The following is a 115,343-nucleotide window of genomic DNA, read 5'->3' on the forward strand; positions in this document are numbered from 1 at the left end:
CGCACATTGTGACTATGGGTATATATTTCAGTAGGGAATATTGAGGGCTCTAGATTATAAAATCGACTGTATTGGTTTTGGACTGAAATGTGTAGGAAAGTAGTCTCGAGTGGCTGCGACTTTTGGTTTTGTTTTTAGGGGATTAGCGTTGGCTGGTATCTACTTGCACAGGCTTGCCATGGCATTGACTCACCGACTCGCAGCCAGTCCGTCCGTGGATGCTCGACCGACCCGTCCATGGGGCGGACGGTCGTCTCGCCAATCACCATGGCTCACCTTTCGAGCGCTTGCGTAACCTGTAGGTTTTAAAGACTAGATCTAACACTAATAATTACCGTATTCGTTATTTCAATTGGTTATGTAGCCACTATTTTAAAATCTAGTTAGAGATGCTTTAGAAAAAAACATTTTGTTAAGGCTAAAAACTTGCAGAGCATATTTTTTGATAAAAGCGCATTTGAGGATAAGCACGATTTGATATTCTTCGGATTAATACTTTTATAAAGTAACGTCTAAAATCAGCCGCGCCAGAGGCGGCTGCGTTCAACATATTATACGTAACAGTGCTAAATTATAGTTCTGCGAATATTTCAGACATGCCTTTATCACCCTTTTTATAACCATTAGGGCTTGATGAAAATGTCTTGTCCAAAATCTGGAGACCGACAATCTTACTTAATTCACATAAATCCCATTCATGTCCAGGTTTTATGTGGCCTCCTGCTGTTTGATAACAGCGAAGAACAGGATTTCCTGCACGAGAAGTACCAATAGCTGATGGTTGTGCTTCACGCTGCAATCCACTGTATGTAAAGCTAATGTATCTGCGCTCATTTATTGCTTGGATGAGTATTTTTCTCATTTGACACTCCTTGTTTTTAATTGCTATTTATTAATGATCATTTTGCATGTTTTTTATAGCATGTTTTATGCAGGGATGTCTGCAATAAACTTGTTACACTCATTCACAACATATTCTGGGATCAAATCAAAGCGTGACGGATCTAACTGAAAAATAAATTCATTTTCAATATGATAAGTTTCGTTAATAAACTTCTTAATAACTGAGTTCCTAACATCGTCAATATCAAGTAAAAGTCGGGTTAATTGCAGTTTTTCGTAGCCGTTATCGCTTTGTATGTAAAGATTTCTTATGTGTGTTCTATCATTGAATAAAGTAACTATTAATTGATAGTTTTCAGGCAGTTCAGGAATTGTTCTTAGTATTTCTTCAATACCTACGTTTAAGGATTGAGTTGATAAAATCAAACTTTGTTCTTCTGCATTGTTAGAAATTCTATGATCTTCAGGGATAGCGCGTTTTTTGAATAAGTTAGATAGGACTTGATATGCATCTTCAAGCTCGCCGAGTACTTCATAACGACGGCGTAAGTATATAAGTTTTATAATTGGATCAAGTGTAGATAAAAGAATGTTGTTGCAAATTTGTATGAACGTTTTTATATCATCTCCCCTGATTGACTGCTCAATGATTTCTCCTTCTTGCAATTTTAAATATGCAGCGCTTATCTGATTACTGAATTGGCCTTTAACCGACTTAAGCGTATCAATAATTGGTTCAACATCGTGGGTTAACATTAAAACTGTTTTATTCTTTAGGCAGTACTCTGAATCTCTACGAAATAACATCTCCAAAATTGCATATTTTTTATTTTTGTCAAAAGAGGAAATAGGGTCATCCAATATGATTAGATCCGGTTTTTTTGCAATACACTCATACATAAATAGCACGATTGAAAAAGCATTTCGCTCACCGAAACTTAAATGTTCTCTACCTCCACTTAGATGACCAGAATGGTCAATATGCATTAATTTTAGTTGAGACTGCTCACCTTCACCAGTAATGGCAACCTTATAGCGATAACCTGCAAAAGTGAGGAATGCATTGATATCTTTTTGATGTTTCTCAATCAACCTCTCCATTTCAATCCGCTGTTGATTGATTTTTCCTTGCAGTGGACCTGCTTGCTGGGTAAGTGAGTCAATTGATTGGTTAATGGCAGTAATAGTATCTGTTGTTTTATCTGATTTTAATGTCTCAAAAAATTGAAGATCTATTTTATAAGTTGGTAATTTTTTTCCTACATTATCACCTTCTTTAAAGTCAAATCCTGTTAAACTTTTAAGCTTCTCAAGTTTAGTCACCATATCATCAATTTGTGACTTAACAGTCACGATAAAGGTTTCATGCTCTTTTTCTAGTCCATCTTTAAGTGATTTTATGACATCTAATTTTGCTTTTGCTTGTTCTGAAAAAAACTCACCTAGTTTATTAATAACTTCAATGATACTGACCAGATTTTTGATCAGGTTCTTATCATACTCTTGACTTACCTTTGCTATTTGCTCTTTTTTATCGGACGAGTCGCTGGTGCAAAATGGGCAGGAGTCAGATAACTCAGAAAACTCCTTATGTCCCTTTGCTTGCCAATCAATCCAAGTGACACTTTTAGCACTTTGAATAAACGGTTGATAATGCTCCAAGCCTTGAGGAATATGATCAATTTTATTCGGACTAGAAAGCGCTTTTGCACCCACAGAGTTTTTAGCTAAAGCACCGCCTGCGGTGACTTTGAAAGCACCACTTAGTTCTTTTAAGTTCGTTAATAGCATTTCTAATTCAGTATTATTAGCAAACTGCTGTTGAACAGCACTAGTGAAGACTCGTATGTCTCGTTCTTTCTCGTTATATGCATCAGAACGAATAAAAATATCGAAGCTATTGCTCACTAGTTCATCGGGTTGAAAGGTAAATTTGTTCACGTATTCTTCATTAAAGCATAAAATACAGCTTAGATTTTCAACTCCAAAGACTTCAGGTCTGATCTTGTTTGGATTTTCACTACGAAACTTAAAAGGCAATAATCCAGCTAATGCTTGCTCGTTTTTAGCCGATGCAAATTGAATAGCCTTAGAAATGGTACTTTTCCCAGTTCCATTCGGAGCAAATCTGATATTCAGCTTGTTAGCTTCGATGAATATCTTAGCTGAAGTAATGTTGTTGCAGTGCTTGATGTCAATTTCCATTTTACATCCTTGTATTATTTGCTTGGTTTACTTTACCGTTAGAAGATAATTTTTTTCTTAGTTACTTTGCAGCCTTACTAAATTTTGGTCAATGGACTAACACGTGTCTCATGCTCTAACTCACATAAAACAGGCTTAATGCGCATAAGCTATTTAGGACATACTTCGATATTGGGAACTTACCTAAGATTGTCATTATTGCAACAGTGATTATCTAAAAAGGATGTTTTAGTCGCGCACTCAGGTGTTGCGCTGGACAGGCAAAATAGCCAAAGCATTTTATTTACTGGGTATGAAAGGGCATAATGCGGCGCTTACTATTTGTTTGAGATACAAGGAATAACCATGAAGTACTTGGTTAGCGTAGTTGCATGCTGTTTATTATCGGCCTGTTCTTTTGGGGATGCTGATGTTGAGTTTACACCTGAAAAAGGGGAAGAGCGCTCGTATCAGCTGTATAGCACCACTAACATCACGGTAGACAATGGTAGTCGTACCGAAACGGTTAACGCCACGTCACATCAATTGCTGCGTTATAAGGTCCTCGAAACAGGCAAAAACAGTCGGTTTCAAGTGCATGTCGATTATATGAACATGCGCGATGGCCAAGGGAGCGGCGTCAGTAGTGGCCAGCGGGCCGATCGTAATCCAGAAATGCACGCTATTTTCTCGCAGGGGTTTGAATTTTCTTTAAATCTAGACGATGGCAGCGTTAAAGAATTCAGTGCATTGAACAAACCTGTATGGCAGGCGCTGTTGGCTGAACGCGGCGCAGAGCTTGAGCAGGAACTGAAAAAGCTCTTTAGCTCATCGGCCTTTCTTAGCACCATACCCGCCAAAGCGGGGGCGGTTGTCGCGCTTCCTACCTATCAAGGCCACGCCAATGCCAAGCTTACTGTATTGCAAGTCACTGATACGCATGTGTTAGTTAAAGTTGAAAGTGACGGCGAGCAAGCCAAAATATACGGTCAGCTGATGTTAGAACGTGAGCGGGGTTGGTTAGCGCAGTTAGCCTTAGTGGCAGAAGCGCCGTTTGAGCGCTACGGCTATAAGGGCACAGTGCGCAGCAACGTTATTATGTTGCCGCAGGAGCGCCAGCTGGGCGATCTGACACAGCATTTAGGTTTTTATGATTTCCCAGTATTTGAGTATCAAAAACAACCTGACGTTGTGTTGGATAACGTCAATAAGACCTTAACCCAAGATGCTGTATTTGCCTATGATGCGGGCTACTTTTACCAGCAAGATGATTTATTAAAGCTGACTTATCAGTATGACTTTTCAGGTTTTAAACCCGAAGGCGGGTTTAACTTAACCGATATCACAGCACACAGTGCGGATGGCACAGTACTGCCGCTGCAATTGAGCAAGGTAGGCAGTTACAGTTATCCAGAACAGGATGGTTTCCATCAGTCTGAGCAGCAGAATTTGCTTATCGGTTGGAATGCGCCGAATGACCTCTTAGCTCAGGTTGCTGAGTTTCGCGCGACTGCCCATTATCGCGGCGCGAAATTAGTCAAACTTAACCTGACCCCCGATCCCAGTAAAACTGTGGTCTTGCAGTATGAAGATATACAGCTGGAACTCTCGCCAATCCCAGATAAACCATTCAGTTATTTGCTGAAATCACGAGGCAGCACTGACAAATCTTGGTTATACCGACGCTTTGACGGTGCCGAAGGCGCTATGGTGAAATATCTTTCACCGCCGCCCACTGGGCCGGATTGGTTAACCCCCGCAGAGCAAAATATGGTGGCGTTGGCCTCAGCTGCACAATATGAATCGATCACACTGTTTACCTTTCCCGCAGCGCCGCCGACGCTGACACTCTATGTGAATACTGTGGTTGACAGTGGTGAACTGACTAAGAACATTCGTTTTATTCCGACTCAAGATTACGCGCAAAATGTCGCCTATCCGCCGGCGCAGCAACAACTGCTTTATAGTGATGATATGTATGCGTCCTATGTTAATCAGCCGCAAGTTACTGCACCTGAAGACCCCGCCTTACTTGAGCCGCAAGTCGTGGCCAAATACGGCGTCAGTTTGCTGTTAACTTCCGAGCAGGCAGCTGTGTGTACGCTCAGTGTTGTCGATGCACCTAAGGTCAACGGGCACACACTGCAATGGACAAACACAAGCACTAACACTAACAACACGGGTTTTGGTGGAGGGCTGGATAAGTTTGTGCTGTATCAACTGACTAGCGCCGATGGGATCCGCCGCAATTTTTACGACATCAATGTCAGCAGCACTTTGGCCTGTACCGGTACTCCCAAATGGCAAGCGCTCGCGTATCAACCCGAGCAAAGCTGGTTGATTGATATCACTCAGTTGCCGAATGTTGATATCCGTCAAACCGTGGCCGACTTTATGCGGCGCTATCGTTTTTTAAATGCGCAAAATTTACAGCTAGCTCCTGCTATTCAAGGTGACAGCAGTGATTTTTATCAGCGCCCGTTGCAGCAAGTATTACGTGAGGAACGCTGGTTTGTACTGGCGGGGCGCGCAGCACAGATAGAGCAGCTGACGATAAGCGGCGAACCGGTCAATAAACAGTGGGTTAATACATTCCCTGCGTTACCTTAAGGAGCAGAATATGAGAGTCTTATTACTATTATCTGCGCTACTTATGTCGTTTAATCTGTCGGCTGAGCGAATTTTACTCGACGAACTATGGCGGCTTAGCGATGTGCCTGGTGAAGCCATTTATTATCAGGAGCAAGCACCAACAGAGAAAGATGGCGTGTGGCCGCTACAACTCTTTTATCTGGAGACGGATAAACCCGTTTTTAAGGGCGGCGTCAACAGTTCCAATTTAGCCGAGAGTTTTATCGTTGGTGATTTCGAGTTTTTCTACCCCGATGGTCAACTGTCTCGCAAGGGCAGTAGCGATGCACAAGGGCGCTATCAGGGCACGCATCTGCATTATTGGGAAGACGGAGTGCTCTCGGGAGAGTACCACTACCAGCATGGCCAGTTGCATGGAGATCAGAAAAGTTACCATACTAATGGTCAATTAAGGGAGCTTCAGCATCGTGTGAATGGCGCTGAATTAGGATTATCGCAAAGTTATTTTAACAATGGCCAGTTGCAAACACGCGTAACCTACGGTGCTAACGGTATGGAAGGGCTATATGAAAGCTTTCATAACAATGGTCAGCCGGAGCAAACCGTTAATATGGTGGTGGGAAAAAGAGAAGGCGAGCGATTGTATTGGACAAAAGATGGCTGGTTATACACTAAAGAGTTTTATCTTAAGGGGAAAATACACGGCGAAGTGTTGATTTACCGAGCTGCCGATGTGCTGCAAGAGATTAAACACTATGAGCATGATAAACAGGTGGGAAACCAGCAGCGTTTTGATGAACAAGGGCGGTTAGCAGAGCTGCAAAAGTATGATAAGGATGGTCGTGAAATTCAACATATTACCTATGATAATGCCGGTAACGTTGCGACCCAAACCGACACGCAATACCTCGCTAAAGGTCAGACCAGCACTGAACAGCGCTTCGATTCTGCGGGAAAGTTAACTTATCAATATCAGCAAGATACAGCAAAAGACTGGAGCTTACGTCAGCGTTTTGATGCAGCAGGAGAGCTGATTGAACGTGATGAACAACTCAAGGGGCGATACGATGGCTTGTATATCGGTGCTGGTTGGAACGGTTATATCAGGCGGATAAACTACCGCAAAGGTCAAATGCACGGTGCATATCGAGAAGATAAGGCCGAGGACGGCGGCTTTGTCATCGGCCAATATCACTTAGGGTTAAAGTCCGGCAAGTGGGTCACAAAAAACGCGGATACGACGCGCAATGAGCAGTTTAACCAACAAGGTGAGCTGAGTGGTGAACAAACAGAAATCGCAGCCGATGGCACGATAATGCGTCGAGAGTTTTATAAAAACGCTAAGTTACATGGCGCGTATTTACTGCGTGGCTTTGATAAACAACTGCAAGCCCAAGGTCAGTATGTTAACGGTCAGCGCGAAGGCCAATGGCTGCTGCAAGATGAAAGCAGCTACAGCATGGTTAAGCTATGGCATGGCAACTATAAAGCTGGACACGAAGTGGGTCACTGGCAAGCCTTTTCCGCCAATGGTCATTTATTAGGGCAGGCCCAGTATGATGATCAAGGTCAATTGCAAGGCAAAGGCTATAGTTTTAACGAAGATGGCAGCCTGCTGCAAAGTGATGAGTATCTTGATAATCAACTGCACGGCAGGTCGGTGTATTACTTTAATGGCGAACCCTCATCCGAGTATCGCTATCAAAATGGTCAGATGATAAGCGAGTAGCACTTTATTACCTAACCACACAATCAAGCAAAAACCGGCTAATTAGGTCGGTTTTTTGCTTTTTTGCATCTAGTTTGCTTGCCTTGCTTTATCGTCAGGCATACGCGCCGCTTGTCATTAGAGGGCTCACTTCTCAAACCCTCGTTTCGCGTTTACTAACTTGCCAGAACAAACACAATCTCAGCGTTAAACGTCAACACGCCTTTATACTTCTTTGGCTATCACAGGGGGTGTTTTTAAACATGAACAATGCAGATGGGTGTACGAGCTGATTTTCAGCAAAAAGCATTATATTCATTCGGGATGGATAGTTTTACTTTTCAAACTCTTGAAAATAATTATTTATTGTGTAAAGTAGCGACCCTTGCTATTTTGTAACAAAATGATACAGAGTTGCTGTTTTATTTGTCCATTTATTGGATATCCCTTTGCGTATGTCGCCCGACACAGCTAGCAGCAGTCTTGTTAGCTGTTTTTTTTGCCTAAATTTAAATATTGTTTGTTTTTTGCTCTACAAATCAATAGGTTAACACTTAGCCTTTGGATAATTGCGGCTATGCTTATTTCTATAACAAGGTTCCGTGAAAAAGGAGCGTGAGATGAAGCGAGTATTAATTAATTTGACGGGAAAAGTGCAAGGTGTTGGTTGCCGTCATGCGACCTTGACTAAGGCCAGAGCCCTTGGTGTGACAGGATATGTAACCAATTGCCGCGATGGCAGTGTTGAAGTACTCGCCCAAGGCAGTGACATTGCTGTTAATGCTTTAATTGCTTGGTGCGAAGTAGGTGTGCCTTGCACTGAGGGATTAACCGTAACGGTAGGAGAAGACGAGGCTGATGATATCTACCTCGATTTCTCCATCGTTCAGTCTTAATTTAAACGTACAGTGTTAACTTAACTGCACCGTTTTAACTTAAGAATTGTACGGGTTGTGCGTTTGTTCAATATTGGCCAACAGTTTGTATTGATTCGGCATTCTGATTATTTTGCATTGCACTGGGTTGCGCCATCTTGCGGATTTGGATCACCATGCCCATTTCGGGATGATCTAAATAATGGATTTCTTCACTCTTCACACGGCGGTTTTGCTCCAAAGGCACAGACATTAAAAATGGTGTCATGACTTTGGGCGCCGTGAGTGTTGCGCTGGTATCGGCCGCATCACTGGGTACGGCTGGCATTAATTTTCTGCCTTCTTTGCGCAAGTGCAATGCGGTTTCAATATATAAATAGTGGCTTAAATAGATATTCAGTGTGCCATCTAATTCCCATACTGGTGATACAGCAGGTGCAAGCATTGGCGTGCCATCGGCATTAGTCATAGGCTCTGCTTGAGCTTGCTTAATGATTTTTCTGCCATCGAAGTGATAAGTACCTGAGAAATCTTTACCCGCAAATAAGCGTATGGGTACTGAGCCACTCTTACCACGCATAGGTTGTTGCCAAGCCATGTGCAGTAAACTGCGCGTACCACGTTCGCGGGAAATACTATTGATAATGCTCGCGAACTGACTTTGGCTGCGGGTTAACAATACTGGGTTGCCATTGGCTGTAGGATAACTGATCTGTGCGCTGCTGATTTCTGATGGGATCACCGGCGGGTAACGATATTCCACACTCGCAGGCGCGGCAGGCATAGGTTCTGACGTCGAGATACCGTTTAAGGTTTCAGCGCAGTGGCTATTTGCATCGGCATCAAATACCAGTGTGCAAGGCGCAGATGCGCTGGGTATCGGCGTGATTGCTTGCGCGATAGCTGGGGAGATTAAGTCTATTGCGTTATCTGTTTTCGTCTTGTTTGGCGCATCAGGCCATTGTTCACTTGACTGACTTTGGCGTTCAAACACATAGACTTCAACCTCGAACCAAGCTTCTGCTTGGACGACCTGACTGTGTGATAGTGCAATGAGTGTAGCGATAGAGACCGCGAGTTTACGTAACACTATTTATCTCCAAGACGATGTTGCGATAATTGTTCTAGCAAGAGTTTCACTAAAGCGAGCCTGTCTTTACTGGTTTCGGCTGCAAGGCTGAACTTTAACTTATTCGGTCCTTCCATTCGATAGATTTGTGGCTGGCTTTGGAGTAATCCAATAATAAACACAGGATCTATGACATGATCATCACTAAATTCGATGCTGCCACCTTTACTGTGCACTTCTATTTTAGTCGCACCTAAGCGAGTCGCCTCATGTTTATAGAGGGTCATTTCCATTAAGTTGCGCGTCGGTTCAGGTAATAAGCCAAAACGGTCGATCAATTCGACTTTTAACTCATCCAGCGCCGCCTGTGTTTCGCAACCTGCGATGCGTTTATAGAGCGACAGACGAATATTTACGTCGCTAACATAGGCTTCAGGCAGTAGGGCGGGGATACGCAGTTCAATTTCGCATTGCTGATTGAGCATTTGCGCCAGTGACGGTTCTTTGCCTTGTTTTAAGGCTTTGACTGCCGCTTCGAGCATTTCCATGTATAAGCTAAAACCAATTTTCGAAATATGGCCACTCTGTTCATCGCCCAAGAGTTCACCTGCGCCGCGGATCTCTAAATCTTGGGTCGCCAGCATAAAGCCCGCACCGAGATCTTCAAGAGCATCAATAGCTTCTAAACGTTTGCGCGCATCTGGGGTCATACGTTTGGGATGCGGCGTCATCAAATAAGCGTAGGCCTGATGATGCGAGCGCCCGACGCGGCCACGCAATTGGTGTAACTGTGCCAGACCAAAGGTATCGGCGCGCTCAATAATAATGGTGTTGGCACTCGGGACGTCGATACCAGTTTCGATAATAGTGGTACAGACTAACACGTTGAATCTTTGATGGTAAAAGTCTGACATTACCCGTTCTAGATCGCGCTCACGCATTTGACCGTGGGCAACAACGACTCGCGCTTCAGGCAATAAATCGATAATGCCTTGGGCACATTTCTCAATACTTTCAACATTATTGTGCAGGTAATACACTTGGCCGCCACGGAGAATTTCCCGCAAAATGGCTTCGCGCACAGTCGCGGGATCCGATTCCCGTACAAAGGTTTTCACCGCTAAACGTTTGGCTGGCGGGGTGGCGATAATCGACAAATCGCGCATGCCCGACATGGCCATGTTTAAGGTGCGCGGAATGGGCGTTGCGGTCAGGGTTAAGATATCCACGTTGGCGCGCAGCGCCTTGATTTTCTCTTTTTGACGCACACCAAATCTGTGTTCTTCGTCGATAATCAATAGGCCTAAGTTTTCAAACTTGGCCTCAGATTGCAGTAACTTGTGGGTACCTATAACGATATCGACTTTGCCTTCTTCCAATTGCTGTAGCACTTGAGTCTGCTCTTTGGCGGTACGAAAGCGTGACATAACTTCAGTGACCACGGGCCAGTCGGCAAATCTGTCTTTAAAGTTTTCATAGTGTTGCTGGGCAAGCAATGTGGTCGGAACTAGCACGACCACTTGTTTGCCAGCGTTGACGGCCACAAAGGCGGCGCGCATGGCGACTTCGGTTTTACCAAAGCCCACATCGCCACAGACTAATCTGTCCATTGCGGTCGGCGATTGCATATCGGCTAATACGGCGATGATGGCGCTTTCTTGATCGACGGTTTCTTCGAAGGGGAAGCCGCGGGCGAATTGAGCGTATTCTTCTTCGTCAATTGCGCAGCTTTCGCCGGGACGCGCTTGGCGACGGGCATAGACATCGAGCAGCTCGGCTGCGACGTCGCGGATTTTTTCAATCGCCTTTTTCTTGGCTTTAGCCCACGTCTCGTTGCCGAGTTTATTTAAGTGGGCGTCTTCATCGGCGCCAACACTGTAACGGCTGATGAGATGCAATGAAGACACTGGCACATACAGTTTGTCACCGCCAGCGTATTCTAATTGCAAGTATTCTGCGACCAGTCCCCCCGTATCTAGGGTGACTAAGCCCCTATAAAGTGCAACGCCGTGCTCTAAATGCACTATGGGCTGGCCAACTTTGAGTTCGGCCAAGTTTTTAATCAGGGCATCATTACTGATCTGACGCTGTTTTTCACGCCGACGTTGCTGGGAAATACGATGGCCGAAGAGTTCAGTCTCACAAATGATACTGATACTTTCTTTGGCGCTGATCTGCAGCAAACAACCGCGTGACAGCGGCGACACGATAAGGCCTAACTTGGTATCACTTTGAATAAATTCATCAAAATGGTTAAACAGTGCAGGTTTTAACTGAATTTTAGCGAGTAATTCAAGCAGCGCTTCGCGGCGACCCTCGGACTCGGCGCTAAACAACATGCGTTTGGCGCTGCTGGCATAATCTTGCAGCGCTAGCAGCGGTTGCTTTAATTTATGATTGGCGCTGATGTCGGGCAGGGTGCTGGCGGCAATAACAACCGCTTTCGTTGTTTCAATGCCATCTGTTGGCACTTGCATTTGATAACGTGGCAGCGGTTTAAAGGCGGCAAATAACTCTTCTATGAGTAAATACAGCTCTTTAGGCGCCAGTAATGGCCGCAGTGGATCGACGCGTCTGTCTTGATAGCGATGTTCGACTTCTTGCAGATGGGCGCGAGCTGACTTTTCGATATCGCCTAAGGTGACGAGTTGAGTGTCCTTGGGCAAGTAATCGAATAGGGTGGCGGTGTCATCAAAAAATAGCGGCAGGTAGTTTTCGATCCCCGCCGGCATCAAGTTACGGCTCACTAGCTGATAAACCGATTCCGGCTCTTTGACTATGACCTCGAAACGGCGGCGGTATCTTTGCCTAAAACCTTCGATGGCCGAACTGTCGGTTGGGAATTCCTTCGCGGGCAATAGGCGAATTGAGTCGACAGGTTGCAATGAGCGTTGGGTTTCTGGATCAAAATGGCGAATGGTTTCCACTTCTTCATCGAATAGCTCGATGCGCAGTGGCATATTCATCCCCGTTGGGAAGATATCCAGAATCGAACCGCGAATGGCAAACTCGCCATGTTCATACACTTGCTCCACCGAATGGTAGCCAGTGTCGGTTAAATGCTGGCGTACATCGTGTAACTTGTAGCTATCCCCCTTTTTGAGCACAAACACGTTGGCGCTTAAATAGGCCTTAGGTGGCAGGCGTATCATCAAGGTGGTGACGGGCACGATAACGATATTTTGCTCAATCTGAGACAGCTGCGATAGCGTTTCGAGTCGCTGGGAAATTAAATCCTGATGGGGCGAAAAACTGTCGTAGGGCAAGGTTTCGCGGTCAGGGAATAATCTGACCTTAATGCCTGTTTTACTGAGCAAATAACTCAGCTCTAACTCTAAGCTTAAGGCGCTTGGCGTGTCACTGGTGACGACTAAGGTCGTTCCCTTATGTTGACGCGCTAAATTGGCGAGTGTAACGGCTTGGCAAACGCCGCCCACGGTGGACAGAGTCTGAATTTGTGTGCCATTTTTGACGGCTGGCGGCGTTAGGGCTGATATGTGAGTCATTGGCGTGCGATAAACTGATTCATTCACAAAGAGTTGCAGACATTGTAGAGACTTGATGGCGTAGGTGCCAGAGAAAAGTCAGCGGCTATTGACGCTCGTCTCTGGCGAGTTTGCGTAACTTGAGTTGTTTCTGTTGCACATTGAGGCTGGCTTTGACTAATTGTTCCACGTCAGATTCAAGAATTTGACTGAATTCAAAGTCGGTTTGCCATTGTAGATGTTCAGGTTGAGTATGTTGCTCTGTACTGTCATTACGACTCATATCGCCTTCGGCTTGTGCTATTTTTTGTGCTTGAGTGGCGATGACTTTGCCAAAACAGAGAATGGCAACTAATTCGTCGTGAATAAACAGAGTGATTTTATAGTGGGAGCCAATGTCTAAGGCTGTTGGGGTGAGTAATCTTAGGCCACTGCCACCAAATTGGTTACCAAAGCATTTTTCGCCCTCTTGGGTTTCTTTTTCTAATACATGTTGCAGCACTAGATCTACTTTGCGGGATTGCAGCTTTAAAAAATCCACGACAACTTTTGCCTCGTTATCTAAATGGCGCAGCTGTAGCAAGCAGTTAGCTTCGAGTGTTTTGACTTCGCTGAGCAGTTGAATGCCTAATGATTGCATTGATCTCAGTGCCATTTCTGAGGGTAATGGCTGGGAACTCGGCCATTGGCTTAGGTAGGCGGTAAAGTGGTGAGGCACACTAAAATACGGATTGGTGTCAGTGAACAAGGCTTGCCTCTTTATTTATAGGACCAATACCCCTATTATCGTGCCCATCTTCATGATTTAGCAAGTTCAGCACACAGGACGCAACCCTCTTTCAATGAATCCAGGATTCCCTTTCTATATTGGTTACCGTTATTGGCGGGCCAAAAAAGCGAACGCGTTCGCGTCGTTCATTACCTTATTTGCCGTGTCGGGCATTTTTTTAGGCGTTGCAGCCCTGATCGTTGTCAGCTCAGTGATGAATGGCCTTGAAGGCCAACTTAAGCAACGTATCTTAGGTGCAGTACCGCAATTAACTATTTATAGCGAAGCGCCGTTAGTCGATTGGACAAAGCAGGCTAGTGCGCTTAAAGCCTTACCGGGTGTGTTAGGCGTTACACCGAGCGTGTCGACGCAGGCCATGGTGCAATCTGCGTCGAATATTCGCGCTGTGCAGGTTTATGGGGTGTTTCCCGAATTAGCGCAAAAGTTATCCTCCGTTGCGCAGCACACTTACTCAGGTGCATTTGAACAGTTGGCGAGTGGCGACTTCAAGGTGATTTTAGGATCTGAGCTCGCACGGCAACTCAAAGTCGCTCCCGGTGATACGGTACGATTATTGAGTGGCGATGGTGTGGTGTACTCCCCATTAGGCCCAGTGCCGAGTCAACGTAAGTTCTTGGTATCTGGCATTTTTGAAATGGGCTCTCAGGTTGATGCTGGCGTTGCATATATCCATTATCAAGATGCAAAGCGTTTGATGCGCCAACCGAGTGAGGCTATTGATCAGCTTAGACTCTATTTAACCGATCCCTTTAGCGCGCCCGCTTTAGCGTCTAAAGTGCAGGATGTTCTCGCTAAACAAGATATTAAGGTAACAACCAGCGATTGGCGTGATACCTATGGTCACTTGTTTGGTGCGGTAAAAATGGAAAAGAACATGATGTCACTGATGCTGAGCCTGATTGTGGCCGTGGCCGCATTCAATATCGTCTCGGCGCTGGTGATGATGGTGGTCGATAAAACCACGGATGTGGCAGTGCTAAAAACCCAAGGCGTAACCACGCCCGCCGTGATGGGCATTTTTGTGGTGCAGGGTTCGCTCAATGCAGTACTTGGTTTAGTGCTTGGGCTCGCGGTAGGTATACTTATCACTTTGAATCTGAATGGCATTATGACGACATTAGGCATTTCGATTTTAGGTGCGGGACAGAGTTTACCAGTAAAACTGGAGTTGATGCAGTTGTCAGTGATCGTGATAGGCACACTATTGGTCACCTTGTTGGCGACCTTATATCCCGCGCTGCGTGCGGCCAGTGTGCAACCCGCAACTGCGCTGAGATACGAGTAAACCCGTGAGCTTTTATGAATAGTAGTCACCCATGGGCATTCATCCGTGAGTGATGGTTTGCCAAGATGAAAATAATTTAATGCATTGATTTAATGAAATAAATTGATGCCAAAGCATGTTTAAGAGAGAACTTCAATGCAAGACGTGTTACTGCAAGTGCAGAGTGTCAGTAAGAGTTACCATGATGGCGCCGTGACCACGCAAGTGTTGTCTAATGTCGATTTGCAGGTGTTCAAGGGCGAGCAGTTGGCGATTGTCGGCAGCTCAGGCTCAGGTAAGAGCACACTGCTGCATATTATGGGGACTTTGGATGAGCCAACCGCGGGCAAAGTCTTGTTGCTAGGCGAAGATTTATACCAAATGTCTAGTGCACGCCAAGCGCAGATCCGCAATCAAGATCTTGGCTTTATCTATCAATTCCATCATTTATTGCCTGAATTCACTGCGCTAGAAAACGTCGCTATGCCGGCATTTATTCAAGGTAAAGATCGTAAACAAGCGCTCGCCGATGCCAAAGTCTTATTGGAGCGGGTAGGGCTAGGGCATCGTATGACGCATATTCCCGCCGAGCTGTCGGGAGGGGAGCGTCAGCGCGTCGCTATCGCGCGGGCGCTAATCAATCAACCTAAGCTGGTGTTGGCCGATGAACCTACGGGTAACTTAGATGCCAACAGCGGCGATGCGGTTTATGAGTTGATCCGCGAGCTGGCCGATCAGTTAGGTACGGCGTTTGTGGTGGTGACCCATGATCATAAATTGGCTGCCCGTATGGACCGCCAACTGATGATGAAAAACGGTTACTTGCAATTAGCGGCGGAAACCCAAGTATGAAAGGACCGTTAGCCCTATCCATTGGTTGGCGTTTTTATCGCGCCCGCCAATCCAACAGTTTTATTAGTTTTATTTCCTTTGCATCGACTGCCGGTATCGCTTTAGGTGTGGCGGTATTGATCATAGTTCTGTCTGCAATGAATGGTTTTGAGCGAGAGCTAGAGCAAAGATTACTGGGTGTAGTGCCACAGGCGGACATTGTCGGGGTGGACGAACCTATCGTCAATTGGCAGAGTGTTGCGCAAGGTGCGCTACAAATTGAAGGTATTCGTGGTGCAGCCCCCTTTATCCGCATGCAAGGTTTAGTGCAGAAGCCAGGTGGTTTTCAAGGCTTAGCCGTGGTGGGTATTGATCCGAAAGAAGAAACGAAGGTTTCAACTTTGTCACAGTTTATGAGTGATGCAAGCTGGCAGAGTCTGAGCCAAGATGAGAATCATATCGTCCTTGGCGAGAGTTTATTGACTAAGTTGGGGCTTGAGGTGGGTGATACGCTGGCCTTATATGTGCAGGATATCGATCCCGACGCGGCAGGTAGTTTACGTGCTGCGAAGAGCCATCGTTTTGTGGTGTCAGGCACCTATCATCTGGGCGGCGAGCTTGAACTGACAACCGCTTATATTCCATTGCAATACGCGGCGCAGATCTTGAACATGAATAACGGTGTAACGGGTGTGCGTATTAGCGTCGATAAAGTGTTTGATGCACCAGTAAAAGTGCGCGAACTCGGTTATGCGCAAAAGCAGTCTGTGTATATCAGTGACTGGACCCGTACTCAAGGGCATTTATATCAAGATATTCAGTTAGTTCGTACTGTGATGTATTTAGTTTTAGTGTTGGTGATTGGTGTGGCCTGCTTTAACATCGTCTCCACCTTAGTCATGGCGGTGCGGGATAAAGCGTCCGAAATTGCGATTTTGATGACCATGGGCTTGAGTCGTTTGGCTGTGATGGGGATTTTCATGGTGCAGGGCGCGTTAAACGGTCTGCTTGGCTGTGGTCTTGGCGGCATTATCGGCGTGAGTGTGGCGCTGAATTTAAGTGCGATTGCGAGCTCAGTTGAGCAGTTACTCGGTATTCAACTGCTCTCGGCCGATGTTTACTTTGTCGATTTTTTACCGTCTGAGTTGCATGTTTCGGATGCAGTACTGGTGATTGTGATGGCGTTTGTGATGAGTTTAATCGCGACTTTGTATCCCGCTTGGAAGGCGAGCCAAATTGCACCAGCACAAGCGTTAGCGGGTAGATAACTGGATAAGTGGTTGTTCGTCCTGTTAGCCGATTTAGGCTGAAATCAGTGCAGATGTTTTCAGGACACTCCTTTCTTCCCAATGACTATTGCTTAATTACTATACTATTTCTAAATACGATATTGTGGTGACTGAGGACTTGATGACTCGAGTACTTAAGGCTTTAGAATGAAAACCATATAAACAAAAAGGCCAGTGGGCGCTCTTAAAGAGATTACCACTGGCCTTTTTTGTATCTGTTTTATGCGTTTATTTAAAGCTAAGCGTTAATCTCGATTAACGTTTTAAGCCTTCGTTCAATAATGGACGCATGATCTTCACTAATTCTGTGGTCACCTTAGGTGAGCCAGCAACGATGTTGCCCGAAACCAAATAGTTATGGTTGCCAGTAAAATCAGTCACAGTACCGCCCGCTTCGCGGCAAATCAGATCGCCAGCAGCGATATCCCATGGCTTTAAGCCGATTTCAAAGAAACCATCCAAACGACCCGCGGCAACATAGGCTAAATCTAATGCGGCAGAACCTGCGCGACGTAAGTCAGCACATTGGCCGAAGACTTCGCCGAAAATAGCCATGTAAGTTTCAGTGTGTTGACGCGCCTTGAATGGGAAGCCAGTACCAATCATAGTAGGTGCTAATTCATTCACGTTGGTAACACGCAGACGGAAATCATTGAGTTTGGCGCCTTTACCACGTACAGCGGTAAAGAGTTCTTCACGGACAGGATCGTAAACAACGGCAACTTCAGTCTTGCCTTTGTATTGCAGAGCGATAGAAACCGCGAAGTGGGGAATGCCTCTAACAAAGTTGTTAGTGCCATCCAGAGGGTCGACTATCCAAACATAGTCTTTATTCTCACCGCGATTTTCGCCTTTCTCTTCACCCACGATAGTGTGATCAGGGTAAGATTTACGAATTTGGTAAGTAATTGTCGCTTCTGCTTCCTTGTCTACACTGGTAACAAAATCGTTGATACCTTTTGAACTGACTTCGATACGGTCAAGTTCAGTATAGGCGCGCATAATAGTTTGGCCGGCCGCGCGGGCAGCGCGTACAGCAATCGTCAGCATCGGATGCATTGCAATCCCCTGGATGTTAAAGAACGTTAAAATAGCGGGCGGTATTATACTCGATTTGATAGTTATATCAAATACCGATTTTCATATAAGCATTCGGCAATGGCTGTGATAATATTCGTCCCCAACGTTTTATGAATTAAATTAAGTTGTTTCATGCTAAGTAATATTCGAGTGGTTTTAGTGGGGACTTCGCACCCCGGCAATATTGGTTCTACTGCCAGAGCGATGAAGACTATGGGTCTGTCTACTCTGTATCTTGCAGAGCCCCGGGTTGAACCCGATGGTCATTCCATAGCATTAGCCGCGGGTGCATCGGATATTCTGAAACATCTTGTGAAAGTGGATTCACTTGCTGAAGCGATTGCAGATTGCAGTCTAGTGATTGCAACCAGCGCGCGCAGTCGCACCTTAGATTGGCCCATGTTAGAGCCAAGACAAGCTGGGGTGAAATTAGCGATCGAGGCACTTAAAGGCCCTGTTGCGATTGTGTTTGGCCGTGAAAACCATGGTTTAAGCAATGAAGAGCTGCAACAGTGCACTTATCATGTGGCTATCCCTGCAAATCCAGAGTACAGCTCGCTTAATCTGGCGCAAGCCGTACAAATCATTTGTTATGAAACCCGCGTTGCCCATCTCGCGCAAAAAGATGTTGCCGAAGAAGAGCTGACTGAGTATCCCTTGGCTGCCGATCAGGAACGTTTTTTCGCACACCTTGAAACGACACTGTTATCAACTGGATTTATCATTAAGAACCATCCTGGACAAGTGATGATGAAACTTCGCCGCTTGTTTAGTCGTGCACGGATTGAGAGTCAGGAAATGAATATCCTCAGGGGTATTTTGACGTCAATTGAGAAAGTGGCGGGTTCTAAAGAAAAATAGCCAAACCTTAATAATTAACACTAATCGCGAAGGATAAACAATGGGCGTGATAGCTAGGCTAAAAGAAGATATTGAATCTATATATCACCGTGATCCTGCGGCGCGTAGCGCGTTTGAGATCTTGGTTAACTATCCAGGCATGCATGCCATTTGGTTGCATCGGATAAGCCATAAGCTATGGAAGCGCGATTGGCGCTTAACGGCACGTTGTTTATCGACGTTTTCCCGTTGGTTGACAGGGGTTGAAATCCATCCTGGGGCAACCATAGGTCATCGATTTTTTATCGACCACGGTATGGGCGTTGTGATTGGTGAAACGGCTGAGATTGGTGATGATTGCACCCTTTATCACGGTGTCACGCTTGGTGGAACCACCTGGCAGGCGGGGAAACGTCACCCTACGTTAGCCAATAACGTGGTGGTGGGCGCAGGGGCAAAAATCCTCGGTCCTATTACCATGCACGATGGTGCGCGTGTGGGTTCGAATTCTGTTGTGGTGAAAGATGTGCCCAAAGATACCACGGTTGTGGGGATTCCTGGGCGCGTGGTGGCTACACCGTCACCGCAATCGAAAGAGAAAACTGAACGCCGCAGCGCGATGGCAAAAAAATATGGCTTCGATGCGTACGCGGTATCACCGGATAATCCCGATCCGGTGGCCAATGCAATAGGGCAGATGCTCGATCACATGCATTTGATGGACTCGAAAGTTCAAGAGTTGTGTCAAGCCATTCAAGGGCTGGGTGGCAATGTCTGCACTGAAAAACTGCCAGAGCTTGATATGGGCGAGTTTAATGATGCAGAAAAAGCGGCAGCGGAAAAACGCCATAGTGCATTAGATGAGTTTGATCCGAGTATCTAAGTTTCAAGAAATGGTTCAACTTAGCGGTCTAACTTGCTTAAGGGCTGACCCTTACAAGGGTCTCGTTTAGCGTTTTACTTTAGCTTATCCTGTTGTAAAGGCGCATATTGCGATCAAACCAGAGTTTGATCGCGCCATAGTACCGAGATCACTTTTATCCTGCGTTTATATCGTGCTAGATGTCGATTAATTGGCGCTCTAGCATTGAATCTTAAGCCGGAAACAGGTTAAATACCCCACCCAGATGAAAGGGTATTGGTTATGCGCACACTCAATACTTGAGTGTTTTAGTAGGTTTTAATACTTGACTGAATTACTCGGGTATGTTGAAATAAAGCATACCTCTTCGGGAGCTATGGTAGTTATGAAACTTACATCAAAAGGTCGTTATGCAGTAACCGCTATGCTAGATGTGGCAATCCACTCAGCATCGGGACCAGTTCCCTTAGCGGATATCTCTGAAAGACAAGGGATTTCGCTTTCCTATCTGGAACAACTCTTCGCTAAGCTAAGAAAACACGGTTTAGTGGCCAGTGTACGTGGACCGGGCGGTGGTTATCGCTTAGGCCTAGAAGCCAATGATATTTCAGTCGGCATGGTTGTCCATGCTGTAGACGAGTCTGTCGATGCGACTCGTTGCCAAGGACTTGGCAATTGTCAGAGTGGAACTCGCTGCTTAACCCATTCACTTTGGGGCGATTTAAGCAAACAAATTTCCGATTTTTTAGATGGTATCAGTCTTGCCGGCTTGATGCAGAAGCGAGATGTGCAATTTATCTCACTTAAGCAAGACACTATGCAAAAGGAACAAAGAGTCAGTTTATAGCGGCACTTTGTTATATATAAAAATAATTTTTGTACGTTGTATGTAGCCTCTACCAGAGACTGCTCAGTACGGAGTGTGTTATGAAGCTTCCTATCTATTTAGATTATGCCGCCACCACGCCTGTTGATCCTAGAGTCGCGGAAAAGATGTTCCAATGCATGACAATGGACGGCATCTTTGGTAATCCGGCCTCACGTTCACACCGCTACGGCTGGCAAGCCGAAGAAGCGGTGGATATTGCTCGCAACCAAGTTGCCGAGTTAATTAACGCCGATCACCGCGAAATTGTGTTTACCTCTGGCGCGACGGAATCGAACAACTTAGCGATAAAAGGTGTTGCTCATTTCTATCACAAGAAAGGCAAGCACATCATCACCAGTAAGACTGAACATAAAGCGGTTCTCGATACTTGTCGCCAATTAGAGCGTGAAGGTTTCGAAGTGACTTATTTAGAGCCTGCGGCTAACGGCATCATTCCTATGGAACGTTTAGAAGCAGCGATGCGTGACGACACTATCCTTGTCAGCATTATGCACGTGAACAACGAAATTGGTGTTATCCACGATATCGATGCAATCGGTGAACTATGCCGTTCAAAAGGCATCATTTTCCATATGGATGCGGCGCAAAGTGCAGGCAAAGTGCCTATCGATGTGCAAGCCACTAAAGTGGATTTGATCTCTATTTCTGGCCACAAAATGTATGGCCCTAAAGGTATCGGCGCACTATATGTTCGTCGTAAGCCACGCATTCGCTTAGAAGCGCAAATGCACGGTGGTGGTCATGAGCGCGGTATGCGTAGCGGTACGTTACCAACGCATCAAATCGTAGGTTTAGGTGAAGCGGCTGCAATCGCAAAAGCGGAAATGGCCTCTGATGATGCCCGTATCGGTGCATTACGTGACAAATTATGGAATGGCATCAAGCACATTGAAGAAACCTATATCAATGGTGATGCGATTGACCGTGTTAGCGGTAGCCTCAACGTCAGCTTCAACTATGTTGAAGGTGAGTCGTTAATGATGGCACTGAAAGATTTAGCGGTTTCATCGGGTTCGGCTTGTACCTCAGCCAGCCTAGAGCCTAGCTACGTATTACGTGCACTTGGCTTGAACGATGAAATGGCACATAGCTCGATTCGTTTCTCAATCGGCCGTTTCACAACCGAAGAAGAAATCGATCACGCTATCGAAGTAATTACTCAATCTATTGATAAATTAAGAGAAATGTCTCCTTTGTGGGAAATGTTTAAAGATGGGATCGACCTGAACCAAGTTCAATGGGCACATCATTAATTCTGACCTTTACAATAGATAATTTTGGAGCAGTACCATGGCTTACAGTGAAAAAGTGATAGATCATTATGAGAATCCACGTAACGTTGGTTCTTTTGATAAAAACGATCCTTCGGTCGTGACTGGTATGGTAGGCGCGCCTGCTTGCGGTGACGTGATGAAACTTCAGTTGAAAATTGGTGCTGATGGCATCATTCAAGACGCTAAGTTCAAAACCTACGGTTGTGGCAGCGCGATTGCGTCTAGCTCACTGGTAACTGAGTGGGTTAAAGGCAAGACTATCGAACAAGCTGCGGCGATCAAAAACACGGATATCGCTGAAGAATTGGCATTGCCACCAGTGAAGATCCACTGTTCAATTTTGGCTGAAGATGCCATTAAAGCTGCTATCGACGAGTACAAATCGAAACAAGCTAAGTAACATCTGGAGTTAAGATGGCGATTACAATGACCCCAGCGGCAGCCGATCGTGTCAGATCTTTCTTAGTCAACCGAGGCAAAGGTGTAGGCCTGCGTCTCGGCTTAAGAACATCAGGCTGTTCTGGTATGGCTTATGTACTTGAGTTCGTTGATTCTTTAAATGATGACGATGAAGTGTTTGATATCGAAGATGTGAAAATCATCATAGATGCCAAGAGCCTTATCTATCTTCAAGGGATCGAGCTGGATTTTGTTAAAGAAGGGCTGAATGAAGGCTTCCAATTTAATAATCCTAACGCAAAAGGTGAGTGTGGTTGTGGTGAGAGTTTCACTGTTTAACCGCTAAAGTTGACGCATGAATTATTTCGAGCTGTTTAAATTTTCCCCTGCCTTCGATATTGATGCCGCCTTACTTGCAGAACGCTATCGCGAACTGCAACGGGCGGTTCATCCCGATAAATTTGCCAATGATACTGATCAGCAAAAATTGCTGTCGGTGCAGCGCACGGCGCAAGTCAATGATGGTTTTCAAACCTTAAAAGATCCCATTCGCCGCGCCGAGCATATGTTGTCGCTGCGTGGTATTGAATTAAGCCATGAAACCACGACAGTGAAAGATACTGGCTTCTTGATGCAGCAAATGGAATGGCGCGAGGCGTTAGAAGATATACGCGATAGTGCCGATCCTCAAGCGAGTATTGACGAGCTATATCACTCGTTTGCGCAGTACCGCGCGCAACTCACTCAGCAATTGACTCAACTGTTAACCAGTGAGCAGGCTGAAGACGCATTGTTAGCGGCGGATCAAGTTCGCAAACTCAAATTTATGGCAAAATTACACGACGAGTTGACCAGAGTCGAAGACGCTCTGTTAGATTGATTTTCCGTGTTTATGTTACTTTGCTGACTCAAGTACGCTTGAGTTGGCATTACTAAGTTGGATATATATGGCCCTTTTGCAGATAGCTGAGCCCGGTCAAAGTGCCGCGCCGCACCAACATAGACTTGCCGTTGGCATCGATTTAGGTACGACCAATTCTTTGGTGGCGGCCGTTCGAAGTGGAGAGACGGCAACTCTGCCGGACGAACTTGGACAGCATTCATTACCTTCTATCGTGCGTTATACCCAAGATTCAGTCGAAGTCGGCGCGCTTGCAGCGTTGAGTTCGGCGCAGGATCCACAAAACACGATCGTTTCGGTAAAGCGTTTTATGGGCCGCAGCCTAGCGGATATTAAAGCTGGCGAACAATCATTACCCTACGAGTTTGCCGAAAGCGAAAATGGTTTACCTTTATTTGTGACTCCCCAAGGCCAAGTGAATCCCGTGCAAGTGTCTGCGGAGATTTTACGCCCGCTGATCGCCCGCGCTGAAAAAACCTTAGGCGGCGAACTGCAAGGCGTGGTGATCACTGTGCCTGCGTATTTCGATGATGCTCAGCGCCAAGGCACTAAAGATGCTGCAGCTTTGCTGGGTGTTAAAGTGCTACGTCTATTGAATGAACCGACGGCTGCTGCGATTGCCTATGGTTTAGATTCTAAGCAAGAGGGAGTGATTGCCATCTATGACTTAGGCGGCGGTACCTTCGATATTTCTATTTTGCGTTTGAATCGCGGTGTATTCGAAGTACTTGCCACGGGTGGTGATTCAGCGCTTGGCGGTGATGATTTCGATCATTTATTGCAAGCACATATGCAGCAAGTGTGGCAGCTTAGCGACATCGACTCACAATTAAGTCGTCAGTTGCTGATTGAATCGCGTCGAGTTAAAGAAGCCTTAACGGATGCTGCAGAAACTGAAGCGAAAGTGATCCTTGCCGATGGTACTGAACTGACGCAAATCGTTACTAAAGCTGAATTTGATGCCATGATTGCGGCATTGGTGAAAAAGACGATTGCCAGCTGTCGCCGTACCCTGCGTGATGCGGGCGTCACGACGGATGAAGTGCTTGAAACTGTGATGGTTGGCGGTTCAACGCGCGTGCCATTAGTGCGTGAACAGGTCGAAGCTTTCTTCGGTAAACCACCGCTGACATCTATCGATCCCGATCGTGTTGTCGCCATTGGCGCGGCCATTCAAGCCGACATTTTAGTGGGTAACAAACCCGAATCGGATTTGTTATTGCTCGATGTGATCCCTTTGTCATTAGGCATAGAGACCATGGGCGGCTTAGTGGAAAAAGTGGTATCGCGTAATACCACGATTCCTGTTGCACGGGCGCAGGAATTTACCACCTTTAAAGATGGTCAAACGGCCATGGCATTCCATGTGGTGCAGGGCGAGCGTGAGCTCGTTGCCGATTGCCGCTCACTGGCGCGTTTTACCTTAAAGGGTATTCCGCCGTTAGCCGCTGGTGCTGCGCATATTCGTGTGACTTTTCAAGTGGATGCCGATGGTTTACTTAGCGTGACGGCGATGGAGAAATCCACCGGCGTGCAGTCTAGTATTCAAGTTAAGCCGTCTTTTGGTTTATCGGATACTGAAATTGCCACTATGCTGAAAGATTCGATGAAGTATGCCAAAGACGATATCGGTCGTCGTATGCTGGCCGAGCAGCAAGTGGAGGCGGCGAGGGTACTCGAGTCTTTACATGCAGCGTTAGCGAAGGATGGCGATTTGCTGAATGCCGATGAGCGTGCTCAGATCGATGCTATTATGGCCAATGTGGCGCAAGTTGCCGCGGGCGATGATGCCGATGCGATTAAACTCGCGATTGAAAAACTGGATGAGCAAACCCAAGATTTTGCTGCCAGACGTATGGACAATTCTATTCGAGTGGCATTTAAAGGCCAGTCGATCGACAACATATAGGTGATGTAATGCCCCAATTAGTCTTTCTTCCCCATGCCGAGTTGTGCCCTGATGGCGCTGTGCTTGAGGCGAATGTTGGTGAGACCATTCTCGATGTTGCGCTGCGTAATGGCATCAATATCGAGCATGCCTGTGAAAAGTCCTGTGCTTGCACGACGTGTCACTGTATCGTGCGTGAAGGCTTTAATGATCTTGAGCCAAGTGATGAGCTAGAAGATGACATGTTAGACAAAGCTTGGGGACTTGAGCCCGAAAGCCGTCTATCTTGTCAGGCTAAAGTGGTCGACACTGACATGGTGATTGAGATCCCTAAATACACGGTTAACATGGTTAGCGAAGGCAATTAATATTGCTTCGATAATGATTAAAACCAGTCCACGTGACTGGTTTTTTGCTTTTGGCGTTGAGCATTTGTGCAACTAATCTTGTCTATGCCTCTAGTTGTTTGATTTATCCTTGCGCAGGCGTATTATGCGCTCAAAATTAATGGTTGCCGGAGACCAAATGAGAATAGCGATTTTATCGCAAGGACCAGAGTTATATTCAACGAAGCGACTCGTTGAAGCGGCTCAATTACGTGGTCATGAAGTACACGTAATCAATCCCCTTGAATGTTATATGAATATCAATATGCGGCAATCGAGTATCCACATTGGCGGGCGAGAGTTACCTGCATTTGATGCCGTGATCCCCCGTATTGGGGCGTCGATTACCTTTTATGGTTCGGCGGTGTTGCGCCAATTTGAGATGATGGGCGTCTATGCCTTAAATGATTCAGTTGGAATTTCCCGCTCACGGGACAAATTGCGTTCTATGCAGCTGATGTCACGCCGCGGTATTGGTTTGCCTATTACCGGTTTTGCCAATAAACCGAGTGATATTCCTGACTTAATTGATATGGTGGGTGGCGCGCCTCTGGTGATTAAATTACTCGAAGGCACTCAAGGCATTGGCGTGGTATTAGCCGAGACTCGCAAAGCGGCTGAGAGCGTGATTGAAGCCTTTATGGGCCTGAAAGCCAACATCATGGTGCAGGAATATATCAAAGAAGCCAACGGCGCAGACATTCGCTGTTTCGTGCTCGGTGATAAAGTGATTGCCGCCATGAAACGTCAAGCTATGCCCGGTGAGTTCCGCTCTAATTTGCACCGTGGTGGCACGGCGAGTTTAGTCAAACTAACTCCTGAAGAGCGCTCTGTGGCTATTCGTGCGGCGAAGACGATGGGATTGAATGTGGCAGGGGTTGATTTGTTACGCTCAAACCATGGTCCAGTGATCATGGAAGTGAACTCTTCACCAGGGCTTGAGGGGATTGAAGGCGCCACCACGAAAGATGTGGCGGGTGCTATTATTGATTTTGTTGAAAAAAATGCGATTAAAGTAAAAAAGGTGACGCAAGCACAGGGTTAACACCCTTGGTGTCGAGTATTGACTACGGAATATCAACACTTGATTCACCTCCTTATGGGTAACGGCGTTAAGCACTAGCTTATCCATTCAAGCGAACAGAATAGGGGAAAACGATGACATTAACTTGGATAGATTCGTTAGATATTGCGTTGGAATTACTCGAAGCACACCCAGAGGTGAATCCCACTCAGCTGCATTTCACCCAACTGTATGAGTGGGTGTTAGCTTTGAATGATTTTGCTGATGATCCTAAGCATTGCAATGAAAAAATACTGGAAGCAATTCAGCAGTGTTGGATTGATGAAAAGTAGTGAGCACAGTTGTGGTACGGCTTTTTATGTGAGGCATCTTGTCCTTCAGAAGATTAACTAAGGTGATTTACCTCACGTATTTGAAGTGGCGCAGAGAATATTTGGCGAGAGTTTGATCACAGTCAAGTTCATTTTCAGTGGATATCGTAATTTGTTGTATATTGGTTAAGGCATTTATATGGCTTAACTTTATTATCGCAACTGCAAGGATGTTCACATGAAACTTTTGCTTGTATTGTTATGTATGCTTGTCCCTTCAATGGCTTGGGCTCATCCAGGTCATGGCGGTGTCGGTTTATTCCATCACTTGTTAGATCTTGCACCTGCAGTCATTTTAGTCGCTTTGATTGCATGGGCTGGTATTTGGGCAAAAAATAGAAAATAATCCCATTTTTTAATGAGTTAATGAACCCTGCTAAGGATTTATCCTCCTAGCGGGGTATTTTGTGTGATCAAGCTGATTACGAATAAAGCGAATGTGCGCAATATCTCAGACTAATTTGCTATAAAGATAGGATTTAGCTTTTAAATTTCGTATAATCCGCGCGAATTTTTTAAACTTGCTGACAAAGGAAGCTAGTTATGGCGATCGAACGCACATTTTCTATTATCAAGCCAGATGCTGTTGCAAAAAACCACATCGGTGCTATCTACAATCGTTTTGAAACTGCTGGTCTTAAGATCGTTGCAGCTAAAATGTTACACCTGACCAAAGAACAAGCTGAAGGTTTCTATGCTGAGCATAGCGAGCGTGGTTTCTTCGGTGCTCTGGTTGCATTTATGACTTCTGGTCCTATCATGGTCCAAGTATTAGAAGGCGAAAACGCTGTTTTAGCTCACCGTGAAATTTTAGGTGCAACTAATCCTGCTCAAGCAGCTCCTGGTACTATCCGTGCTGATTTCGCAGAAAGCATTGACGAAAACGCGGCTCACGGTTCAGATGCTGTTGAATCTGCTGCTCGTGAAATTGCTTACTTCTTCAGCGCTGAAGAATTGTGTCCACGCACTCGTTAATTCGATGCTAAGACTGAAAAGGAGCCTAGGCTCCTTTTTTATTGGCTGCAATTTAGTGAATATAGATTTCCATATTGCAATGACGCTAATCCCTTTATACAAATCATACGTCAATTCAAAGTGTTAAAACTTAATAAAATTTTGTTTTTATTAGTCTTTTTAAATTTTGCACATTTTTTTAATTTTCTTGCTTGAAATTTTCTCTCCCGTCCTTATATCTATTTCAGGATCGCTCGATGAGGATCCTAGTGTGAATTCTGTGCCGTAAGGACAGAAGATTTAACTCGGCAGACTCTGCAAGCGTTTTCATCGTGAAAACCGTCCGCCAATTCTCCATATTGCTTAAGACAAGGATATGAATATGCGTAATTATGATCTAGCTCCCCTGTACCGTAGTGCCATTGGTTTTGACCGTTTAGCTCAGCTGGCAGAACATGCCGCCGCTAATAATGGCAATACTGGCTATCCCCCATATAACATTGAATTATTAGGCGAAAATCGCTATCGCATTACTATGGCCGTGGCCGGATTCTCAATGAATGAACTTGAGATCAGCAGTGAAGGTGAGAAATTACTGGTGAAAGGCAATAAAGCTGAAAGCCAAACCGAGCGTAAATACTTGTACCAAGGCATAGCGGAACGCGGTTTTGAGCGCACTTTCCAACTGGCAGACTATGTCACTGTGCTCGGCGCAAGTTTAGAAAATGGCTTACTCAATATTGATTTAGTGCGTGAAATCCCTGAAGCATTGAAACCACGCAAAATTGAGATCACTTCATCGCGCTTGCTAGACAGCCAGTCATAATTGACACTGTGGTAACCACCTAAAAACAAGGGGAGCATTATGCTCCCCTTGATGTTTTTGTGTTCACGCAAAAAATGTCCGCGAGATTTCCGTGAGAAAGTTACGCTTTCATGGCCTTTTCGCCGCGAGCCAAACCCACCACACCGGAGCGAGAGACTTCGACCAATTTAGTCACTTCACCTAGCGCATGGATAAACGCATCGAGTTTCTCTGATGTGCCGACCATTTGGATGGTATATAAATTGGCGGTGACATCGACAATTTGGCCGCGGAAAATGTCCGCCATCCGTTTAACTTCTTCCCTAAACTCGCCCTGGGCGCGGACCTTGATAAGGGCTAATTCGCGTTCAATATAAGCAGACTCGGTAATATTCGAAACTTTTAACACATCGATGAGTTTATGTAACTGCTTCTCTATCTGCTCTAACACCATTTCATCGGCAACGACCGTGATGTTAAGCCGCGATAGTGTGATATCGTCCGTTGGCGCCACCGTTAAACTTTCAATGTTATAACCGCGCTGTGAAAACAAACCGACCACACGAGACAGGGCGCCGGATTGGTTTTCTAATAATACAGATATAATTCGACGCATTAGCATTTCTCCGTCTTAGTCAGCCACATTTCATTCATCGCACCACCGCGGATCAACATGGGGTACACGTGCTCAGTTTCATCCACCATGATGTCGATAAAGACCAGTCTGTCTTTCATCGCTAGCGCTTCTGCCATTTTTGACTCAAGTTCGGCGGGATCGCTGATCGTCATACCTACATGGCCATAGGCCTCGGCAATTTTGGCAAAATTGGGTACTGAATCCATATAGGAATGTGAGTGACGGCCAGAGTAAATCATGTCCTGCCATTGTTTAACCATGCCAAGGAAACGATTGTTTAAGTTGATAATTTTAACCGGCGTATCATATTGCAGCGCGGTCGAAAGCTCTTGAATGTTCATCTGGATTGAACCATCACCCGTGACACAGACAACCGTGGCATCAGGCATCGCCATTTTAACCCCCATTGCGGCGGGTAGGCCAAACCCCATGGTGCCTAGACCCCCTGAGTTGATCCAGCGGCGCGGCTTATCGAACGGATAGTACAAGGCGGCAAACATCTGATGCTGGCCAACATCAGAGGCGACATAGGCATCGCCATTGGTCAGCTTATACAAGGTTTCAATCACTTGCTGTGGTTTGATGCGACCACTGTTTTTGTCATAGGCCAGACAATCGCGGCCGCGCCATTGCTCAATATCATTCCACCAAGTGGCGATGGCATCGTTGTCATTGTGCTCGTTCGATTCATCTAACAGTGTCAACATGCTGTCTAAAATACTGTCGGCCGACCCTACGATGGGAATGTCGACGTGGATAGTTTTTGAAATAGACGAGGGATCGATATCTATGTGCAAAATGGTCGCGTTCGGGCAATATTTTTCCACATTATTAGTGGTTCTATCATCGAAGCGCACACCAATACCGAAGATCAAATCGCAGTTATGCATAGTCATGTTGGCTTCGTAGCGACCGTGCATCCCTAGCATGCCTAGGCTGTTTTTGTGGGTACTTGGAAAAGCCCCCAGTCCCATGAGTGTGCTGACGACGGGAATATTTAATCTCTCAGCTAATTGTAAAATTTGCTTATCACAACCCGAGATAATGGCGCCGCCACCGACATAGAGCACAGGCTTTTTAGCCGCTAATAGTGCCTGTAGTCCACGACGGATCTGTCCTTTATGCCCCGAGGTTGTCGGGTTGTATGAGCGCATTTTCACGCTTTCGGGATAAATATATTCGTGCAGCAGCGCTGGGTTTAAGCAATCTTTTGGCAGGTCGACGACCACAGGCCCAGGACGGCCGGTAGAGGCAATATAAAAGGCTTTTTTTATTGTTTCAGGGATTTGAGTGGGATCTTTAACTAAAAAGCTGTGTTTGACCACAGGACGAGAGATACCGATCATATCGCATTCTTGGAAGGCGTCATTACCGATAAGGTTGCTCGGTACTTGACCCGATAATACGACGAGGGGAATAGAGTCCATGTAGGCGGTGGCAATACCGGTAATCGCGTTGGTGGCACCTGGTCCTGAAGTGACTAATACCACGCCCACTTTACCCGTAGCACGGGCATAACCATCAGCCATATGCACGGCAGCTTGTTCGTGGCGAACGAGTATGTGTTCAATACCTGGGATAACGTGCAGGGCATCGTAGATATCTAAAACTGAACCGCCAGGATAGCCAAAAATGTGCTTTACGCCTTCATCAATCAAAGAACGCACTATCATGCTGGCGCCGGATAACATCTCCATGTGGAACTCCTATTGCATAGTACCGTTACGGTAAACAGTATTTTGTTACAGCGACGGTAATCGCTCTAAAAATTAAGCCTGAAGGGTAATTCAGACTCCGAAATGCTGAACTGACTTCGTAGAAGACAAGTGATTCATCCTTAGGATGCAGCAACTGTTGCAATGAACAGAATTTCATCATATTCAAAAAAAACAACATTTCAAGCCTTTTATGTAAAAAATAACCAACTTGAAACAATTTCACGTTTGAATGGCTGGATAGCTTGCTGGAATCGCCAAGTAATCTAGGCTGATTTATGAGTTTATCTTATATTTTTCAGATTGTTAGATACTTAAAAAGCAAAAACGGCACTAAAAGTGCCGTTTTGGTGTGGGACGTTAGATAAGCAGATACTTAACAGTTGCGATTAAATATTACTTATTTGCTACATTAGTGAAAGCCAATGCGCTGTTTTCACGCGATCAAACATGTGTTGCCGATGTGGCATTGGTATCCATGGGTCCTTAAAAATAGATCCTTAAACCGTCGGCTGTATTTGATGTTTTGGACGATTAAATTGGCAAATACCGACTAACACAATAGAGCCTAACATGAGGGCAGAGAAGGGCACTGCTGTGCCATCATAGAACACCGCTAATAACGGCCCCGCTAATGCGCCACAGCCAAATCTTAAGGTGCCAATAACCGCCGTTGCCGTTCCGGTTTCTTGTTTGAACTTCATCAGCACTATCGCATCGGCGTTGACCGACATCACCCCTAGGCTGCCCATCAAAGGAATAAGCATGATCACGGTAAAATGATAGCTCATATCCAGTAGGTTGACGGTTAATAAACCAGCTCCCGCAATAGCGCCAAAAAAGGTCGATACGTGCAACATACGCAGCGAACCATAGCGGCCGACAATGCGAGTATTAATGATATTGGCCAACATCAAGGCACCAACGTTGGTGCTAAACAAGATGGCAAAATAGGATTTATCTAAGGCAAAGACTTCCATATAAACGAAGGGGGATGCGGTGAGATAACAGAAAAACGCAAAAGACGTTAACACGCCGCTGGCAATGTTCAACTTAACGCCAGGTCGGGAAAATACGGTCGCATAGGCACCAAGAAACGATTTTTGGCTGCGGGTATCCATATCTTTATCGCTGGGCATTTTTAGCGCAAACAGCACGAGTAATAACAGGGTCGCGGCATAGGCAGATTGAATGAAGAAGATTAAATGCCAATCACCGAGTTCTAAGATCACGCTGCCAATACTAGGGGCCAATAATGGCGCTAACATCATGATTAAACTCACGTAAGACATACCTTTGGCGGTATTATCGCCATAGACTTCTTTGATGTATCCCGGTACCACCACAGTCGCTGCTGCGCCGATAAAGGCCTGCAAAAAGCGTAGCCCAAGAAAGACTTCGACTTGACCAGCAAAACCAATCAGTAAACTGGTTAGCATAAAGCCACTCAGCCCCATTATCACCATAGGGCGACGGCCAATGCGGTCAGCTAAGGGACCGAAACACAACATGCCCAGTGCATAACCTGCTAAGTAGATACTCAGGGATTGTTGCACTGTTGTGATATCGGTATGAAAACTAAGGGCCAATGTCGACATCGCAGGTAAGTACATGTCGATGGCCAATGGTGTGATCGCGACAATCGCCGCTAGCATGGGAATAAGCAGTGCTAAATTCGGTATACGTCTACCGTTATGGGCAGAAGGTTGTGATTGTGGGTCCACTGTTACCTCGGGTGGCGAAAGAATAGAAAGCGTATTTCTCAGGGTTATGCGGCGTGGTTTAAATTGTACTAGGACAATTCACTCTAATCCGTCCATTTTTAGCCAGCATCTTGCGCTAATTGGCAGTGTTTGGGGAAAAGTGAATTGTGCTTCGATCAATTTTCACGGTAAGGCATTAAGCAATAGCATAGTAAAGCGCTAGGACAAATAAACCAATCTTTGCGATGATTTCTTTACCGTATTTTACCGATTAAATTGTAACTAAGTAGCAAGTCTCGATAATCGAGGCATAACCTTGGCGGCTCGAGCCGTTATCCTCCAATATGCTTCATTCAAAAGTGTTAGTTGTCATCTGAGTGTCACTGCTTTGTCATCTAGGTGTCTTTTATGCTGACTAATTTAGTGGGTTTTAGCTTCACCTTACTAAAAATAAAATATTCAGGAATGACACGATGAAAACACAACGACTCCCGCTTGCAGCCGCCATTATGGCGAGCTTATTACTCGGTGCTTGCAGCGGTGATGATGGCGCTGCAGGTGATAAAGGCGACAACGGCTTAAATTCACTGGTTAAAGTGACCGCATTAACTATCGGTGATGCAAATTGTCCCGCCGGTGGTCAGCGAATCGATACCGGATTAGATGCCAACCATAATGGACAATTGGATGACAATGAAATTGCGGTCGCGCAAACCCAATATGTTTGCCAGCCACAAACTGCAAGCTTAAAGGCTGAGTTAATTGGTCGTCATCAGACAGGCGTTTATGGCTTAAGTGCCGCCGAAATTGTTGAATATCATAGTGCTTCAAACCGTATTTTTGTGGTTAATGCGATCAGCGGCAAAGTCGATATTATCGATGGCAGCTTATTAGCGACTGCATCAAACGCCACAGATCCTTTAGCATTGAATAATCTCGAAAAATTAGCAGAACTCGATGTTGCTAAGGATGTGGGTCAAACCTTTATGGGTAGCGTGAACAGCGTGAGTATTTCAGGCAACTTGTTAGCGGCTGCCATTGAGCGTGGTGACGCTGCAGGCAATGAAACCCAAGCCAATGGTTTTGTGGCTTTTTATCAGCTTAATGGCACAGATGCTCCGCAGTTTATCAGCGCCGTCGAAGTCGGTGCTTTACCCGATAATGTAGTGTTCACCCACGATGGTAAAACCTTACTCGTGGCCAATGAAGGCGAACCTAATCCTGCTTATACCTTAGATCCTGAAGGCAGTGTTGCGTTGATTGCTATTACTGACGGTAAGCCCGCAGCTACTGCGACCATCATAAATTTTAGTGCGTTTAATCAGGGCGGTGCGCGTGCAACTGAAATCACCGCTGACATTAAAATTAATGGCCCAATGGCGAGTGTGGCGCAGGATTTAGAACCTGAATATATCGCCATTAGCCAAGATAACCGCCGTGCATTTGTCAGTTTACAAGAGAACAATGCTATTGCCGTGATTGATATCGCCAATGCGAAAGTCTCGAAGATTTTACCGCTAGGCCTCAAAGATTACGGGCTTGATGTGAATAAAATTGATGCGAGTGACAAAGATAATCTTGTTAACCAGCAAAGCTACACAGGGGTGTACGGCATGTATCAACCCGATACCCTTGCTAGCTACCGTTGGAATAACACTGACTTTATTGTGACTGCGAATGAAGGTGACTCCCGTGACTATGCGGCTTTTTCGGAAGAAGCCCGCGCAGGGGATTTAGTGCTCGACCCGAATCACCCACAATTTGCCGCCGCAAAAGATAAAACCCAATTAGCGCGTCTCAAGGTAACGACGAGCATGGGGGACGATGATAAGGATGGCGACTACGACAAAGTCATGAGCTTTGGTGCTCGTTCATTCTCGATTTGGAATGCTGATGGTCAGCAAGTGTTTGACAGTGGCAGTGATTTTGAACGTATTACCGCCGCACTACTGGGGGATAAATTCAACAATAACAACGAAGAAAATAAAGGTGATAGTCGCAGCGATGACAAGGGGCCAGAGCCAGAAGCTTTAGCCCTAGGCCAAATTGGTCAACGACTATATGCCTTTGTTGGTTTAGAACGTACCTCTGGCTTTATGATCTATGACGTGACTAATCCTTTTGATGTGCATTTTGTCGACTATGTTGTGAATCGTGATTTTGAAGCTGACTTCGTTGTCGATACCGCTACAGGTGCAGTCAAAGGTGATGCAACATTGGCGGGTGATTTAGGGCCAGAAGGGATGAAATTTGTCAGTGCCGATAAAAGCCCTAACGGTAATCCTTTGTTAATCATAGGCAATGAAGTCAGTGGCACCACAAGTGTTTACCAACTCAAGATCAAGTAATTGAGCTTTACTCAGTCACCTGAGCATCGCGCTTTGGACGTGGGCCTTGTGAGTTCTTGATATAACCGCTCTAAAATCCACCATTGGCGGCATGAATACCGCCAATGGTGAGGGTTTAGGCTATCCAACCGAGCCATAGCCACCACAGATAATCCAGTGGAATAAGTGCAACTAGAGTTATTGCCGCTAGAGGTAAGGTGATGCGAAGTAGTTTAGTTAATGGCTCTTGGGATAATTGCATCGCCAAAATCAAAGGAGCAACCTGATAAGGAAAAATCACGGTTGAGAAACCGATCACCTGCGTCATTAATACCGCTGGAGTGGAGAAGCCAGTTGCATTGGCAAAGTCTGCTGCCATGGGGGATAACACTGTCGGTACACCAGGAACCGTTGCCACTAATCCCGTTAGCGTCGCGATTAACGATAACGACATAAAATTCAGGAACGATGCCCCTTGCTGCAAAGGTAACCATTCACTGAACAGTTGACCTAGTGCAGTGCCGAGCTCGGAATGATTGACCAATGCTCCCAGACCTAAGGCCGCCGCGACAAAAATGACGGTCGACAAATCCACTGAACTATTAAAACTCTTAGGCTCAAGCACTCCCCATTTTGGGAGCAATAACAAGATAGCCGTTGTTAATCCTACCCAAGCGGGATTAATGCCGTGCAGCGAGTCAGTCACCCAAAAGAGCAAAGTAATAGCCAGTAACAGTGCAACTTTCTTTTGCATACCAAGGTTATAAGCTTCTTTTTCAATAACGCGTTCAGGCTGGTTGTTATCAATTTTTGCAGGAAATAGGAAAATGACTAGCGCCACAATCAATATTGATTTGAGTAAGCCAAGGATTGGAAAATGCAATAAGAGATACTCAGTATAACCAAAGTGGATATTGAATAGATTCTCACTGGAACCCGCTAATATCATGTTGGGAATATTCGCGGGCAACACGGCAAAACTGGGCATGTTACACGCCAGTGCTAGGGCGGTCGCAATGCCTATCCGCCCATGGCTACCACGAGCAAAACCGACTTGCTCGGCTAACGCCATACCAATAGGCACCAGTACCACTGCACGGCCAACGGATGAGGGCATCACAAAGCCAAGCAGTACAGCACTAAAGACCAAACCCGCAATTAAGCGTGGATAACTTGTGGTCAGTATGGGGGCAATCAAACTGGCCATTCTGCGACTTAAACCTGACTGAGTGATGGCACTGCCGATCACAAACCCCGAAATGATTAACCACACCGCAGTTGAGCCGAATCCGGAGAAAAGTATACTCGGCTCAATGAGTTTAAAAATGGTGGCAAGGGCAAAAAAGATTAATCCCGCCATAAAGGGCGGGAAGAAACCAGTGCTCCAAAACATCAAGGTCACTAACACTACGCCTGCGCTGTAGGAAAACACCGCGGGATGCTGACTTAGCGGAAAAAGCGCAAGTAAAGTAGCGATCAACAGTGCACTGAAAAACGCTAGTTGTTTAACGCCAATAAAATGTTTCATGCTCACCGACCTATTGGGTTGAATACGTAAAAGATGCCTACTAAGATAGCTGACTTACTTTGGCGTTTTAAGAGGGTAATATGTCAAAATATGTTCCTAAAGCGACATTGTTAACACCCAGTGATGCGGCGTTTATCATAGATGCCAATCGGCCCGTGCTGACCCATACTCGCAATATGGCGGCGGAAGCGGGCATCGAACCTCACTCGCACCCGCGGGGTCAGCTACTTTGGGCCGCCAAAGGTTTGTTACGTGTTCGCAGTGAAAATGCCGTCTGGGTGGTACCCTCAACCCATGCCGTTTGGATCCCTTGCAATCTGCCCCATCAAGTGAACAGTGAAACCCACGCCCATACTCGCAATATTTATATTGACCCTAGTTATGGCGTTAGGCCACAGGATACGCAAGTGGTGATGGTGACTATGACAGCGCTGATGCGTGAATTAGTGCTTAAACTTTGTGAAAGTTCACATCTTATGGACAGTGGACAACTGCATCGGCTGGGTTTGGTTGCCATCGATGAGCTCCAAACTCTGGACAGTCTGGATGCCCATTTACCTGCTGGCTCAGATCCAAGACTCAGCCGCTTGATCCAAACGCTGATCCGACGTCCAAAAGTGAGTTACTCACTGACCGAGTTAGCCGAAATGGGCGGCGCGAGTGTGAGAACGATTGAGCGACTATTCAAAGCTGAAACTGGGCTCACTTATCGACAATGGCGGCAAAGGTTTCGTTTGTTAAATTCGCTTGAGAGCTTAAGCCAAGGGGAGAGCACGACTATGGTGGCCCATAGTTTAGGTTATTTGAGTGTCAGCAGTTTCAGTGCCGCCTTTAAAATGCAATTTGGTTGCACGCCGCAAGATTACCCGCAGCATAAGCCTATGAAAAGCGGGCGCTAAATCAGGCATCATAAAACCGTCTATAAAAAGCTAGAACAACATCTAGGATGCTGTTCTAGCCTGCAATTTATCAAAGTATCGTTAAGCTAATGCGCTATTTTAATTGGCTATTTCAACTTGTCATTTCAATGCCGCTGGGACGATAGGGTAATAATCCCAGACTTGGCCATCGGTCATTGAGCGCACCAGTTTGATGTATTCGGCATGGGTCCAAGCAAGCGGTGTGGCAGAGTTGGTGCCTTGTCCGAGTTGGTAATGATAGCGGGTGGCGTCGCCGACACCGTCCCACGCTTGCTCGGGTAACATCATGCCCGCATTCGCAAAGGTTTCCATGCCTTGCACATAGGTGTTGATTAACTGCTGCTTGGTTTGCTGCGCGTTATTGCCTGTTAGCTCGCCTTTTGCTTGGGCGAGTGCTAATTCAAAATGACCACGCTCGCCGGTGAAGAAGGGCCAGACTCGGCCGCGCTGATCGGCGCTGTTGCTGCCAGATTCCGCATAGTTTTTGCCAGTAACCGTATCCTCGCCGTAACCGTCGTTGCCATAACGTCTAAAGCCGGGGATAGTGCTGCCATCTTTGGCGGTAAACTCGTATTTAAGGCGTAGGTTGTGCTCAAGCTCTGTATTATCAATCAGTTGAAGGCTTTGATTGATGAGCTTGTCAGTTGCACCGCGCACGCCATAACGCACTAGTTCTAAAAATCCGCCATCGAGGATCTGACGTTGATCTAAACCTTGCTTACCGTTATTTGCCGCCAGTGTATCGCTAGTATTTGGCTTTCCATTCGGGCTTAAACGTAAATAGTAAGGCGCGCTGACATCTGCGCTGTTTTTCAATAGCCCTTGGGTGGTGACTAAGTACTTTTCTAAGCTATCACTTAAACCTTTTGCGGCGGCAAGATAACGGCTGCTGGAGTCGGGATCTTTGGCTTCTTTGGCGATGTCACTCGCGGCAACAAGACCTGCGATCACCGCGGCCGTTGTCGAGGGTGAGTAACCCGCTTGTTCTTCCCAACGTTCTTGCTGGGTTTTGGGCGGGGTGATTTGGGTGTGATTCCAATCCAGATTGACGTCACCGCCGCTGATCAAAAAGTCCGCTGCACCTTTGAGCATCTCTTGATACCAGTGACTGATCTCATCAGGGGTGAGTACGCCCGCTTGCCAGAGTTTCCAGCCGAGCATGATAGGCATGGCAGTTTGATCGAGTTGCACGCCGACCCATTCAATTTGGCCATCCACATGGGTCTTTTGCAGGAACCAACCGGGCGTACCCGTAAAGCCGGGCGTCTTTTCGGTCACTTGCACTTTTTTCAGGTATTCGAAGGCCACTTTGGGCGTTTGTGTGTCACCCATGGCGAGGAATGCCATGGCGCATTGGTAAAAGTCGCGCGGCCATACCGCTTTATAGCCAGTGCTCGGCACGGCTGCCGAAACCGTATCGCCCCAAGGATTAGATAACGAGGCGATAAGTGCGCCCGCATAGGTTTTATCTTCCTGCGCTTTCAAGACCATAGCACTGGTATACAGCAGCTTACCGTTATCGGTCGTGTTGTTGGCCATGTTAGCGATGGCGGGCAGCGAGCTTAGGTAACCCTGCCAGCCTGTGTTGTAATTGCTGAGCACAGCATCATAACCTGCGGCCAAGCTGGCATCGGCATTGGCTAAACTCTGTGCTTCATCTTTACCAAAACCGATGGCGAGATTAAAAGTGACGGGTTTGGCTTTGATGAGCGTAGGGTAACTCGCGGTAAAGGCGATATTGCCAACGGTCGATTTATCTTGCGCACTGGTCGTTTGATAGGGCGTATCGAGTTTGCCGTTATCGGCCAAATCGGCTAGGCCATCGGAAACACCGACAAAGCCAGTCGTAGCCTGCACAAAATTCAGATCGGATTTTACCGTCATTACGCTACTGTCTTTGGCGGCGGTATAGGCCACCAGCGCCTGATTATTAGCATGAGTGTTGGCATGACTGTCAGTATGAGTGTCGATGCGGCCGATATCATTGGCGCCCGCATTGTCGATATGCGGATTGACATACAAATGCGGTGTAATGCCATCTTCAAAGGCGGTAAAGGTGACACGCATCATCAAAGTGTCGCGGTCGGGATCGGTAAAGATATGCTTTTCAATCTGATACTTACCTTCAACATCTTTATTGATAATTTTATAGGCAAGGGATTGCGGGCGACCGTTAGCATCTGTATCTAAATATTCTATGCTGCTGATAGTGTTCTCTTTTTCGGTATCGACAAAGCCATTACCCGTGACCACAAATTGCAGTTCTTTGAGCTGCGCATTGTGAATAAGACCATACATGGTTTCGGTTAAAATACCTTGGGCGAGGGAGAACCAAACGCGGCTAATGGGATTTCGCTTAGTATCTTGGTATTGACCTTGGGTATAAGGCTCGTAAGACGTCCCAATACCAGTTTTACCCGAAAATGCCCAAGTCGGCGCTTTACCCGGTGCGCCGGGCGCAACCTGCTGCACACTTGGCGCTGCATTCACACTTGTGGCAGTTGTTGCTGAATTCGATGTGGGTGAACAGGCTGTGAATCCTATTGTCCCTAATAGAGTTGCGGCGACGGCAAGCGCTAGGCGGCTGCGCTTTGTTAACGCTTGTGTGTGACGGTTTTGGTTGGTGTGCAGGTCCTGCTGCGGCGTAGGACTCGATTCCATCTCGTTCTCCCCAAATAATGGTTTTATTTTTATAGTGATTGAATTGATAAAGATATTTTATGCTGCTGTGATTAGCCAAATGACCGAATTCACCGCGCTTAACATGCATTTCTGCATATCGCCTAATGTGTATCGTTGCTATAAAGAGCTAACTTTTATTTGTTAATTTGCCTGTGGCTTTCGTGATTAAGTGGGTCTTGCGGTTCATCGCTGCACTTTGATTATTTGGGTTATTTTGTTCGACAACGTCTTGGTCGACAAATAATACGGCAATGCCTGCACACATCATCAAGACGCCACCTGTGATCAGTGCATAAATAGGTTGACCATCGAACAGACCATTGAGCACTAAACCCAGCACACTGGCGGCAAGAAGCTGCGGGATGACGATGAAAAAGTTAAAAATCCCCATGTAAACGCCCATTTTTTGCGGGGGTAACATGCCCGACAACATGGCGTAGGGCACAGATAAAATTGACGCCCACGCGATACCGACACCTATCATAGGCAGCCATAACAGGCTTGGGTCTGTAATAAAAAAGAAACTAATCAAACCTATACCACCACAGAACATATTGACTGTGTGGGTCAGCTTGATGCCAATACGCTTAGCCAGCATAGGAATAAAAATCGCGGCAATGGCGGCAAAACCATTGTAGGAGGCGAATAGTACGCCGACCCAATCTGCGCCGTCGTTATAAGCTTGGGACAACACATCGCTGCTGCCAAAATGGTAAGACGTCACGGCGGCAGTGGTGTAAATCCACATGGCAAACAGTGCGAACCAAGAGAAAAACTGCACGATCGCCAGTTGATGCATGGCTTTGGGCATATGGAACAAGTCATCGACCACGCTAAATACCATGCCGAGCTTATTGCGTTCAGCGGGTTGTGAATTGCCTAAACGCAGCGCGCAATACAATTGCAATGGGCCAAAGGCGAAAATCCCTAAGCTCAAAATATACAGCTGCTTGTCTAAATCCTGCGCCCCAATAGCGAAGGTTAGCAGGGCGCCGAGACCCATCCACACGATGGAGGCAAATTGATAGTCCTTGCGGGTACGAGTGCGAGCTAAGGTTTCATCTTCAGCATCGGCTTGTTTTGCGTTAAAGGCGGCTAATTCTTCAGGGGAATATTCTCTTGACGATACGACAGTCCAACTAACGGCGAGCAATAATACTGTGCCGCCAAAATAGAAGGCATAACGTACTGAATCGGCAATTTCACCCGCTGGTGCAGTATTCGCAACATCAAAAAAGTGAGTCAAAATATAGGGTAAGGCCGAAGCGACCACAGCGCCAATGCCGATGAAAAAGCTTTGCATGGCATAGCCTTGAGTACGTTGGCTTTTCGGTAAATTGTCACCGACGAAGGCGCGAAACGGCTCCATGGCGATGTTGATCGAGGCATCCATGATCCATAACATGCCGGCGGCAATCCACAGGGTAGGCGAGTGCGGCATGATGAAAATGGCAAGGGTAGTAAAAATCGCGCCAATCAAAAAATAGGGGCGACGACGGCCAAGGCGTCCCCAAGTGTTATCACTCAAATAACCAATAATAGGTTGAACCAATAAACCCGTCAGTGGTGCGGCAATCCACAGTATGGGAATTTCATCGATAGAAGCCCCTAAGGTTTGAAAAATGCGGCTGACGTTGGCATTTTGCAGGGCAAACCCAAATTGAATGCCTAAAAAACCGAAACACATATTAAAAATTTGCCAGAAACTCAGCTCAGGTTGTTGCTTGAATGCATGCGGCAACTGAGGCGCTGCGGCTTGATGGGGATCTTGCTGGTGATTCGAAGACATTGAACTTCCTTTCTGTTGCCGGCAGTCGTTCTGCCTTGAGTGCTTATTGTTTTAATTGTTTTGCCTAGCAATGGATTGGCACTGTACTTTGCTTTTATGTGGTGAGCTATTTCATCACAGCCAAGAGCATACAATAAAAGCTAAGAGTCAGATTCATGGCTTATTCATGGTAGTTTCGCGCATGCCATGAATGAGTGTACTCTGTGAAAAAATGGCGAATATACTCCTCCCTCAGAAGCATATTCGCCGATAAATTCATTTCAAATTTGGACCTAACACCTTAATTCAAAGGGGTTAGCCCAAGTGAGTGGCCTAAAGCCAGTCAGCAGAAAGAACTTAAGTCTGATAGCAATCCTTGTATGTAACCCTATCAGAAACGACCTCACAGATTTCAAACCCCACAAGCAGAGGGTGAAACGAGCGGATTTATAGTAGCCTCGGCGTAGATTTTTGCACAACTGCTTACATACGTATTCATCATGGATTAGTAACTGGATGGAAACATAGATGTAACGCATTTGGACAGTTTATCAATAGTTATAGGTTTGCTGGAATGCTCAAATAACTCTCTAATCTTGTTAGAATACTTGATGATCAGTCATTGCATTATTTTTTAGAAAAAAGGGTATTGTTATTGCGGATGTTAACTGAGTGATAAAATCAACCGCAGCATAACTGACGGCGAGTTCAACGCACTTAATAAGAGTCAGGATGCAATAAATATCCAGTACGGATGCCGATAGCTTGACTCGAAAGTCGCGCACTCTGCACTATGATAATAGCCAGCCTAGATATGGTGGGATCAGATAGGTACTTAGCTTATGATGATCGCCAGATTAAGCGTTTTTCGTTCGATTATTTTAAATTTTTTCAGTTGATTAAAGGATCCCTATGTTTGTTGTCTCGCTTACCTATAAAAAGCCAATTGCAGAAGTGGAGTTACATTTAGCCGCCCATATTGCTTATCTTGATCAGTATTATGCCGCAGGGACTTTTGTCGCCTCGGGTCGCAAAGTGCCACGTACCGGTGGCGTCATCCTCGCCAAGGCTGAAAGTCGCGCGGCGCTAGAGGCTATTTTGCAGCAAGATCCTTTCTGCATTGCCGATGTCGCTGAGTTTGAGGTGATAGAGTTTGTGCCGACTAAAACGGCGCTAGGGTTAGAGCCGTTGCTTGAAGTGATTTAACCTACATCTTTGTTTGAAAATTATTCCGTGTACTTGGTTATAACAGGCTTGGCGGGTTGGGGGGACATAGAGTTCCCCCATTTGGATGTTAGTCGGTGTTTATGCTGTTTTCGGGGCGAACTTTTCCGATATTCTGCGACCTAGTTTGGTATTATGCCATTTTCCCTCTTGAAACCTTACGCAGGTTTCCGCTGCGCGAGTCCCGCTTTTTATGTCTATTCAAACGCTGTTATCGACGGCTCTGGCGAAACGCCATGATTTTTTACAACAAGCAGAACAGGATCAAACCGATTGTTTTCGGGTGTTCCATGGCACAGTTGAAGGCGTGAGTGGCTTGAATGTCGACCGTTATGGCGATACTTGGCTAGTGCAGAGTTTTCATCAGACCTTAACCGACGAAGAGTTGAGTGATATTAGCGCCGTTTTGTTGCAACAGGCCGATTTGCCGATTGTGTATAACGATCGTTCATTAGGCCATTCCCGTGTATTGAATGCCTTATCACCCGCACTGACAGAGATTGCGAGTTCTGAGCGAGTAATGCAGGAAAATGGCATCAAGTTCAGCACTAAACTGCGCCACGAAGGACAAGATCCGCTGTTATTCCTCGATATGCGTATTGGCCGCGAATATGTGCGGGCACACAGCCAAGATAAAACTGTGCTGAATTTGTTTTCCTACACCTGCGGCATTGGTACTGCGGCAGCCATCGGCGGCGCGACTCAGGTGATGAATGTTGATTTTTCTTCCTTTGCTTTAGCGACGGGCAAAGCGAATGCGGCGTTAAATCAGGTGTCGAATGTATGTGAGTTTGTGCAGAGTGATGCGTTTCCGGCATTGCGCCAATTGGCAGGCTTGAGTGTGGGAGGGCGTCGCAATCAAAAATTACCGAGTTATCCCAAATTGGCGCAAACCCAGTTTGATCTGGTGTTCCTCGATCCGCCGCGTTATGCCAAGAGTGCTTTTGGTATTGTCGATTTGGTTAATGATTATCAAGGTTTGTTCAAGCCCGCATTAATGGCGACGAAAGTCGGTGGCACTATCGTTTGCTGTAACAATGTGGCGAAAGTCGAGCGCCAAGCATGGTTTGACAGTTTAGTGCGCTGCGTTGAAAAACAAGGCCGTACAGTCACTACGCACACTTGGCTCGATCCCCATGAGGATTTCCCTTCGTTCGATGACAATCATCCACTTAAAATAGTGGCACTGACATTAAACTAATTGGGTCACAGTAAACACAAAGGGCGCTTTTTAGCTCCCTTTGTTTATAGCGACTTTGTTGCTCGCAACAAAGTCGTTAAAGCACTTTATTAAAGCACTTTGAACCTTATTGCCGTGCCGCCACTGCTGGCGAGTGAGAGGTTTAGGCTATCTTTAGCACTCACCTCTTTTGTTTCTATCACATAATCATAGGGGTTGGTTTTCCAATCGGCTTTTGCGCCATCGCGGTAAATTTGTGCTTGATAACGTTTATTCGGGGAGAGGAAATCCAGTTTGACCGTGACCGTGCGTGCGGTTTCATCCGTGAGTGCGCCTAAGTACCAATCACCTTGATCCTTCGCTTGGCGAGCAAAGACCACATAGTCACCGACTTCACCGGCCAGCGCGACACTTTGATACCAATCTGTGGGCACATCGCGGATAAATTGGAAGGCATCTAAGTGCTTTTCATAATTGCGCGGCAGATCCGCTGCCATTTGGATTGGGCTATAGAGCACAACGTACAAGGCGAGCTGTTTGGTCAATGTGGTTTGCACACGATTTTCAGCATCCAACCCCTTGGGCGCTAAGTCAAAAATTCCCGGGGTAAAGTCCATTGGACCCGCAAGCATGCGGGTAAAGGGTAATATGGCCGTATGTTCAGGGCTGTTTGGTGGGCTACCCCAAGCATTATACTCTTGGCCGCGGGCACCTTCGCGGGAGATCCAGTTCGGATAGGTTCGGCGCAGGCCTGTGTCTTTAATCGGCTCGTGGGTATTGATACTGATGTGGTGTTTCGCTGCTTCAGTGACATTGTGCAAATACTCACCGACCATAAATTGGCCGTCGTGCCACTCGTGACGGGTAATGCCTTTGTCATCTATGCGCTTGATCTGGCCACCATCGGCGACATAGCCCGTTTTGACTTGAGTAACACCATGCTGCTCATACAGGGCGAAGGCATCTGCCATTTGCTCGCGATAATGCGTGACTGAACCTGCGGTTTCATGGTGGCCGATTAAACGTACATTTTGTTTTGCTCCGTATGCTGTGATGGCGGGCAGATCGAAATCAGCATAGGCCTTAGTAAAGCTAAATTGGTCGCCGTTGTGGAACCAGTCGCCATCCCAACCTTCATTCCAACCTTCTACCAGTACGCCATCAAACTGATATTTAGCGGCAAAATCCATATAACGCTTTGTTTCACTGGTGGTGGCGCCGTGGGTTGGGCCCGAGCCCCAGGTATTTTCGTTTAAGTGCATTCCCCACCAAATACCGACGTATTTCCCTGGTTTTACCCAAGTAACATCGCCGAGTTTATTGGGTTCATTGAGGTTTAGGATGAGGTGCGAATTGAGTAGCCCAGTTGCTTTGTCGGCAATTTGAATGGTGCGCCACGGCGTATAAAAACCCACTTGGGTTTTGACGCGAATACCGTCGGACCAAGGCGTGAGATCGGCCTTAAGTTTGCCATCGCGCTGTTGATCTAAGGTCATGGCGGCAAAGTCCACCAAGGCGGCTTCGTGGATACTTAAGTGCGTACCGTCTGCGAGTTTAAAGGTGAAGGGGGTATGGGCTCTATCGACGTCTTTAAGCGCTGTGGTGCGATATAAATATTCGTAGCGATTCCAGCCGCGGGCAGGGATCCACCATGCTGTGGCTTTATCGCTCTTGCCGACATTGAACTCGGTTAACTCGTCAGTGATGGATAGCGGCGAATTGGCGGGCAGGGCTGCTTGTTGGGCTAAGTGATAGCGAAAGCCAATCCCATCGTCAAAGGCTTTAAATTCGATTTCGAGTTGCACCTTGCCATTACTTAATACAGCAGTCAGTTGATTGTGTTGATCGCGGATCCATTCCTGTTCGCCCCAAGGTTGTTGCCACTTTTCATCGGCACTTTGTTTATCGCTGCTTTTTATCTGTAATCCTTGACCGAGTTCGCCAAGGGATTGAAAAACTAAGCCTAAGCGGCTCGGTTCTATGACTGTCTTGCCGTGAAAATCGATTTTATATTCGGGGCGGCCAGTATCATCACTCAAGCTGATTTGAATTTGTTGGTTGGGTGAGCTGACGGTAACGGTTTTGGCAAATACGTTGGCACTAAAAAGACTCGTGACCGCAAGGGCGATAGCTGTAGGGCTTAATAGCGCTTGCGATAGCTTTTGTCGCGATGAGCACTGGCGAGTGTGGCTGTTTGTTAAGTGGCAGTCTGTTACGTGACGGGCAGTTAAGTCGCTGCGAGTGAACTGAATAGGGTTGGTCTTGATGAACATTCCTTGATCCTTGTTTTTATAATGAATGTGACTCACAGCATACTAGTGGCGATGGCTTTTTAACCGCAACGGCCTGCATACGTATTCACCACATTAAGGCGTGTCGTAACAGACGTGACGAGAAGCACTTTGAGGGCACGAACAAAAGATGTGGTTTGCTTTTGACTCGGGTAAACTGCGCGCTTTCTTTTTGCTTAAAAATGCAATTTAGCGTGGGATTTACAGCATTTGGAGCCGCAGCAGTAAGGTCAAACCGTGAAAATTAGCCAACGTTTACAACAGATAAACAGCATGATCACTGGTCATTACGATCATATTTGGGATTGCTGCTGCGATCATGGTTTGCTCGGTATGCTGTTGTTAAAAAGGAATGCTGCTCGCCAAGTGCATTTTGTCGATTGTGTGCCTTCGCTAATGCAGGCGCTTGAGCTGCGTTTACAGCGTTTTTTCCCCGCTGACTTATCAGGCCTTAATCCCAACTTAGCGCCACACTCAGATCCAGACTTAAACCCAGACATAGACTCACAGTCAAACCAAGAACAAAACTCAAACTCAAACTTATATAGTCATACTCAGTGGCAAGTGCATTGCCTTGATGTCGCGACTTTACCGCTCGAGCAAACCAGTGACAAAGATAAACAGTTGATTATCATCGCTGGCGTGGGTGGTGAATTGCTGGTGGAATTAGTGCGGGCAATTTTAGCGCAACACCCACTGCGGCACCTCGAGTTTATTTTGTGTCCCGTGCATCATAATTACTATGTCAGGCAATCACTTTCGGCCTTAGGGCTAGGGCTTAAGTCGGAACACTTATTGGAAGAGAATCAACGTTTCTACGAAATCCTCCATGTCAGTACAATCGCAGCTCCAAATGGTCTGCCTATCACTGCTACTGGGTCGTTAATGTGGCAGACGTTAGATGAAGCAAGTTTGCAGCGAGCACAACGCTACCTGTCGCAGGTGATTGGCCATTACCAACGCATGCCGGCGCATAAGCAAACTCCTGAAATTATTCACGCCTATCAGCAGCAATTGGCCCAGCTCTTGAGTGAGCATAGTGAGTTTGAATGCGCTTGAGCATTTTTGCCGCTTGGGCATTACGTTGAGAACTAAGATGAGCGGCTATAATGAGAATCAGGCGAAAGAGATGATGCATCGCGATCTCGTTGTTAATATTATGGGTAAAATGATTTTTGCATAAACCGTTAACAATCAATCTTGTAATCGTTAAAATCTATTAATCACTCGGACTGGACTGAGTGTGATTATTGCCTCTGTGGCAGTTTTTGATCTGCATTTGGCGCATTTTCGTTTATGCTTCGACTCCTTTTCGGCAAATGGCTACGACGATGCGTTTATTGAGAACCACCCAAGATCCTGCGGTTAACCTACAGACGGCACGCGTTTTTTATCGCAGAGCTGCCCGCGCGATAGTGTTATCGGGTGAAGACATTTTGCTACTTTATACCCAAAAATACCGCGACTACAGCTTACCCGGAGGCGGAATTGACGATGGCGAGAGTCTCGAAGATGGACTGATCCGCGAGCTTCAGGAAGAAACCGGTGCCTTAGACATTCAAGTGTTAGCCCCCTTTGGTCGTTACGAAGAGTTTCGACCTTGGTACCGTGAGGGGGCGAATGTAGTGCACATGGAGTCATTCTGTTATGTGTGCCGTATCGACACCACCTTGGGCGAGCGTGGATTAGGTGAGACTCGATTAGAAGCCCATGAGATTAAAAATGGCATGCGACCTCAATGGCTCAATATTCATCAAGCTATCGCCCATAATGAAGATATTCAGCGCAATCATCCCCATAAAGGCCAATCAATAGAGCGTGAAACTTTTCTGCTAAAAAAGATAGTATTGGAATATTTTTAAGTTTTACTATTTTAAATCATAACCTTAATCTATGATTTTATTTCACGTCAAACTTAGTTTTCTTGGTTTATTGGCGATTGAATACCGTTATTTTAACCTGATTTTTTAAGTGGATGTGCTTCGAGTCTGTGCCTGACTTAGTGGATGTTTAAGACAATTTCTCACTCTTTTGCCGCAGCAGGGAAGACAATGCAGATTATTTTATTGACCCACGAACGCGAGTTAACTCGCAAAACGAATACTGGCCAACTTGCGTTAGCCACATTCCCTGAAGTCGTGAAAAGCATCGTTTGGTCGAGAACGGCACCTGATAAAAATTTAGTGGCAATGCTAGCATCCCAGCAAGCCAAGCTGTTGTTTCCTGCAAGTGATACTGAGCCAGCGCTCTCGAACGCACAAGCCTTGTTAGTGCCTGCGCAATCTACAGTCATAGCAGCACAACGAATGCCGAACCAAGTGGTGATTTTAGATGCGACTTGGCAGGAGGCGCGTAAGATGCTGCGCCAGAGTCCCTATCTCAAAACAGCCGCACGGATTAGTTTGCCGCCACTTATGCCTGAATCCGCCTTTATATTGCGGCGTAATCAGCAAGAAGGGGGCTTGTGTACCGCAGAATGTATTATTGCGCTTTGGCGCCAGTGTGGCAGAGCAGAACAAGCGACGCTATTAGCGTCGCTGTTTACTGAATTGAATAGCCGTACTTGATTGCGATGTTCGAGAGAACGTTTGAGGAAGTTCATGAATAGATAATTAACGACTTTTAGCTTTGACCCATAGATAAATCACTGCCAGCTGAATCACCATCTGTTAAATCATAGTCATTTAAATCAGAGCCAGTTAAATCACCATCAGTTAAATCACCATCAGTTAAATCATAATCATTTAAATAACAGTCAGATAAATACACAGAAAGTGACTCATGGCACCGCCGAGCACAAACAAATGCCAAATGGCATGATTGAATGGAATGCGTTTACCGACGTAGAATACAACCCCTAAGGTGTAAAATAACCCGCCTAAGATTAATAGATTAAAGCCTACCTCTGACATCGCCGCCGTTAAATCGCCCATCACAGTGACACATAGCCAACCCATAGCGAGATACAACACTAGGCTTAACTTTTTGAATTTGTGAATAAACAGTGTCTTAAATAGGATCCCACCAATTGCAAGCGACCAAATGGCCGTTAAAATCACTACCGATTGTGTCCCCTGTAGGCTTATCAGCATCAAAGGTGTGTAAGTCCCTGCAATTAAACAGTAAATAGCGCAGTGATCGGCGATCTTCAGTTTATGTTTCCAGCCTGAATGGCTAACACTGTGATATAACGTCGAGCATAGGAAAAGCACTATGATGCTCGCACCATAAATGGTTACGCCCGCAAGTTGAATTGGCGTTAGGTGATCTTGACCTTTAAGCAGCATGAGCACCAATGCCACAATCCCCGCAATGACACCTAGGCCATGGGATACACTGTTAGCGATCTCTTCTTTGATACTATATGGTCCAGATTTTACCGGGTTTTTAACTGTGTTTGGCTGTTCGGTAACACTTTGACTCGACATGGTAGATACACACTCGTAAACGATAATGACTGAGTCTATCAGTTAGAAAAATAAACCACCATATTTAAGCGTACACTTGTAAGCTTAAATTTGTGGTTGGCTTCTATTTTTCATCTTTTAGATTTTTAACGCCGTCTTGCACTCCCATCAGTGCATCGCATTGATGATGCTACTCGCTTCAAGACGTGAGATTTAACATTCAATTTAGCGCGATTATGATCCCAATTTCCAACCTTATTTGTCTTAACTGGCAAGTGACTTATCAAGCACTGGCGTAAAGTACTGTGCTTGTAGCAGGTTGCATTCGCATTGAACTTTGCTCTGTTTGCCTCCTCTAATCTGCGTTGAGCACTCGTAAGTAAATGCAATCAATAGATAATTCGCTTTCAATATTCACCAACCCGATATTGGATTGATATTGAATTAGAGTGTAATCGTTCCACGTTAAGCATCATTGAAATCAATGGATACTATACAAAACCTAAGGATGGATTTTGCCTTTTCAACATCAACCCAAGGCCGCGCCTTTATTGACAGCATCTCCTACAGCGATAGCGATTGGAGATGATGCCAATAGTGCTTTGCTGATTTCGGTCACATCGCCAGAAGGCGAGACTTTTATCGCCTTTGATCATCACCTCGGTGAACTGGATGCTGCTCAAACGCCTGTTTTTACCACTGATACGGAGCCATTAGCGTTCAATAGCGATGCAGGTCATTCAGCCTCTAAGCATGACATCAAAGGCATAGCTCAAGATAAAACCCAAGATTTGGTACTGCAAGAAATCCATGCTGAACATCAACATAAATTGGTTCCTGAGTCTGAATCCAAACCTGAACTGTCTAGGACAATACAAACTAGTGCTCAGGGATTGGGTACGGGATCAGTTTTGCGTGCTCGTCAGCCATATTTCAAAGAATTAAGTCTGCTATTTTTCGTACTCTTAGTGCATGTGTGTTTATTTTTACTTATCTGCATTTTGTGGCGCCCGCAGTTAAATCCCTTTGGATTGAAGGAAATAGAAAGCCGTGGCCCTAAAGTGGCAGCGATCAAGGCTTACTTTATTTATGCTCCCGCGGTAGAGAAAGCCGAAACCTCGGAGTCCGAAACTGAGATAAAGGCCGAGGATAAGACTGAAGCGACAAGTTTAGTTGAGCCTATACCAGTTCCCACACCTCCAACTCAAGTTAAGCCTCTGCCAATACTTGAAAAGGTCATGCCTGAAACAATAGCACCTGAAAAGGCCGTCTCTGAAAAAGTGGAAGCGGAAAAAGTAGAGCAGGGAAAAGTGAAGCCAGATACGGTTAAACCGGACATCAATCAATCGAACCAATCTCAATCAAAGAGAACTCAATCAAGTGCCCAAAGTGAAGTACAGCCCGCTGAAGTGACGGCAAAAAAACCAACTAATACGCTTGATACCACAGAAATAAAGCCGCAGCTTGGCGCTAAGAGTTTACCCGCAGCAGAAGGTGAGAGCACAATAGCGACAAGCTCAAGCATGAGTTTATTCACGCAGCAATATTTTGAACGTCAGCGCGAGCAAGCGCTCGATGATCTCGTCATTGAACAGGCCGATAAATTCACCCTGAAATCGAATATGAGTGAAATGAGCCCAGAGATGGAGGTGCTATTTGTCCCTAACGCCGATGATTTCGGTGGCACAACGAGTCTAGATTTACCCTTAGATCCAAATCGTATTGTGCGTAAAGGGGATACTTGTTATCGCGTGGTACAAGTCGGCACTCAAGTTAATCCTAACGCCGAAAATTTAGGTTTTCCCATTAACTGCAGTGGCAAAAAAATCAATCAAGCTATTGATGATGCCATTCAATCTCGATTAAATAAAATGATGCTCAAACCCCATCAATAGCTGCTTTCTTTTATGATCTATTTTCATGCTAATTATAGATTTTTTAGTTTAATTTTATTTAATCAATTAAAAACAATTAATTATGAATCTTTATTTTGGATTGGTGGTTAAGATTTTTAATTGCTTTTTTCCTTGTTTGTTGCTGCCGCTTCTGTCTATACTGCGCACTCATCTTGTCGGAGTGCCTCTTGGCTGAGACCGTTTATTCGGGATCCGTTGAACCTGATCAGGTTAAAACCTGCGAAGGAAACAAGCGTAATAACACACATTAAATCGCCAAAATAGACGGCTTGAACACCTGTTAACTCAGCAGTGTTTTAAGCCTTAATGTTTAGATTTAATTGTTATTGAGCAGGGTAACTCAATTTTTGAAGCCAGTGTTGGCCACAAAAGTTGATTGCCATGTCCAGCTATCAACAACTCAATTCTCCAGACAAGCAACTCCATTTTTTAACGTGAGATTGCTTATGTCCAGTTCAAACCCAAACCCAGCTGTAGCTGCCAGTGCGATAGAAATCACAGCGCTAGAATCGACAATCCCTAATAAATCGACTGAGTCTCGTCAATCAACAGTGCCTAAGGCGCCGAGTCGCCGCGAAACCCGTGCGCAGGCCCAAGCCTTTATCGATACGCTAGCGCCACTGCAACATCCTAATTCACAAAAGATTTATCTCGAGGGTTCCAGTGCCGATATTCGCGTTGGCATGCGGCAAATTCTGCAGACTGACACCCTGGTCGGCGGCACAGATGATGCGCCCATCATGGAAAAAAATCCGCCAATCCGCGTGTACGATTGCGCCGGACCTTATTCCGATCCTGAGGCCGACATCAATGTGCGTCTAGGCCTTGGTAAATTAAGACAAAACTGGATCCTAGCCCGCAACGACACAGAGCAATTATCCTGCGCGACCTCAGACTTTACCCAACAAAGACTCGCCGACGACGGTTTAGATCATCTGCGTTTTGAGGCAGGCTCGAGTGCCATTGTCAGCCCACGCAGAGCGCTGCAGGGCAAACGAGTCAGTCAATTACACTATGCCCGTCAAGGGATTATCACGCCCGAAATGGAATATGTGGCGATCCGCGAGAACATGGCACTTGCGCAAGTACAGGATGAAATCCTCAATCGTAAAGCCAAGGGCGAAGCTTTTGGTGCCTTAGTCGGCGAACCGATTACCGCCGAATTTGTCCGCGCTGAAGTCGCCCGTGGCCGCGCGATTATTCCGCTGAATATTAACCATCCCGAAGCCGAACCTATGATCATCGGGCGTAACTTTCTGGTGAAAGTGAACGCCAATATCGGTAACTCGGCGGTGACCTCTTCCATCGAGGAAGAAGTGGAAAAGCTCGTCTGGTCTACCCGTTGGGGCGCAGATACGGTAATGGATTTATCCACAGGTCGTTATATCCATGAAACCCGCGAGTGGATCATCCGTAACTCGCCAGTGCCCATTGGCACAGTGCCGATTTATCAAGCGCTGGAGAAAGTAAACGGCGTGGCAGAGGATTTAACGTGGGAAGTGTTCCGCGATACCTTAATTGAACAAGCTGAGCAAGGTGTTGATTACTTTACGATTCATGCTGGTGTACTGCTACGTTATGTGCCGATGACGGCTAAACGCGTTACTGGGATCGTTTCCCGCGGCGGTTCAATCATGGCCAAATGGTGCCTGAGTCACCACAAAGAAAACTTCCTCTACAGTCATTTTCGTGAGATCTGTGAGCTTTGCGTCGCTTACGATGTATCCCTGTCTTTAGGCGATGGTATGCGTCCTGGATCGATTGCCGACGCTAATGATGCCGCCCAGTTTGCAGAGCTTGAAACCTTAGGTGAGCTAGTCAAAATCGCGTGGGAATACGACGTGCAAACCATTATCGAAGGACCGGGACATATCCCGATGCAGCTCATTAAAGAGAACATGGACAAGCAGTTAGTTCACTGCGACGAAGCGCCGTTTTACACCCTTGGCCCACAAATCACCGATATTGCACCTGGGTATGATCATTTCACCTCCGGCATAGGCGCGGCCATGATAGCTTGGTACGGCTGCGCTATGTTGTGTTATGTCACGCCAAAAGAACACTTAGGATTACCGAATAAACAAGATGTTAAGCAAGGTTTGATTGCTTATAAGATTGCCGCCCACGCCGCCGATGTGGCCAAAGGTCATCCGAGTGCGCAAATTCGTGATAATGCGCTGGCAAAGGCGCGGTTCGAATTCCGCTGGGAAGATCAATATAATTTAGGACTCGATCCTGAAACCGCGCGTGCTTATCACGATGAATCTTTACCGCAGGAATCCGCTAAAGTCGCGCATTTTTGCTCTATGTGCGGCCCTAAATTTTGTTCGATGAAAATCACCCAAGATGTTCGCGCCTATGCCGCTGGCTTAGAGGCGGCACAAGCGAAAGCGGAGCAAGTTGAAGCGGCTGCCCAAGCCATGCAAGTCACAATCAAGACGCCGCAGGATTTGGAAGCGGCAATGGCGCTAAAATCGGCACAATTTGCTGCCTCGGGCGCCGAGATCTATCACGTGAAAGACAAGCTTGTCGCCGAAGCTGAGGAAGCCTAATTATGCTGGGTATTCATGGGGGGAAATTGCCCATGAGTACCGAGCGTCCCGCGTTTGTTTGGACCATAGCCGGTTCAGACAGTGGCGGCGGTGCCGGTATTCAGGCGGACTTGGCAACGATTCAGGATTTGGGCTGTCACGGTTGCAGCGTGATCACCACAGTGACGGCGCAAAGCTCAGTGGCGGTCATTTTAGTTGAGCCCGTATCAGCGGCGATGTTAATGGCTCAGCTGACGACTCTACTTTCCGACTTGCCACCCAAAGCAATTAAAATCGGCTTACTGGCAGATCAAACTCAAGTGGCATTGCTGGCAGATTGGATCGCGAGTTTTAAAATCCACTATCCATCTGTGCCTGTGATTGTCGATCCTGTGATGGTCGCCAGTTGTGGCGATGCATTCGCAGTAGATAACTGTCAGGATATAAAAAGTACGGCTAAATCAGCCTTAGATTTTTATCCTTTCAAAGGTTTAATCGAACTTATCACGCCCAATGTGCTTGAACTTGGGCGGTTAACTAACAGTGATGTTTCGACCAAATCGCAGTTCGTTGCTGCAGCACAGGCTTTATCCCAGAGTTTAGATTGCAGTGTGTTCGCTAAAGGGGGCGATGTAAGCTTTGGCAGCACTGATATTCTTGATGATACTCATGTTCAAACTCAGGCTAACGTTCATGTTAGCACTCTCGATAGCAACGGCTGGGATTTTGAGCTTGCCGAGGATTATCTGGTTTGCCATCACGTGCGCGCGAGCTCTGAGCTGCATCAAAATGGGCGTTTCTGGTTGGCAAGCCCGCGGGTTAATACCCGTCATAACCATGGTAGCGGCTGCACTTTGTCATCGGCTATTGCCGCCGTGTTAGCGCAAGGTTTTGTATTGCAAGATGCGGTGGTGGTTGCCAAAGCCTACGTGAGTCAAGGCTTAAGCGCGGCGATTGGTTTAGGGCAAGGTCCAGGGCCGTTGGCCCGTACGGGGTGGCCCAATGACTTGTCCCGCTATGCCAAGATAAAATTGTGTGATGGTAATTTTATTAGTTATCACCTCAACCAACATCTTGATGTTGGTAATGACTTAGTTGCAACAGTTTTTTCCGCAACAGATCAGGCAACCGCTCAGGTAAGAATAACTTCGACGCCAGCTCAATACATCTCATCCCACGGTTTTAAAGTGCTCGATGCCGATCTTGGTGTTTATCCCGTGGTGAGTGACTTAATCATGCTGGAAAGTTTGTTAGTTGCGGGTGTTAAAACCGTGCAGTTACGGATAAAAACCGATACCAGCGGGTCAACTGCTGCAGGGTTAGCAGGATACCAGCGAGATAAATCTGCGCTAGGCAAGTCTGAGTCAGGTAAATTTGAGTTGGTTGGCTCTGAATTAGAAGCACAAATTCAAACGGCCATTGCCTTAGGTAAGCATTTTAATGCGCAGCTTTTTATCAATGATCACTGGCAGTTAGCGATAAAATACCATGCCTTTGGGGTACATTTAGGCCAAGAAGATCTCGCCGTTACCGACTTAGCGGCCATTCAAGCCGCGGGGCTCGCGTTAGGTCTATCCACCCACAGTTATTTCGAGTTGTTATTGGCGCATCAATACTCGCCATCCTACATAGCGCTTGGGCATATATTCCCAACCACGACGAAGCAAATGCCTTCAGCGCCCCAAGGGCTCGCAAAACTTAAGCACTATGTGGCGTTACTCCAAGACCATTATCCCTTGGTCGCCATTGGCGGCATCGACTTAGATAATCTGGCAAAGGTGAAAGCCACTGGGGTGGGCAATATTGCTGTGGTGCGCGCAATAACGAAAGCTAAGGATCCAGTCGCAGCGTTTGCAGAGCTGAGCCAAGCTTGGGAGCAATGTAGCTTGTCTGAAGAACTGGCTGTAAAGCATGAGGTTGCTAAGCATGAGTAAAAACCAACCGCTTGCTCACGCAGAGGTTCTTTGCGACGGTACACAAAGCGCTCATACACTAAGTGATGCCAATTTCATCCGTTATTCTCGGCAAGTCTTATTGCCAGAAGTGGGTGAGGCCGGACAATTACTACTGGCCGACGCCAGCGTTGTTATTGTAGGGCTTGGCGGTTTAGGGCAATTGGCGGCGCAGTATCTGGCCTGTGCAGGCATTGGCTACTTGACCTTAATCGACATGGATAAGGTTGAAGTATCGAATCTACCAAGACAATTGCTATTCAACGATGCCGACATTGGACTCAATAAGGCGCGAGTTGCCAAGCAAAAGCTCAAAGGCTTAGCGCCGCAGTGCACTGTTACTGCCCATGAAACAGTATTTAGTGCTGAGACATCAGCTCATCACTTCGCTGAGGTTTTACAATTAAAACAACAGGGTAAAAGAGTGCTCGTGCTTGACTGCACCGATAACTTTGCGACTCGCCAATCCATTAATCGCTGCTGTATCGAAGCTACTTTGCCTTTAGTTAGTGCGTCAATCGCAGCATTTAGCGGCCAATTGTTTGCGGTCGATCAAATGCAGCTCCCCTCTGGCGGTTGTTATCACTGTATTTTCCCCGCACAGACGAGAGTGTCGCAGAGCTGCAGTACCCAAGGCGTACTCGGCCCCAGCGTAGGCGTGATGGCGTCAATGCAATCTTTGGTGGCAATGCAACTCTTGCTGAGTGTGAATAGCGGTGGTGATGAACCGAAAAATGCCTTGTTGGGGCGTTTTTGGCGCTTTGACGCTAAATCACTTGCGTGGACTGCTGCTGTATTAACGCGGGATCCCCACTGTGATGTGTGTGGTCCCAAAGGGGCTTATCTATCATCAAATAAAGATAGTCTTGAGGTTTGATATGATTTTAATTCACATAAACAATATCCCGCAGTCGTTATCTGAACCGACGTCACTCGCGGCTGTGATCCTCGCACAAAATATTGCCCTCGATTCAGTTGCTATCGTGTTGAATGCTGAGGTCGTTCCGCGCAATCGCTGGCAATCTATTCTCTGCCAACATGAAGATAAATTAGAACTTTTCTCAGCTGTAGCGGGAGGCTAGTATGTTAAAGATTGCCGATGTGGAGTTTGAGTCGCGTTTATTTACTGGGACGGGAAAGTTCAGCAATAGCCAAGTGATGATCGAGGCGATAATGGCTTCAAAATCGCAGTTAGTGACAGTTGCGATGAAAAGAATTGATTTTAAAATGGGGCTTGATGATTTACTCACGCCGTTACGTCAAGCGGGTGTCCGGCTATTGCCTAACACTTCGGGGGCGAGAAACGCCAAGGAAGCGGTGTTTGCGGCTGAGCTTGCCCGTGAAATGCTGGGAACTCATTGGATTAAGCTCGAAATCCACCCCGATCCTAAGTACCTGATGCCCGATGCAATTGAAACCTTAGCAGCGGCCAAGATTCTCTGTGATAAAGGTTTTATCGTGATGCCCTATGTGCATGCCGATCCTGTGCTGTGCTGTCGCTTGGAAGAGGTGGGCTGCGCTGCGGTTATGCCATTGGCGAGTCCGATTGGCAGTAATCAGGGTTTAGTCACTGAAAGCTTTTTAAAAATCATCATAGAGCAGTCGCGGGTGCCAGTGGTGATCGATGCCGGCATTGGCGCGCCTTCACAGGCTGTGCGGGCAATGGAGCTGGGCGCCGATGCGGTGCTCGTCAACACCGCCATCGCCAGCAGCGCGTCGCCGATAGTGATGGCCGAGTGCTTTAAGGATGCGGTGCAATGCGGTAGACGGGCGTTTGAAGCTGGGCTTGGCCGAGTACAAACGGGCGCGGTACAGACCAGTCCTCTGACAGGATTTTTAAACCAATGAGTTTTGTAGCGGAATTTGCCAAAATCCCACGGGATAAACTGTTACTCGATTTGTATTCTTGCACAGCCCAAGATGTCGAGCGGGCGTTAGTGAGTCCAGCAGGGGATTTACGCAGCTTACTGGCCTTGTTATCACCTGCGGCAGAGCCTTATATCGAAACCATGGCGCAGCAATCTGCGGCGCTTACGCGGCAGCGATTTGGCGCGAATCTTGGCATGTATTTACCGCTATATGTCTCGAATCTGTGCGCTAATGAATGTGATTACTGTGGTTTTAGCATGAGTAACAAACTCAAACGCAAGACCTTGAATGAACAGGAGTTGATGGCTGAAATAGCTATTATCAAAGGCAGAGGTTTTGATTCTATTTTACTGGTGTCGGGTGAGCATGAAACTAAGGTCGGCATCGATTATTTTAAGCAAATGTTGCCGTTGGTAAAGCAGCAATTTAGCCATGTGGCGATGGAGGTCCAACCCATGAGTGAGGACCATTATCGCCAGTTAGTCGCGCTAGGTTTAGATGCTGTGATGATTTATCAGGAGACCTATCAGCCCGAGACTTATGCTCGTCACCATTCCCGAGGTAAAAAAATGGATTTTGCCTATCGCTTAGCAACACCGGATAGAGTTGCGGCGGCGGGGGGGGATAAAATTGGTCTTGGGGTATTACTGGGGCTGGATGATTGGCGTTTAGATGCGTTAATGATGGGATATCATCTTGACTATTTAGAGCGTCGCTATTGGCGCACTCGCTTTAGTATTTCGCTGCCAAGGTTAAGGCCTTGTACTGGCGGGATCACCCCAAAAGTTATGCTATCGGATTTAGGTTTAGTGCAAATGATTTGTGCATTTAGACTTTTTAATCATCAGCTTGATATCAGTATGTCGACAAGGGAAAGCCCTGAGCTGAGGGATAATCTTTTGCCACTTGGAATTACTCAAATCAGTGCGGGTAGTTCGACACAACCGGGCGGCTATCAAGCACCCGACAGTCAACTCGATCAATTTGAGATAAGCGATGATCGCAGCGTCGAGCAAGTCATCGAACAGATGCAACTGCAGGGTTTTAATCCCGTATTTAAGGATTGGGAAGCTAATTGGATCACAGGATAAATAAGACCATAAATAAATGGTGAGAATGCGGATAAAACCTGTACTTTTGCAGGTGATTGGTCAATAATTGACCCATTAATCACAGCGTGCAGGAATACCGTTATGCAAATCCAATCTGCTTATTCATCCGGTCTGCAAGGCTTGCAAAGTGCTCAATCTGGGCTCACTCAAGCAACAATAGATGTGGCTAAACCTACACCGACTCAAAGTGCGGCTCCGGCTGAATCTACAAGAGATGTTGCGCAGCCTGATAAAACCTCGGCATTACTTACCGCTAATGAGTCATTAAGACAAGGGGAAGCGTCAACAGAAGTGATTGAAACTGATTCTGAAACGATAGGTTCGATCATTAATATTAAGGTGTAAATATCATGTCGGTTGTGGCGCTATCACCTAAGGTTGGAGCGCCATCCTCTTCATTTTCGGCACATGATAAGATGCTCAGCTCGAATCTAAGCCAGAGTCACGCTAATAGCACTTATCAAGGAGCCAGCGCTCACACTGCAGGCTCCGCAAAAATTGAAGCGAGTGGTGTCCATGAACTACAGGTTACTGGAACTTCATTTGCTCCAGTTCAAGCCACGCCTATTACTTCATTAGCTGCTAACGTTTCCCAATCTCTCCACTCATCACCGAATGTGTCTTTTGCTGCTTCTAGTGCTGTTTCATCAACTACTGCATCTGTACTTCCTGTACTGAATGGTGCAAGCCAAGCACTCGAGGTCGCTCCTTTTTCCGTACCAACGCCAAGGAGCAATCCTCAGGTAAATACGTTAAATGACCGAGCTAGCTTACATGCCGATGCGAGTTTTAGTTTGTTAACAGGACCAAGATCCATTTCTGGTGTACGCGGGGGACAGATTGCGACACCTATTTCTACTCAGGTATTTTCGCCAGTCGCGAGTACTAGTAACAGCGGACTTGGGGTAAATTCCTTGGCTACAATAAGTCCGAATCTTAGCGTAACGAGCAATATTCCCGTTGATATTTTTACGCCTCTGAGTCCATCAATTGGCACGAGTGGTACTGATATTCCTGCTTTCAATCCATCTAGCACGGGTGATGTTTCTCCAATAATGCCTGATTTAGCTGCAGTGTTTGGACCACAAACTGTCTTTACTGGAACTGCGTTAGTTGATCCCACTACGTCCGATTCTGCAATCAACAGTTTTGTAAATAAGAGTGCTGTAAATAAGAGTGTAGCAACGAGTGCAGGGCCTGTTGGTCAGTCAAACTCTGCGCAAGCCGTAGATCAATCCGCTAGCAATGATGTTGCTCAACCGACTGTGTTAGAGCAATTTACTCAAGTTTTCGGTGAAGCTCAGGCTCAAGCTGGTCCTGTAGATGCTCCTGCGACAGCGTCTAACCCAGATGATAGTCAACAAGTCTTAGCTGCTGTCTTTGCCCCAAATGATAATCAGCTTGAAAAGCAAGTACAGGAAGAAGAATCGCGGAAACAGCAAATAGCAGCAGCGGAAGAGGCAAAGCAGCAATCACTGGTTCAGCAGGCTCAGGAACAAGAGATACAAGCCCAAGAAAAAGTACAGGCTCAACAGCAACAGCAAGTCGATGAACTTAAAACTCGAGATTCAGAGGTTAAAGCCCATGAGCATGCCCACGCAACCGTCGGAGGACAATACGCTCAGAGCCCGAGTTTTAAGTATGAAAAGGGTGCTGATGGCCAACGTTACGCCACCGATGGCGAAGTGCAGATTGATGTCTCTCCAGTGGGAGGCGACCCGCTTGCAACGATAAACAAAATGAAGCAAGTTTATGCCGCAGCAATGGCTCCTGTTGACCCGTCATCAGCGGATATCCGTGTTGCCGCGGAAGCCTTGCAAAAAATGAATGAAGCTAAGGTGATGCTGGCAGAGGAGCGACAAAAACAAATTGTTGACTTGCAAACGGCTCAAACATTAATAGACGCGGATGCTCAAATCAAAGAGTTGCCACCGTTAGAAAAACATACACCTGTAGTGACGGGAGACGTTGATGAGTCAGGTAATATTGCTCAGCCCCAAGAGGCTGTATTCACCCCCGCCTCTACTGCGCTTGATAAGCTAAAACAAGCGATCGAGGCGCAAACGGCCAATACGAGAGTTATTGATACGGGTTCGAAAACCTCTTCTGATATCAGTGACTCAATCACTACATCGATCACAGTGGAAACGATTGAGCCACCGACCGCAACTTTAGCATTTGGAGAAGCTTCAACTTCAGCGGATTTAGCGACGGGTTTTATCTCAAGATCCGATAGTGCTGTAAGCCGTTATTATGCCGCAGTTGCACAAGCCAGTGCTGGACCTTCAGCTCGTGTCGATATGACGTCGCAAGCCAATATTCTGCCTTCTTATCTGGCATCTCCAAATGATCTGCCTAGCAATTTGCAATCTACGGATGTGTTGTCCGCAAACAATGTAAATGAGCAGTCTTCAAATATCAGTGCTAGCGCGAATACGAATGTGTCTTTGCAGAGCGAGTTATATGTGGAAGATGACCTCTTGCAGGAGACAGGATTTATTCAGCCGCAATATTTGGGTTATCAACAAGCACGCTATATCGACTTTAGTGTGTAAGATTAGGTTTTAACTATTTCCATGATTCGATGTTCATCATCTTTTTCGAAACAACCTCTCAGTACCACTAAGAACTAACCATTTAATCAGCAGTTAGTACTTATCGTTTTGCTCACTCGAATTGATAACTCGTTTGGTATCTTGCTGTTAATGACTATTCGTCGTTTCAATTCCATGCTGTTTTAAAATCAAGGAAGCAAGCAGTTTTGATGCAGGCCCTTGTTGATCTCTTTTAGGGATCACTAAGCTCAACATGATACGACGTTTTTGGCTGCCCTCAAGATGTAAACGTACTAGATTACCCGAAGCCAATTCTTCTTGGACTAAGAAAGAGGGGATCCAACAGAAACCAATACCTTGATTTAAAATGACTTTAGCTTCATGGAAGTTAGAGACTGTCCAGCGCTGCTCTGCTTTGAGCCAGCCGATATCAATGTTGGATTGCACTCCAGTATCTTTAATCACTAACTGTAAATATTGTGCCAGTAGTTTATCGTCTTCAATTGTGCCTAAATCAGCGAGTGGATGATTTGGATGACAGACGAGGTAGAGTTCTTGTTCACATAAGGGTTCGGATAAATACCCTTTAGGCGGCACCCCTGCACAGATAGCAATATCGACTTTACTCTGCAGAATTAGCTCTTGAGTGCCAGTAATCACAGAATCCAGCATGATGATTCGAGTGCCACGACTGTGGGGTAGAAACGCATTGAGGGCACACACTAAGCTTTCCATCGGATAGATAATTTCACGGGCAATCGTGAGTGTCGGCTCCCACCCTTGCTCGAGATTACTCGCAAGCTGTTCTAACTCGTTGACGGCTTGGGTGACATGCCGTGAGCGGCGCAGCAGCACTTCGCCCTGCGGGGTGAGATAGGCTTTACGGCCTTTGACTTCGAGTAGCTCGATACCTAATTGATGCTGTAATTTGGCAACGGCATGGTTAAGTGACGATTGACTCTTGTTGAGTTTTTCGGCCGCTTGGGCATAGCCGCCAAAATCGACCACCGCTTGCAAAATACGCCATTGTTCTAAGGTAGATTTAGCTCGAGTCATTATAATCTCAAAAAAACGATAGATTGAGGCTTATAGTGGCCACTTCTTACGACTTTTTCAATTAAATCTCATAGAGTCAGTCATTCTCACGACATATAGATAGTTATGTCGCGCTAAGTTATTAAGGTGATAGAGAGGCGAATCATGACGATTAGCTGTGTTTGCGCCCGAGCGAGTCACAAACACACCCTAAGCATTCAGACTTAAAACGCACAAGAACCTGTTGCGTCGAAAGCTTGATTGTTGGAATTGTCAGCATGTTCTGAAGCGGCGCTATTTGAAATTCTTTGGATCAGTGCAGCACTATCAACGGGGGCGCCAATGACCACTTTTAATTGGTCACTTAAGCTTAAAGCGTCTTCATTGATGACTAATACATTGAATAATTTGAGTTTGTCTTGGCAGTTGAATGTGGATTGATCTATCAGCCTGGCTAGCGATGCTTGCCAGAGTGATTGGTAGTAGAGCGGTCCTTCGTTGGCGATAGCATTGAAGCTATAAGGATAATCCTGTGTTTGTGGCCAGTCTTGACCAAAGCTCGCATTAAACTCCGCACCGAGATCGGGGTAGACTTGTGCACTTGAGTTTTGGTAAAAGTTGACTGCAACCTTAGCGCGAAAGACTTTAAGCTGCTTCGAATAAGCTTTAGCCAGTGTTTCACGCTCCTGTAAATAGGTGTGCTCAAACTGCGGAAAGAGTTGATGGCGCAGTACTTCTGCTAACCAAAGACTCGCCACAAAATAGCTATCTTGACTCTGTCCCATGGCATTGTTGAGGTAGAAATGGCTCGCTTTAGCAAGGGAAGTGACCGCCTCTGCGATAGACTCGGTTAATTGCTCAATGTCTTTGTAGTTACTCAGCTGTGGCTTGAGATCTAAAGCTTGTTGTCCAAATTGCTGGCCGAGTACACTTTGACGCAATGTCTGCTGTTGACTACCTTGCTGTGGATTATGGTTGTAAGCCACATAGATTTCACCCAACAATCTTTGCTGGTGGTAGACCCTGACGATATGCGGCCGATTAGGAACGGTTGGTGTTTTCTCGGCGTTGGCGGTTGCTATGGTCTCAAACTGCAAACCAAACACTTGCAGATAAGTAAAGCTGCGACTCAAGACGTCAGAAGTTTGCCATGTCGGCCCCTTAGCTGATACTTGTTGTGACAGGGTTCGCCCAATATCCCAGGGAGCCACTTGCAGATCTTGGGTTTGGCTATCGAGAAAGGCTTTGACTAATTCAGGGGACGATAACTGCTGCGAACTAAGCGCTAATGCGCTGTAATCGGTAAAGCCTGCAGTAGTGGCGGCTTGTTGGCGCTGCTCAGCAATACGCTCTAATGCCGTTTGGTTGGTTTCACTGGCTCTGGCTTGGTAGGCCTGCCATACATTTTGGCGACATACGGCGTTTTCCTGCGTCAGTAAGTAACTGGCGATAGTGCCAGAAAAGTCGCTCTGCTTTGAACTGTCGGGCTTCGGCTCATCACTTCTATCACCTTTTTTATGCAGATGATGTTGCTGCTGAGTCGCTTCGGGTTGGCATTGGCTGTCATTGAAGGCAAGATTAAATTGCTGGCTGCCTAACCCTTGGCCTATGCTGGCTTGCGCTGTATGTAATTTCGCTTTTTCCTCGGCGCTCCAATGCTGTTGTAGTAACTGTTTAAGCTGTTGGCTCAGCAGTATTTGTTCTGCATTGCCTTGGGCTAAGGCGTAGGCGAGTTGGCTCAATTCAGTTTGGCTGAGAAGTTGCGATAGGGTGTCGGCGAGGTGTAGCTGGCATTGCAGTAGACCCTCGCGTTCCTCACTCGGTAAGTTAAACCCACGGTAATAGTTGAGCCTGTCGTTGATATTATTAAGCCCTAACATCTGTTGCTCAAAAATAAGCGCGCGCTGGGCCAAGGTTAATTCAGACGCAGTTAAACGCGCATTGGCGAACACAGTCGCGAGATCAATACTTGGCAAACGCAGGCATTGTTCAACTAAAAGGGGAACAGGGCTTGGCGCCGCATAGGCGGCATTCGTAACATAAAGGCTCAAGCCAAACAGGCTAACCAGTAAAGTGGGTTTTAACATGGGTAATGTGTTCTGCATCTGTGATGGAATGAGTTAACTTTGACTTAGTATCCAATTGAGTTAGCTTCAAGTCATTGTTATGCATGAAACCCTGTTCTGTTCTGGATGTCAACGATAAGGGTGGGAGTCGCAAATGTATTGCTATTCAAGGAAGGAGTTACACTGAGCTGCTGAACACCTACAGATTCCAGATGTACTAGAGGAATGGTGTTCTTTCTGCTTTTGATATCAGCCATCACCAACTCAAACCCTGAGGACGTAATGACTGATATTCGCTTACTTCAGACTGAAAAGGTTAGTTTAAATCCTGATTAGGCTGATTTTTCACCGCGATAATCGTGGCGCGTTTGGGCGCAGGATAACCTTCAACCGTTTTGGTGATGTCGTTAGGATCTAGGTATTCAACCAGTGATTCGTTGGGCATCCAGTCGGTACGGCGTTGCTCGGCAAGGGCAGTGACATCGGTATCGACACAACGGATATCAGTGAAATCACACTTCTTTAACCATAGCATGAGCGCGGCAACGGACGGAATGAACCATACATTATTCATTTTGCCATATCTATCTTGAGGCACGAGTACGGCATTTTCGTCGCCATCTATCACCAAGGTTTCTAGCACGAGCTCACCACCGGTGCGCAATTGATCACGCAGCTGTAACAAGTGATCGATAGGCGAACGTCTGTGATACAAAACACCCATGGAGAAAACCGTGTCAAATGCATCGAGCGGTGGCAGCTCTTCAATACCCAATGGTAACAGGTGTACAGGGTGATGTGTGCCCGCTAAACGTTTGACGGCTTCAAACTGACATAAAAACAACGGCGAAGGGTCGATACCGACGACACGTTTGGCACCTGAGCCCAACATGCGCCACATGTGATAACCACTGCCGCAACCGACATCGAGCACAGTGCGGTTTTTCAGCGGCGAAATATGTTGCTTAACGCGGTCCCATTTCCAGTCACTGCGCCATTCGGTATCGATGTGGATGCCATGAATGTGGAAGGGGCCTTTACGCCATGGCATAAACAAACGCAGCAGGTTTTCAAGCTTCTCTTTTTCGCCTGGGCTAAGTTGCTCGCCGCTACCGACGGTCACGCTATCAACAAAATCCACTTGGTCGGGTGCTTGATAGTGCAGCTTGTTGAGCACTTTTTCCCACTTTGGCAGGTTGCCGTGTTTATGTTCCCGTTGCCACTTGCCTAAAATGCTCGGCAGGGTTTCGAGCCAGTGCTGTAGATTCGAATCGGCGATTTGTTGGTAAAACGAGCTAAAGCTGATCACTTGATGGCCACCATAGAAGCAAAGTTAAAGCATTGGAACCAGAGACTAAAGTGACTAAAGCCTTGGCGGGTGAGTCGTTGTTGATGCGTGGTTAAGGTGTCGGGCTTCATGACATTTTCCAGCGCACTGCGTTTTTGGCTGATCTCAAGTTCGCTGTAACCATTAGCGCGTTTAAAGTCCAAATGTTGCTCTTCCAATAAGGTTTGGATAGGAGCATCTTCGAAGCGAATTTTTTCAGACAGCACTAAAAGTCCGCCGGGATTAAGACCCTGATAAATCTTGGCTATCAGGGTTTCTCTGTCTTCTGGCGGTAAAAACTGCAAGGTAAAGTTGAGTACCACCAATGACGCATTTTGAATATCGATATCGCGAATATCACCGCAAACCAGATCGACATCCGTATCGCTGACATAGGCATTCAGGTTCTCTTGGCAGCGTGCGACCATAGATTCACTGTTATCTACAGCAATAATGCGACATTGGCGGCCTTGAATTTGGCGACGAATACTTAAGGTGGCGGCACCGAGTGAGCAACCCAAATCGTAAATTTGAGTATTTGGCATGACGAAACGATCTGCAAAATCGCCTATGGTATTGATAATTTGCGTATATCCAGGCACTGAGCGGCGGATCATGTCACTGAATACGCCTGCTACACGGTTATCAAACTGGAAATCGCTAATATGCTCGCTCGCTTGAGCGTAGATAGTGTCTTGAGAAACGTTCATCTGAGATTTTTCATGGGAATTCAACTGCGCATTTTAACGAATCAGAGCGATTAGCAGCAAGTATCATGCTAGTAATTTGCGATAAATTTTTGTCTAATACTTAATAGATAACAAAATCGTTACATGTACATCAAGTACTAAGGGCTCAACTTGAAGTTTGTGATCCACTTAATTGTGATCTTGTGCAGCTGTTTTTTGGGTATAACGGGGCAGGCAAGTCCGTTGTCCTCTGAGCCATTAATCATCGTTATGGGTGAGGATAGCTTTCCCTATCAATATGTCGACAACGATGGCGAGCCGACTGGATTACTGGTTGATTTATGGAAAGAGTGGGCTAAACACAGCCATACCCAAGTTGTTTTTGTGGCGCGCCACTGGCACGAGTCCCTTGATCAACTGCGGCAAGGTAAGGCGCAAGTACATATCGGCATGGGGAAAACCCCAGAGCGAGAGCAAGAATTTGATTTTACGGTGCCCATTGCGGATGTGGGCACTTTTTTGTATTTGCATAAATCCTTGCAGGGCAAAAAATCCATCAAAGAACTGATCCCCTTTCAAATTGGTGTGGTAGCGGCTTCATCCCATGAAGCGGAATTACATCGTATCGAACCGCAGCTTGTGTTTAAACGCTACGAAAGTCGTGAGAAATTATTGGCAGGGGTCGCCGCGGGCGAGATCGTAGTCTTTGCGGGGTTAGAAGGCTATTTGAAAGATCCCGACTCATCCCAAGAGATTGCCGCAAACTTTCCCAATACTGCCCGCCTTCAAATTAAGGCGATGCAGTTTGTACCCGCAGTTCAAAAGGGCAATCTTGCATTAGTCGATAAGATCAATAAAGGTTTCACTGCGCTCGATGTGCACTTTATTCAGCAAACGGAGCGACGTTGGCTTGGCTATCAACGTCAACAAGCTGGACTCGTTATTTCGATGCAACTGGGCGTCGAGCCTTTTGTGGACTTAGGGGTCGATGGTTTACCCCATGGTTTGTATGTGGACATGTGGCAGCTTTGGTCTGAGAAAACGGGTATTGCCGTTGATTTTATTTCTGGTGATATGAACTCCAGCGTGGACGATGTTCGTCGCGGTCTCGCCGATGCCCACATAGGTTATCCTGAAAGTGATGATGTTAAAACGGGCCTTACTCAGGCTTGGCATTTATATACGGTGAAGAGTCGACTCTTTCTCTATCAGCAACAGTTAATCGATTTAGACAGCTTAAAAGGTAAACGTATTGGTGTGGTGCCGACAGCGCCTTATTTGGTGGAGTTGCGTAAAGCATTACCCCAAGTGTCACTGCGTTATTACGACAGTATGGATGCCATGGTGGCGGGGGCGAGGTCTGGAGAAGTTGTCGGTTTTATCGCCGCGGGTGCATGGACATCCCATTATTTACTGCTCAATAAAGGCTGGTCTGACTTTAGCCAGTATCCTGATCTCGAATTTAGCACCAACATTTATGTGCTGACCCGTAGCGATGATGCTGGCCTTACACAGAGGATAGCCAATGGGTTTAACAGTATTAGCAATCAAGAATTTGCTGAGATTGAACATAAATGGATGCTCAATCCTAAAGATCATGTTTTTACCCAAGCTGAGCGCCATGTCAGCCTAAGCCCCGCAGAACAGGCCTATGTGGAAAGTGTAGGCGAACTCAAAGTCGGTTATTTAAAGCAATGGCCACCGATGGAGTTTATGGATGAACAGGGTGAGTTTGCGGGGATCAATAGCGATATCGTCAAATTGCTCAAGGAACAACTCAAACTTAAGCTCACGCCCGTTGCCTTTGATGATTGGCATTCGTTAATCGAGGCGTTGCAAAAGGGCGAGGTGAGTTTAGCCGGCAGTGTCGCGCAAACGGCGGAGCGCCAGCAGCGTTTAGCGTTTAGTGAAGCCTATTGGCCATCGCCGTGGGCCTTAGTATCGCAACTGGAACAAGTCTCGGTTTTTAATATTGCTCAGCTCGCAGGTCAAAGGGTAGCTGTGGTTGAGGGATATCATTTGGTGGCGCAATTGATGAGTCTGGAGCCTTCGCTCAAGTTAGTCATAGTGCCAAATACGCAGGCCGGATTAGCGGCCGTGACGAATGGCAATGCGGATGTGTTTATCGATAAAGTGGTGACTTTAGCTTCTGAGCTTAAAACCAGCCACTATCCGACACTGAAAATGTCGCTGCTCAGTGATCTCGCCGATCAGCATAGTCATATTGGTGTTTATCCTCAATTTGCGCCGCTGGTGCCGCTGATTAACAAAGCCTTAGCCTTGATTGACGCTCAGCATCAGCAAAAAATATATACGCGCTGGGTGTCATTTTCAGTGGCGACAGAGAGCGCTAAATATCTGCAATGGCTGCGTTATATCGTGTTTGGCGTGATAATCTTGTGCTTAGTGATGGTGGCGGTGTTATTAGTGAATCGCCGCTTAAATCGTGAGATCACCCAGCGATTGGTGGCAGAAAAACGTTTGTTGCATGTGGCTAATCATGATGCTTTAACTCAGTTGCCCAATCGTGCCTTACTTGATGACAGACTAACCCAAGCTTTGCTATCTCATCGCAGAGAACAGGCACATTTCGCTTTGTTATTCATCGATCTCGATGGTTTTAAACAAATCAATGACCAACACGGTCATCCCATTGGCGATGAATTACTGGTACTGGTCGCCCAAAAGTTAACCAAGGTTATCCGTGGCTCAGATACCGTTGCGCGATTTGGCGGCGATGAGTTTGTTATCCTGCTAAATCGTGTGCAAGATCTCGATGCTGCAACCCAAGTTGCTGATAATATTCTACAGGCACTGTCGAGCCCTTTGCTTATTCAAGGCGTCAGTGTCAGCATCGCCGTTAGTATCGGCGTGGTGATTTACCCCCGCGATGGTGACACAGCGATAGGTTTGTTGAAAAAAGCCGATCAGCTGATGTACCAAGCAAAAAGTAGCGGCGGGCGTTGTTATCGCTCAGCTTGATGTTTTTTTGAACGCTCATGCTCAGATAGTGCGTTCGCCTCTAGTCAAGGGCGTAAAACTGTTTGATACTTCACCGCCTAAGTGTGAAGTACTTTGGTAATCGGCATTATTTTACTATAATGCCGCTTTTATCTCGTTTTGATTATTTCCAAAGCACCGGTTTCCGGATAAAGGATAGAGTTAGATGCGCAGTCATTATTGTGGAGACGTCAATAAGTCTCACGTTGGACAAGAAGTTACCTTGGTAGGTTGGGTTAATCGTAGCCGTGATTTGGGTGGCGTTGTCTTTTTAGATTTAAGAGACAGAGAAGGTCTCATCCAAGTGGTCTATGATCCAGACTTACCTGAGGTGTTCAATGTCGCCAGCACGCTGCGCGCCGAATTTTGCGTTCAGGTCAAAGGCTTAGTTCGTGCCCGTCCTGATAGCCAAGTCAATGGTCAAATGAAGACGGGTGAGATTGAAGTCTTAGGTCAAGCCTTGACGATTATCAACGCTGCCGATCCACTGCCATTGAGCATGGATAACTACCAGAACAACAGCGAAGAGCAACGTCTTAAGTATCGTTACTTAGATTTACGTCGTCCAGAAATGGCGCAGCGATTAATTTTCCGCGCTAAAGTGACCAGTTCTGTGCGTCGTTTCCTCGATTCAAACGGTTTCTTAGACATAGAAACCCCGATCCTGACCAAGGCAACCCCAGAAGGTGCCCGCGATTATTTAGTACCAAGCCGTACTTATAAAGGTCAGTTCTTTGCCTTGCCACAATCGCCACAGCTGTTTAAACAGTTGCTGATGATGTCAGGCTTTGATCGTTACTATCAAATCGTAAAATGCTTCCGTGATGAAGACTTACGTGCCGACCGTCAGCCAGAATTCACCCAAATCGATATCGAAACGTCTTTCATGAGCTCTGAGCAAGTGATGGCGAAAACCGAAGAGATGATGCGTGGTCTGTTCCTTGAAATGCTGAACGTCGATCTTGGCGAGTTCCCGCGCATGACTTACAACGAAGCGATGCGTCGTTTTGGTTCAGATAAGCCAGATTTACGTAACCCATTAGAGCTGGTGGACATTGCCGATTTACTCAAAGAAGTCGAATTTGCGGTATTCTCTGGTCCTGCGAACGATGAAGAAGGCCGTGTTGCTGCACTGCGTATTCCGGGCGGCGCTGCGCTGTCTCGTAAGCAAATAGATGATTACACGAAGTTTGTTGGCATTTATGGTGCTAAAGGCTTAGCGTGGATGAAGATTAATGACCTAAGCCTTGGCTTAGAAGGCATTCAATCACCGGTACTGAAATTCTTAAACGAAAGCATAGTCAATGAAATCGTGAGCCGCACTGGCGCGCAAACTGGTGACATTATCCTGTTTGGTGCAGATCAGGCGACTGTGGTTGCCGAATCTATGGGCGCACTGCGTCTTAAAGCGGGCGAAGATTTCAACTTATTACAAGGTGAATGGCGTCCACTGTGGGTAGTTGACTTCCCAATGTTTGAGAAAATCAACGGCAACTTCCACGCGGTTCACCATCCGTTCACCGCACCGCGCGGCGTAACGGCAGCTGAACTTGAAGCTAACCCAGCTAATCGCGTTTCTGATGCCTACGATATGGTATTAAACGGCTGCGAATTAGGCGGTGGTTCGGTGCGTATCCACAACCAAGAAATGCAGTCTGCGGTATTCCGTATTCTGGGCATTACCGACGAAGAAGCTAAAGAGAAGTTCGGCTTCCTGTTAGAAGCGCTGCGTTACGGCACACCGCCACATGCAGGTTTAGCGTTTGGTTTAGACCGCATCATCATGCTGATGACAGGCGCAAGTTCAATCCGTGATGTGATGGCGTTCCCGAAAACCACTACAGCCGCTTGCCCGCTGACTAACGCGCCTGGTTTTGCCAATCCGCAGCAGTTAGCTGAACTTGGCATTGCCGTGGTTGAGAAAGCCGTTAAAACGGAAGACTGATCTTTTGTAAGAGGGCTTTGTAAGGCGACTTTTGTAAATCGACCTTATTCAAATCGACATTATGTAAATCGTTTTAGTGTAAGTCGATTGACGTTAGCCTTGTCAGTTATTTTTTGTCGTACCGAAAACCGAGGCATGAGCCTCGGTTTGTTTTAGTGAACCGTCATTCCACTGCTTATCAATATCTGTTAGTTCAATCCTTTAAGTAAATAGCCGTTATTTAGTCTCATTCCACCTTCGGCTCTTGATAAGCTTTGTGATGGCACCTAGATGATATCTAAGTAGAGGAGACTTCCCATGGCAGGTCACAGTAAATGGGCCAACATTAAGCACCGTAAAGCGGCTCAAGATGCTAAACGCGGTAAACTCTTTACTAAATTCATTCGCGAGTTAACCGTTGCAGCCCGTGAAGGTGGCTCAGATCCCGACTCCAATCCACGATTACGTGTCGCCATCGATAAAGCCCTCGGTGGTAATATGACCCGAGACACGGTTGAGCGTGCGATTAAACGCGGCGCCGGTGAATTAGAAGGCCAGCAACTCGAAACCATTCTCTATGAAGGTTATGGCCCAGGCGGCACCGCTGTGATGGTTGAAACCATGACGGACAATCGTAATCGTACTGTGAGTGGTGTACGTAATGCGTTTAGTAAATCGGGCGGTAACTTAGGCACGGATGGGTCGGTTTCTTATCTGTTCACTAAGCGTGGGGTGTTATCCTATGCGCCGGGAACCGATGAAGATGCATTGATGGAAGTGGCGCTTGAAGCGGGCGCGGAAGATATTGTCAGCTATGATGATGGTGCTGTGGATGTGTTTACTGATCCCGTTGATTTCTATACGGTGAAAGAGGCGCTCGATAACGCCCATTTTGTGGCGGATAATGCCGAAATCGCGATGATAGCCTCGACGAAAGCTGAGCTTGATCTAGAAACCGCCGAAAAATTTATGCGCCTTATCGACACCCTTGAAGATCACGATGATGTGCAAGAGGTGTATCATAATGCGGAAATCTCCGATGATGTGATGGCAAGCCTAGGCTAGATTGACTGTGAGCTGAATTGGGGCGTCAATTGATGCCCATTTCAGCTCGCAAACGCTAACGTAGGAACAGGGACGCAAATGTAGATCCCAAATAAGGTATTGAATGGCAATTATTTTAGGTGTTGACCCAGGTTCACGGATCACAGGCTACGGCGTGATCCAATGTCAGGGACGGCATCAGATTTACCTCGGCAGTGGCTGTATTCGCACTTCGTCTGAAGAGCTTCCTGGTAGGCTAAAGCAAATTTTTGATGGGATCACTGAGATTATTCGTCAGTATCAACCGGACGAATTTGCGATTGAGCGCGTATTTATGGCAAAAAATGCCGATTCTGCGCTCAAGTTAGGCCAAGCACGCGGCGCGGCCATTGTTGCTGCCACAGTCGCCAATTTACCTGTGGCCGAATACAGTGCGACTCAAATTAAGAGCGCAGTCGTGGGTACGGGGCGAGCACAGAAAGCCCAAGTACAACACATGATCCAACAACTACTTAAATTACCCGCAGCCCCACAAGCTGACGCCGCAGATGCACTCGGAGTTGCTGTGTGTCATTATCACACCAGCCAGAGTTTAATTGCATTGAGTGGCCGGGCAACGGCAAGAACATACGGACGGTACAGATGATAGGTCGTTTACGGGGCGTGCTCGTTGAGAAACAAGCACCAGAAATTTTGATCGATGTTAACGGTGTTGGTTACGAGTTGCAGATGCCGCTTACTAGCTTTTATGAGCTGCCTGAAGTTAATCATGAAACTATGGTCTACACCCACTTTGTGGTGCGTGAAGATGCACAGCTTCTCTATGGTTTTATCACTAAGCAGGAAAGGGCGTTATTTCGCTTACTGATCAAGACCAATGGTGTCGGTCCCAAGCTTGCTTTGACCATTTTATCAGGCATGACAGCCGCAGAATTTGTGGGTTGCGTTGAGCGCGATGATATAGTGACCTTAGTGAAATTACCCGGTGTTGGCAAGAAGACCGCCGAGCGGTTACTGGTAGAAATGCGCGATAAGCTCAAGAGCTTGATGGAAGCCTCAGCAGGCTCAGAGCGTGAGTTCGTGCTGCAATCCAATTACTCACCCGCACCGACAGTCAATAGCGCCGAAGAAGATGCTATTTCAGCTTTAATTTCGCTGGGTTATAAACCACCGCAGGCGAGCAAATCGGTTTCTGCAGCCTACAAAGAGGGCATGGATTCAGAAACCCTGATCAAAGCCGCCCTTAAATCGATGCTTTAATTGAACAATGATGATAATTAAGATGAAAGCTGCGATAAGGAATAACAATGATTGAGGCAGACAGACTCATCCAGCCGCAGATCCAAGCTCAAGATGAATCCATCGACAGGGCAATGCGCCCTAAAATGCTCGATGAATACACGGGTCAAGATGACACTCGGGCACAGCTTAAGGTGTTTATTCAAGCGGCAAAGAATCGTAATGAAGCCTTAGATCATATGTTGATTTACGGTCCGCCGGGATTGGGTAAAACCACCTTAGCCATGATTGTTGCGAACGAGATGGGGGTGAACATTAAATCCACCTCGGGGCCTGTGCTGGAAAAAGCGGGCGATCTCGCCGCACTTTTGACCAATCTCGAATCCGGTGATGTGTTATTCATCGATGAAATCCACCGATTAAGCCCTGTGGTGGAGGAGATTTTGTATCCAGCGATGGAAGATTATCAGCTGGATATCATGATAGGTGAAGGGCCGGCAGCGCGCTCTATCAAGCTTGATTTACCGCCGTTTACTCTAGTGGGTGCGACAACACGGGCAGGAGCTTTGACTTCACCACTTCGGGCGCGTTTTGGGATCCCGCTACGGCTTGAATTCTATAACATCAAAGATTTAAGCACCATAGTCACGCGTTCGGCGCAGGTGATGGAACTGGATATTGATGCTGAAGGTGCATTTGAAATCGCACGCCGTTCACGTGGTACACCGCGGATAGCTAACCGACTGCTTCGCCGCGTGCGGGATTACGCGCAGGTGAAGCATGATGGCGCTGTCACTAAGTTTGTTGCCGACCATGCACTTGACTTGCTGGATGTTGATAATGAAGGTTTCGATTATATGGACCGCAAGTTACTACTCGCCATTATCGATAAGTTTATGGGTGGCCCAGTTGGACTCGATAACTTAGCCGCAGCCATAGGCGAAGAGCGCGAAACCATTGAAGATGTGCTAGAGCCATTTTTGATCCAGCAAGGCTTTATCCAACGTACACCCCGCGGCCGTATTGCAACCGCACGGGCATATCAACATTTTGAGTTGATCAAACCCGAGTAATCATCATTTTGATGATACAGACTATAAGAGGCGACCTAAGTGGTCGCTTTTTTTATAAAGAAAATTTGTCCTTGAATGTGGTCCGTATGAGATGTAAGTCATTTATTTAAGAATAAGAAACAGGGAGTGTTTAGAGGGATTGGAAGCTAATACTTATATTTAAAATTAATATGCAAGATCAGTAACAAATAGTCATTTCAAAGACGTGTAGAATTATTTGTACCTTAATTGTTAAACCATAATTTTAGACGTTGTTAAAATGCATAATTAGCACAATTGATACATAGTGTATCTCTGTTTTAATGCAATTTATCTATGTTTATCGGTATTTTAGCGCTTTGGCTATCTGTGGATATTGCTAGATATGCAGATTTAACAATAGTTAATCAATACACTGTTCTTCTAGATAACTTTAATAAGGATTAAAAAGTGTGATCCAAATCACATTTTTTAATGTGCAAAATGTTGCATTTATGTTTCTTATTAACAGTCTTAAAGTCTGTTTAATATCCATATCGTGGTGATTAACTCTGTATAAGTGTGGTAAATAAGGGTATTAAAAAATAGTGTTCAAATTAATTAACTAAGTAAATCACAATAATTAACAATTTGTTTTTATTGGTTAAAAATTTGAGCATTGACGGAGTTAAAGTGAATCCTCAGTATCAGGTGCAACACTAGTACAGCAATAGCTGTACAAGCTGTAAGCATAAAAATAATAGTAAGATCTAGGGAGCATTCATACATGATCAAAAGAACTAAAGTAGCGTCAGCTATTAACTTAGCTATCGTTGCATCTATCACTACTGGTGCATTTGTTACGTCAAGCGCATTTGCTGCTGAAGAAAAAGCAAAAGTTGAACGTATTGAAGTGACAGGTTCACGCATTCAACGCCAAGATATGGAAACAGCATCTCCTGTGACCGTTATTGATGCTGCTGCGATTAAAGCGGAAGGTTTTACTTCTGTTGACCAAATGCTGCAAGTACAGACTTCGATGGCGGGTGCGGCAATTGGTTCAACAACAAACAACGGTGCAGACGGTGTTGCACAAGTTGATTTACGTGGCATGGGTTCACAACGTACGCTTGTGTTATTAAACGGTCGCCGCATGGTGAACTCTGGTTCCGGTGCTAACAGCTCTGTGGATTTGAACTCTATTCCAGTCGCTATGATTGCACGTGTTGAAATTCTGAAAGACGGCGCTTCAGCTGTTTACGGTTCTGATGCGATTGCTGGTGTAGTGAATATTATCACTAAGAAAGACTTTGAAGGTTTCCAGCTCGATTTTAACGGTAGTGGCACTGACAAGGGTGACGGTAAAAATGGCGACGTAAGTGCACTATACGGTTTCAATACCGATGGTGGTAATTACACCTTTGGTGCTGCTTTTTCTGACCGTCGTGGCGTGATCCAAGGTGACCGTGATTGGACTGAACCTGGTGCAAGTTCATTTATCCCTGAAGGTACTTTAGGCGGCAAGATTAAAGATGCCAATGGCAACTGGGTAGACCGTTCATACGGTTATGATTTTACCCAAGATAGTTACTATCAAACACCAAGTGAACGTCGTAGTTTATTTGCTAACATGACTCAAGAGTTAGGTAATGATGTTGTGTTAACTGCAGATGCTATTTATACCAACCGTCGTTCTAACCAGCAAATGGCTGCTCAACCCGCTGATCTTATGCTAAATGTTTGCGGCGCGGCGGGCGTTCCAGCCGGAGCTCCATGTGTAACGCTTGATAGCGGCATGATCGCAGCAGGTATTAAAGCCGATGATAAGGGTTTAGTTAACTATCGTCGCCGGACTAACGATGTAGGTCCTCGTATTTATACTCAGGATACTGATACTTGGCGTTTATCAGGTGGTTTAGCGGGCACCTTAGATGTTCATACTGGTATGAACTGGGATGTAACCTACACCTATGGTAAAAACCAAGCTAAAACTGCAGTAGATAATTCTATCAATGCATCAGATATGCTTGATTCGATCTATGCAAATCCTAATGCATGGTTTAGTGGCACCCCATTAACACAGCAAATGATTAACGAAATCGGTTATTCAGAGCAAGCAAATGGTGGTAATGAGCAACAAACACTTTCTGCTGGTTTAAATGGCGAATTGTTTGATTTAAAAGCAGGTGCCGTTGGCTTTGCGATTGGTGCGGAATATCGTCGTGAAAGTGGTTTTTATAATCCTGATCCTGTAGTTGTTGCTGGTGAAAGTACTGCTGCTCAACAAGACCCGACTGATGGTAACTATAACGTTATTTCTATTTTCCAAGAAGTAAGTGTGCCTTTCACTGAGAAATTAACGGGTGAATTTGCGCTACGTTTAGATGATTACTCTACTTTTGGTAAAGCAACCACTTGGAAGATTGGCTTAACTTATGCTGCAACGGATGAGTTAATGGTTCGTGGTGTAGCGGCTACTGGTTTCCGTGCTCCAAGTGTTGCTGAATTGTATGGTGGTAACTCAGGTTCGTTTGATTATTTAGATGATCCATGGGGCAATGCTCAAGATCCACAAATTTTAGTAAATCGTACATCAGATCCAGATTTAAAGCCTGAAGAATCAGAGTCTTATACGGCTGGTTTAGTGTATTCGCCAAGCTATCTTGATGGTATGTCTGTGACTTTGGATTACTGGAGTTTCAAAGTTGATAACGCGATTGCGCGTATGGACACTCAAGCAGGTCTAGATGCATGTCATAGATTCCAAGTAGATGGCGATGCAACAGGTGCAGCATCTTGTGAAATTTTCAATATCGGCGCTAATGGCGATTTAGATAATTTAACGAATGCTTTAACTAACGTGGGTACACAAGACACGAGTGGTGTAGATTTCAACTTAGCCTACAGCTTTGAGCTTATTGGTTTAGATTGGAAACTAAACAATGACACAACTTACTTAGTTAACTTCGAGCAGGATGGTGAAAGCTATACTGGTACTATTGATGGTAACTTTGGTGCTTATGCCCGAGTTCGTAACAACTTTAGCTTGTCAGCGGGTCAAGATGATTGGAGTGTTATGTACTTCAATCGTTATATCGGCGGAATGACAGATCTAGCTCAAGGTACTGATGTAGACTCAATTTTGTACCATAACATTTCTGGTACTTATCATATCAATGATATGACGACTGTCAGTTTAGGCGTTAAGAATTTCACTGATGAAAAACCAGTTACTGTTTCTAACGGTAGCGATGGTGGTACAGTTCCACAAGTATATGACACAGTCGGCCGCGTGATTTACGGTGGTGTAACTGTTAAATTCTAAGCTAAGTTCAGACTCTTAGTTTCTAAAAAGCGCCTTAGGGCGCTTTTTTATTGGGAGTTTATGAGATGATTTTAGAGTCGCTAATCATCAGTTGATTGGTTGTTAATATCGTATTTTGTTCACAGTTTTCAACATCACACATCTTAACGAATGTAATAGCGCTAGAGTCGTCTCGATTCGCATGGTAATATAAATGATATAGATTCTCGTTTGGGCTTTAAGGATGAGTAAAATACTCTTGGTCGATGATGATCCATTGTTTAGCGTTTGGTTAGCTGATGCCCTATGTACGCAAGGGCATGAGGTTAAGTGTGCGGTTAATGGCATCGAGGGTCTGGCATGCATTGAAAGTTTTGCTCCAGACATCATAGTGCTTGATTTAGTGATGCCACAGATGAATGGATTTGAGTTGCTAAAAGCGCGTGAATGTTCAACGCCGGTACTGATGATCTCAGCACGTGATAATGAAGATGATCGCATCACTGGTTATGAATTGGGAGCAGATGATTTTCTGAGTAAGCCGTTTAGCATAAAAGAGATTTTTGTCCGCTTACGAGCCTTAGAGCGGCGTCTCTGTGCTGGTCACTCTCACTCGCCGCAAATGGCGACTGTGGCGGCTAAAGTGATTAACTTCGATGAAATGAGTTATAGGATCACTATTGGCACCCGCTATGTCGATTTGACCCAAACCGAGTTTAAATTATTTAAATATCTTTTTGAAAGAAAAGGCCAAGTCATCACTAAGCAAGAGTTGCAGCGCTCAGTGCTACAGAAAGATTTGGGCCGATTTGACCGTAATCTGGACATGCACATTAGTAACACTCGCCGCAAGCTAGCCAATATCAGTTTGCCGCGTAACTTGATTAATACAGTACGAGGCCAAGGTTATAGTTTTATGGTCTAATATCTTCATTAACTTATAGTGAAAGGCTCATTTTTTGTGGATTTTAGGCGTGTTAACTGGTCAATTAAAGGCCGATTGCAAGTGTCTTGACTGAATTTAATGGCTTTCGTTTTCCCCTTGGGATGTTTTGGTTTATTCTATCGGCCATATAATAAAATGTGCCGTGTGCTATCTGTCGCACGCCATTAAATTGCCCTTAGTTTTAACAACCTATTAGGAATCATTATGCGGATCAGTGCCAACTTTGATGGCGGAAATATCCAAGTCGTCAATCTTGATAATAAAGACGATATTCAACTTGCTATCCGCCCTGATGCGGGTGGTGAGTTTTATCAATGGTTCAATTTTCGATTTGAAGGTGAGGTGGGTAACCATTACACCTTGAATATTATCAATGCGGGAACCGCTTCTTATACCAAGGGATGGGAAGATTATCAGGCGGTGGCCAGTTATGATCGCCAGCATTGGTTCCGTATTCCGACTCAATATCAAGACGGTAAACTGAGCATTAGCATAGAGTTAGATTGCGATGCTATTCAAATCGCTTACTTTGCACCCTACAGCTATGAGCGTCATTTAGATTTACTCAGCGGCGCCCAGTTACACCCAGATGTCAATTTAGAGCATTTAGGCCTGACCTTAGATGGCCGCGATATTACTCTGATGAAAGTAGGGAATGGCGATCCTTCTAAACGCAATATTTGGATCACCGCCAGACAACATCCGGGTGAAACGATGGCTGAATGGTTAGTTGAAGGCCTAGTGAATCGTTTACTCGATAATGACTGTCCCACGGCAAAGGCGCTGCTTGATAAGGCCAATTTCTATATAGTGCCCAACATGAATCCCGATGGCAGTGTCAGAGGTCATCTGCGCACTAACGCGATTGGGATTAATCTAAACCGCGAGTGGCAAACACCGAGTTTAGAAAAAAGCCCTGAGGTATATCACGTCGTCAACAAGATGCAGCAAACGGGTGTTGACCTGTTTTATGATGTGCATGGTGATGAAGGCTTACCTTATGTGTTTCTAGCGGGTTGTGAAGGCGTCCCCGCTTATAATGATAAACTCGCGCAGCTGCAAGCGGACTTTAGTCAAGCATTGACCTTAGCCAGTGCCGATTTTCAAACTCAGTATGGGTATGATAAAGATGAGCCCGGTCAAGCGAATCTGACCGTAGCGTCTAATTGGGTTGCCCAGACCTTCAAGTGTTTATCAAATACCCTTGAGATGCCGTTTAAAGACAATAACAATCTGGCCGATCCTTTTGTGGGTTGGTCACCAGAACGCAGTATTTATTTAGGTGAAGCATCGCTAATTGCCATGCTCGCCGTTGTTGATAAGTTACGTTAGGGCGAGGCTGATATGGCATTAATTGAATGTCCGGTGTGTCGTAAACGTATGTCGAGCAAAGCGTCTTCATGCCCCCATTGCCAAGCAAAAACCGATGGCGACAATGAGTCCTTATCGCGCATTAGTCATATTCAAAAGTCCAGCAGCTTAATGAATCAGAGTTTCGTTGCTATGACCTTGTTCATTGCTGGTGTGGTGATTTGGTTTTGGGGTGGGGAACCCGCCGAAGGTATGCGTGCGAATATCGCCGGAATATGCTTTGTGTTTGGTTTTGTAGGTTATCTCATTACACGAGTCAGAATCGTGTTACATAAGCGGAAAAGTGTATGACGGATATCAATCAAGTGATCGATCAAATGCCTATTGAAGTCTATGAAAGGCTTCGCAGTGCTGCTGAGTTGGGTAAGTGGGAGGATGGCACTGTGTTGAGTGAGACTCAGCGTGAATCGACTCTGCAGGTGGTGATGTTGTATCAAGCGCGTAAGCTTGAGCAAACAGAGCATTTCACTATTGCATCTGACGGTAAAATAAATGAGCTGTCTAAGGCCGAGCTGAAAAAGCAATTCCGTGGTGAGCCAATTGCTGGGTTTAAAGCACAGGATTTATAATTTCTGACTGTCCACGCAGATCGGCTTGTAAGGTGTGCTTTATTAGGAATTCGGCGTAAGTCTGAGGTTGGCAAGGGGAATTAGCATTTTATCTTTTGTTAGTGATATCAATGCTAATATTGATTTGATATCAAATAACTTCAATGCAAATCTTGATCTGCAAAAGTCTTAAAATAAACACTCATTTAGTGTTTTTAAGTCTGAGCTAAAATCTAGTCTGAGTTTAAATCAAAAAAGCCCATCAAATATGGGCTTTTTTGTTGCTAGCGTTTGAGGGCAACAAACAGATTAGAAGACTATATCTTTAATCTATGCTCAGTTCACCGACTAGATTTTGCAACATGGCCGCTTTTATCTCAGCTGGTTGCAAATTTTTAGATAGCAAATAATGCAGTTTTGCTAAGGCCGCTTCTATGGTCATATCGGCGCCACTGATCACGCCTGCTTTGGCTAATGCATTGCCTGTGGCGTAGCCGCCCATATTCACCTTACCTTGGAAACATTGGGTTAGATTCACCAGCACTATGCCACGTTCATCTGCTTGCCTTAAGGTTTTGAGTAAGGCGGCATCCTGCGGTGCGTTACCCACACCAAATGTCAGCAGTATGAGGGCTTTAACTGGCTGTTGCAGAATGTTCTCAAAAATCTGTGTCGATATCCCAGGATACAAGGTCACCACACCGACAGGTTGTGGGCTGATATGAGCGACTTCTAATGGGGTATCGTTGGCTACCGTGATTTTGCCTGCGCGTAGATTGATTTTGATCCCCGCCTCAAGCAGTAGTGGGAAGTTGGGTGAGGCGAAAGCATCGAAACCGTCGGCATGGGCCTTAGTCGAGCGATTACCCCTAAAGAGTTTGTTATTGAAGAATAAACACACTTCAGCGACTGGATAATTCGCCGCTATATAGAGTGAGTTCAATAAATTGGTTTGGCCGTCTGAGCGTAGCTGGGCGAGGGGAATTTGCGAGCCCGTCACTATCACAGGTTTTGACAAGCCTTGCAGCATAAATGACAGTGCCGAAGCCGTGTACGCCATGGTATCTGTGCCGTGAAGGATCACAAAGCCATCGTACTTATCGTAATTGGCTTGTATATCGTCGGCGATCATCTGCCAATCGGTTGGTGCCATATTGGAAGAGTCGATAAGCGGGCAGTATTCGTGGATGACGAATGCCGGCATTTCTTCATGGTAAAACTCAGGCATAGATTGTACGCACTGAGTTAGGAATCCCGCGACGGGGACAAAGCCGTTATCGGTCTTTTGCATACCGATGGTGCCGCCAGTATAGGCAACATAAATGGAGCGTTTAGTCATTCTTGTCGTTTTCTTAGCTTCAAGTGGCCGAATTATACGATTTTACTGACATAAACCCAATAAAAAAGCCCGGAGATCCGGGCTTTGTCTTTGTCATCATCTTGAAGTTGCGAGCTGCAACCTAGACGCTGGCAGATTTAGTTCATCATATTGCAAGTATCACAGTAGATGTAGACGTTATTTGGATCATCAAAAGAGGTTAACGTTTTCAAACTGCTAGTCCACTGTTGTAGCATTTGCTCTAACATCGATGACTGACTTAGTGAGGCGGGCAGGTAGCTCGATACTGAGGCAAACATCTGCTGCATGAATTTTTGTTCGGGTGTCAGCTCTTGTTCGATGACGCGGGTGTCAAATAGCGTCATATCCGCGAGTTTAGCGGCTTTAGCAATCGCCTCATCTAAATCACCCAGTTCATCGACTAAGCCAAGCTCAAGAGCCTTTTTACCGCTCCACACACGGCCCTGAGCAATCTTATCGACTTGTTCTATGGTCATCTTACGTTCTTTAGCGACCAGGGAGATAAAGTCCGAATAGCCGCGTTCAATATGACGTTGGATAATTGCTTCAATCTGGGGGGAAAGTGTGCGGGTAACAGATAATCCTGCCCATTCTGAGGTCGATACGCCATCGGTATGCACGCCTATACTGGCCAATGAATCTTCAAAGGTAGTGATCATACCAAAGATCCCAATCGAACCCGTGAGTGTTGTTGGTGTTGCGAAGATATAGTCGGCACTGGCTGAAATCCAGTAACCACCGGATGCGGCTAAACTGCCCATGCTCACAACCACGGGTTTACCTGCTGCTTTAAGTGCCAGTAATTCTTGACGAATTTGCTCAGAGGCAAAGGCGCTACCGCCAGGGCTATCAACGCGTAATACTAAGGCTTTAATGTGCTTATCAAAACGTGCCTTACGTAGCAGCTCGGCGGTGCTTTCGCCGCCAATTTGGCCCGCAGGTTGAGTGCCGTTCAAAATGGTGCCACTTGCCACAATAATACCAACACTGTCTTGCTCTACAAAGTTGGGTAATGGCGTCACTAAGGTCAAGTAATCATAAAAACTGACTTGCTTGAAACTGTCACCACTGCTGGCTTTTCCTACGGTTTCTAGCATGGTTTTACGAAAATCTTCTGTAGTCGCTAGGTTATCAACCCATTTCATGTTGATTGCCATTGTGGCTGAATCGCCATTGGCTTTATCGAGTTCTGCCAAATAAGTGGTTGCGTCGGGCACCAGAGAATTCGGTTCGATATTACGATTGCCTGCAACCGTTTGTGTGTAGCTTTGCCATACATCGACTAACAGTGCACTACTGGCTTCCCGCGCAGCATCTGACATATCGTCACGTATGTAGGGTTCAACCGCAGATTTAAAGGTCCCCACGCGGAAAATATGCGCTTTGACTTTGAGTTTTTCTAAGGCCGATTTGAAATATTGGTTGTACATACTCAGGCCATCAAGCGAGACACCGCCTTGGGGATTGAGGTAAATGGTGTCGGCAAAACTGGCGAGGAAATATTGATTTTGCTCGTAGTAGTTGCCGATGGCGATGACTTTTTTACCGCTCTCTTTAAAGCGATTGAGTGCATTACCGATAGATTGTAGTTTGCTGATCCCAGCACGTTTAAGATCGACCAGATCGAGCACTAGTACGCTAATGCGTTGATCTTGCGCTGCATTGTCAATGACATAAAGTACATCGGTGAGTAGGATTTCACCATCGGCGTTGGCATTTTGGCCTTGTTTGAATGCGGCTTCTAAGGGATCGACTTGTTGTTTCTGATCGACAATCGAGCCTGCTAAATTAAGCACCAGTGCCGAATTATCTTCAACTTGGATATCTTCGCTACTGCCAATGGAGATAATGATCGCGGCTAAGAGTCCAAAAAAGATTAGATTGAGGATGAGTTTACGCGTCCCGTTCAGGGTGTGCCAAATAAACAAACATATTCTCTTGAAAAACGATGGGTTAGCGGACATCTGCCACTCCTTTATAAGTCCAATCTGCCAATGCTAACTGAAAATGGCGCTACAGGCTAAACACAATTGTAAAGGATTTTGACTGATGGCCTCGATCCAACGGTTGAGCTTAGATTTGACACAAGGTATGCTGATTTAAATCACTTGTTTTAAAAGGATGTTTGAATGTCGTTTCCCCATTTATTAGAACCCTTAGATCTGGGATTTACCCAGCTCAAAAACCGCGTGCTTATGGGCTCAATGCACACAGGTTTGGAAGAAGAAAAGGGCGGATTTGAGAAACTGGCAGCGTTCTACAAAGAACGCGCTCTGGGCGGTGTGGGTTTGATTGTGACGGGTGGTATTTCCCCCAATCTTCGTGGTCGCCTTACGCCCCATGCCTGTCAGCTGAGTTTTCCTTGGCAAGTGGGTAAGCATCGCGTGGTAACGCAGGCGGTGCATGAGGCTGGCGGTAAGATCTGTATGCAAATTTTGCATGCGGGACGTTATGGCTATCATCCTTTTTCCCAAGCACCGAGCAAGATTAAATCACCCATTACACCTTTTACGCCGTCTGCTATGTCTAGTCGCCAAGTGCGCTCGACCATTAAGGATTACGCCAGCTCCGCCGCCCTTGCCAAGAAAGCGGGTTACGATGGTGTTGAGGTGATGGGCTCTGAAGGATATTTGATCAATCAGTTTGTCAGTGCGCGCACCAACACTCGCACCGATGAATGGGGTGGTGCGTTTGAAAAACGGGCGCAATTCCCGATTGAGATTGTTAACGCGATACGGGCAAAAGTTGGTAAAGATTTCATCATTATCTTCCGTTTATCCATGCTCGATCTGGTGGATAACGGTTCGACTTGGGATGAAGTAGTGCAACTGGCCCAGTGGTTAGAGCAAGCTGGTGTGTCCATTCTAAATACGGGCATTGGCTGGCATGAAGCGCGCGTACCGACCATTGCAACAAGTGTGCCCCGTGGCGCCTTTGCGTGGGTGACGGAAAAGCTCAAACAATCTGTCTCCGTTCCCCTAATTGCGACTAACCGCATTAACACCCCTGAGATTGGTGAGCAGATTGTCGCCTCTGGTCAAGCTGACATGGTGTCGATGGCGCGGCCTTTCCTCGCCGATCCCGAGTTTGTGAATAAGGCTGCGGCGAACACGCCGGAGCTTATCAATACCTGCATTGGCTGTAACCAAGCTTGTCTTGACCATACCTTTTCCCTCAAGCGCGCAACTTGCTTAGTGAATCCTCGCGCCTGTTATGAGACTGAAATCAACTTCTTACCCACAGCCAATAAAAAGCGTATTGCGGTGATGGGGGCAGGCCCTGCGGGCATGGCGTTTTCTGTTTATGCCGCCATGCGTGGCCATGACGTTGTCTTGTTTGAAGCGAAATCTGAGGTGGGTGGTCAGTTTAATCTCGCCCGTAAAATCCCTGGGAAAGAAGAGTTTAACGAGACTATTCGTTATTTCATTAACCAAATTAAGCTGCATAAGGTGGAGCTGAGATTAAACACTCGCCTCGATGCCAGTGTGCTGGCGACGGAAAAGTTTGATGAAGTGGTAATCGCCTCAGGCGTTGTGCCGCGTGATTTAGTCTTACCCGGCTTTGATGACCCACGGGTGGTCGATTATCAAAAAGTGCTCTCGGGTGAAGTGACTGTCGGTAATACGGTGGCCTTGATTGGCGCAGGCGGCATAGGGTTCGATATGGCGCACTTTTTGTGTGAGCGCCAGTCGAGCACCTTGAACCCCGATAAATGGCTACAACAGTGGGGCATAGATAAAACTTACCAGCATGCGGGCGGCCTAACTGAACCCCATTCCGACAATACTGATCATCGTAAGGTGTTTTTACTGCAACGTAAAACGTCGAAGATGGGCAAAGGCTTAGGCAAAACAACAGGCTGGATCCACCGTCTTGTGCTTAAGCAACATGATGTGAAGATGAAAACGGGCGTGAGTTACGACAAGTTTGATGATGCAGGACTGCATATTCGCATGGGTGAAACCGCTGAAGTGCTGGCCGTCGATAATGTTGTTTTGTGTGCTGGGCAAGAATCGAATCGCACGTTAGTAGATGAGATGAAAGCAACGGGCCTGCCTGTGCATCTGATTGGTGGCGTAGATGTCGCGGCAGAGCTTGATGCTAAGCGTGCAATCCGCCAAGGCGCTGAACTGGCAATGCGTTTATAGAAAGTCGATAAGCCTTACGTTTTAAGCGTTAAGTATTCAATTTTAGATCCTGAAAGCCTGAACCTGTGTTCAGGCTTTTTTGTTTTAGGTTTTTTAGTGTGAATGCATTGAAAATAGAGGGAAGGGAAAATAGTGGGTTTTAAAACGTTTGGTATCTAATGGCGCGGATTGAATAAGGCTGTATTGAAAGGGGCTGTTTGTCTTAAAGCTACTCTTTGTTTAAAAGCTCATTTTTGTTTTAAAGCGATTTTGGGTTTTAACGCCACATCTTGTTTAAAGCAGCTTACTGAACAATCGAGTCTTGCCGTTATGAGTCTTCAAACACTGCCTGTTTCTGCGTGCGTGTGTCACTTGCTACATTTTGTGTTTGCTTTGACTTTGCCAAACTGGCTTTATTCTGATTCGATTGACACGAATAGGTGACTACAGCTGCACCTTCAGGTGATAGATCCAGCTCTAAATCTTCGGTTGGTACACAGCAGCAGGGCAAACATTCATCATGTTTGAGTTCGGCTAAGGGTTCGTTTAAGTAGCTGACTTTTCCGCTGATGACGCGTGTTTTGCAGGCACCGCAGAAACCGTTGCGACATTCTGAGAAGATTTTGACTTTTTTGGCTTCGAGCGCTTGCAGCAAAGTGCCTTGTTGCTCGGTAAAGAGCAACACAGGTTGACCTTGAAGGCGCACGATTGGCGCCTTCGCAAACAGATTTTGTGGCCGTTTTTTTGATGTCACTGTTTTAATGCCATTTTGTAACGTCACTTTTAAGTGTCTTATAGATCGAAGTCGAGGAATTCATCACCATCAACCGCGGAGTCGATTTGGCCGACAAGGTATGAAGAGACTTCAACTTCCTGTGGTGCAACTTGCACTGCATCGCTTTCTAACCAGTTTTTCATCCAAGGTAATGGATTGGTAATTTCTGGGTATGGTTGCGGTAGATTCACCGACTTCATGCGTTGATTAGTAATAAACTCAACGTATTGGCACAGGATCTGTTCATTCAAACCTATCATAGAGCCGTCTTTGAACAGGTATTTGGCCCATTCTTTTTCTTGCTCTGCGGCTTTGAAGAATAAATCGAAAGCTTCCTGTTGGCATTCTGCAGCAATTTCACCCATTTCTGGATCGTCTTTACCGCCTTGCATGATGCTTAAAATATGCTGAGTGCTGTTTAAGTGTAAGGCTTCATCACGGGCGATTAAGCGAATGATTTTCGCGTTACCTTCCATGAGCTTACGTTCAGCAAAGGCAAATGAGCACGCAAAGCTAACATAGAAACGAATAGCTTCTAGGGCGTTGACTGACATCATGCACAGGTACAAGGCTTTTTTCAGGGTGCGGGTGTTGACTATGACTTCTTTGCCATCGATAACATGGGTTCCTGCACCGAGTAAATGGAATATCTGAGTCAGTTGGATCAAATGATCGTAATAAGCTGCGATATCGGTCGCACGGCTTAAGATTTCTTTGTTCACGACGATATCGTCAAAGATCACTGAAGGATCGTTAACGATATTGCGAATGATGTGGGTGTATGAGCGCGAGTGAATCGTCTCAGAGAAAGACCAAGTCTCAATCCAGGTTTCTAATTCAGGCAGTGACACCAGCGGCAAAAAGGCCACATTGGGCGAGCGGCCTTGAATCGAGTCGAGTAGGGTTTGGTATTTCAGGTTCGAAATAAAGATGTGTTTTTCATGATCAGGCAATGCACCGTAGTCAATCTTATCGCGACTGACGTCTACTTCTTCCGGGCGCCAAAAGAAAGATAACTGCTTTTCTATCAGTTTTTCGAACACTTCATATTTTTGTTGATCGTAACGCGCCACGTTGACCGATTGACCTAAAAACATAGGTTCACGGGTGGCATCGTTGGGTGTTTGACAGAAGGTAGAGTAGGCCATGGTGCTATTTTTCCAATGGATAGGGATCCACTAAATAGGGATCCCTATAAAACCGTTAACGTTAAAGTTAAAGACTAGATTTTACATGCGCCGCCGGCGCAACCGTCATCTTCTTTCTCTAAATTGGTGATGTCATCGTGTGAATCCGACGCACCATCGCGAGTGTTATGGTAGTAAAGCGTTTTAACACCTAACTTGTAAGCATTGAGCAAATCTTTCAGCAGGGTTTGCATGGGTACTTTACGGCCTTCAAAACGTGAAGGATCGTAGTTAGTGTTAGCCGAAATCGCTTGGTCAACGAACTTCTGCATAATACCCACTAGCTGTAAGTAACCGTCGTTGCTTGGCATTTTCCACAGCAATTCATAGCTATCTTTCAGTGTATCGAAATCGGGTACCACTTGTTTTAGCTGACCGTCTTTGCTCGATTTCACGCTGATAAGGCCACGTGGTGGCTCAATACCATTGGTCGCATTGGAGATTTGCGACGAGGTTTCTGATGGCATTAATGCCGATAGCGTTGAGTTACGCAGGCCATATTCCTTGATATCGCTACGCAGTGATTCCCAGTCTAAGTGCAATGGTTCGGCACAAATTTTATCCAAGTCACGTTTGTAGGTATCGATTGGCAAAATACCTTGAGAGTAAGTGGTCTCGTGGAATAACGGACACGCACCTTGCTCTTTGGCCAAGTTCATTGAGGCTTTCAGTAAATAGTACTGAATCGCTTCGAAGGTTCTGTGGGTTAAAGCGTTCGCGCTACCATCAGAATACTTCATGCCGTTTTTCGCTAAATAGTTAGCGAAGTTGATCACGCCTATGCCTAAGGTACGGCGATTCATCGAGGCGATTTGCGCGGCCTTGATAGGGTAATCTTGATAATCCAATAGATTATCCAGTGCGCGTACGGCGAGGTCGGCTAATGGCTCAATATCAGATAACTCTTTGATAGAACCTAAGTTAAGTGCTGACAGCGTACAAAGCGCGATTTCACCTTCAGGATCATCGATGTTGTTCAATGGTTTAGTCGGCAGGGCGATTTCAAGACACAGGTTAGACTGTCTGATCGGCGCGACTTTTGAATCGAACGGGCTGTGAGTGTTGCAGTGATCCACGTTCTGAATGTAGATACGGCCCGTTGAAGCGCGCTCTTGCATCATCAGTGAAAACAGCTCAACTGCTTTTATCGTTTTCTTACGAATGCTGCTGTCTTGCTCATATTGCACATATAAACGTTCGAATTCGTTTTGATCTTCAAAGAAAGCATCGTACAAGCCAGGTACGTCAGATGGGCTAAATAAACTAATGTTTTCGCCTTTGATCAGACGTTGATACATGACTTTGTTCAGCTGCACACCGTAGTCTAAATGACGGATACGGTTGTCTTCGACGCCGCGGTTATTTTTCAATACCAGCAGAGATTCGACTTCTAAGTGCCAAATAGGGTAGAACAGGGTCGCAGCACCGCCACGCACGCCGCCTTGAGAACACGACTTCACTGCGGTTTGGAAATACTTATAGAAAGGTAAACAACCTGTGTGGAAGGCTTCACCACCACGGATTGGGCTACCTAAGGCGCGAATACGACCGGCGTTAATACCGATACCCGCACGTTGGCTGACGTATTTCACGATAGACGAAGCGGTCGCGTTGATTGAATCTAAGCTGTCACCACATTCGATCAGTACGCAAGAGCTAAACTGACGCGTTGGGGTGCGCACACCGGCCATAATTGGCGTTGGCAGCGACAGTTTAAAAGTTGATACCGCGTCATAGAAATCTTTAACGTATTTCAGGCGCGTCTCTTTTGGATAACGGGCAAACAAGCAAGCAGCAACCAAAATGTAAAGGAACTGCGCGCTCTCATAGATTTCGTGGGTCACACGGTTTTGAACTAAATATTTGCCTTCAAGCTGTTTTACCGCTGCATAAGAGAAGTCCATATCGCGCCAATGGTCGATATAGGTATCCATCACATCCAGCTCTTCGCGAGTGTAATCTCTTAAAATGTGTTGATCGTATTTACCTAGCTCAACCAACTTAGTCACGTGAGCATACAATGCGGGCGGCTCAAACTGACCGAAGGCCTTCTTACGCAAATGAAACACCGCTAAACGGGCAGCGAGGAACTGATAGTCCGGTGATTCTGGAGAAATTAAATCCGCTGCAGCCTTGATAATGGTTTCATGGATAGCTTCGGTTGGGATGCCATCGAAAAACTGTAGGTGCGAGCGAAGTTCAACTTCCGAAACAGAAACGTTTTTTAATCCCTTGGCTGCCCAAGTAATTACGCGGTGTATTTTTTCGAGATCGATATTCTCACGATCGCCACAGCGTTTTGTGACTGTCATAGTGCTATTCATTTGGAGATAGGCCTTGGTTCTTATATGTATTTAGGTGAGCAAAATCACCGTACGTATCCTTGTAAAACAATCAATAATCGTCCCTTAAATACAGCTGACTGGTTACAAACGAGTCAATTAAGCGGCGAGCTTCTAGTGTGTCTGATTGTTACCTACACACAAGATATGGTGTTTTAAATTATATGGGATACAAGATAGTGAGGTTTGCCCCTATTTGCAAGTCTGAATTCAGGGGACATCTTGTGGATAACGTGAGGATAAAATTTTGCGTTAGTAACGACTAACCTTGAAGCTCAATTTCAGGTTAGCGTGTCACACTCATGGGGGATTTTTAGGCGATCTTTTTCTTTAGATCGCGATCGCTCACGAGTGCCGATCTTTTATGCGCCTGACTTTTTCCGTGGGTCATAAATAGTATGCTGACACACTGATGTCCGTCAGTGAAGTTACGTATTGGATGCCTTATTCGTGAGCATTGTAGGCGCTGTTTTTGGTTGATGTTGTTAAGCCAATGCTTCGATTAGTGCTTGATGTAGCTCAGTTGGGCTCGCAAAATGCGCGTGCGCAGGCCATTGCAACGGCTTGTCGTTCACGCCCAGATAACCCCATAGGGCCACGCCGCCTAACATGCCAGCAGCCTTGGCCGCGAGCAAATCTCGCTCGGCATCCCCAAGATACAAAATGTGTTCTGGAGCACAGTTCAGCTGTTGTGCGCCTAACAGCATAGGTGCAGTGTGGGGTTTTGGGTGTTTTGTAGAATCGCCACTAATGATAACGGGCATACGCAAGTGTAAATTCAGTTTTCGCAATAAGGGACGGGTAAAGCGCGCAGGCTTGTTGGTGATCACCCCAAACGGCAGCTGAGTTAACTCGAGCCAGTCGAGTAATGCCGCTATGCCTGTGAATAGCGCACAGTGATCGCCATTTATACGCTGATAGTGGGCGAGTAGCCCTTGCTGAACTTGAGACCGAAGATCTTCTGCCGCATCAGGGATCGCGGCATCGACTAAGGCAAAACTGCCGTGGGATGCGGCGTAGCGCATGGCCGCTAACGGCTGCGCGGCGATGCCGACATCTTGAAGACTTAAATTGAGGGCTTGCACCAGATCCGGCGCGGTATCCGCTAAGGTGCCGTCGAGATCGAACAGTACGCCTTTGATCTGTGCCAGACTCATATTAATCAACCTTACGCGTCGCTATCATGTAATTCACATCAACCTTAGGCGTGTACTTAAAAATGCCCGTCAATGGGTTGTAGCTTACCCCTAAGGCATCGGTACAGATAAGATCGGTATTATCTACTAGCTCAATCAGCTCCGAAGGCTTAATGAATTTTTTATGCTCGTGGGTGCCAACTGGCAGCATTTTTAGCAAATATTCCGCACCTAAAATGGTGTGCACGTAGGATTTAATGTTGCGGTTGATGGTGGAGAAAAACACATGACCACCGGGTTTGACCATGTCACAGCATGCTTTAATCACAGATTGTGGATCGGGTACATGTTCGAGCATTTCCATGCAGGTCACCACATCGTAATAGGCTTGATGATCTTGGCTGTGGGCCTCGGCAGTATTTTTTACATAATTAATGCTCACGCCCGTTTCGAGGGCATGTAGGCGGGCGACTTCTAAGGGCTCATCACCCATATCTAAGCCATCAACCTCGGCGCCGATGCGGGCCATGCTTTCAGACAATATGCCGCCACCACAGCCGACATCGAGCACTTTCTTGCCGAAAATACCGCCAGCGGTTTGATCGATATAGTTTAAGCGCAGCGGGTTTAATAGATGCAGCGGCTTAAATTCGCCGTTGAGATCCCACCAAGTTTCGGCCATACGTTCAAACTTTGCGATTTCCTGTGGGTCTACATTGTTATTCTGATGCATGCTATTACCTGAAGAAGCTGTATTGTGCGGCTATTATAACGACTATGTTTGATAAACAAAGTGCTCGACTGAGCTAAGCCCTTGTGGTTGAGTGAATTTTCAGCAGTTATCTGCTTTTATGTTAATTGTTGTGCTCCGTATCGACCTTTTACTTCATCCCGTTGACGATTTTTCCTCATCGTAAGCCGTGTATTTCAACGCTTGTTTATAGCTCAAACGACCAAATTGACAGTGTTTTCATCTATTAAGCCACCAGACTCTCAATTCGATAATGATAGGTCTGGCGACATTAAATAACTGTGTTAGAATGCCAAATCACGTTTTTGGGCTAGGCAATGATACGGATTATACGTTGTCGGCTATTTTTCAGGGGAACGAGCAGTTTATGACTGATCTGGCATCATCTATTTCGCCAATTAATATCGAAGACGAACTAAAGAATTCGTACCTTGATTACGCCATGAGCGTTATCGTGGGACGTGCATTACCAGACGTGCGCGACGGCTTAAAGCCGGTTCATCGCCGCGTTCTGTTTGCCATGAGTGAATTGAAGAACGATTGGAACAAGCCTTACAAAAAATCTGCCCGTGTGGTTGGTGACGTCATCGGTAAATATCACCCCCATGGTGATTCTGCTGTTTATGACACTATCGTCCGTATGGCCCAGCCATTCTCACTGCGTTACACCTTAGTAGACGGCCAAGGTAACTTCGGTTCGGTCGACGGTGACTCAGCGGCGGCAATGCGTTATACCGAAATCCGTATGGATAAGTTAGCGCACCAATTACTGGCCGATCTTGAAAAAGAGACAGTGGATTTCGTCCCTAACTACGACGGCACAGAACAGATCCCAGCTGTATTACCTACACGCGTACCTAACCTGTTAATTAACGGTTCATCGGGTATTGCCGTGGGTATGGCAACCAACATCCCACCACACAACCTAACGGAAGTAGTGAAAGGCTGTTTGGCATTGATTGAAGAACCCTCACTGTCGATTGAACAGTTGATGGAATACATTCCTGGTCCGGATTTCCCCACTGCAGCGATTATCAATGGCCGTAAAGGCATTATTGATGCCTATAAAACTGGCCGTGGCCGCGCGATCATGCGTGCTCTGGCTGATGTGGAAACCGAAGATAATGGCCGTGAGCGCATTATCGTCACTGAAATCCCGTATCAAGTGAACAAAGCGCGGTTAATCGAGAAGATTGCCGAGCTGGTTAAAGATAAAAAGCTTGAAGGGATCAGTGGTCTACGCGACGAGTCTGATAAAGACGGTATGCGTATCGTTATCGAAATTAAGCGCGGTGAAGTGGGCGAGGTTGTACTAAATAACCTTTATGCTCAAACGCAAATGCAGTGTTCTTTCGGGATTAACATGGTGGCCCTGACCAATGGTCAGCCTAAACTGTTTAATCTTAAAGAAATGCTCGAATGCTTTATTCTGCATCGCCGTGAAGTGGTGACGCGTCGTACCGTATTTGAACTGCGTAAAGCCCGTGAGCGTGCCCATATTTTGGAAGCGCTGGCGGTTGCACTGGCTAACATTGACCCGATTATTGCACTGATCAAAGCCTCACCCACGCCTGCGGATGCCAAAGTGAAATTGGTTGAGCAAGGTTGGGAATTAGGCCACGTTCAAGGCATGCTGGAAAAAGCGGGCGATGACGCCGCGCGTCCAGAGTGGTTAGAGCCACAATACGGTATTCGTGACGGTCAATACTTCCTGACTGAGCAACAAGCTCAGGCCATTCTGGAACTGCGTTTACACCGTTTGACCGGTCTTGAGCACGATAAGATCATCGCCGAATACGAAGAACTGCTCGAATTTATCGCGGGTCTGCTGTTTATTTTGCGCAGTCCTGAGCGTTTGATGGAAGTGATCAAGGAAGAATTAGTTCAAATCCTTGAAGAATATGGTGATGCGCGCCGTACAGTGATCAATGCCAACGAAGTCGATATGAGTCTTGAAGACTTGATCAACGAAGAAGACGTTGTGGTAACACTGTCGCACTTAGGTTATGCCAAGTATCAACCCTTGACCGATTACCAAGCCCAGCGCCGTGGTGGTAAAGGTAAAGCCGCGACGAAAGTGAAAGATGAAGATTTCGTCGAGAAGCTGTTAGTTGCCAATACCCATGACACCATTTTGTGCTTCTCTGACTTTGGTAAGATGTACTGGCTCAAAGTGTATCAATTGCCATTAGCGAGCCGTACGGCCCGTGGTCGTCCAATTGTTAACTTGCTGCCGTTATCCGATGGCGAGCGCATTACTGCGATTCTGCCAGTACGTGAATACGCGGCTGACAAGTACATCATCATGGCCACCTCACACGGTACTGTGAAGAAAACCGCACTAACTGCTTATAGCAACCCACGTGCAAACGGCATTATCGCCGTTAACCTCAAAGACGGTGACCAACTGATCGGTGTCGATATCACTAACGGTGATGACGAAATCATGTTGTTCTCGAACGAAGGTAAAGTGGTTCGCTTTGGTGAGAAAGTTCGTGATTCTGAAACGGGCGAAGTGAAAACCGATCCTGAAACCGGTGAAGAAGTCTTGTCCTTACGCCCTATGGGCCGTACTGCAACAGGCGTTCGTGGTATTCGTTTAGAAGAAGGTCAAAAAGTCGTGTCGCTTATTGTACCGAAAGGCGATGGCGCGATTCTGACTGTGACTGAAAACGGTTACGGTAAACGGACTCAACTGTCTGAATATCCAGCGAAGAGCCGTGCGACTAAAGGTGTGGTTTCAATCAAGGTGAGCGAACGTAACGGCGCTGTTGTTGGGGCTGTTCAAGTCGGTCTTAACGACGAACTGATGCTCATCAGTGATAAAGGTACCTTAGTGCGTACACCTGCCAGCGGCGTGTCTATCATTGGCCGTAACACTCAAGGTGTAACGATCATTCGCACTGCGGGCGACGAGAAAGTGGTCGGCCTACAACGTATCGACGAAATCCAAACTGAAGAAGATGAAGTCGAGCTGGATGAAAACGGTTTACCGATTGTTCCTGTCATTATCGAAGGTGAATTAGCCGACGAGGCTCTTGAAGAAGCGCTGGATGACGAAGAAGAGTTGGACGAAGATGAAGACGAGCTTGCTGATGATGAGCAAGACGAAGAGTAATTAAGTGTCATATTAACGAGCGTCCAATTGGACGCTCGTTTTTTTAATGGCATTGATGTTGATAGCATTGTTCGTTTTAGAATGGTTTCGTATTTATCAATACATACATCATGGTTGGGATTAAGGAGAGTGTCAGTGAGCGCGATTTATAATTTCTGTGCTGGACCTGCAATGTTACCCGCAGCGGTAATGAAAAAAGCACAACAGGAATTACTTGATTGGAATGGCCAAGGCGTTTCCGTGATGGAAATCAGCCACCGAAGTAAAGAGTTCATCGCGCTTACACAACAAGCCGAGTCCGATTTACGTGAACTGATGCAGATCCCCACAAATTACCATGTGCTATTTATGCACGGCGGTGGTCGTGGACAGTTCTCCGCTGTTGTGAATAATTTTTTAGGTAATCATGGCAGAGCCCTGTATTTAGTCAGTGGTCAATGGTCATCTGCCGCGTTAGCCGAAGCACAAAAGCTCGTGGGTGAAGCGCAGATTGATAGCTTGAATATTGTTGAAAAACACAATGGACTCAATGCGGTTGTCTTACCTGATTTACATAAAATCGATGCCGATTATCGCTATGTTCACTATTGCCCTAATGAGACAGTAGATGGTATCGAAATTTTTGATGAATTAGACTCACCTTGGCCAATTGTTGCCGATTTATCGTCAACCATTATGTCACGTGAAATCGACGTCAGCCGCTACGGTTTGATTTACGCTGGCGCACAAAAGAACATAGGTCCATCGGGTCTGTCGATAGTGATAGTGCGCGATGACATGTTAAAACTGCCGAGTTTACCGCAGTCGTCCATCATGGACTATCGTTTAGCCGTTGAGCATGACTCTATGTTCAACACACCGCCAACCTTTGCTTGGTATCTCGCCGCTGAAGTCTTTGCTTGGCTTAAGTCCATTGGCGGCATTGCGAGTATTGCAAAAATTAATCAACAAAAAGCGCAGATGTTATATCAATGCATTGATGGTAATGCTTTCTACCGTAATGGGGTTGTTGCAGCGAACCGCTCACAAATGAACGTGACTTTTCAATTAGTCAACGAAGCGCTCGATAGTGAGTTCTTAAAGCAAGCGCAAATTGCTGGACTCGTTGCCTTAAAGGGCCATCGTATCGTAGGTGGTATGCGTGCTAGCCTCTATAATGCAATGCCACTCGATGGCGTAGTTGCCTTGGTCAAGTTTATGAATGAGTTTGCAAACAAACATAGCTAGGCTTAGCTGTATTGAGTCACTCATTAGCTTGCGACGCTTAGCGTCTAGGCTTTGCTGCCTGAACATCAACGTTATGCTTATTGAATGTTGATCATCAGTTAGCCATCCCAAAAGCGAATGCTCAAATGCATTCGCTTTTTTGTTAGCTTTAATTTATCGACAATGGAGTTAAGCAAGATGACGTTGAGACCAGATGCCTTCAAGAACACTCGCGGTGAGAAAGCCTGTGAGCTGACGCGCATTACTGAATAAGATGCTGGGTTAGTTGTATGTTATTGTTTATCATAATTAAAAGAACGTATTTCTGGATGCGTATACACGATAAATCAATAGGATGTCACCGATGGATTTGGCCAAGCTTTCGCGGATTAGTATGAAGCATTTGATCACTTTGCATGTGATGCTCGATACCCTGAGTGTAACCGCCAGCGCCGAACGTTTATGTTTAAGTCCCTCATCCGTCAGTAAAACCTTAAGCCAGCTCAGGGACAGCTTGAACGATGAACTGTTCTATCGTAACGGCAACTCACTGGTAGCAACCCCATTGGCAAGACGATTAGGGCCAAGTGTGCAGCAGATGATCAATGATATGAATCAGATCATGAGTCAGGATGCGTTTAACCCTGCACATTTTGAGGGGCGTATCTCGCTTGCGATGCGCGAAAGCACCTTTGAACTGCTGGCCGCCAAGCTCAGCGCCCATATTCTGAGCTTGGCTCCTAATATCCGCCTCGATATTTACAGCAAAGACAATATTGGTTTTGATGGATTGCTTAAAGGTACATTAGATTTTGTGCTGTTACCCCACGATCTGAGTCAACCTAATCCTCTTCAAGACGATCTGGTGTGGGAAACCTTGTTTAGCGATGAAATGGTCTGCCTGATGAATTCATCCCATCCCTTGGCTAAACAGCCGCATATCAGCTTCGATGATTACCTGAGTTTTAGCCATATTGGCATTACAGACACAGATTTGAGCACGCCTTTTTTTGATATTTTGCTCGCCCAGCAATCTAAAAAACGTGCCGTTCCCATTTCGGTCCCAGACTTTGGCAGTGCGGCGTTAATGTGCCATCACAGTGAGTTGCTCTTTACCTGCTCGCGCCGCTGGGCATCCATCGCTAGCCAAGCTCAAGGCTTAACGATTAAATCTTTGCCTATAGAATATGGTAAAGTGGCTTATAGCCTAGTTTGGCATAGTCAAAGCATGAAAGATCCCGCACTGCGCTGGCTTTATGAGCAAATTTTGCTTTGCAGTCGTTAAAGGTATATAGAAGGTAACACGAGATTGGTTACGCCTCGCTTTGCAAGGGTTGCGGCTAAGCGTTCAATATCGGCTTGTTTACAGCTTGGCCAATTGAGAGCTTCATCGACAACACCATGATGGTGAAAGGCATTTAACTTAACTCGCGTATCTGGGCCTAGCAGAAGTAAATAGGTCGCTAGTGCGTCTATTTCTTCCTCATAATCCGTGATGCTCGGAATGTGCAGCAATCTCACCTCATACAGTTTTTGCTGTTTAGCCAATAACTGGATTGATTTGAACACGGCATGGTTATCACGACCGGTAATGTACCTATGGGTATCTTGCTGCCACGCTTTAAGATCCACCATAGCGCCATCTAAAAAGGGCAGCAGTTTATGCAATCCCGTTAGACTTAAACTGCCATTGGTGTCGAGCATGCAAGTTAAGTGTGATAACGACTCTGTCGCCTTAATTCCTTTAAACAACGCAAGAATAAATGGCAGTTGTAGGCTCGCTTCGCCGCCGCTCACGGTAATACCATTAATAAAGTGACGCTGACTATGGAGAATCGTCAGTATCTCCTCGACTGTGTAACGACTGACCTTAGGGCTCGCTTGTTTCGGGCATACGGTAAGACAAGTATCGCATTGGCTACAACGCTCACTATCCCAGTGAATGCGAGGCTTATCATTGAGGTTTATTAATGTCAGCGCATTGTCAGGGCAGGTGGCGACACAATCGCCACAGGCATCGCATAAACCTATGGTATGTGGGTTATGACAGTTTTTGCATTGATAGTTGCAGCCCTGCAAGAATAACACGAGCCTGCTGCCAGGCCCGTCGACGCATGAAAAGGGCAATAGCTGACTGACAATAGCGTGTCTATTTAAAGACACAAGGGGAGTGCTCATGGGCGATAACTCGTGCTTGGCGTTGCAATATTCCCGTATTAACCGCAGCTTCTGCGGCTAAGCCTGTGGTATTGAGACGCGAGCCGCACTGTTTAAACGCTTCAATATCTGAGCGTTTTACCATATAGCCAGTCACGCGCATTAAATCGTTAGAGGCGACATTGGCGGTAAACTCCCTAAAACCTAACTCAAGTGCGGCTTTACACAGTTGGAACATAGCTTGAGGATTAGATTTCACGGTTTCATCTATGGTCAAAATATCGCTAATCCCCGCCGTATAATACTGATGATGTTGCGCTAGGGCTTGAATATGGGCGATGGGATTCGGTTCAGTGCCATAGGGGATGCGAACGCCAGGAGTCACATCGTTGTCGATACTAATACCGCCCTGTGAATGCAGTAGTGCCCGCCCATGGTAACCATGGGCGACGGGTGTGGATTTCACTATGGCATCGAGCGTGGCTGAAATACGGTAGCCAAGTTGATTTGCGTCCGTGCTATGGCCATAGCCTGTGTGTTGATCTCGTTGAGATAACTTCGTTGCATCAGTAGCCGTGAATGTCCGCAGAATATTCACTGCTTCTGCCATGCCGTAAATACCAAACATGGGTGCAAAGCGCGATTCATAAATCAATTGCTCTTTAACTAAAAAGCTGTCAAAGAAGTGTGATTCTTGATGCAAAAATGCCGAGCGCGCGTCAATGAGCTCGAAGGTGAGTGAGCAGTAATTTGGCAATACAGTATCAAAAAAATCGTTTATAGAATTGGCCTTTAACGCAACTTCTTTAAGATTAAGTCGAACTAAGGTATTGGCGCCGCCCGCTAACGGCAACGCGTTGTAGCAACTGACAATACCAAAACCGCGCTCATCAAATGCACTGGCATGCAGAGGGTAATTCGCGATATGTGGCTTACTGCATTGACAAATATTGGTGGTCGCAAGCAACAACAATTCATCCGGTGTGACGGCGGGGTCGTACATAAAAGTCAAATTGGGTGCAACTTGTTTTAACTCGGCATCAATGCGCAGTAGGGTGCGGCAAACGATGTTATCTGTAGGGCCAATATTCACATGCATAAAGGTATCGGGCAGGGTTCTATCGAGCATGATCCAGAACAGTTTTAATTTACGATAAAGGACTTCCGCATCTATTCCTTCAACGAAAGGCATCAAAATGTCATCCAGCTGACCTAAATACACGGGGATATTGGTCACCGATGGCACGTGATGATACAGAATCGTTAAGGCATTGATGGCTTCGTCCAAGTTTTTTGCCGCAGATAACTCTAAGTATTCAGAGCCTTGTTGAAGGTAGCGGGCATAATCTGGCAACACATAGCGTGGTTTAAACGGCGCATGGCCTTCAAACATGTCGCAAATAATACCGTCATTCATCGCCGCTTTTACCTCGGGCGATATCGACATATAGGGCAAACTGGCTTCCGCTTCTAATGCTAAATAGTTGGATTTTTGCTTGGGTGAAAGCTGCGGGTTGGTGACGATTTGCACTAATTTATCTTGTAATAACATGGCTGAACATCCACAAGTTCTATGATGACCACTAATCTACTCAGTGGCGTTGGCTTTAAAAAGTGAAAATAGCCGCAGTCCTGATTAATGAAATGGAAATCCGCCGACTGAGGTCACAATTTGTGGCTTATTGCGATAAAGCCGCGATGTCAAAATCGCTAGAATGTGGTTTTACGATTAAAAATAAATGCTTGAACAGTGAGACGTGGCCTTGCTTGTCATATTGGGGATATGAAACAGAGGATAATGAACTGCCAAAACTTATCGGGTGGGATGATTAAAAAATTTAACACTTGAGGCGGTAAATGAACTCTGCTGTATCCCTTTATTGCGGGAATACAGCAGAGTGAGCGGTGCAAATAAACTCAGCGGCTTAAAGCACTTTAGCAATCGATTGAGCTAAGTAATCAACGTTATCTTCACTGATCCCAGCAATACTGATGCGGCTTGAACCTACCATATAGATGCTGAATTCTTTTTGTAGGCGCGCCACTTGCTCTGGATCCACCCCAAGGAAAGAGAACATACCTTTTTGGCGGGCGATAAAGCTAAAGTCACGGTTTACGCCATTGGCTTTAAGTTTATCCACTAAAATGGCGCGGTTGCCGTTGATGCGATCGCGCATCACTTTCAGCTCATCAAGCCATTCTTGGGTTAATTCTTTTGATCCTAAAATCGTCTCAACAATCGCCGCGCCATGGGCAGGTGGCATAGAGTAAAGGCAGCGAACCACATAAAGCAGTACCGATTGCGCGACATTGGCGGTATTGGCATCTTTGGCAATCACAGAACATGAACCAATACGCTCACGGTACAAACCGAAGTTTTTCGAGCATGAGCTGCACAGGATCATATTATCGACCGCTGCCGCCATATGACGCACGCCGTAGGCATCAATATCAACGCCATCACCAAAGCCTTGGTAGGCCATGTCAATCAGTGGCGTAAAGCCTTGCTCTTTTGTAAGGGCAACCACTTTATCCCATTGCTCTGTGGTTAAATCCATTCCGCTTGGGTTATGGCAACAGGCGTGGAATAACACCACATCATCAGGACTTACTTGCGATAATGCAGCAAGCATCTCATCAAATTTCAATGATTTGCTATCGTAGTCATAGTAAGGATAGGTTTTAACAGTAATACCAGCTGCTTCGAATAAACCGATATGGTTTGCCCAAGTTGGATCGCTTACCCATAACACGGCATTCGGGTTGCAGCGTTTGATAAAGTCACCCGCCACGCGCAGCGCGCCTGTACCACCGGGTGTTGAAACGGTGCGGATACGGTTAGCGATAATGGCACTGTGGCCAGCACCAAAGGCTAATTCCGTCATCAAGGTGTTGAATTGTGGTGAGCCTGTTGGCCCGATATACACTTTGGTGGTCTCGGTATCGAGACGGAATTTTTCCGCTTTTTTCACGCAGCTTAGAATAGGGGTAACGCCGGTAGGATCTTTATAAACGCCAACACCTAAATCCACTTTTTGTGGGTGAGAGTCTTCGCGGTACTGAGTTAACAAGCCAAGGATGGGGTCCGCTGGCATTGCGATGAGTGAGTTAAACATAGCTCCATCTACCTTTCTGGTTATAGTGCAAACGTGATTGTTCGTATCAGATATGCGTTATTTATCGTTTGGAGGTTAGAATAGCGCGGAAAGGTAAAGTAATTAAAGTGAAAACTGTGATTACACGCCAGTTATCTTGGCAAAAAAGCCTGCCAAAAATACGGTTAAATCATAAATTAACCGCTTAAATTTTGCGTTTTTGTTATTTTTACACTGATCTCAGCAAATAATCTGACCAAAATGCCATTTTTCTCGAAAAAACGGTTGAATCCTTAGCGACAATCGGTAATTTTATAACGACGAAGCACCAACAAGGCCCCAATCTCCTTTTATTTGTAATCTTAACTTGACGCGCTGTAGCGTGAAGTTGCCATTTTGCGTATTCAGTCCGCGTGATCGTGATGATGACGCCCTATAGAGAAAGAAGATTTATTCATGAAGCAATTACGTCTTGAACCTGTTGTGCAAGTCCGCGGTGAAATCAATATTCCGGGCTCAAAAAGTATTTCAAATCGAGCCTTATTATTGGCCACCTTAGCCCAAGGTACGACTACGCTCACCAATCTGCTCGACTCAGATGATATCCGCCACATGTTGGCCTCCCTCAAGCAGTTAGGGGTGAACAACCGTTTATCGCAAAACAATACTGTGTGTGAACTCGATGGTTTAGGTGGTGTGATTTCCTCAGCATCCGCGCAGGAATTGTTTTTAGGCAATGCGGGTACCGCAATGCGCCCCTTATGCGCCGCCTTAACCTTAGGCCAAGGTGAATTTACCCTCACGGGCGAACCACGTATGGAAGAGCGTCCGATTGGCGATTTAGTCGATGCCTTAAGGCAACTCGGTGCCAATATTGTTTATCTTAAAAATGACGGTTTCCCGCCATTGACGATTAATGCCACTGGCCTTAATGGCGGTGATGTTGAAATTGCAGGCGATTTATCGAGCCAGTTTTTAACGGCTTTGTTGATGGTGGCGCCGCTTGCTAAGGGCAGCGTCAATATCCATGTCAAAGGTGAGTTAGTCTCTAAGCCTTATATCGATATCACTATCGCCTTGATGGCGCAGTTCGGCGTTAACGTCATTAACCATGACTACGCGCGTTTTGAGATTGTTGCAGGCCAGCGTTATATATCACCGGGTAAAGTACTGGTAGAAGGCGATGCGTCATCGGCATCGTATTTCCTCGCGGCAGGGGCGATTAAGGGCGGCGAAGTCAAAGTCACAGGTGTGGGCCGTTTGAGTATTCAAGGCGATGTAAAATTTGCCGATGTGCTCGAAAAAATGGGAGCAGATATCGAGTGGGGCGATGACTATATTATTGCACGTGGCTCCCAATTAACGGCCGTCGACTTAGACATGAACCACATTCCCGATGCGGCCATGACCATTGCAACCGCAGCCTTATTTGCTAAAGGCACGACGGTTATTCGCAATATCTATAACTGGCGTATTAAAGAAACCGACCGGTTAGCGGCTATGGCAACTGAACTGCGAAAAGTGGGCGCCGAGGTTGAAGAGGGGAATGACTACATTAAAATCACTCCGCCTGCCGTGATTAAGACCGCTGAAATTGATACCTACAATGATCACCGCATGGCCATGTGCTTTTCTATGCTGGCATTTGCCGATTGCGGTATCACCATCAATGATCCAGATTGTACTTCTAAAACATTCCCTGACTACTTTAAGCAGTTTGCGAGCCTGCAAGGCTAAGTCTGTTTGTTTCGTCATTGTGACAACCATCGATGCCAAGAATAGCAAGCCGTATTTGTGCGGCTGCTAATCTTCATAAAAAATCCACGGATTTTGTTTGTCTTTTGTTGTACAATGCTGCGCGCTCATTTTCGGGGGCTCACTTGATGAACTCACGGATGATGGTTATTTTTTGCGGAGGAATGTATGTCTGAACGGGCTCCTGTAGTCACAATCGACGGCCCAAGTGGTGCTGGCAAAGGTACAATTAGTCAATTATTGGCTCAGCATCTAGGTTGGCAACTACTTGATAGTGGTGCCATTTACCGAGTTCTTGCGCTTGCAGCAATTCATCATAACGTTGAACTGGAAAATGAAGAGTCTATCACGTTGTTAGCGGCACATCTGGATGTGAAGTTTCTAACAGGCAATGATAAAGATCCGGTTCAAGTGATATTGGAAGGTGAAGACGTCACCAACGACATTCGCACCCAAGAGTGCTCGAATGCCGCTTCAAAAGTCGCTGCCTTTCCACGGGTGAGAGAAGCCTTATTACGTCGCCAACGGGCCTTTAAAACGGCGCCAGGATTAATTGCCGATGGTCGTGACATGGGAACAGTGGTTTTCCCAAGTGCGCCGGCAAAATTATATTTAACCGCCTCAGCTGAAGAGCGTGCCCAAAGACGCTATAATCAGTTGCAGGACAAGGGCTTCGATGTTAATATCGAGCGCCTTTTAAGTGAAATTATCGAACGTGATGACCGCGATATGAATCGTCCGGTGGCTCCTTTAGTCCCCGCCGAGGACGCGCTCATTATCGATACTAGCGGTAAGGGTATTGATGAAGTGCTGGCGCTTGCGCTTAACTTTATCAACCAAAAATTATCCGGCACTAACTAAGTTAGCTCACCGGATAGGTATTCGTATTAAGGATGATACGGATAATTTGACTGACTCCACGTCTAGGACGGACAGTGGTTTAATAAAGAAAGTAACCTAAACATGACTGAATCTTTTGCTGATCTATTTGAACAATCCCTTCAAACTCTGGAATTCCGTCCAGGCTCTATCGTTCGTGGTACTGTTGTATCAATCAAAAACGGTATGGTACTGGTTGACGCGGGTCTGAAGTCTGAAAGCCCAATCCCAGCTGAACAATTCAAAAACGCTCAAGGCGTTTTAGAAATTCAAGTTGGCGATGAAGTTGACGTAGCTCTTGACTCTGTTGAAGACGGCTTCGGTGAGACTCAACTGTCTCGCGAAAAAGCGAAACGTCATGAAGCTTGGATCGTTCTGGAAAAAGCTTATGAAGATGCTGAAACTGTAATCGGTATCATCAATGGTAAAGTTAAAGGCGGTTTCACTGTTGAATTAAACGGTATCCGTGCCTTCTTACCAGGTTCTCTAGTTGACGTGCGCCCAGTTCGCGACACCGCTCACTTAGAGTACAAAGAATTAGAATTCAAAGTTATCAAGCTAGACCAGAAGCGTAACAACGTTGTTGTTTCTCGTCGTGCAGTTATCGAATCAGAAAGCAGCGCTGAGCGTGATGCACTGTTAGAAAACCTGCAAGAAGGTCAAGCAGTTAAGGGTATCGTTAAGAACCTGACTGACTACGGTGCATTCGTAGATTTAGGTGGTGTTGACGGTCTGCTACATATCACAGATATGGCGTGGAAACGTGTTAAACATCCATCAGAAATCGTCAATGTTGGCGATGAAATCAACGTTAAAGTACTGAAGTACGATCGTGAGCGCACTCGTGTGTCTCTAGGTCTGAAACAACTTGGCGAAGATCCATGGTTAGAAATCAGCAAACGCTACCCAGAAAACACACGTTTAACTGGTCGCGTTACTAACCTAACTGACTACGGTTGCTTCGTAGAAATCGAAGAAGGCGTTGAAGGTCTGGTTCACGTTTCTGAAATGGATTGGACTAACAAGAACATTCACCCATCTAAAGTGGTTAACTTAGGTGATGAAGTTGAAGTTCTGGTTCTGGACATCGATGAAGAGCGTCGTCGTATTTCTCTAGGTCTGAAACAATGTAAGACTAATCCATGGGATGACTTCGCAACTCGTTACAACAAAGGCGACAAGGTTTCTGGTAAGATCAAGTCAATCACTGACTTCGGTATCTTTATCGGTCTTGACGGCGGTATCGATGGTCTAGTTCACCTGTCTGACATTTCTTGGAACGGTACTGGCGAAGACGCAGTTTCTGAATACAAGAAAGGCGATGAAATCCATGCAGTGGTTCTGTCTGTAGATCCAGAGCGTGAGCGCATCAGCTTAGGTGTTAAGCAAACTGAAGATGATCCATTCAACGCATACTTGGCTGACAAGAAGAAAGGTACTATCGTGAACGGTACTGTTTCTGCTGTTGATGCTAAAGGTGTGACTGTTGAACTGGCTGACACTGTTGAAGGTTACATCCGTGTAGCTGACATTTCACGTGAGCGTATCGAAGATGCATCTACTGTCTATAATGTAGGTGATGCAATCGAAGCTAAGTTCATGGGTGTTGACCGTAAGAACCGCTCTATCAGCCTGTCAATCAAAGCGAAAGACGAAGCTGAAGAGAAAGAAGTAATGGCGACTCTGAACAAACAAGATGACGCTGTTATTAGCAATGCAATGGCTGAAGCGTTTAAAGCAGCTCGTAAATAATCGCCTGTTGTTTGGGGAGACATCTCTCCCCATTAGGCGACTGTGTTTGGCTTGATAATAGGGGATAGCTAGGATGACGAAATCTGAACTTATCGAAAAACTCGCCACCAGGCAGTCGCAGCTGTCGGCGAAAGAGGTTGAAGGCGCAATCAAAGAAATGTTGGAGCAAATGGCAACAACATTAGAAAGCGGTGATCGTATTGAGATCCGTGGCTTTGGTAGTTTCTCGCTTCACTATCGTGCACCGCGGACTGGCCGTAATCCAAAGACTGGTTCATCAGTCGATTTGGAAGGTAAATACGTCCCGCACTTTAAGCCAGGCAAAGAACTGCGCGAGCGTGTTGACGCCGTTAATGTGTGATTGACCGCATAGTAAAAAGCCTCCGTTAGGAGGCTTTTTTGTATCTATTGCAAGGCAATGCTGGTCAGCTTAGTAAATTTCTTGGATAATCATTAAATTGAAACGCGTTTAGGGAGTGCAGCGTGAAATCATTTGTAGCAACTGTGCTTGTGGCACTGTTATTTATTTTGGCGTTGATTTTTGGCGCGCGCAACGAACAAGTGGTGACTATCAGCTATTTTGTCGCACAGGGTGAATATCGTTTACCTGTTGTGTTAGCGATTGTCTTTTTTGCTGGTTTTATTTTGAGTTGGTTATTTGCTAGCTACTATATTGTTCGCTTGAAATTAAGTTTAGCGGCAACTAAAAAGAAACTAAATCAAGTGATCGCTAAAATCCCTCAGGATGTAGACGCCTAATATGCTTGAGATCCTCTTTCTGTTGCTTCCCATTGCTGCCGCCTATGGTTGGTATATGGGGCGACGGAGCATAAGGCAGAATCAAAGTAATCAACGTAAACAATTGAGCCGGGATTATTTTACTGGTCTCAATTTCTTACTGTCGAACGAATCGGATAAAGCCGTCGATTTGTTTATCAGTATGCTAGATGTTGACGATGAAACCATCGATACCCATCTGTCACTCGGTTCGCTGTTCCGTAAGCGAGGCGAGGTCGACCGCTCTATTCGTATCCATCAAAATTTAATCGCGCGGCCTACATTAACCAATGAGCAGCGTGACATCGCTATGATGGAGCTGGGTAAAGATTATCTAGCAGCAGGTTTTTACGACAGAGCTGAAGAAATCTTTATCAACTTGGTCAGCCAAGACGATCACAGTGAAGAATCTGAAACACAGCTTATTGCTATTTATCAAGTGATTAAAGAGTGGCAAAAAGCGATTGATATCACTAAGCGTTTGAGTCGTAAACGTCAGCAAGTTTTAAAGCCGTTAACGGCGCATTTCTATTGCCAGTTAGCCGATGAAGCCAGTGATGACACGCAGAAAATTAAACTGCTACAGCAAGCGCTGAAGCAAGATCCCCAATGCGGTCGTGCATTATTAACCCTAGCGAAAAAATTCCTCGATATTCAAGATTATGCCCAGTGTAAGCAAATGCTGCTGCAACTGAAAAAAGCCGATATCGAGCTTTTTGCCGATGCAATTCCAACGGCCAAACAAGTTTATCGCGACACTCAAGATAAAGAAGGTTTTCAAGAATTACTCGCGGGCGCCATGGCCGATGGCGCTGGAGCTTCTGTGGTGGTCGCCTTAGCGCAGCACATGATAAGTCTTGATGAGATTAAAGCGGCAGAGAGCATGGTACTCGATGCGTTATATCGCCATCCGACCATGAAAGGTTTTCAACACTTGATGCAGATGCATTTGCGCCAAGCCGAAGAAGGGCAAGCTAAGCAAAGTTTAACTATGCTAGAGCAGCTCGTTGAACAACAAATTAAATTCCGTCCGAGTTACCGTTGTAAGGAGTGTGGTTTTCCTTCCCATGCGCTTTACTGGCATTGTCCTTCCTGTAAAAACTGGGGCAGCATTAAACGGATCCGAGGCCTAGACGGCGAATAATCTATTAAAAGAATACACAGTTTGTGTAACCCCGTTGGAGAGATGATGACGACTAAACCTATCCTCGTAGCGCTTGATTACGATAATAAAAACCATGCTTTACAACTGATAGAAAAACTCGATCCCAACATGTGCCGCCTTAAAGTCGGCAAAGAAATGTTTACCTTGTTTGGCCCGCAACTGGTGAAAGATATCCATGATCGTGGTTTTGATTTATTCCTTGATTTGAAATTTCACGATATTCCCAATACTGTCGCCAAAGCCGTGGCCGCAGCCGCAGAGCTGGGCGTATGGATGACGAACGTACATGCCAGCGGTGGCTTAACCATGATGGAAGCGGCTAAAAAAGCTTTACTGCCATACGGCGATAAAGCGCCTATGCTGATCGCGGTCACGGTATTAACCTCGATGAGTGATGACGATCTTAAATTACTCGGCATCAATGTGCCTGCGTTTGAGCATGTGCAACGTTTGGCGAAGCTCACGCAGCAAGCGGGACTCGATGGCGTGGTGTGTTCGGCCCAAGAAGCGACAGCGTTAAAATCGCTGTTAGGTCAGGATTTCAAGCTCGTGACTCCGGGGATCCGCCCAGTTGGCAGTGATGCTGGCGATCAACACCGCGTGATGACGCCACCTCAAGCGATAGCAGCGGGTTCTGATTACTTAGTGATTGGCCGCCCAATCACCAAAGCTGCCGATCCGTTAGCGGCATTGCAAGCGATTCACCAATCATTGGCATAGACGCCACACTAGCCGTCTAAAGCGCGGTTTGAAAGCCGTTTGACCGTCGTTTAAATAAAAAAGGCTTGGAATCGCTTGTTGGTATCCTTGATATGATGGATAAAAGTTGAAATAGTATCTTGAATGACAGCATAGAATAATGAATCACATCCTGAGTGCTTATCTCACTGTTCACGGAGAACGCCCATGTTTAATGCTACGATGTTTAACTATCAAGGTAAGAATGTTGTCGTTGTTGGTGGTACCAGTGGGATAAATCTCGCGATTGCTATTGCGTTCGCACAGGCTGGCGCAAATGTGGCCGTTGCGAGCCGCAGTCAAGATAAAATCGATGCCGCGGTATTGCAGTTGCAACAGGCCAATCCTGACGGTATTCATTTGGGTGTGAGTTTTGATGTGCGCGATCTTAGCGCCCTTGAAGTCGGTTTTGATAAAATCGCTTCTGAGTTTGGTTTTATCGATGTGCTGGTAAGCGGCGCGGCGGGGAATTTCCCTGCCAGCGCCGCAAAGCTTTCGGCCAATGGTTTTAAGTCGGTGATGGACATTGATTTGCTCGGCAGTTTTCAAGTGCTAGAGCAGGCTTATCCTTTGCTGCGTCGCCCCAATGGCAATATTATCCAGATTTCGGCGCCGCAGGCTTCGATCGCTATGCCAATGCAAGTGCATGTGTGTGCGGCTAAAGCGGGTGTGGATATGCTGACGCGAACTTTAGCGTTAGAGTGGGGCTGTGAGGGGCTGAGAATTAATTCGATTATGCCAGGCCCCATAGCTAACACTGAAGGCTTTAATCGCCTTGCACCCAGCGCCGCATTACAGCAAAAGGTTGCCCAATCCGTTCCGCTAAAACGCAACGGCGCAGGTCAGGATATCGCTAATGCCGCGCTATTCTTAGGCTCTGAATTAGCTTCCTATATTACGGGAGTTGTGCTGCCAGTTGATGGCGGTTGGTCACTTGGCGGCGCCAGTATCGCGATGACAGAGCTTGGCGAACTGGCCGCAAAAATGTAGTTTGGTTTTAGGTTATTCAAAATCGAGAACTTTGATTTTATAGAAATTAAGTAGGTAATGATCCATGGCTAATGCATTACAAGAGCAGCTACTCAAAGCAGGGCTTGCCAGTAAACAAAAGGTTCGCGACGTTAAGACTCAAAAACGCCGTGACAAAAAATCACGAGTTGATGATGGCTCAAGTGCTTTTAAGCAAGAAGTGGCCGAGCAAAAACGGTTGCAGGCGCAAAAAGATAAAGCGCTAAATGAGCAACGTTTTGCAGAGGCATCAGAGCGTGGACAGGTGCGCGGTTTAATCACTGAGTTCACTAAGTCTGCGATTAAGATCCCAGCTTATGCTGAAGTGAAATTTAACTATACTCTTGATAATAAAATCTATTCTTTATACATAGATGAAAAACTGCAGGCAGAATTGCTTAAAGGGCAGTTAGGCATAGTGCGTTATGAAGATAAGAGTTACTTAGTACCACATAAGTTAGCCGAGCGAGTGAAACTGCTGGTGCCGCAGTGGTGTGGTTATTTGTGGCAACAGGATGAATCTAAAGCTGTGGTCGTTGAAGATGATCCCTATGCAGATTACGCAATTCCTGATGATTTAATGTGGTAATTGCCACAAGCCTGTGAGCTAACGCTGCGACAACCCTGTGTTAAAGCTTATAAAATAGAGACCCTTAAGTTCAAGCTTAAGGGTTTTTTTATGGGTTGAATTTATACTTAGCTCGCACACTCGCATACTTTTATATTATTCGCGGCTGTATTTGTAATGAGATTGTTTTCTACAGTGAACTGGTATAAATTAAAACAACTGTTTTAATCCTACGTTTAAGAGTCTACCAATGAATCCTTACCAAGCCCCGTTGACGGATATGCGTTTCCTACTGGAACAGGTATTTGATGCTCCAAACACTTGGGCACAATTGCCTGAGATTGCAGAAATGGTCGATATCGACACAGCTAATGCCATTTTGGAAGAAGCAGCCAAGATCAGCAGTGAGTTGATCCATCCACTGAACCGGACGGGCGATGAGCAGGGCGTGTTGCATCAAGACAATCAAGTGATTACCCCTGATGGCTATAAAGCCGTTTATGAGCAGTATTCCCAGGGCGGTTGGATTGGTTTGTGTGGCGATCCTGAATTTGGTGGCATGGGGATGCCGAAGATGCTGGGGATCTTAGTCGACGAAATGGCTTACAGTGCTTGTAATGCGTTTACACTTTATGGCTCGTTAACCGCGGGGGCGGCTTTATGTATCAATGCCCACGGCAGCGAAGAATTGAAACAAGCTTATTTGCCTAAGTTATATTCCGGCGAATGGGCGGGTGCTATGGATATGACGGAGCCGCAAGCGGGTTCTGATCTACGTAATATCCGTACCCGTGCTTTGCCGCAGGATGATGGCAGTTATGCCATCACGGGCAGCAAGATTTTTATTACAGGTGGCGATCACGATTTAACTGAAAACGTCATCCACTTAGTGCTTGCTAAGCTACCGGATAGTAAAGGGATTTCACTCTTTCTGGTACCTAAGATATCGGTTAATGCCGATGGCAGCTTAGCCAATGCCAATGGTGTATCAGTGGGGTCTATCGAGCATAAGATGGGCCTTAAAGGTTCTGCGACCTGTGTGATGAATTTTGATAATGCCCAAGGTTTCTTGATTGGTGAGCCTAATCGTGGCCTAGTGTGCATGTTCACTATGATGAACTACGAGCGTTTAGCAATTGGTATTCAAGGGCTTGGCAGTGCGCAGGCGGCGTACCAGATGGCGGCCGATTATGCTAAAGAGCGTAATCAAGGCATCGCCGCTGGCGGCTCACCGACGGGCAGTGATTCTGATCCCATTATTGTCCACGGCGATGTGCGCCGTATGTTGTTGACCATTCGTGCGATGACAGAAGCGGGCCGTGCTTTGTCTGTGTTTACAGGACAACAGCTGGATTTAGCAAAATATGCCCAAGATGAGGTTAAGGCCAAAGCAGCGCGTTATGTGGGTTTATTAACGCCAGTCGCTAAAGCCTTTTTAACCGATCGCGGTCTTGATGCGACGATCATGGCGCAGCAAGTCTTTGGTGGACATGGTTATATTCGTGAAACAGGTATTGAGCAATTAGTCCGTGATACCCGTATCGCTCAGATTTATGAAGGTACCAATGGCATTCAAGCCATCGATTTCCTCGGTCGTAAAGTCACCGGCGATAACTTAGCCGCATTAAACGAATTGGTGGCAGACTTGAAGGCACAAATGCGGGCATTTACCCATGTTGATGCGGTGAAAGTGGCGGCAGTATGCGCACGTTTAGATGCATTAGTTATAGTCGCCGAGTCAGTTAATGATCGCAAAGTGGCTCAGCCTGCACTTATTAATGCGTGTGCGGTCGACTTTTTAGATGCCTTTGGTTACACCCTGTATGGTTTCTACTGGTTGGCTATGGTTGATAAGGTTGCGGATCATGAAGATAAAGCTTTCGCCGAGCAGAAAGTCTATTTGGCTAAGTTCTATTTTGATAAGTTATTGCCAAAAGCGGATTACCATATCGCTCAAGTCAGAGCTGGTGATGCGACGACTATGGCGATGCCTGCGGAGTTGTTTTAACAAGGCTTCGGTATATTCGTTTAGATAAAAACTTAAAAAGCACTGATGACTCAGTGCTTTTTTGTGCAAGTTTTTACTCTGTAGCAGTTAATTAATGACTCTAGTGAGCCGCAGTATTCACAGTCGCAGTGGTTGATGACGGTTGCAGCACTGAAATCAATTGTTTAAGAAACTCGGCATTGAATGAGGGGTTATGTTGATTTTTCAATTCAGGACTCATGCCATTCTCAAGGATTACAAACAAGGTATCGTTATGCTGGGGCAAACGAATAAAGCCCGCTAAGTTAGACACGCCTTGCATCGAGCCTGTTTTAGCAAAAATTTGCTGTTTAAGCGGCGGCTTGTTGTAGCCCATGCGATATCTTAAGGTGCCGCTGATCCCCGCCTGTGGCAGACTCGTGATTAACGGACTAAAGCGGCTATCTTGGTGGATTAGCGCCAACACCGCGGCTAACTGCTTGGCATTGAGCAAGTTATAGCGTGACAATCCTGAACCATCCACAATATTGGCGTTACTCAAATCTATGCCTAAATTCGTTAAAATTCGCTGCATGGCAGCGGCACCATTGGTAAAGCTGCCTTGGGTCTTAAAATAACTTTTACCAAGTTGCTTAAAAAGGCTATCGGCAATCAAATTATCTGACTTGAGCAGCATAGTCTCGAGCAGCTCAGGTAAGGGCGCCGAGCTATGGCTGGCAATTAGTTTTGCCTTTTGGGGTAAGCTAGTGCCGAGTTGTACTTTACCCGCAAGAGACATCTCGCCTTTAAGTAGGGAGGTGAGGTTATCTTGGGCAAATTTGAACGGATCGCTGACCGCAATCGCCAGTGGTATCGCCTCACCGCCAGGGTAACAGCCGCGTAAATGGTAGTTATTTTGACCTAATCTGACCATATCAAGTTGGCAAAATTCGCGGCTCGCCTTTTGATCAAACACCGCATCGCTGCTGATTTTAACTCCATAACTCCCCGCACGCAGACTTACCTGTGAAGGTTTGCTGGTAGAGCTGGGGCTAAACTGACCATAGACGCAGTTCTGATTGATAATATAACTCGATACAGGCGCAGCAAAACAAATACCTAAGTCATCCCATACCCAACCGGGAGCTTGCATTTGCTCTTGTTTATCGCCGAGCAAATACAGATGTCCATCAATGCGATTAATGCCTTGTTTTACGAGATTGACAAAAATGGCCTTGAGATCGGCTTGAGTCAGCGTGGGATCGCCACTAAAACGCAGATAAGCACTGCCTGCGATATGGCCCTTGCGTATCGGTGCATCTGTCCATAATTGTGTGACATAACGAAAATCAGGCCCAAGCTGAGCCATAGCACTGACTGCCGTGAGCAGCTTTTGGGTACTGGCTGGAATAAACAAGGTCTCAGCTTGTTGGCTATAGATCACTTGATTGTTCGACATATTCATTGCCAGTAAGGCGATTTGTGAATGTCGAGGGCTGATCTTACTGATTGCTTGGCTAAGCGAAGTGGTTTGAGCACTTATCGGCCTAGAATCATGTTGCTCTGCATAGGCCATATTATGACTTGCGGCTAGGAGCAGGCCGGCATATAGAGTGGTTTTCAGTAACGTTTCCATGTTAGCTATTGGCCATTTTTATCAAAACATCATTAAGATTAGGTTGGTATTGTGTGCGGTTAATCCTCACTGCTGCCGTCATCCTTTTCCATCAAGCGATATAAACGTAGGGTAACAAACAATACTAGCCCAATAAACAACGGCAGGATGAGTAACCCTAACTGGGTTTTAAAATGGAAAATACCCCAAGCAAACAGCAATGTCAGTGCTAACGTCAGCAGAATTTTTTTGTTCATAGTCTTAATCTTGTATCGTGTGGTCTAATCGCAGATAGGCGGTTTAGTTTACGCTAAATCACTGGATTCGGGGTGAATGAAATGGGTTTGAAGATTATTTTGTGATTTGGCAGACATTTTGGGTGCAGTTTAGTGAAATTTGGACTGATTTGTAGCGTTAAGAAT

The 115,343-nt window shown here is 46.1% G+C and carries 91 protein-coding genes, 1 pseudogene and 1 riboswitch; of the genes and pseudogenes, 61 read left to right on the forward strand and 31 right to left on the reverse strand.

Annotation, left to right across the window (positions count from 1 at the left end; translation table 11 throughout):
- Positions 1 to 571: 571 nt before the first annotated feature.
- Entirely contained in the window at positions 572 to 862 is a 291-nt protein-coding gene (locus tag HUB64_RS09215) for a hypothetical protein (RefSeq protein ID WP_173496849.1), read from the reverse strand.
- Positions 863 to 927: 65 nt separating this feature from the next.
- Entirely contained in the window at positions 928 to 3,048 is a 2,121-nt protein-coding gene (locus tag HUB64_RS09220; RefSeq protein ID WP_173496850.1) for an AAA family ATPase, read from the reverse strand.
- A 345-nt stretch (positions 3,049 to 3,393) separates the two neighbouring features.
- On the opposite strand from HUB64_RS09220, the gene HUB64_RS09225 reads away from it, so the two are divergent.
- The 3 genes from HUB64_RS09225 to HUB64_RS09235 all read left to right on the forward strand — a co-directional run bounded on the left by HUB64_RS09225 (position 3,394) and on the right by HUB64_RS09235 (position 8,223).
- Complete coding sequence (locus tag HUB64_RS09225; RefSeq protein ID WP_173496851.1) at positions 3,394 to 5,637, forward strand: hypothetical protein; 2,244 nt, start codon at positions 3,394 to 3,396, stop codon at positions 5,635 to 5,637.
- Positions 5,638 to 5,647: 10 nt separating this feature from the next.
- Positions 5,648 to 7,348: a toxin-antitoxin system YwqK family antitoxin gene (locus HUB64_RS09230; protein WP_173496852.1), complete on the forward strand. Its 1,701-nt coding sequence runs from the start codon at positions 5,648 to 5,650 to the stop codon at positions 7,346 to 7,348.
- A 599-nt stretch (positions 7,349 to 7,947) separates the two neighbouring features.
- Positions 7,948 to 8,223, forward strand: a complete 276-nt coding sequence (locus tag HUB64_RS09235; protein ID WP_028759808.1) for an acylphosphatase — start codon at positions 7,948 to 7,950, stop codon at positions 8,221 to 8,223.
- 67 nt (positions 8,224 to 8,290) lie between these two features.
- Here HUB64_RS09235 and HUB64_RS09240 read toward each other — a convergent pair whose 3' ends face one another.
- From HUB64_RS09240 to HUB64_RS09250, 3 genes are all read right to left on the reverse strand, one after another.
- Positions 8,291 to 9,292: a peptidoglycan binding protein CsiV gene (locus tag HUB64_RS09240; protein ID WP_173496853.1), complete on the reverse strand. Its 1,002-nt coding sequence runs from the start codon at positions 9,290 to 9,292 to the stop codon at positions 8,291 to 8,293.
- Positions 9,292 to 12,777 carry a transcription-repair coupling factor gene (gene mfd / locus HUB64_RS09245; RefSeq protein ID WP_173496854.1) on the reverse strand — a complete coding sequence of 1,162 codons (3,486 nt, stop codon included), beginning with the start codon at positions 12,775 to 12,777 and terminating at the stop codon, positions 9,292 to 9,294. The genes HUB64_RS09240 and mfd overlap by 1 nt, the downstream gene beginning before the upstream one ends.
- A gap of 85 nt (positions 12,778 to 12,862) precedes the next feature.
- On the reverse strand, positions 12,863 to 13,504 hold the full coding sequence (locus HUB64_RS09250) for a hypothetical protein (RefSeq protein WP_168827490.1): 642 nt from the start codon (positions 13,502 to 13,504) through the stop codon (positions 12,863 to 12,865).
- 94 nt (positions 13,505 to 13,598) lie between these two features.
- On the opposite strand from HUB64_RS09250, the gene HUB64_RS09255 reads away from it, so the two are divergent.
- The 3 genes from HUB64_RS09255 (at position 13,599) to lolE (ending at position 16,909) form a co-directional block, all read left to right on the forward strand.
- Positions 13,599 to 14,831, forward strand: coding sequence for a lipoprotein-releasing ABC transporter permease subunit (locus HUB64_RS09255; protein ID WP_105252622.1), 1,233 nt, complete (start codon positions 13,599 to 13,601; stop codon positions 14,829 to 14,831).
- Positions 14,832 to 14,966: 135 nt separating this feature from the next.
- Positions 14,967 to 15,662 (forward strand): lipoprotein-releasing ABC transporter ATP-binding protein LolD, encoded by a 696-nt coding sequence (gene lolD, locus HUB64_RS09260; RefSeq protein WP_173244642.1) that lies wholly within the window; start codon positions 14,967 to 14,969, stop codon positions 15,660 to 15,662.
- Positions 15,659 to 16,909 carry a lipoprotein-releasing ABC transporter permease subunit LolE gene (lolE, locus tag HUB64_RS09265; protein WP_173244645.1) on the forward strand — a complete coding sequence of 417 codons (1,251 nt, stop codon included), beginning with the start codon at positions 15,659 to 15,661 and terminating at the stop codon, positions 16,907 to 16,909. Before lolD ends, lolE begins: the two co-directional genes overlap by 4 nt.
- Before the next feature lie 276 nt (positions 16,910 to 17,185).
- On the opposite strand, the gene suhB is transcribed toward lolE, so the two are convergent.
- Entirely contained in the window at positions 17,186 to 17,989 is an 804-nt protein-coding gene (gene suhB / locus HUB64_RS09270; protein ID WP_028759815.1) for an inositol-1-monophosphatase, read from the reverse strand.
- Between the two features lie 153 nt (positions 17,990 to 18,142).
- Here suhB and trmJ point away from each other — a divergent pair, with 153 nt between their 5' ends.
- The 14 genes from trmJ (at position 18,143) to HUB64_RS09340 (ending at position 28,624) form a co-directional block, all read left to right on the forward strand.
- A complete protein-coding gene (gene trmJ, locus HUB64_RS09275; RefSeq protein WP_173496855.1) occupies positions 18,143 to 18,871 on the forward strand; it encodes a tRNA (cytosine(32)/uridine(32)-2'-O)-methyltransferase TrmJ in 729 nt (242 codons plus the stop codon).
- Between the two features lie 40 nt (positions 18,872 to 18,911).
- Positions 18,912 to 19,733, forward strand: coding sequence for a serine O-acetyltransferase (gene cysE, locus HUB64_RS09280; protein WP_028759817.1), 822 nt, complete (start codon positions 18,912 to 18,914; stop codon positions 19,731 to 19,733).
- A 364-nt stretch (positions 19,734 to 20,097) separates the two neighbouring features.
- Positions 20,098 to 20,559 carry a Fe-S cluster assembly transcriptional regulator IscR gene (gene iscR / locus HUB64_RS09285; protein WP_006081858.1) on the forward strand — a complete coding sequence of 154 codons (462 nt, stop codon included), beginning with the start codon at positions 20,098 to 20,100 and terminating at the stop codon, positions 20,557 to 20,559.
- An 80-nt stretch (positions 20,560 to 20,639) separates the two neighbouring features.
- Complete coding sequence (locus tag HUB64_RS09290) at positions 20,640 to 21,854, forward strand: IscS subfamily cysteine desulfurase (RefSeq protein ID WP_028759818.1); 1,215 nt, start codon at positions 20,640 to 20,642, stop codon at positions 21,852 to 21,854.
- A 37-nt stretch (positions 21,855 to 21,891) separates the two neighbouring features.
- Complete coding sequence (iscU, locus tag HUB64_RS09295) at positions 21,892 to 22,275, forward strand: Fe-S cluster assembly scaffold IscU (RefSeq protein WP_006081856.1); 384 nt, start codon at positions 21,892 to 21,894, stop codon at positions 22,273 to 22,275.
- Between the two features lie 14 nt (positions 22,276 to 22,289).
- The gene (gene iscA / locus HUB64_RS09300; protein ID WP_006081855.1) at positions 22,290 to 22,613 is read left to right on the forward strand and encodes an iron-sulfur cluster assembly protein IscA; all 324 of its coding nucleotides are present in this window, start codon (positions 22,290 to 22,292) and stop codon (positions 22,611 to 22,613) included.
- Between the two features lie 16 nt (positions 22,614 to 22,629).
- Positions 22,630 to 23,154, forward strand: coding sequence for a co-chaperone HscB (gene hscB / locus HUB64_RS09305; protein WP_173496856.1), 525 nt, complete (start codon positions 22,630 to 22,632; stop codon positions 23,152 to 23,154).
- A 67-nt stretch (positions 23,155 to 23,221) separates the two neighbouring features.
- Positions 23,222 to 25,084 (forward strand): Fe-S protein assembly chaperone HscA, encoded by a 1,863-nt coding sequence (hscA, locus tag HUB64_RS09310; RefSeq protein ID WP_173496857.1) that lies wholly within the window; start codon positions 23,222 to 23,224, stop codon positions 25,082 to 25,084.
- Positions 25,085 to 25,092: 8 nt separating this feature from the next.
- Positions 25,093 to 25,431, forward strand: a complete 339-nt coding sequence (fdx, locus tag HUB64_RS09315) for an ISC system 2Fe-2S type ferredoxin (protein WP_006081852.1) — start codon at positions 25,093 to 25,095, stop codon at positions 25,429 to 25,431.
- Between the two features lie 157 nt (positions 25,432 to 25,588).
- Complete coding sequence (rimK, locus tag HUB64_RS09320; RefSeq protein ID WP_006081851.1) at positions 25,589 to 26,494, forward strand: 30S ribosomal protein S6--L-glutamate ligase; 906 nt, start codon at positions 25,589 to 25,591, stop codon at positions 26,492 to 26,494.
- A gap of 113 nt (positions 26,495 to 26,607) precedes the next feature.
- A complete protein-coding gene (iscX, locus tag HUB64_RS09325; RefSeq protein WP_028759821.1) occupies positions 26,608 to 26,805 on the forward strand; it encodes a Fe-S cluster assembly protein IscX in 198 nt (65 codons plus the stop codon).
- Positions 26,806 to 27,022: 217 nt separating this feature from the next.
- Positions 27,023 to 27,190 carry a hypothetical protein gene (locus tag HUB64_RS09330; protein WP_006081849.1) on the forward strand — a complete coding sequence of 56 codons (168 nt, stop codon included), beginning with the start codon at positions 27,023 to 27,025 and terminating at the stop codon, positions 27,188 to 27,190.
- Between the two features lie 197 nt (positions 27,191 to 27,387).
- Complete coding sequence (gene ndk / locus HUB64_RS09335; RefSeq protein WP_011789197.1) at positions 27,388 to 27,819, forward strand: nucleoside-diphosphate kinase; 432 nt, start codon at positions 27,388 to 27,390, stop codon at positions 27,817 to 27,819.
- Between the two features lie 361 nt (positions 27,820 to 28,180).
- Positions 28,181 to 28,624: an Hsp20 family protein gene (locus HUB64_RS09340; RefSeq protein WP_028759822.1), complete on the forward strand. Its 444-nt coding sequence runs from the start codon at positions 28,181 to 28,183 to the stop codon at positions 28,622 to 28,624.
- A gap of 100 nt (positions 28,625 to 28,724) precedes the next feature.
- On the opposite strand, the gene ilvN is transcribed toward HUB64_RS09340, so the two are convergent.
- The 3 genes from ilvN to HUB64_RS09355 all read right to left on the reverse strand — a co-directional run bounded on the left by ilvN (position 28,725) and on the right by HUB64_RS09355 (position 32,679).
- Positions 28,725 to 29,219: an acetolactate synthase small subunit gene (gene ilvN, locus HUB64_RS09345; protein WP_028759823.1), complete on the reverse strand. Its 495-nt coding sequence runs from the start codon at positions 29,217 to 29,219 to the stop codon at positions 28,725 to 28,727.
- Positions 29,219 to 30,937, reverse strand: coding sequence for an acetolactate synthase 3 large subunit (locus tag HUB64_RS09350; protein ID WP_105252618.1), 1,719 nt, complete (start codon positions 30,935 to 30,937; stop codon positions 29,219 to 29,221). Before HUB64_RS09350 ends, ilvN begins: the two co-directional genes overlap by 1 nt.
- Before the next feature lie 518 nt (positions 30,938 to 31,455).
- Positions 31,456 to 32,679, reverse strand: a complete 1,224-nt coding sequence (locus tag HUB64_RS09355; RefSeq protein WP_173244660.1) for a multidrug effflux MFS transporter — start codon at positions 32,677 to 32,679, stop codon at positions 31,456 to 31,458.
- 452 nt (positions 32,680 to 33,131) lie between these two features.
- Here HUB64_RS09355 and HUB64_RS09360 point away from each other — a divergent pair, with 452 nt between their 5' ends.
- Entirely contained in the window at positions 33,132 to 35,006 is a 1,875-nt protein-coding gene (locus HUB64_RS09360; RefSeq protein ID WP_173244663.1) for a choice-of-anchor I family protein, read from the forward strand.
- A gap of 115 nt (positions 35,007 to 35,121) precedes the next feature.
- On the opposite strand, the gene HUB64_RS09365 is transcribed toward HUB64_RS09360, so the two are convergent.
- Complete coding sequence (locus tag HUB64_RS09365; protein ID WP_173496858.1) at positions 35,122 to 36,513, reverse strand: SLC13 family permease; 1,392 nt, start codon at positions 36,511 to 36,513, stop codon at positions 35,122 to 35,124.
- An 80-nt stretch (positions 36,514 to 36,593) separates the two neighbouring features.
- Here HUB64_RS09365 and HUB64_RS09370 point away from each other — a divergent pair, with 80 nt between their 5' ends.
- Positions 36,594 to 37,412, forward strand: coding sequence for a helix-turn-helix transcriptional regulator (locus tag HUB64_RS09370; RefSeq protein WP_173244669.1), 819 nt, complete (start codon positions 36,594 to 36,596; stop codon positions 37,410 to 37,412).
- A gap of 120 nt (positions 37,413 to 37,532) precedes the next feature.
- Here the strand turns inward: HUB64_RS09370 and HUB64_RS09375 are convergent, their stop codons facing one another.
- Both HUB64_RS09375 and HUB64_RS09380 read right to left on the reverse strand, forming a co-directional pair.
- A complete protein-coding gene (locus HUB64_RS09375) occupies positions 37,533 to 40,094 on the reverse strand; it encodes a glycoside hydrolase family 15 protein (RefSeq protein WP_173496859.1) in 2,562 nt (853 codons plus the stop codon).
- 148 nt (positions 40,095 to 40,242) lie between these two features.
- The gene (locus HUB64_RS09380) at positions 40,243 to 41,904 is read right to left on the reverse strand and encodes an MFS transporter (RefSeq protein ID WP_173496860.1); all 1,662 of its coding nucleotides are present in this window, start codon (positions 41,902 to 41,904) and stop codon (positions 40,243 to 40,245) included.
- Positions 41,905 to 42,795: 891 nt separating this feature from the next.
- Here HUB64_RS09380 and HUB64_RS09385 point away from each other — a divergent pair.
- Complete coding sequence (locus HUB64_RS09385) at positions 42,796 to 43,089, forward strand: YciI family protein (RefSeq protein WP_173496861.1); 294 nt, start codon at positions 42,796 to 42,798, stop codon at positions 43,087 to 43,089.
- 211 nt (positions 43,090 to 43,300) lie between these two features.
- Complete coding sequence (locus HUB64_RS09390; protein WP_173496862.1) at positions 43,301 to 44,308, forward strand: class I SAM-dependent rRNA methyltransferase; 1,008 nt, start codon at positions 43,301 to 43,303, stop codon at positions 44,306 to 44,308.
- 89 nt (positions 44,309 to 44,397) lie between these two features.
- Here HUB64_RS09390 and HUB64_RS09395 read toward each other — a convergent pair whose 3' ends face one another.
- Positions 44,398 to 46,560, reverse strand: a complete 2,163-nt coding sequence (locus HUB64_RS09395; protein ID WP_173496863.1) for a glycoside hydrolase family 97 protein — start codon at positions 46,558 to 46,560, stop codon at positions 44,398 to 44,400.
- Positions 46,561 to 46,815: 255 nt separating this feature from the next.
- Here HUB64_RS09395 and HUB64_RS09400 point away from each other — a divergent pair, with 255 nt between their 5' ends.
- From HUB64_RS09400 to HUB64_RS09410, 3 genes are all read left to right on the forward strand, one after another.
- On the forward strand, positions 46,816 to 47,637 hold the full coding sequence (locus HUB64_RS09400; protein ID WP_173496864.1) for a tRNA (adenine(22)-N(1))-methyltransferase TrmK: 822 nt from the start codon (positions 46,816 to 46,818) through the stop codon (positions 47,635 to 47,637).
- 272 nt (positions 47,638 to 47,909) lie between these two features.
- Positions 47,910 to 48,440: an NUDIX hydrolase gene (locus tag HUB64_RS09405; protein WP_173496865.1), complete on the forward strand. Its 531-nt coding sequence runs from the start codon at positions 47,910 to 47,912 to the stop codon at positions 48,438 to 48,440.
- A 189-nt stretch (positions 48,441 to 48,629) separates the two neighbouring features.
- A complete protein-coding gene (locus HUB64_RS09410) occupies positions 48,630 to 49,145 on the forward strand; it encodes a tRNA-uridine aminocarboxypropyltransferase (RefSeq protein WP_173496866.1) in 516 nt (171 codons plus the stop codon).
- Positions 49,146 to 49,200: 55 nt separating this feature from the next.
- Here HUB64_RS09410 and HUB64_RS09415 read toward each other — a convergent pair whose 3' ends face one another.
- Both HUB64_RS09415 and HUB64_RS09420 read right to left on the reverse strand, forming a co-directional pair.
- Positions 49,201 to 49,347, reverse strand: coding sequence for a hypothetical protein (locus HUB64_RS09415; RefSeq protein WP_173496867.1), 147 nt, complete (start codon positions 49,345 to 49,347; stop codon positions 49,201 to 49,203).
- Positions 49,323 to 50,006 carry a hemolysin III family protein gene (locus HUB64_RS09420; protein ID WP_028759837.1) on the reverse strand — a complete coding sequence of 228 codons (684 nt, stop codon included), beginning with the start codon at positions 50,004 to 50,006 and terminating at the stop codon, positions 49,323 to 49,325. Before HUB64_RS09420 ends, HUB64_RS09415 begins: the two co-directional genes overlap by 25 nt.
- A gap of 494 nt (positions 50,007 to 50,500) precedes the next feature.
- Here HUB64_RS09420 and HUB64_RS09425 point away from each other — a divergent pair, with 494 nt between their 5' ends.
- The 9 genes from HUB64_RS09425 (at position 50,501) to HUB64_RS09465 (ending at position 61,920) form a co-directional block, all read left to right on the forward strand.
- On the forward strand, positions 50,501 to 51,880 hold the full coding sequence (locus HUB64_RS09425) for a hypothetical protein (RefSeq protein WP_173244695.1): 1,380 nt from the start codon (positions 50,501 to 50,503) through the stop codon (positions 51,878 to 51,880).
- Positions 51,881 to 52,047: 167 nt separating this feature from the next.
- Positions 52,048 to 52,146: riboswitch (TPP riboswitch) on the forward strand.
- Positions 52,147 to 52,347: 201 nt separating this feature from the next.
- Positions 52,348 to 54,453, forward strand: coding sequence for a phosphomethylpyrimidine synthase ThiC (gene thiC / locus HUB64_RS09430; protein WP_254451405.1), 2,106 nt, complete (start codon positions 52,348 to 52,350; stop codon positions 54,451 to 54,453).
- Between the two features lie 2 nt (positions 54,454 to 54,455).
- Complete coding sequence (gene thiE / locus HUB64_RS09435; RefSeq protein ID WP_173496868.1) at positions 54,456 to 56,366, forward strand: thiamine phosphate synthase; 1,911 nt, start codon at positions 54,456 to 54,458, stop codon at positions 56,364 to 56,366.
- Positions 56,359 to 57,261, forward strand: a complete 903-nt coding sequence (locus HUB64_RS09440) for a HesA/MoeB/ThiF family protein (RefSeq protein ID WP_173496869.1) — start codon at positions 56,359 to 56,361, stop codon at positions 57,259 to 57,261. Before thiE ends, HUB64_RS09440 begins: the two co-directional genes overlap by 8 nt.
- A 1-nt stretch (position 57,262) precedes the next feature.
- Positions 57,263 to 57,466, forward strand: a complete 204-nt coding sequence (gene thiS / locus HUB64_RS09445) for a sulfur carrier protein ThiS (protein ID WP_105252576.1) — start codon at positions 57,263 to 57,265, stop codon at positions 57,464 to 57,466.
- Position 57,467: 1 nt separating this feature from the next.
- The gene (locus HUB64_RS09450) at positions 57,468 to 58,232 is read left to right on the forward strand and encodes a thiazole synthase (RefSeq protein WP_173244704.1); all 765 of its coding nucleotides are present in this window, start codon (positions 57,468 to 57,470) and stop codon (positions 58,230 to 58,232) included.
- Entirely contained in the window at positions 58,229 to 59,344 is a 1,116-nt protein-coding gene (thiH, locus tag HUB64_RS09455) for a 2-iminoacetate synthase ThiH (RefSeq protein WP_173244707.1), read from the forward strand. Before HUB64_RS09450 ends, thiH begins: the two co-directional genes overlap by 4 nt.
- A 102-nt stretch (positions 59,345 to 59,446) precedes the next feature.
- Positions 59,447 to 59,710: a chemotaxis protein gene (locus tag HUB64_RS09460; protein WP_105252574.1), complete on the forward strand. Its 264-nt coding sequence runs from the start codon at positions 59,447 to 59,449 to the stop codon at positions 59,708 to 59,710.
- Between the two features lie 5 nt (positions 59,711 to 59,715).
- A complete protein-coding gene (locus HUB64_RS09465; RefSeq protein WP_173496870.1) occupies positions 59,716 to 61,920 on the forward strand; it encodes a putative metalloprotease CJM1_0395 family protein in 2,205 nt (734 codons plus the stop codon).
- A gap of 147 nt (positions 61,921 to 62,067) precedes the next feature.
- Here HUB64_RS09465 and HUB64_RS09470 read toward each other — a convergent pair whose 3' ends face one another.
- The 4 genes from HUB64_RS09470 to cmoA form a co-directional block, all read right to left on the reverse strand.
- Entirely contained in the window at positions 62,068 to 62,976 is a 909-nt protein-coding gene (locus HUB64_RS09470) for a LysR family transcriptional regulator (RefSeq protein ID WP_105252571.1), read from the reverse strand.
- A gap of 203 nt (positions 62,977 to 63,179) precedes the next feature.
- Entirely contained in the window at positions 63,180 to 65,042 is a 1,863-nt protein-coding gene (locus HUB64_RS09475; protein WP_173496871.1) for a M3 family metallopeptidase, read from the reverse strand.
- A 295-nt stretch (positions 65,043 to 65,337) separates the two neighbouring features.
- The gene (cmoB, locus tag HUB64_RS09480) at positions 65,338 to 66,330 is read right to left on the reverse strand and encodes a tRNA 5-methoxyuridine(34)/uridine 5-oxyacetic acid(34) synthase CmoB (protein WP_173496872.1); all 993 of its coding nucleotides are present in this window, start codon (positions 66,328 to 66,330) and stop codon (positions 65,338 to 65,340) included.
- Positions 66,327 to 67,058, reverse strand: coding sequence for a carboxy-S-adenosyl-L-methionine synthase CmoA (gene cmoA / locus HUB64_RS09485; protein WP_173496873.1), 732 nt, complete (start codon positions 67,056 to 67,058; stop codon positions 66,327 to 66,329). The genes cmoB and cmoA overlap by 4 nt, the downstream gene beginning before the upstream one ends.
- Positions 67,059 to 67,208: 150 nt before the next feature.
- Here cmoA and HUB64_RS09490 point away from each other — a divergent pair, with 150 nt between their 5' ends.
- From HUB64_RS09490 to HUB64_RS09540, 11 genes are all read left to right on the forward strand, one after another.
- Positions 67,209 to 70,019 carry a transporter substrate-binding domain-containing protein gene (locus HUB64_RS09490; protein WP_173496874.1) on the forward strand — a complete coding sequence of 937 codons (2,811 nt, stop codon included), beginning with the start codon at positions 67,209 to 67,211 and terminating at the stop codon, positions 70,017 to 70,019.
- 184 nt (positions 70,020 to 70,203) lie between these two features.
- Positions 70,204 to 71,982 carry an aspartate--tRNA ligase gene (gene aspS, locus HUB64_RS09495; RefSeq protein ID WP_012089298.1) on the forward strand — a complete coding sequence of 593 codons (1,779 nt, stop codon included), beginning with the start codon at positions 70,204 to 70,206 and terminating at the stop codon, positions 71,980 to 71,982.
- A gap of 297 nt (positions 71,983 to 72,279) precedes the next feature.
- A complete protein-coding gene (locus HUB64_RS09500; protein ID WP_173496875.1) occupies positions 72,280 to 73,026 on the forward strand; it encodes a YebC/PmpR family DNA-binding transcriptional regulator in 747 nt (248 codons plus the stop codon).
- Positions 73,027 to 73,129: 103 nt separating this feature from the next.
- Positions 73,130 to 73,651, forward strand: a complete 522-nt coding sequence (gene ruvC / locus HUB64_RS09505; protein WP_006081743.1) for a crossover junction endodeoxyribonuclease RuvC — start codon at positions 73,130 to 73,132, stop codon at positions 73,649 to 73,651.
- Positions 73,648 to 74,265, forward strand: a complete 618-nt coding sequence (ruvA, locus tag HUB64_RS09510; RefSeq protein ID WP_028759853.1) for a Holliday junction branch migration protein RuvA — start codon at positions 73,648 to 73,650, stop codon at positions 74,263 to 74,265. The genes ruvC and ruvA overlap by 4 nt, the downstream gene beginning before the upstream one ends.
- Positions 74,266 to 74,312: 47 nt before the next feature.
- Positions 74,313 to 75,317, forward strand: coding sequence for a Holliday junction branch migration DNA helicase RuvB (gene ruvB / locus HUB64_RS09515; RefSeq protein WP_028759854.1), 1,005 nt, complete (start codon positions 74,313 to 74,315; stop codon positions 75,315 to 75,317).
- Between the two features lie 745 nt (positions 75,318 to 76,062).
- Positions 76,063 to 78,600 (forward strand): TonB-dependent siderophore receptor, encoded by a 2,538-nt coding sequence (locus HUB64_RS09520; RefSeq protein WP_028759855.1) that lies wholly within the window; start codon positions 76,063 to 76,065, stop codon positions 78,598 to 78,600.
- Between the two features lie 223 nt (positions 78,601 to 78,823).
- Positions 78,824 to 79,504, forward strand: coding sequence for a response regulator transcription factor (locus tag HUB64_RS09525; RefSeq protein WP_028759856.1), 681 nt, complete (start codon positions 78,824 to 78,826; stop codon positions 79,502 to 79,504).
- A gap of 225 nt (positions 79,505 to 79,729) precedes the next feature.
- Positions 79,730 to 80,857, forward strand: coding sequence for a M14-type cytosolic carboxypeptidase (locus HUB64_RS09530; protein ID WP_105252564.1), 1,128 nt, complete (start codon positions 79,730 to 79,732; stop codon positions 80,855 to 80,857).
- 12 nt (positions 80,858 to 80,869) lie between these two features.
- Positions 80,870 to 81,187, forward strand: a complete 318-nt coding sequence (locus HUB64_RS09535; RefSeq protein WP_105252563.1) for a zinc ribbon domain-containing protein — start codon at positions 80,870 to 80,872, stop codon at positions 81,185 to 81,187.
- Entirely contained in the window at positions 81,184 to 81,465 is a 282-nt protein-coding gene (locus HUB64_RS09540) for a YeaC family protein (protein ID WP_028759859.1), read from the forward strand. Before HUB64_RS09535 ends, HUB64_RS09540 begins: the two co-directional genes overlap by 4 nt.
- A gap of 304 nt (positions 81,466 to 81,769) precedes the next feature.
- Here the strand turns inward: HUB64_RS09540 and ansA are convergent, their stop codons facing one another.
- Both ansA and sppA read right to left on the reverse strand, forming a co-directional pair.
- Positions 81,770 to 82,783, reverse strand: a complete 1,014-nt coding sequence (ansA, locus tag HUB64_RS09545; protein ID WP_173496876.1) for an asparaginase — start codon at positions 82,781 to 82,783, stop codon at positions 81,770 to 81,772.
- Positions 82,784 to 82,920: 137 nt separating this feature from the next.
- Positions 82,921 to 84,768 carry a signal peptide peptidase SppA gene (gene sppA, locus HUB64_RS09550; RefSeq protein WP_173496877.1) on the reverse strand — a complete coding sequence of 616 codons (1,848 nt, stop codon included), beginning with the start codon at positions 84,766 to 84,768 and terminating at the stop codon, positions 82,921 to 82,923.
- A 165-nt stretch (positions 84,769 to 84,933) separates the two neighbouring features.
- Between sppA and HUB64_RS09555 the strand changes: the two genes are divergently transcribed.
- On the forward strand, positions 84,934 to 86,952 hold the full coding sequence (locus tag HUB64_RS09555) for an NADPH-dependent 2,4-dienoyl-CoA reductase (RefSeq protein ID WP_173496878.1): 2,019 nt from the start codon (positions 84,934 to 84,936) through the stop codon (positions 86,950 to 86,952).
- 307 nt (positions 86,953 to 87,259) lie between these two features.
- Here HUB64_RS09555 and yfaE read toward each other — a convergent pair whose 3' ends face one another.
- The 5 genes from yfaE to ubiG form a co-directional block, all read right to left on the reverse strand.
- On the reverse strand, positions 87,260 to 87,685 hold the full coding sequence (yfaE, locus tag HUB64_RS09560) for a class I ribonucleotide reductase maintenance protein YfaE (RefSeq protein WP_173497904.1): 426 nt from the start codon (positions 87,683 to 87,685) through the stop codon (positions 87,260 to 87,262).
- A gap of 38 nt (positions 87,686 to 87,723) precedes the next feature.
- Complete coding sequence (nrdB, locus tag HUB64_RS09565; protein ID WP_028759863.1) at positions 87,724 to 88,854, reverse strand: class Ia ribonucleoside-diphosphate reductase subunit beta; 1,131 nt, start codon at positions 88,852 to 88,854, stop codon at positions 87,724 to 87,726.
- A gap of 74 nt (positions 88,855 to 88,928) precedes the next feature.
- On the reverse strand, positions 88,929 to 91,217 hold the full coding sequence (nrdA, locus tag HUB64_RS09570; RefSeq protein ID WP_173496879.1) for a class 1a ribonucleoside-diphosphate reductase subunit alpha: 2,289 nt from the start codon (positions 91,215 to 91,217) through the stop codon (positions 88,929 to 88,931).
- Positions 91,218 to 91,720: 503 nt separating this feature from the next.
- The gene (locus HUB64_RS09575; RefSeq protein WP_173496880.1) at positions 91,721 to 92,392 is read right to left on the reverse strand and encodes an HAD family hydrolase; all 672 of its coding nucleotides are present in this window, start codon (positions 92,390 to 92,392) and stop codon (positions 91,721 to 91,723) included.
- A gap of 1 nt (position 92,393) precedes the next feature.
- Positions 92,394 to 93,104 (reverse strand): bifunctional 2-polyprenyl-6-hydroxyphenol methylase/3-demethylubiquinol 3-O-methyltransferase UbiG, encoded by a 711-nt coding sequence (gene ubiG, locus HUB64_RS09580; RefSeq protein ID WP_173496881.1) that lies wholly within the window; start codon positions 93,102 to 93,104, stop codon positions 92,394 to 92,396.
- 385 nt (positions 93,105 to 93,489) lie between these two features.
- Here ubiG and gyrA point away from each other — a divergent pair, with 385 nt between their 5' ends.
- The 3 genes from gyrA to HUB64_RS09595 all read left to right on the forward strand — a co-directional run bounded on the left by gyrA (position 93,490) and on the right by HUB64_RS09595 (position 98,731).
- Complete coding sequence (gene gyrA / locus HUB64_RS09585) at positions 93,490 to 96,240, forward strand: DNA gyrase subunit A (protein WP_028759867.1); 2,751 nt, start codon at positions 93,490 to 93,492, stop codon at positions 96,238 to 96,240.
- Between the two features lie 135 nt (positions 96,241 to 96,375).
- On the forward strand, positions 96,376 to 97,467 hold the full coding sequence (serC, locus tag HUB64_RS09590) for a 3-phosphoserine/phosphohydroxythreonine transaminase (protein ID WP_131524063.1): 1,092 nt from the start codon (positions 96,376 to 96,378) through the stop codon (positions 97,465 to 97,467).
- Between the two features lie 343 nt (positions 97,468 to 97,810).
- Positions 97,811 to 98,731 carry a LysR family transcriptional regulator gene (locus HUB64_RS09595; protein ID WP_173496882.1) on the forward strand — a complete coding sequence of 307 codons (921 nt, stop codon included), beginning with the start codon at positions 97,811 to 97,813 and terminating at the stop codon, positions 98,729 to 98,731.
- Here the strand turns inward: HUB64_RS09595 and HUB64_RS09600 are convergent.
- The 3 genes from HUB64_RS09600 to HUB64_RS09610 all read right to left on the reverse strand — a co-directional run bounded on the left by HUB64_RS09600 (position 98,728) and on the right by HUB64_RS09610 (position 102,719).
- Positions 98,728 to 99,624, reverse strand: coding sequence for a YjjW family glycine radical enzyme activase (locus tag HUB64_RS09600; RefSeq protein WP_173496883.1), 897 nt, complete (start codon positions 99,622 to 99,624; stop codon positions 98,728 to 98,730). The two genes, HUB64_RS09595 and HUB64_RS09600, sit on opposite strands and share 4 nt — an antisense overlap.
- A complete protein-coding gene (locus HUB64_RS09605; protein ID WP_173496884.1) occupies positions 99,596 to 101,155 on the reverse strand; it encodes a YjjI family glycine radical enzyme in 1,560 nt (519 codons plus the stop codon). The genes HUB64_RS09600 and HUB64_RS09605 overlap by 29 nt, the downstream gene beginning before the upstream one ends.
- 373 nt (positions 101,156 to 101,528) lie before the next feature.
- The gene (locus tag HUB64_RS09610; RefSeq protein WP_173496885.1) at positions 101,529 to 102,719 is read right to left on the reverse strand and encodes an amino acid aminotransferase; all 1,191 of its coding nucleotides are present in this window, start codon (positions 102,717 to 102,719) and stop codon (positions 101,529 to 101,531) included.
- Positions 102,720 to 103,154: 435 nt separating this feature from the next.
- Between HUB64_RS09610 and aroA the strand changes: the two genes are divergently transcribed.
- The 10 genes and pseudogenes from aroA to HUB64_RS09660 all read left to right on the forward strand — a co-directional run bounded on the left by aroA (position 103,155) and on the right by HUB64_RS09660 (position 113,348).
- A complete protein-coding gene (gene aroA / locus HUB64_RS09615) occupies positions 103,155 to 104,435 on the forward strand; it encodes a 3-phosphoshikimate 1-carboxyvinyltransferase (RefSeq protein ID WP_168827069.1) in 1,281 nt (426 codons plus the stop codon).
- 186 nt (positions 104,436 to 104,621) lie between these two features.
- Positions 104,622 to 105,314: a (d)CMP kinase gene (gene cmk / locus HUB64_RS09620; protein ID WP_168827070.1), complete on the forward strand. Its 693-nt coding sequence runs from the start codon at positions 104,622 to 104,624 to the stop codon at positions 105,312 to 105,314.
- Positions 105,315 to 105,413: 99 nt separating this feature from the next.
- Positions 105,414 to 107,084 (forward strand): annotated as a pseudogene (gene rpsA / locus HUB64_RS09625) (30S ribosomal protein S1); the annotation flags it as partial.
- 73 nt (positions 107,085 to 107,157) lie between these two features.
- Positions 107,158 to 107,445 carry an integration host factor subunit beta gene (gene ihfB, locus HUB64_RS09630; protein ID WP_006081718.1) on the forward strand — a complete coding sequence of 96 codons (288 nt, stop codon included), beginning with the start codon at positions 107,158 to 107,160 and terminating at the stop codon, positions 107,443 to 107,445.
- Between the two features lie 122 nt (positions 107,446 to 107,567).
- Positions 107,568 to 107,843 (forward strand): LapA family protein, encoded by a 276-nt coding sequence (locus tag HUB64_RS09635; protein ID WP_028759876.1) that lies wholly within the window; start codon positions 107,568 to 107,570, stop codon positions 107,841 to 107,843.
- Between the two features lies 1 nt (position 107,844).
- Positions 107,845 to 109,005 (forward strand): lipopolysaccharide assembly protein LapB, encoded by a 1,161-nt coding sequence (gene lapB, locus HUB64_RS09640; RefSeq protein WP_168827071.1) that lies wholly within the window; start codon positions 107,845 to 107,847, stop codon positions 109,003 to 109,005.
- A 45-nt stretch (positions 109,006 to 109,050) separates the two neighbouring features.
- On the forward strand, positions 109,051 to 109,746 hold the full coding sequence (gene pyrF, locus HUB64_RS09645) for an orotidine-5'-phosphate decarboxylase (RefSeq protein ID WP_173496886.1): 696 nt from the start codon (positions 109,051 to 109,053) through the stop codon (positions 109,744 to 109,746).
- Positions 109,747 to 109,932: 186 nt separating this feature from the next.
- Entirely contained in the window at positions 109,933 to 110,754 is an 822-nt protein-coding gene (locus HUB64_RS09650; RefSeq protein ID WP_173496887.1) for an SDR family oxidoreductase, read from the forward strand.
- 64 nt (positions 110,755 to 110,818) lie between these two features.
- Positions 110,819 to 111,361 (forward strand): DUF2058 domain-containing protein, encoded by a 543-nt coding sequence (locus HUB64_RS09655; protein WP_028759879.1) that lies wholly within the window; start codon positions 110,819 to 110,821, stop codon positions 111,359 to 111,361.
- Positions 111,362 to 111,590: 229 nt separating this feature from the next.
- Entirely contained in the window at positions 111,591 to 113,348 is a 1,758-nt protein-coding gene (locus HUB64_RS09660) for an acyl-CoA dehydrogenase family protein (protein WP_028759880.1), read from the forward strand.
- Between the two features lie 100 nt (positions 113,349 to 113,448).
- On the opposite strand, the gene dacB is transcribed toward HUB64_RS09660, so the two are convergent.
- Together dacB and HUB64_RS09670 are read right to left on the reverse strand one after the other, a co-directional pair.
- On the reverse strand, positions 113,449 to 114,942 hold the full coding sequence (dacB, locus tag HUB64_RS09665) for a D-alanyl-D-alanine carboxypeptidase/D-alanyl-D-alanine-endopeptidase (RefSeq protein ID WP_173496888.1): 1,494 nt from the start codon (positions 114,940 to 114,942) through the stop codon (positions 113,449 to 113,451).
- A gap of 59 nt (positions 114,943 to 115,001) precedes the next feature.
- Complete coding sequence (locus tag HUB64_RS09670; protein WP_006081710.1) at positions 115,002 to 115,178, reverse strand: hypothetical protein; 177 nt, start codon at positions 115,176 to 115,178, stop codon at positions 115,002 to 115,004.
- Positions 115,179 to 115,343: the final 165 nt, after the last annotated feature.

Source organism: Shewanella sp. ISTPL2, from assembly GCF_013283205.1.
Lineage (GTDB): Bacteria > Pseudomonadota > Gammaproteobacteria > Enterobacterales > Shewanellaceae > Shewanella > Shewanella oncorhynchi.

What these genes read in the sequence shown, in the direction of transcription:
- HUB64_RS09215 (WP_173496849.1), bottom strand. Translation starts at nt 862, where the DNA reads ATGAGAAAAATACTCATCCAAGCAATAAATGAGCGCAGATACATTAGC.
- HUB64_RS09220 (WP_173496850.1), bottom strand. Translation starts at nt 3,048, where the DNA reads ATGGAAATTGACATCAAGCACTGCAACAACATTACTTCAGCTAAGATA.
- HUB64_RS09225 (WP_173496851.1), top strand. Translation starts at nt 3,394, where the DNA reads ATGAAGTACTTGGTTAGCGTAGTTGCATGCTGTTTATTATCGGCCTGT.
- HUB64_RS09230 (WP_173496852.1), top strand. Translation starts at nt 5,648, where the DNA reads ATGAGAGTCTTATTACTATTATCTGCGCTACTTATGTCGTTTAATCTG.
- HUB64_RS09235 (WP_028759808.1), top strand. Translation starts at nt 7,948, where the DNA reads ATGAAGCGAGTATTAATTAATTTGACGGGAAAAGTGCAAGGTGTTGGT.
- mfd (WP_173496854.1), bottom strand. Translation starts at nt 12,777, where the DNA reads ATGACTCACATATCAGCCCTAACGCCGCCAGCCGTCAAAAATGGCACA.
- HUB64_RS09255 (WP_105252622.1), top strand. Translation starts at nt 13,599, where the DNA reads ATGAATCCAGGATTCCCTTTCTATATTGGTTACCGTTATTGGCGGGCC.
- lolD (WP_173244642.1), top strand. Translation starts at nt 14,967, where the DNA reads ATGCAAGACGTGTTACTGCAAGTGCAGAGTGTCAGTAAGAGTTACCAT.
- lolE (WP_173244645.1), top strand. Translation starts at nt 15,659, where the DNA reads ATGAAAGGACCGTTAGCCCTATCCATTGGTTGGCGTTTTTATCGCGCC.
- suhB (WP_028759815.1), bottom strand. Translation starts at nt 17,989, where the DNA reads ATGCATCCGATGCTGACGATTGCTGTACGCGCTGCCCGCGCGGCCGGC.
- trmJ (WP_173496855.1), top strand. Translation starts at nt 18,143, where the DNA reads ATGCTAAGTAATATTCGAGTGGTTTTAGTGGGGACTTCGCACCCCGGC.
- cysE (WP_028759817.1), top strand. Translation starts at nt 18,912, where the DNA reads ATGGGCGTGATAGCTAGGCTAAAAGAAGATATTGAATCTATATATCAC.
- iscR (WP_006081858.1), top strand. Translation starts at nt 20,098, where the DNA reads ATGAAACTTACATCAAAAGGTCGTTATGCAGTAACCGCTATGCTAGAT.
- HUB64_RS09290 (WP_028759818.1), top strand. Translation starts at nt 20,640, where the DNA reads ATGAAGCTTCCTATCTATTTAGATTATGCCGCCACCACGCCTGTTGAT.
- iscU (WP_006081856.1), top strand. Translation starts at nt 21,892, where the DNA reads ATGGCTTACAGTGAAAAAGTGATAGATCATTATGAGAATCCACGTAAC.
- iscA (WP_006081855.1), top strand. Translation starts at nt 22,290, where the DNA reads ATGGCGATTACAATGACCCCAGCGGCAGCCGATCGTGTCAGATCTTTC.
- hscB (WP_173496856.1), top strand. Translation starts at nt 22,630, where the DNA reads ATGAATTATTTCGAGCTGTTTAAATTTTCCCCTGCCTTCGATATTGAT.
- hscA (WP_173496857.1), top strand. Translation starts at nt 23,222, where the DNA reads ATGGCCCTTTTGCAGATAGCTGAGCCCGGTCAAAGTGCCGCGCCGCAC.
- fdx (WP_006081852.1), top strand. Translation starts at nt 25,093, where the DNA reads ATGCCCCAATTAGTCTTTCTTCCCCATGCCGAGTTGTGCCCTGATGGC.
- rimK (WP_006081851.1), top strand. Translation starts at nt 25,589, where the DNA reads ATGAGAATAGCGATTTTATCGCAAGGACCAGAGTTATATTCAACGAAG.
- iscX (WP_028759821.1), top strand. Translation starts at nt 26,608, where the DNA reads ATGACATTAACTTGGATAGATTCGTTAGATATTGCGTTGGAATTACTC.
- HUB64_RS09330 (WP_006081849.1), top strand. Translation starts at nt 27,023, where the DNA reads ATGAAACTTTTGCTTGTATTGTTATGTATGCTTGTCCCTTCAATGGCT.
- ndk (WP_011789197.1), top strand. Translation starts at nt 27,388, where the DNA reads ATGGCGATCGAACGCACATTTTCTATTATCAAGCCAGATGCTGTTGCA.
- HUB64_RS09340 (WP_028759822.1), top strand. Translation starts at nt 28,181, where the DNA reads ATGCGTAATTATGATCTAGCTCCCCTGTACCGTAGTGCCATTGGTTTT.
- ilvN (WP_028759823.1), bottom strand. Translation starts at nt 29,219, where the DNA reads ATGCGTCGAATTATATCTGTATTATTAGAAAACCAATCCGGCGCCCTG.
- HUB64_RS09350 (WP_105252618.1), bottom strand. Translation starts at nt 30,937, where the DNA reads ATGGAGATGTTATCCGGCGCCAGCATGATAGTGCGTTCTTTGATTGAT.
- HUB64_RS09360 (WP_173244663.1), top strand. Translation starts at nt 33,132, where the DNA reads ATGAAAACACAACGACTCCCGCTTGCAGCCGCCATTATGGCGAGCTTA.
- HUB64_RS09365 (WP_173496858.1), bottom strand. Translation starts at nt 36,513, where the DNA reads ATGAAACATTTTATTGGCGTTAAACAACTAGCGTTTTTCAGTGCACTG.
- HUB64_RS09370 (WP_173244669.1), top strand. Translation starts at nt 36,594, where the DNA reads ATGTCAAAATATGTTCCTAAAGCGACATTGTTAACACCCAGTGATGCG.
- HUB64_RS09375 (WP_173496859.1), bottom strand. Translation starts at nt 40,094, where the DNA reads ATGGAATCGAGTCCTACGCCGCAGCAGGACCTGCACACCAACCAAAAC.
- HUB64_RS09380 (WP_173496860.1), bottom strand. Translation starts at nt 41,904, where the DNA reads ATGTCTTCGAATCACCAGCAAGATCCCCATCAAGCCGCAGCGCCTCAG.
- HUB64_RS09385 (WP_173496861.1), top strand. Translation starts at nt 42,796, where the DNA reads ATGTTTGTTGTCTCGCTTACCTATAAAAAGCCAATTGCAGAAGTGGAG.
- HUB64_RS09390 (WP_173496862.1), top strand. Translation starts at nt 43,301, where the DNA reads ATGTCTATTCAAACGCTGTTATCGACGGCTCTGGCGAAACGCCATGAT.
- HUB64_RS09395 (WP_173496863.1), bottom strand. Translation starts at nt 46,560, where the DNA reads ATGTTCATCAAGACCAACCCTATTCAGTTCACTCGCAGCGACTTAACT.
- HUB64_RS09405 (WP_173496865.1), top strand. Translation starts at nt 47,910, where the DNA reads ATGCGTTTATTGAGAACCACCCAAGATCCTGCGGTTAACCTACAGACG.
- HUB64_RS09410 (WP_173496866.1), top strand. Translation starts at nt 48,630, where the DNA reads ATGCAGATTATTTTATTGACCCACGAACGCGAGTTAACTCGCAAAACG.
- HUB64_RS09420 (WP_028759837.1), bottom strand. Translation starts at nt 50,006, where the DNA reads ATGTCGAGTCAAAGTGTTACCGAACAGCCAAACACAGTTAAAAACCCG.
- thiC (WP_254451405.1), top strand. Translation starts at nt 52,348, where the DNA reads ATGTCCAGTTCAAACCCAAACCCAGCTGTAGCTGCCAGTGCGATAGAA.
- thiE (WP_173496868.1), top strand. Translation starts at nt 54,456, where the DNA reads ATGCTGGGTATTCATGGGGGGAAATTGCCCATGAGTACCGAGCGTCCC.
- HUB64_RS09440 (WP_173496869.1), top strand. Translation starts at nt 56,359, where the DNA reads ATGAGTAAAAACCAACCGCTTGCTCACGCAGAGGTTCTTTGCGACGGT.
- thiS (WP_105252576.1), top strand. Translation starts at nt 57,263, where the DNA reads ATGATTTTAATTCACATAAACAATATCCCGCAGTCGTTATCTGAACCG.
- HUB64_RS09450 (WP_173244704.1), top strand. Translation starts at nt 57,468, where the DNA reads ATGTTAAAGATTGCCGATGTGGAGTTTGAGTCGCGTTTATTTACTGGG.
- thiH (WP_173244707.1), top strand. Translation starts at nt 58,229, where the DNA reads ATGAGTTTTGTAGCGGAATTTGCCAAAATCCCACGGGATAAACTGTTA.
- HUB64_RS09460 (WP_105252574.1), top strand. Translation starts at nt 59,447, where the DNA reads ATGCAAATCCAATCTGCTTATTCATCCGGTCTGCAAGGCTTGCAAAGT.
- HUB64_RS09465 (WP_173496870.1), top strand. Translation starts at nt 59,716, where the DNA reads ATGTCGGTTGTGGCGCTATCACCTAAGGTTGGAGCGCCATCCTCTTCA.
- HUB64_RS09470 (WP_105252571.1), bottom strand. Translation starts at nt 62,976, where the DNA reads ATGACTCGAGCTAAATCTACCTTAGAACAATGGCGTATTTTGCAAGCG.
- HUB64_RS09475 (WP_173496871.1), bottom strand. Translation starts at nt 65,042, where the DNA reads ATGTTAAAACCCACTTTACTGGTTAGCCTGTTTGGCTTGAGCCTTTAT.
- cmoA (WP_173496873.1), bottom strand. Translation starts at nt 67,058, where the DNA reads ATGAACGTTTCTCAAGACACTATCTACGCTCAAGCGAGCGAGCATATT.
- aspS (WP_012089298.1), top strand. Translation starts at nt 70,204, where the DNA reads ATGCGCAGTCATTATTGTGGAGACGTCAATAAGTCTCACGTTGGACAA.
- HUB64_RS09500 (WP_173496875.1), top strand. Translation starts at nt 72,280, where the DNA reads ATGGCAGGTCACAGTAAATGGGCCAACATTAAGCACCGTAAAGCGGCT.
- ruvC (WP_006081743.1), top strand. Translation starts at nt 73,130, where the DNA reads ATGGCAATTATTTTAGGTGTTGACCCAGGTTCACGGATCACAGGCTAC.
- ruvA (WP_028759853.1), top strand. Translation starts at nt 73,648, where the DNA reads ATGATAGGTCGTTTACGGGGCGTGCTCGTTGAGAAACAAGCACCAGAA.
- ruvB (WP_028759854.1), top strand. Translation starts at nt 74,313, where the DNA reads ATGATTGAGGCAGACAGACTCATCCAGCCGCAGATCCAAGCTCAAGAT.
- HUB64_RS09520 (WP_028759855.1), top strand. Translation starts at nt 76,063, where the DNA reads ATGATCAAAAGAACTAAAGTAGCGTCAGCTATTAACTTAGCTATCGTT.
- HUB64_RS09525 (WP_028759856.1), top strand. Translation starts at nt 78,824, where the DNA reads ATGAGTAAAATACTCTTGGTCGATGATGATCCATTGTTTAGCGTTTGG.
- HUB64_RS09530 (WP_105252564.1), top strand. Translation starts at nt 79,730, where the DNA reads ATGCGGATCAGTGCCAACTTTGATGGCGGAAATATCCAAGTCGTCAAT.
- HUB64_RS09535 (WP_105252563.1), top strand. Translation starts at nt 80,870, where the DNA reads ATGGCATTAATTGAATGTCCGGTGTGTCGTAAACGTATGTCGAGCAAA.
- HUB64_RS09540 (WP_028759859.1), top strand. Translation starts at nt 81,184, where the DNA reads ATGACGGATATCAATCAAGTGATCGATCAAATGCCTATTGAAGTCTAT.
- ansA (WP_173496876.1), bottom strand. Translation starts at nt 82,783, where the DNA reads ATGACTAAACGCTCCATTTATGTTGCCTATACTGGCGGCACCATCGGT.
- sppA (WP_173496877.1), bottom strand. Translation starts at nt 84,768, where the DNA reads ATGTCCGCTAACCCATCGTTTTTCAAGAGAATATGTTTGTTTATTTGG.
- HUB64_RS09555 (WP_173496878.1), top strand. Translation starts at nt 84,934, where the DNA reads ATGTCGTTTCCCCATTTATTAGAACCCTTAGATCTGGGATTTACCCAG.
- nrdB (WP_028759863.1), bottom strand. Translation starts at nt 88,854, where the DNA reads ATGGCCTACTCTACCTTCTGTCAAACACCCAACGATGCCACCCGTGAA.
- nrdA (WP_173496879.1), bottom strand. Translation starts at nt 91,217, where the DNA reads ATGAATAGCACTATGACAGTCACAAAACGCTGTGGCGATCGTGAGAAT.
- HUB64_RS09575 (WP_173496880.1), bottom strand. Translation starts at nt 92,392, where the DNA reads ATGAGTCTGGCACAGATCAAAGGCGTACTGTTCGATCTCGACGGCACC.
- ubiG (WP_173496881.1), bottom strand. Translation starts at nt 93,104, where the DNA reads ATGCATCAGAATAACAATGTAGACCCACAGGAAATCGCAAAGTTTGAA.
- gyrA (WP_028759867.1), top strand. Translation starts at nt 93,490, where the DNA reads ATGACTGATCTGGCATCATCTATTTCGCCAATTAATATCGAAGACGAA.
- HUB64_RS09595 (WP_173496882.1), top strand. Translation starts at nt 97,811, where the DNA reads ATGGATTTGGCCAAGCTTTCGCGGATTAGTATGAAGCATTTGATCACT.
- HUB64_RS09600 (WP_173496883.1), bottom strand. Translation starts at nt 99,624, where the DNA reads ATGAGCACTCCCCTTGTGTCTTTAAATAGACACGCTATTGTCAGTCAG.
- HUB64_RS09605 (WP_173496884.1), bottom strand. Translation starts at nt 101,155, where the DNA reads ATGTTATTACAAGATAAATTAGTGCAAATCGTCACCAACCCGCAGCTT.
- HUB64_RS09610 (WP_173496885.1), bottom strand. Translation starts at nt 102,719, where the DNA reads ATGTTTAACTCACTCATCGCAATGCCAGCGGACCCCATCCTTGGCTTG.
- aroA (WP_168827069.1), top strand. Translation starts at nt 103,155, where the DNA reads ATGAAGCAATTACGTCTTGAACCTGTTGTGCAAGTCCGCGGTGAAATC.
- cmk (WP_168827070.1), top strand. Translation starts at nt 104,622, where the DNA reads ATGTCTGAACGGGCTCCTGTAGTCACAATCGACGGCCCAAGTGGTGCT.
- ihfB (WP_006081718.1), top strand. Translation starts at nt 107,158, where the DNA reads ATGACGAAATCTGAACTTATCGAAAAACTCGCCACCAGGCAGTCGCAG.
- lapB (WP_168827071.1), top strand. Translation starts at nt 107,845, where the DNA reads ATGCTTGAGATCCTCTTTCTGTTGCTTCCCATTGCTGCCGCCTATGGT.
- pyrF (WP_173496886.1), top strand. Translation starts at nt 109,051, where the DNA reads ATGACGACTAAACCTATCCTCGTAGCGCTTGATTACGATAATAAAAAC.
- HUB64_RS09650 (WP_173496887.1), top strand. Translation starts at nt 109,933, where the DNA reads ATGTTTAATGCTACGATGTTTAACTATCAAGGTAAGAATGTTGTCGTT.
- HUB64_RS09655 (WP_028759879.1), top strand. Translation starts at nt 110,819, where the DNA reads ATGGCTAATGCATTACAAGAGCAGCTACTCAAAGCAGGGCTTGCCAGT.
- HUB64_RS09660 (WP_028759880.1), top strand. Translation starts at nt 111,591, where the DNA reads ATGAATCCTTACCAAGCCCCGTTGACGGATATGCGTTTCCTACTGGAA.
- dacB (WP_173496888.1), bottom strand. Translation starts at nt 114,942, where the DNA reads ATGGAAACGTTACTGAAAACCACTCTATATGCCGGCCTGCTCCTAGCC.
- HUB64_RS09670 (WP_006081710.1), bottom strand. Translation starts at nt 115,178, where the DNA reads ATGAACAAAAAAATTCTGCTGACGTTAGCACTGACATTGCTGTTTGCT.